This window comes from Demetria terragena DSM 11295, assembly GCF_000376825.1.
Taxonomy (GTDB): Bacteria; Actinomycetota; Actinomycetes; order Actinomycetales; family Dermatophilaceae; genus Demetria; species Demetria terragena.
Genome location: NZ_AQXW01000004.1, coordinates 1,146,052 through 1,258,504 on the forward strand (window position 1 = coordinate 1,146,052; position 112,453 = coordinate 1,258,504).

A 112,453-nucleotide genomic window follows, 5' to 3' on the forward strand; every position below is an offset into this window, starting at 1 on the left:
GGGTCACGTGGGCTTGTTCAATGACGAACCGACGATGCAGATGACGCTGAACGCGTTCAAGGGCGGACCAAAGAACTTCCAGCCTGAGTGCCGCAGCTACGGCGTCCCGCTCCTTTAGTCCATCGAGCATGCACAACGCCCGCTTCCTCTGCAGAGGAAGCGGGCGTTTGTGTGTGGGAGTCTGAGCCCCTAGGGGTCAGCGATCTGCCGGTGCGACGTAGTCGCGCAAGGTCTCGCCGATGTAGACCTGCCGCGGACGACCGATCTTGGTCGCCGGGTCCTCCATCATCTCGCGCCACTGGGCAATCCAGCCCGGCAGGCGCCCGATAGCGAACAACACGGTGAACATGTCGGTCGGGAAGCCCATCGCCTTGTAAATGATGCCGGTGTAGAAGTCGACGTTGGGGTACAACTTGCGCTCGACGAAGTATTCGTCGGCCAACGCGATCTCTTCCAACCGCATGGCGATCTCGAGCTGTGGGTCATCGACACCCATCTTCTCGAGCACCTCGTGCGCGGTCTCCTTGACGATGGTCGCGCGCGGGTCGTAGTTCTTGTAGACCCGGTGCCCGAAGCCCATGAGGCGTACGCCAGCTTCCTTGTTCTTGACCTTGTTCATGAAGGTGTCGACGTCGTCGCCGCTGGCGTGGATCTCATCCAGCATCGCCAAAACTGCCGAGTTCGCGCCGCCGTGCAGCGGTCCGGACAGGGCGTGGATGCCCGCGCTGATCGAGGCGAACAGATTGGCGTGAGCCGAACCGACAAGGCGCACCGTCGAGGTCGAACAGTTCTGCTCGTGGTCAGCATGGAGGATGAACAACTGGTCCAGGGCCCGGTGAACGACCGGGTCGATTTCGTAGTCCTCCGTGGGGAACCCGAAGGTCATCCGCAGGAAGTTGCCCACCAGGTCAAGGCTGTTGTCCGGGTAGAGCGTCGGCTGGCCCTGGCTCTTCTTGAACGCATAGGCCGCGATCGTTGGCAGCTTGGCCAACAACCGAATGGTCGACTGCTCGATCTGGTCAGGGTCGTCGATCGCCAGTGAGTCTGGGTAGAAGGTCCCGAGCGCGGACACGGCCGCCGAGAGAACCGACATCGGGTGCGCGTCACGTGGGAAGGCCTCGAGGAGGACCTTGAGGTCCTCATCAAGCAGGGTGTGACGGTTGACCTTGGCCGTGAACGCGTCGAGCTGTTCATTGCTCGGCAGGTCGCCATAGATCAAGAGGTAGCAAACCTCTAGGAAGCTTGAGTCTTGAGCCAGCTGGTCGATCGGATACCCGCGGTAACGCAGGATCCCTGCGTCACCATCGATGTAGGTGATCTTCGACTGGCAGGACGCAGTGTTGGTGTAGCCGACATCGAGCGTGGTGTTGCCCGTGTCTTTCAGCAGCGACGAGATTTCGTAGCCGGAGTTGCCTTCGGTGGCTGGGTGAAGCGGAAGCTCAAGTGTCTTCCCGACAGCCTGGAAGGTCGCAGCGCCTTCGTTGCTCATGTGAAAGTCCATCCTCCTCTAACCCGGCGGCGGAGCCGGGAAGTCAGCGTGGATGACGTTACCTCAGGTCTAGGGCGCCGCTGACCGTGGTCCGGGTCTAGAACTTTCGCCATCTTTGACGTGGCGTCAACTAGGGGGTTGACCCACGTCCGGATCCTATGGCAGTCGCCTTGCGGCGGCAGCAATCCGCTCGTCGGAGGCGGTCAGGGCGATGCGTACGTGCTCGGCGCCGGTGCGGCCGTAGAAGTCCCCCGGGGCGGCCAGGATGCCGCACTTGGCCAGCCAGTCGACGGTTTCGCGACAGGGCTCGCCACGGGTCGCCCACAGGTATAGGCCCGCCTCGCTGTGATCAATCCGCCAGCCGGCGCTCTCCAGTGCGGGGCGCAGCACGGCGCGACGGGCCGCATAGCGTTCTTTCTGGACTGCCACATGCTCGTCATCGCTGACCGCGGCCTCAAGTGCGCGCTGGACCGGCCAGGGCGGGATCATTCCCGCGTGCTTGCGTACCTCGAGAAGTTGGCGCACCACTGAGGGATCGCCCGCGACAAAGGCCGCGCGATAGCCAGCCAGGTTTGATTGCTTGGAGGTGGAGTAGACCACCAGGACGCCCTCATGGGTCCCACCGGTCACCCGATCGTCCAACACGCTCGGCGTCGTCGGACCGTCTGCGTCAGCTCGCCAGTCCAGCTCGGCGTAACACTCATCGCTGACCACTAGCACCCCGCGCGCACGCGCCCAGTCCACGACCTTCTTGAGATGGTCCACACCGAGCACCTGGCCGGTCGGGTTGCTCGGGGTGTTGAGCCACAACACCTTTGGCGCGGGTCCGGGTCCGAGCTCGACCAAGCTCGTCATCGGGCGCGGCGAGGCGCCCGCGATCCGAGCGCCGACGTCATAGGTCGGGTATGCCACCGCCGGGAAGGCGACCTCGTCGCCCTTTCCGAGGCCCAGCAGGGTGGGCAGCCAGGCCACCAGTTCTTTGCTGCCGATGGTGGGCAGCACCCCGTCGGGGTCGATGCCGGTTGCACCACGGCGCCTGGCGAACCAGGCGGAGATCGCCTCCCGCAGCGATGGCGTACCCCATGTCTGGGGGTAGCCCGGAGCATTCGCCGCATCACGCAGCGCCTCCTGGAGGAGGTCGGGTGTCGGGTCGACGGGAGTGCCGACCGAAAGGTCGACGATGCCGTCCGGGTGCTGCGCGGCGACGGCTTTGGCCGCCGCGAGACTGTCCCAGGGGAAGTCGGGAAGGTCCATCACGCCGACGCCGGTCGAGCAGCCGCGACGAACGACCCCCACGCCGGTCGAGCAGCCGCGAGGAACGACCCCCACGCCGGTCGAGCAGCCGCGAGGAACGACCCCCACGCCGGTCGAGCAGCCGCGAGGAACGAGCGGCGTGTCGAGACCGAGACCACGGTCACTCGTCGTGCTCTTGCGGCGGCAGCGCCTCGATGATCGGGTGATCCTTCTCGATCACACCGAGCTTGGCTGCACCGCCAGGGCTTCCGAGGTCGTCGAAGAATTCGACGTTGGCCTTGTAGTAGTCGGCCCACTCCTCGGGAGTGTCATCCTCGTAATAGATCGCCTCAACCGGGCAGACCGGCTCGCAGGCACCGCAATCGACGCATTCGTCGGGGTGAATGTAGAGCGATCGCTTGCCCTCATAGATGCAGTCGACCGGGCATTCCTCGATGCACGCCTTGTCCTTCAGGTCGACGCACGGCTGAGCAATGACGTAAGTCACGAATCGGTCCTTCCTGGCAAGCGGGTGGGCACGCCGACGCTGGGCGCAACTCTTCTAGTATGCCGACTCATGAATGCGTCGCCGAGTGAGCCTCACCTGACTTCGGGCGACACCCGCCCACATAACCGGCAGTTAGGCGTGGGATCACGTGTGGTTTTGCGTTATCGCGATGCTGACGGGGCGCTGACCGACGCTCTCGGTGAGTTGCTTTCTTTCGACGACGAGGTGGCCGTCGTGCGTACCCGCCGCGGCGACGTTCGAGTCCCCCGCGACGCCATCGTCACCGGCAAGGAAGTCCCGCCGGCTGCGAAACGTCCTGGCCGACCCCATCGGGTAGTCGGCGCCGCCGACCTGCAAGAACTCATGGTCGGCGGGATGCCACCACTGGAGTCGCACTGGCAGGGACGCTGGCTACTTCGCGCGGCCAATGGCTACACCGGGCGCGCGAATAGCGTTCTGCCACTAGGAGATCCAGGGATGCCAGTGGCGGACGCCATCACTGCGATCGAACGCTGGTACGACAGCCGCGGGCTTCCCGGGTTGGTTCAGGTTTATGGGCCAACCGCCGCCGAAGCGCTGAATAGCGGTATCGGTCGGGACCTGGTGGCGGCCGAGTGGCGGGCAATGCCTGACGTCTTGGTGATGACGGCACCGACCGACGCCGTGGTGGCTGCAGCGGGTTCACCTGAGCACGATGTCGCGGTCACCGAGCGGGTAAGCGATCGCTGGATTGCGGGCGCCACCGCTCGCGAGCGGGACAATTCAGGCACGCTCACGCAGATTCTGGGACGAGTCCGCGACGGGAGATATGTGACGTTGGGCACAGACCGCATTCCGGACGCCGTGGGGCGCCTGGCGCTCGGACGAGGCTGGGCCGGGATTTTCGCCGTGCACGTGCAGCCGAGTCTGCGACGGCAGGGCCTGGCGCGACGTACGGTCGGCGTGCTCGCCCGCGCGGCGCAGGCGGCCGGAGCGCAGGCGACGTACCTGCAGGTGGAGGCCGGCAACACGGCCGCCGTGACGCTGTACGAGTCCCTGGGCTTTGAGACGCACCACGAATACGCCTACCTCCGCCACCCCTCGCAAGCATCGACTAGCGGCATATGACGAGTGTTTGGTGATCGACACCCGCCATATGCCGCCAGTCGACGGCGGGTCGCTCCTGAGCCGCGCATGGCCTGCTTAACTGACCCGTATGACCGCACCTGAGCCAACCATCCTGGCGACCTCGGGTGGCATCAGACCGGGCGGGCACACCTTCTTTGAGTTCAGCGCGCTCTCGACCTTCGCCGTTGAGTTGGCCGGAATCACCGGGCGAGCCCCGAGAGTCTGCTTTCTGGCCACGGCGCTAGGAGACAACGAAGCGGTGCTCGCGCGGTTGCATGATGCGGCACGGCTAGCGGGCTGGCAGTCCAGTCACGTACAGCTCTTTCCGATGCCCAACGTCCCCGACATCCGGGAGCACCTGCTCGCCCAGGACGTGGTCTGGGTGATGGGCGGCAGCGTCGCCGGGTTGCTCGCGATGTGGCGTGTGCACCGGGTCCACGAGGCGATGCGAGCGGCATGGGAGGCGGGCGTGGTCCTCACCGGCGTCTCGGCTGGCTCGATCTGCTGGCATATCGGCGGTACGACCGACTCGTTTGGCACGGATCTGCGGCCGGTCACAAATGGGCTGGCGCTCCTGCCCTACAGCAACGGCGTCCATTACGACTCGGAACCGCAACGCCGTCCGCTATTCCAGTCCCTTATCACCGACGGCGCCCTTCCGCCCGGGTATGCCACCGACGACGGAGTCGGATTGCTTTACCGCGGAACGGAATTGGCCGAAGCCGTCACCGAGGTCGACGGCAAGGGCGCCTACTGGGTCGAGCGCGGATCGGGGTGCGCCGCGGTGGAGGCGAGACTCGAGGTCCGTCGCCTCACCTGACTGAGTCGGCGTCGCGTGCTTGCCGCCGCAACCCTTCCAGGAGCAGGTCGAGGCCGGCCCGGAACTGCAGCGCATCGTCGTGATTCTCGAAGACGTCAACGATGGCGTGGAGGAACGGCCATTCGTCTGGGTCGAGGTCCCTCCATGCCGCCACCGCCCCAGCGAAGTACTCATCGCGCGCCACCGTTCCGTTGGTGACATCCTCGGGCGGCTGCTGACCCAGGTCAGCTGCGACGCCCACGACATACCCGATGACGGCGGAGGTCGCATGGAAACTCTCCAGCGGCGGCAACTTGAGACGGAGCACCTGTTGACCCACTCGTTCGTAGTAGCGCAGTGAGTTTGGCTGACTGCCCGTATTGCGCATGAAGTAGGAGCCCAACCACGGCCGGGAAACGACCGCGTCGTAGAGCACGATCGCAGTGCGACGCAGGTCGTCGATCGGGTCGGGGTTCATGAGCCCCTCAATTTCATCCAGCACCCCGTCCATGACGAAGTCGGCGGCCCGATCGAACAACTCGTCCTTGCTGTCGACGTACCAGTAGATGCTGGCGACACCACCACCGAGACGGTGCGCGAGCGCCCGGAAGGTCAGTGCTGAGTCCCCAGCTTCATCGAGCAGCCGAACCGCTTCGGTCATCACGGACTCCATGGAATGCGAGGCGCGCCGGCCAGATCGGCGCTTCTGCGGAGGAGTCATACGTCACATCCTGTCACGCATCAGTTGTGCGCCTTGCAGCACATCGAACATTGTTCTATAGTCTCGAACGTCGTTCGATAGTCGAACGTCGTTCGATAATTGGAGGTGCACATGAGCACCACGGCTAGCTCCGTCAGCACGGCTCCTGCGCGACGTACCTATTCATCGCTGCGCGCCGCCTGGATTCCCCTCACCGCCCTATGTCTCGCGTTCTTCGTAGAGATGGTGGACAACACGTTGTTGTCGATCGCCTTGCCGACGATTGGCCGAGATCTCGGCAGCAGCACAACCTCGCTGCAGTGGGTCAGTGGCGCGTACGCCTTGACCTTCGGCGGATTGATGCTGACCGCCGGCTCCCTTGCCGACAGATTCGGTCGCAGACGCGTGCTCCTGATAGGGCTCGCGGCATTTGGCACCATCAGTCTCGGTGCATGGTTTGTCGAGTCGACCGCCGAGCTGATTGTCCTACGTGCAGCGCTCGGCCTGTGCGCAGCGGCGATGGCGCCCATCACCAACTCGCTCATCTTTCGCCTCTTCGACGACGAAGAACTCGTGCGGAAGGCCTTCCCCGTGATGATGACGGTCGGCATGAGCGGCTTCATCCTCGGCCCCCTCATCGGCGGGTCAGCGCTCGCACACGTCGGATGGGAGTGGCTTCTCCTCGCGAACGCACCCATTGCGCTGATCGCGTGGATCGGCGTACGGGCCGGGGTGGCCAAGGACCACGCCGATGACCTGACCAATGACGTGCTGGACCTGCCAGGAGCCGCACTCAGCATGAGCGCGATTGGGCTCGGATGTTATGCGCTGACGAGCGGCGTGGAGCACGGCTGGCTATCGGTCGTCACGCTCGCGTGCGCGCTAGGCGCATTGGCCGCAGCGCTTGGATTCATCCGACGTGAACGCAGCACTGCCACTCCCATGCTCGACCTTCGCGTGTTTAGCCAAGGCACGGTGCGCGGAGCGGCGATCGCCCAACTGGGCACCGCGATCGCGATGGCCGCGGTCATGTTCTCGCTCATCCTGCATTTCCAGTACGCCTACGGCTGGAGCCCCATCAAGGCTGGCCTCGCTAACCTGCCGATGATCATCGCGATGCTGCTCTTCTCGCCGCTCACCGAAGCGCTCGTGAAGCGGTTCGGGCATCGGCTCGCGTGCCTCATCGGCGCCGGTGTCATGGCCGTTTCCATCGGGTGGCTCGCCGTCGCGGTCGAGCACGGCTACCTCGCAATTGCGATCGGAATTGTTGGCATGACGGCGGGCCTGCGCACGGTCTTCATGACCTGTGCGGTCGCCCTCATCGCCGCGATGCCAGAGAACCGTACGTCCCTCGGTGCGGCTCTGAACGACACCGCGCAGGAAGTCGGGACCAGCATCGGTACGGCCCTGGTCGGCACCGCGATCGCCGCCTTGGTCACAACTGCCCTGCCGATCGGTGAGTGGTCCCCGGACCTGGTCGCTTCGTTCTTCCGCGGTGAGCGCGTGACATTCACCGTTCTCGCTGTCGTGGTTGGACTGGTCGTGGGCTTCGGCTCGCTGTCCCTAACCGACTCTCGTGGCACCGAGGAACCCGCCCCGTCCGCGTGAGCGCGATGAGCCAGGACGGTCATGGCCAACGGTCCCCCAACGCTTCCACCACGCGGCGGCAGGACCACACCTTGCTCGCCAGCACCACAATGCAAACCGCGTAGGCCACCGTTGGGAATCCTGCAATCACGAGCAAGACCACCGCTGCGGTGTTCAGGCACTTAGCCGGAGGCCACCAGTTCAGGCGCCACACCAGGCGATCGACGCGGTGAAAATCGTTGGGGCTCAACAGTGGCCACGCGAGAAACGCTAACGACAACATCGTGTCGATGACCATGAAACTGACAAAGAAGAGTGCTGCGAGAAACCACAGATGGGGCGCAAAGGTCAGGGCCGTGGCGCCGAGCAACGCGGTGCATGCGCGGTCACCCACGATGTCGAGGACCGCACCCAAGCGCGTCTCTTGGCGCAGTCGACGGGCTGTCCAACCATCGGCGACATCACCGATCCAATAGACGGCATATCCCACCATCAGCCCAGTGCCATTGTGCTCGGCGAGCGCATAGGTCGCTATACCAACCGCCAGAGCGGTACGCAGGATAGTGATGAGGTTGGGCGTGGTGCTCAAGCGACCAATTGGGTCGGGAGGTTGGGATCGGCCAGGGTCAACCGCGAGCGGAGTCGTGAGAGAAGCCATGACATCGAGAGTGGCTCGCAGCGCAGGCGCCGGGAACAGGCTGCGGGACCACGCCTGGCCGGCACGTGCCGGTGGGGTTCGGTACCTCGGTACCGAATCTCTGTCGCCTCCCGCCGTCGTGGCCGGCGCTGGCGCACACTGTGACCGTGGCACCTCACCTGGCCTTGACCCGCGCGCGGCGACCGAGCGGCGCCTGGCGCAACCGCGCGCTCCGGGCCAAGGACACGTTGTACGACCAGTTCGCTGAACTGCACCGACTCGGCGTCACGATTGCGGCGACGGGCGTCTTGATTGGCTTCTTTGTCGCGGTCGTGGCGGAGAAGATGCCCGGCGGCGGGCAGTTCATCGCGCTGCTCTTGGTGGTCTTCGCCGCGAGAACGAGGCGCTCCGACCTCAAGGTGTGGGTCTTCGCTGTGGCAGCCGTCATCCCTGCGTGGAACAGTTCGAGCAGCAGCCTTGGGTCGGCAATCATGGTCGGTTGTTTGATCTTCCTTGGCATCGTGCTCGCGCCTGAACGCCTGCACTGGGTGCCCATCGTGGCGGCCGTCGTGGCCGGACTCGCGCCGCCGAACATGGGCGACTTCGGCTACGTCTCGCTGCCGCACAACAGCACGTTCGCGGCGGCTATTGGCTTGACCCTCGGCATCGCCAGCCGTCGCGCGGCACAGCGCGAGCATCACTTGCGGGTGCGTACCGAAGCCAGTGAGTCCCACGCGGTGTGGCTCGAACAGCGCACCGCGTTAGCCCGGGAACTCCACGACGTGGTGGGCCACCACGTCACCGCCATGGTGATCCAGGCCGAGGCTGGCCGAGTCAGCGATCCGCGATCGGCATTGACCAGGATCGCGGACCTCGGGCGCACCGCCCTGGTCGAGTTGGACGCACTAGTGGTGCACTTGCGTGACCCCCAGGCGGCCGCAAACACTGCGGCGCCACCGCGATTGGCAGATATCAACCCGGCCCTCACGGCTCCCCTCACCCAATCCGGTATTGCCGTCGATGTCGACGTCGAGGAGACCTCCCACATCGGCGAAGTGGTCGAACTAGCGGCCTACCGCATCGTTCAGGAGGGACTGACCAATGTCCTGAAACACGCTGTGGCGCAACGGGTGTGGGTCGTGGTGCGTGTCACCGACTCACACCTTCGGCTCAGCGTCTTGGACGACGGACGCGGACCCGGACCGGGTGCTGGCTCGGGGCTCACCGGAATCAACGAACGGGTGACTTCGCTCGGCGGCTTTTGGGAATTCGCCGCTCGACCTGGCGGAGGCAGCCAACTCGATGCCTTCCTCCCGCTACCTCAAGGCACGCTGTGACCGCGCCGATTCGGGTCGCAGTGGTGGACGACCAGTCGCTCGTCGTCGAGGGATTTAGTCTCATTCTGAACGCCGCGGATGGCATAGAGGTCGCGCTGCAATGCGCGGATGGTCAGGCTTTGGTTGATGCGGTCCATCGAGGCAGCAACCTCGATGTCGCACTCGTCGATATCCGGATGCCCGTGATGGACGGGCTGGAGGCGACCCGGCGCCTGGCACGCGTTGCCTCGGCTCCATCGGTCATCGTGGTGACAACGTTCGATGACGACGCCTATGTGCTCGAGGCGATCGCCGCCGGGGCTGCGGGTTTTCTTCTCAAGAGGTGTACCGGTCGCGAACTGGTGGACGCCGTACGCGCCGTCGCTGCCGGTGATGCAGTCCTATCCCCCGGAGTGACACAGGCTGTCCTGCGGCACGTCCATCCGAGCGGAGCCACCGCGCCCGACCTCGACCGTTTCCACCTCACCGAGCGCGAGCGGGACGTGCTCGCACTCATTGGAGACGGGCTGAACAACACGGAGATCGGCGAGGCGTTGTTCCTCTCCATGAGCACCGTGAAGTCGCACGTCAGCAACGTGCTGGCTAAGACCGGATCCCGCGACCGGGTGCAAGCAGCACTCCTGGCGCACCGCGCCAGCGCCTAATCCCGCTGCGGGTCCAGAAGCTGTGCGAGGTGGACTCCCTGGCGGTCGAGCAGGTCGTCCGCTTGAGTGCGGCAGGAGAAGCCGTCGGCCAGCAAGACCGCATCGGGTTCGTCCCGCAGCGCTGGGAGTAGTTGGTGCTCGGCGACCTTGACCGATACATCGTGGTGGCCGAGTTCGACGCCGAAGTTCCCGGCGAGACCGCAGCACCCGCCCAGGCGGCGTACGTCCGCCCCCGCTTGGCGAAGCAGTTCGGCATCCGGTGACCAGGACATCACCGCGTGGTGATGGCAGTGTGGCTGGGCGATCACGCGAGTTCCGTTGAGACTTGGCGGTTTCCAGTCAGGTGTGTCCTGCAGCAACTCGGCAAGGGTCTTCGTCGCATGCGCGACCTTCTCGGCGCGATCCCCCGGCGTGAGTTCCAGGCTGTCTGAGCGAAGGACCGCCGTGCAGGACGGTTCTAGACCCACGATCGGCATACCCGCCTCGGCAGCGCCGAGGAGATCATCAAGGTGGGAGCCAAGGATCTTGCGTGCAGCGTCCAACTGTCCGGTCGATATCCACGTGAGCCCACAGCACCCGTTGCGCTCAGTGATCTGAGGTTCATAGCCCGCCGATCGCAGCACTCGTACCGCAGCCTGAGCCACCTCGGGCGAGAAATGATCGGTGAACGTATCGATCACCAAGAGCACGCCCACGCGCCCGCCCGGAATCGGATCACCATAGGTGCCAACGCCGTTCGACCGCGCCCAGCGTCGGAATGTCTCGGTGGCCAGCGGTGGAATGCTCCGCCGGGGATCAACACCAGCAAGTTTTTTAGCTGCGGAGAACTTCTCCCCGACCTCGAACATCGCGTTGACAACCTTGGGCACTCGACTGCCTGCACGCACCCAGCGCGGCAGCTGTCCCAGCGCATAGTGCGAGCGCGGGCGAATCTTCTTGCGGTAGGTCTGGTGGAGCACCTCGGCCTTGTAGGACGCCATGTCGATGCCGGTCGGGCAATCCGACAGGCATCCCTTGCAGGACAGACACAGGTCGAGGGCCTCATGCACCTCCGGCGCCGAAAACCCTTGCACAAGAGAGCCATTCACCATCTCTTGCAGCACTCGCGCACGCCCGCGCGTGGAGTCTTTCTCCTCGCCCGTGGCGAGATAGGACGGGCACATCACCCCACCGGTCGCGGTCGAATCAGCACGGCAACGACCCACCCCCGTGCACCGATGAACTGCCTGGGAGAAGTCGCCGCCGTCACCCTCGTAGGCGAGCGCCAAGGGCACGCGCACGGGCTTGGCTAGGGCTACCCGCACATCCTCGGTCGGAGCCGCCGGATCCACCAGTACGCCAGGGTTCAGCAGGTTGTCCGGATCAAAGTGGTGCTTGATCTCGGCGAACATATCCAACGCAGCCGACGAGTACATGTGCTTCAGCAGACCACTGCGCGCCCGCCCGTCCCCGTGCTCGCCGGAGACCGAGCCGCCGTATGACGCCACCAACGCCGCGGACTCACCCAGGAAGGACCCAAAGGCGGCGAGCCCACCCGGCGCGTCCAACGGGAAATCGATGCGAATGTGCAGGCATCCATCGCCGAAGTGTCCGTAGGGCAGACCCGTGAGGTCGTGCTGCAGCAGGAGCTCGTCGAAGTCCCGCAGGTAAGGGCCCAGCTTGTCTGGGGGTACGGCCGCGTCTTCCCAACCCGCGTGCGCGGGGCGTTCCCGGGGGCTGCGAGAAGACAGCCCAGCGCCGTCTTCTCGAACTCGCCAGATTGAGGCAGCCTCCTTGGGATCATTGACGATTCGCGCCTCGACCGCATCAGCTGCAGCACACAATGCCTCGGCCCGTGCCTGCACCTCGCCCGGGTCATCTCCGGTGAGCTCAACCAGAAGCCAACCGTCACCACGCGGCAGCGGCGGCACCGCGTCTGGGCCACGGCGACGCGTCAGCACATCGATGATGCGCCGGTCGAGGCCTTCCACGGCGACGGGTCCGAACGGCAACTGCTCGACCGCAGCCGACCCGGCCGTCGCGATGTCGGGGAATCCCAGCACGACCAGCAGGCGATGCGATGGTTCGGCAATCAGAGCGACCTCGGCCTCGGTGACGATTCCGAGCGTGCCCTCACTCCCAGCAAACAGGCGGGTGACATCGAATCCGTTTTCCGGCAGCAGTCGCTGCGCCGCATAGCCCGACACCTGACGCTTGAACCGGCCCAGCTCGGTGCGAATCGTGCCCAGGTGCCGACCAGCCACCTCATCCAGCCCGGCCCAGACCGACGACGCGGCAATCACGTCGGCCCGCGCATCGCCTTCGCGGGTGCGCAGGACATCACCGCTAGCCGTCACCAACTCAACACCGAGCAGGTTGTCGGAGGTCTTGCCATAGCCCAGCGCACGATTCCCGCAGGCATCGTTGCCGATCATGCCGCCGATGGTGCAGCGACTGTGCGAACTCGGATCCGGCCCGTAGCGCAGTCCGGCAGCGAGCGCCTGCTTCTGCAAGGTGGCGTGCACGGTCCCCGGTTGCACAATCGCTCGACGAGCCTCGGCATCGACCGAAAGCACCTGCCCCATATGGCGAGAGAAGTCCATGATGACTCCCGCGCCCACTGCGTTGCCGGCGCACGACGTACCGCCCCCGCGGGACGTGATGGGGACGCCTAGATCCCGACAGACCGCAAGGGTGGCGAGGACCTCGTCGCGGTCGCGTGGGCGTACGACTGCCTCAGGCAGGACGCGATAGAGAGATGCGTCGGAGGAGTAGGCAGCGCGACTGGTGTTGTCGCCCAGCACATCTCGGACTCCGGCAGCGCGCAGACGTTCCAGCAGCTCGGTGGTCACAGACACCATCGTGCCTCGTTGTAGACAATCTCTGACGTCGGGTCTGCATAGTGGCCGACCCTTGCTCTGGGAACCGCGCCGCCATTCGGGCATGCCGCGAGTGGCACGCTGTGCAGGTGCCGCCCGACATGATCCGCCTGCTGGTCCTCGCCATCGTCCTTGGGCTCCTCACCTGGCTCTTCCAACGGAGACTGGTACGCGCCGTCGGCCTCCCCGGCCTCTGGGCCAAGACCGCCACGGCGATCTTGATTCTCCTTGCCGCCATGGCGGTGGTCGGCATGAGTAGCGGCGACCTTTTCGACCCGACCTGGGCTCGCCCGATGGGCTTCATGGGCTTGACCTGGTTCGCGATGATCTTCTATCTCCTGCTGGGCCTTGGCCTCATTGGCCTGGTCTGTCTAGGCGCCCGCGTCGTACGCCGCGTGCAAGGTCGCCCGACACCCCCACCGGAGCCGTCGCGGCGGCACTTCTTGCGGGGCGCGACAGCGGGGCTCGTGCTGGGGAGCACCGCCACCGTCGGGTATGGGCTGGTCGCGGCGGCGAGGCCGCGGGTTAGTCACACCACCATCCGGCTCGCGCGGTTGCCCGCAGGTTTTAACGGAATCCGCGTCGCGCTCATCACCGACCTTCATATTGGTCCAGCGCGTGGCCGCGACTTCACCCAGAAGGTCGTGGACTTGGTCCTCGAACAGAAGCCAGACCTCGTTGTGTACGGCGGCGATCTCACCGATGGAACCGTCGACTACGTCGGACCGGATCTGCGACCGCTCGCCCACGTGAAAGCCCCGCTGGGGACATTCGGTGTCAGCGGAAATCACGAGTACTACGCCGACGGCGCCGAGGCGTGGATGACGTACTGGGAGACCCTCGGAATTCGCCCGCTGCGCAACGAACGCGTGGCGCTGCGTCGCGATGGTGATGAGATCGACCTGGCCGGGATCTTTGACGCCACCGCTCCAGCCCCACACGAGCCTGATCTGGCTCGTGCCGTCGCCGGTCGTGATTCCAATCGGTTCCTCCTCCTGGCGGCTCATCAGCCCTCGCAGGTCGAGGACGCCCGCACCCACGGCGTCGACCTTCAACTGTCCGGTCACACGCACGGTGGCCAGGTCTGGCCGTTTGACTATGCCGTCAGGCTTGACCAACCCATGGTTGATGGGCTCGCGGAGTTCGGGAGCACTCAGGTGTTCGCCTCCCGCGGCGCCGGTGCGTGGGGTCCGCCGGTACGCGTCGGCGCGCCGCCCGAGGTCGCGATCCTGGAATTGGTCCAGAAGCGCTGACTGCGTCCGACGGTCGTCAGCGGGTCCTGCGCGCCTGGCGCATGAGTCTGACAAATCCCATCACCGCAACGGCGCAAAAGAGGATCCCCGCTAAGCTCGCAGCCCCCGATGTGAGCAGATAAGCCACCCCGTGGTCGCCGGAGGATGTGAGGCTCTTCAGCCCATATGCCCCTATCAGGAGACCTAACCCAAGATAAGCAACGAGGCCTCGAACTGAGGTGTTCGAACTCGCCATATCCGAAAATAAGTCTCGGCGTTCATGATTTCGCGCAGTCGGTGACATCGCTACCACCTCATCCCGCCGAGGGGTTGGTGCACCGCACTCGGTTGGCCGCCTGATAGGACGTCGTGTCCTTCTCGGTCTTGACGACCTTCCCGCCTTGCTTCAGGGTGCGGGTCACGTCGATGTCGAAGCCGATATTGGTCGGGACAGGGAGACAACCGGCGTGATCGTCCTCGACGGTCTCCGGCTGCCGAATGTTGTATTTGTCGCTACTGGTCGTCTCGACTTCGTACTTACGGTGACCGAGAAAGGTCACGACGACCTCGTCGCCCTCAATTTTGCCCAACACCACAATGGGCTTGCCCGTGTCGTTGGTCCACGTGTTGTCGATGTGCGGTACCCAAATCGTCGCTTCCCGCCCCGCGGGATAACGCTCAATCCAGAAGGAGTGTGATTTGTGCTCGTCAAGTTGCACGCCAGCAAAAAAGGCTGCGTTATACATCGCCGTCGACACCTGTGACACACCGCCGCCTTGCGCCGCACGCTCCTTGCCACCCTGAATGGTGGGTGCCGCGCCGTAGCCCTTCTCCGGAGTCAGGTCGCCGCCGAGAGTCTGGATCAAACTGAACTGCTTGCCGGCCGGAACGACGGTGCCGTTGATGGCGGCCAGCGCCACCTTCATGTTTTGGGTACGAACCTTGTTGCTCGCGCCGCCAGGGAACTTCGAGCGGTACTCGGTGATGGTCTTCCCCGTCTCCACACCCTTGAGGTCTTCGTTGGACACCTCCGGCTTGGCGACCTTGGTCGGAACCGTCAGCCGGCGAGAGTCCGAGGTCAGCGAGGAGGTCATCGCCGCGCCGAGCTTTGCTTCGTCAAGCTCAATGCCGTCCTTGCCAGCGACTGGCTTCGCGGTCTTCCCCGAGATCGTCACCTTGGCGTTCCTCGCCAGCACTTCGAGACTCGGCTCGGCTTCGCGCAGCACCTTCGCGGCGTCCTTGCCATCGACCTTGGCGCTCAGTTTGGAGCCAGACTGCTTCACGGTGATCAGGTCGCCGATCTGGTCCGGCGAGAGCTTCGTGGTCTCTGCGCCCCGGACCACCGTGAGCGGCCCAGACACTGCTGGACTTGCGAAGTCTTTGACGAAACGGTCGATCTCGGCGTTGCTCAAGCGCGGCTTACGCTCGGCCACTTCCGCGGTGTACGTGCTCTTGGCTGGCCAATCTTTGCTGACCTCCGCGGCGACCCGGTCAGCATTGACACCTTGACCGGGAGTGGAGCGTACGACTTGAACTGAGCCGTCCTCGAAGGTGACCGAGCCGTCCTTGGTGCCCGTCCTCAGTTTGCTGTTGGACGCGCGCTGGATGGCGTCGGCGAGCTTGGTCTTGTCGGTCGCGATGACCCCTTCGCGATCTTCGCCGCCAAAGGCGCGACTCAACAGGGTCATGGGATTCGCCGTCGAACCGCCCACGCCTTTCAGCGAAGCGTCCACATCGAGGGCGAGTCCCGATGCGTTCGGAACGATCTTCGCGCTCCCCTCGTCACCGACCTGGATGGTGACGGGCCGGGCACCGGCCTCCTTCGCGTACGTGCCCAACTTTTCCTCAGCACCCTCCTTGGTCATCCCGCCCATCTCTACTCCGGCGACAGATGTCCCGGTTGCGACCCGGTCCCCCTGCCAGAGCCATAACCCGAGGTAGGCGCCAGCAAGCAGCACGAGTGGCGTACCGATCAATACGGCCAACCAACGTCCGCGCGTCCCACCCTGATGTGTCACTTGACCGCCCCAAATCGTCCTCGGTAGTACAGCAACGCCTGTCCAGGGCGTTCGTTCATCGTCACCGAGCGTACGTGCCCGACCACCAGAGAGTGATCCCCTGCGGGGTGAATGGCGGTGGTCTCCAACTCAAAGGTCGCCAGGCTGCCCTCGATCAGGGGCACCCCGGTGGCCTCACCGGCAACGTGCGGGATTCGATCGAGCTGGCCATGCAACGGACGGCCCCGCGTCGCGAGCCATTCGGCGGTAGCCCGCTGGTCGGCGTCCAGCACACTCACCCCGAACACTCCCGCGTCGACCACCGCGTCATGGAACCTGGCTTCTTGCTCGACCGACACCAACAACAGGATCGGCTCGAGGGATACCGAGCAGATCGCGCTGGCGGTCATGGCGTGGTCGTGCTCCCCAGCGCGGGTGCTCACCACTGTGACGCCTGTCGCGAAGCGACCCATCGCCCTCCGGTAAAGGTCTTCGTCAACGCTCATTCGCGGGCACCCCATAGGTCGGTGATCGGCCCGGTCACGGGCTGTGGTCGGCCCGAGTCAGGGTCGAGCAATTGGTATGCCTCGCGCCCGGCCGTCCGGGTCGGGAGGTCGTTGGAGAGCACGAAGGCACCCGGGATGAGCCGTACTTGGGTTCGGTGTTCGGCAATCGCAGCGCGCTGCCGGGGCACCGCATCTGGGGCGACCGTGGCGTGGGAGACCGCCTCGTCCGGGACGACAGACAGTTGGTGTGTGTCGTCCTCCGGCGGGAGGTGTACGCCCCACTCAGCACAGCGCTGCGGCGTCAGTTCACGACGCAGCCAGGCAAGGTCCTGCTCGTACCACGACGTCGGAGTCACGACACCGAAGACCTGTGGCCGTCGCTCAACCGCCATCCCACGAATCGCCGCCAGCGTGACCCGATGGGTCTGGATGTGGTCGGGATGCCCGTAGCCGCCGTGGAGGTCATAGGTCACCACGGCATCCGGCGCGAGTTCGTCGATCAAACTCCGCACCTGCGCGCCGACGGCCTCCACGTCTGCCCCGGCAAACGCGCGCGGATGCGCCGCCGAGGGCGTACCGACCATGCCGGAGTCGCGCCACCACGGCCCGCCGTCCTCGCCCAGCACTCGATGAGAGGCCACTCCCATCGCGGTCATAGCCGCCGCCAACTCGGCCCGGCGCACCTCGCCCAGCGGGTCGGGTGCGTCCGGGTCGCGCGGCTGACCCACCGGAAGCTCCAGATGCTTCAGCTCGGTCGGGATGACCTCGCCCTCCTGCCCCAGAGTGCAGGTGAGCACGTGCACTTCATCGCCGCGCTCGACGTGGTGGGCCATCGTCACGCCAGTCGCGAGCGACTCGTCGTCGGGGTGGGCGTGAATCAGTAAGAGCCGCAACGGTATGTCCTCTCCGTGAACCGCCGCCATGGTCTCACCGAGGGGCGGTCGGTCAGCGTCGGGCGCGCGCCGCTGCCCGGGCGCGTGCGTTGGCCTCGAGCACGACCTTGCGGATGCGCACCGTCTCCGGTGTCACCTCGACGCACTCGTCCTCGCGGCAGAACTCCAGGCTCTGCTCCAGCGACAGCTTGCGCGGCGGGAAGATCTTCTCGAAGTTGTCCGCGCTAGAGGCCCGCACGTTGGTGAGCTTCTTTTCCTTGGTGATGTTGACGTCCATGTCGTCGGCCCGGCTGTTCTCTCCGACGATCATGCCTTCGTAGACCTCGGTTCCCGGGTCGATGAAGAGCACGCCGCGCTCCTGCAGGTTGACCATGGCGTACGCCGTCACGGGACCGGTACGGTCGGCGACCAGCGAGCCGGACATCCGGGTGACGATCGGGCCGAACCACGGCTCGTAGCCGTCAAAGACGTGGTGGGCGATGCCGGTGCCGCGGGTCTCGGTCAAGAACTGGGTCCGGAACCCGATGAGCCCACGCGCGGGCACCTTGAACTCCATCCGGATCCACCCGGTGCCGTGGTTGGTCATCTGTTCCATCCGGCCCTTGCGCGAAGCCAGGATTTGGGTGATCGCGCCGAGGTGTTCCTCAGGTGTGTCAATGGTGAGTGCCTCAACGGGCTCGTGGACCTTGCCGTTGACATCGCGGGTGACGACCTGGGGCTTACCGACGGTGAGCTCGTAGCCCTCGCGTCGCATCTGCTCGACCAGGATCGCCAACGCCAGCTCGCCACGGCCCTGGACCTCCCAGGCGTCGGGACGCTCGGTCGCCAGGACACGCAGCGACACGTTGCCGACCAGTTCCTTGTCGAGGCGGTCCTTGACCATGCGGGCGGTCACCTTGGAGCCGCGCACCTTGCCGACCATGGGCGAGGTGTTGGTGCCGATCGTCATAGAGATCGCGGGCTCATCAACCGTGATCAACGGCAGCGGACGCGGGTCGTCTGCGTCGGCGAGGGTCTCACCGATGGTGATTTCCGGGATACCCGCGACGGCGATGATGTCGCCAGGTCCGGCCTGTTCGGCGGGCTTACGCTCCAGTCCCTCGGTCATCAACAATTCGGTGATCTTGACGTTCTGCGTCGTCTGATCGGCCCGGCACCAGGCCACCTGCTGGCCCTTGCGGATGGTGCCATTGCGAACCCGCAGCAGCGCCAACCGGCCGAGGAAGTTGGAGGAGTCCAAGTTGGTGACGTGGGCCTGTAGCGGCGCCTCATCGTCGTACGTCGGCGCCGGGATGGTCTCCAGGATCGTCTTGAACAGCGGCTCAAGGTCCGCGTTATCCGGCAGTCCGCCGTCGTCGGGACGGCTGGTGCTTGCGGCGCCTGCCTTGGCGGAGGCATACACGATCGGGAAGTCGAGCTGGTCGGCCTGGCCGTCAGCGTCATCGAGCAGGTCGAGGAAGAGTTCGTAGGTCTCGTCCTCGACCTCTTTGATGCGCGAGTCGGGCCGGTCGACCTTGTTGATGCACAGGATGACCGGCATGTGCGCGGTGAGCGCCTTGCGCAGCACGAAGCGGGTCTGAGGCAACGGGCCCTCGGAGGCATCGACCAGCAGGACGACACCGTCAACCATGGACAGGCCACGCTCGACCTCGCCACCGAAGTCGGCGTGCCCTGGGGTGTCGATGATGTTGATGGTGATGCCGTCGGCCTCACCAGCCTCCTGCGCCGCCGCGCCGCCATAGTGGATCGCGGTGTTCTTGGCGAGGATGGTGATGCCCTTCTCGCGCTCCAGGTCGCCAGAGTCCATGACGCGCTCCCCCGTGGTCTCCACGGTGTCGCGTTCCTTGAAGGTCCCTGTCTGCCAGAGCATCTTGTCGACGAGGGTCGTCTTTCCGTGGTCGACGTGGGCAACGATCGCGACGTTACGGACGTCGCTCCTGGTCTGAGTAGGCACGACGGGCATTGTCTCAGGATTTCGCCGAGACTCCGAACCGTGGCCCCGACGCGGCCCCGGACGCCGGCCAGGCAAGCGTCAGCGTTGAGGGAGAATCAGGCGCGGCTCGATGGCCCGCACGACCGGTAAATCATCCCGCAGCCAGGCGACGTCATACACCGCGGCGCGGCTCAGCCACCGCAGTTCGTCGTGATCCTCCAGCGGCCGAGGTTCGCCATCGGTGGGCGTCGCCCACCAGGCGTGCAGCGCGTACGCGTCGCCCAGTGGCCAGGCACCTGCCTGATCGCCGTCGGTCAGCGGACCCGTGATCGGGTCTCCAAGCTCGATGCGCACCCCGAGTTCTTCGAGAATCTCGCGGTGGAGTGCGGTAATGCAGTCTTCGCCAGCCTCCACCTTGCCGCCGGGCAACTCCCACCCGCCCGCCAGCCGCGAGGGCTCCGTACGGCGCGCCGCCAGGAGTCGAGTCGGTGCCGCGAGGTCATCCACGAGCGCGGCACCCACGACCAGCCGACGTACCCCGTGAAGATCAGACATTGGGGCAGCGTACGGGGCCCTCTTTGGTGTCGAGTAGGACACACCCTGGCTATTCGGACCACCAACCGGTATGGGCCTGGGTAGTCTCGCGGTCACGCACGACTGATGTGAGTCATGTCACCACAGGCTCACGTCCCCGTCCACACTTGAGAGGTTCCCATGGTTAATCGCCGAGCAGCGGCCGTCGCCGCGGCCAGTGCGGTCGCTTTGACGCTCGCATCTTGCGCCTCGTCGGATCGCGACTCTGAATCAAAAGGAAGCGGCGACAAGGGAGGTGGCGGCGGCACCTTGACCTTCGGAGCGGCTGGCGCACCGGCCACCTTCGACCCGTTCTATGCCAGCGACGGTGAGACCTTCCGCATCACCCGGCAGATCACCGAAGGCCTCGTCGGGTTCAAGCCCGGCACCCCTGACCTCGCACCTGAGCTCGCGACCAAGTGGACGCCGAGCAAGGACGGCAAGACGTGGGTCTTCGACCTGCGGGAGGGCGTGAAGTTCTCCGACGGCACCAAGTTCGACGCCGACGCCGTATGCAAGAACTTCGAGCGCATGTTTGACCAGAACGCCGCCGGCCAGACCGCGAGCAACTACTGGGTCGACAACATGGGTGGCTACAAGTCCAAGGACGCCAAATCCGCTCTCTACCAGGGCTGCACGGCGAAGTCGGCCAACCAGGTCGAGATCAAGCTGCTCCGCTCCACCTCGCGGTTCCCGGCTCTCCTGGGACTCCCATCGTTCTCGATGCAGAGCCCCACCGCGATGGACAAGTACAAAGCCAACGACATCAAGGCCCAGGGCGACGGATTCACCTACTCCGACTACGCCAACAAGCACGTCACCGGCACCGGCCCCTTCAAGTTCGACTCCTATGACGAGGCGAACAAGACCGTCACGCTGGTCCGCAACGAGGACTACTACGGAGACAAAGCCAAGATCGCCAAACTCGTCTTCAAGATCATCCCCAACGAGACCTCGCGCAAGCAGGCTCTACAGGCGGGCACCATCGACGGCTACGACCTGCCCAACCCGGTCGACTGGCCCCAGTTGAAGAAGAAATTCAACCTGGAGATCCGCGACCCGTTCAACATCCTCTACCTCGGGTTCAACGCCAAGGTGAACCCGGACCTGAAGGACCTCAAGGTGCGGCAGGCGCTCGCCTACGGCATCAACCGGGCACAGTTCGTCAAGACCCAGCTTCCCGAGGGCGCCGAGGTAGCAAACCAGTGGTACCCCGACACGGTGGACGGCTACAACAAGGACGCCACGAAGTACGACTACAACCCGACCAAGGCCAAGGCTCTGCTCAAGGAAGCCGGCAAGGCGGGCCTGAAGATCAAGCTCTGGTACCCCTCTGAGGTGAGCCGTCCATACATGCCGGACCCCCAGAAGGTTTTCCAGGCAGTGAAGTCTGACTGGGAAAAGATCGGTGTCAAGGTCGAGCCGGTGACCAAGCCGTGGAACGGCGGATACATCACCAGCACCGACAACGGCCAGGCCGAAGCGTTCTTCCTCGGCTGGACGGGTGACTACAACACTCCTGACAACTTCATCGCGAACTTCTTCGGGTCACCAGCCGGCGGATTCCAGCCACTGGCGCTGCCCAACGGCGCGGAGATGGTGAAGCGAATCGGCGACGCTGACGGCATCGTCGACAAGGGCCAGCGCACCGCGGCCTACAAGAAGCTCGGTGGCGACTTGATGTCGAAGTACATGCCCGGGGTCCCGATCTCGCACAGCCCGCCGGCCATCGTCTTCACCAAGGCCGTCACCGGAGTTGTGCCCAGCCCGCTCACCTCCGAGGACTTCTCGACGGCAGTCATCGAGAAGTGAGCCCTACGCAGTGGCCGTCTGCGACACCTGTCGCGGCGGCCACTGCCGTGCTCACCGGTTCTGCCCGAACTTGACCCACTCCTCTTACCCCGGAGGCTGACGTGCTGAGATTTATCGTGCGCCGACTTTTGCAAATGGTCGGTGTGCTCTTCGTTCTTTCAATCCTGTTGTTCGCATGGGTCCGTCGCCTGCCCGGCGGCCCCGTTGACGCCATTTGTGGCGAGCGTTGCACGGCCGAGCAGAAGGCGGCCTTGGCCAAGCAACTCGGCATCGACCGACCGGTCTGGGAGCAGTACTTCACCTTCCTCAACAACGCCCTCCACGGGCGGTTTGGCACCTCAACTGGTGTGCTTCCCGGCACCGACGCGATGGAGATTTTCCTCCGTCGCCTGCCCGCGACCATCGAGTTGTCGATCGGCGCGATCCTGTTGGCGCTGCTGATCGGCATACCTCTGGGCTACTTGGCAGCAAAGAAGCGTGGCGGGATCCTCGACAACCTCACCGTCACCTCAACGCTGATCGGTATCGCGGTGCCGGTCTTCTTCCTGGCGTTCGCCCTGAAGTACTACTTCGCCATCAAACTCCACATCCTGCCGCTCCAGGGCCGCCAGGACAGCATCGACGCGACACGCGTCACCGGCTTCTTCGTCCTCGACGGGATCATCACCCAGGAGTGGGACGCCGCCTGGAATGCGTTCAAGCACTTGATCCTGCCGTCGATCGCACTGGCGACCATCCCCTTTGCCGTGATCGTTCGCATCACGCGCGCTTCGGTGCTCGACGTCGTCAATGAGGACTATGTGCGCACCGCCGAAGCGAAAGGCCTCACGGTTGGCACGATCCGGTGGCGGCACGTCTTGCGCAATGCGTTGTTGCCCGTCGTGACCACCTTGGGACTGCAAGTCGGCGCCCTGCTCACGGGCGCGGTGCTGACCGAGACCGTGTTTGTCTGGGGCGGTGTCGGCGAATCCCTAGCCAGCGCCCTCAGACTCAAGGACTACGCCGTCATCCAGGTCTTCATCCTGATGGCCGCGGCCGGGTACGTCTTCATCAACCTGCTCGTCGATATTGCCTACGCCGTCATCGACCCGCGCGTTCGGACGAGGTGAGCCCGATGAGCCCGAATGACAAGAACCGCAAGCCCATGACCCGAAATCCCATGACCCGCAAGAAGCAGCGCATCGATGACCTGGCGGCGGCCACGGGCGAGCCCTCGGTGCGGGAGGCCGGAACCGTCGCTGGCGGCGAAGGCACCAGTCTTCTGGCCAGTGCCTGGAATCGCCTTCGGCGTAACCCCGCCTTCCTCTTCGGCGCGTTCCTGACTTTGCTTGTGATCGTGGTCGCCATCCTCGCCCCGTGGCTGGCGCCGCACGACCCGACAGCACAGGACCTCATCAAGAAGGTCTCGCCGACCACTAATCCGGTGCCTGGACCCGAGCCCGGCTATCCCCTGGGCGCCGATGGGACCCTTGGCCGCGACCTGCTATCGCGTCTCATCTGGGGCAGCCGCCAGACCTTGCAGATCGGATTCTTCGCCACCCTCTGCGGGTTCTTCGGCGGGCTTGTCCTCGGCACCCTCGCGGGCGCCTTCGGTGGTTGGGTTGACTCGATCGTCATGCGCTTGGTCGATCTCATGCTGTCGGTGCCCTCGATCTTGCTGGCGATCACCGTGGCGACGCTCTTCGGGAGTCCGTCCCAGTGGTCGCTCATCGTTGCGATCGGCATCGTGCAGGTCCCGATTTTCGCCCGACTGTTGCGCGGTTCGATGATGGCCCAACGGCACAGCGACCATGTGTTGGCCGCGGAGGCTCTCGGCGTTAAACGTGGCGCCATCATCCGGCGGCATATGCTGCCAAACTCGCTGGCGCCAGTGCTGGTGCAGGCGACGCTGGTGATGGCGTCCTCGATCATCGACGCCGCCGGGCTGACCTTCCTCGGCCTGGGGCCAGCCAGCGATGACGCTCCCGAATGGGGTCAGATGCTCGGCAAGAGCCAGGATCTGTTCGAACAGTTCCCACAACTGGCCATCTATCCGGCGGTGTGCATCATCATCACCGCTCTCGGATTCACCTTGATGGGTGAATCCCTGCGCGAGGCACTCGATCCCAAGAGCAGGAGGTGAGGTCGATGACTGCGACCAGTTCAGAGGTACACCACGAAGGGCGCGCATCGGACGCGCTGCTGTCGGTCCGCGACTTGTCGGTCGTGTTTCAGCGCCGAGGCGAGGAGCCGTTTACGGCGGTCGACCGCGTCTCGTTCGATGTGCGCCCCGGCCAGACCGTCGGCCTCGTCGGCGAGTCAGGCTGCGGCAAGTCGGTCACGTCCATGGCGATCATGGGCTTGTTGCCATCGCGCGGCAACCAGATCACCGGCGAGGTGCACTACGAGGGCACCGACCTGCTGACCTTGTCGGACAAAGAGCGGCGCAATCGGCGCGGCCGCGACCTGGCGATGATCTTTCAGGACCCATTGTCTTCGCTGAACCCGGTCGTCCCGATCGGCCTCCAGGTCACCGAGGTGATCGAGCGCCACCAAGGCAAGAAGCGCAAGCAGGCCATACCTGAGGCACGTGAGCTCCTCGACCGGGTCGGCATTCCCGACCCGAATCGACGCCTCAAGGAATACCCGCACCAACTCTCGGGCGGTATGCGGCAGCGCGCGCTCATCGCGATGGCGCTGGCCTGCAAGCCGCGCCTACTGATCGCCGACGAGCCGACGACGGCCCTGGACGTGACGATCCAGGCGCAGATCCTGTCGCTGCTCCGTGAACTGGTGCAAGGCTCGGACACGGCACTGGTCATGATTACGCACGACCTGGGAGTCGTCGCCGGGCTGTGCGACGAGGTCAACGTGCTCTACGGCGGCCGTATCGTGGAGCGCGCCTCTCGGCACGACCTGTTCGCTACGCCGCGCCACCCATACACCGGCGGCCTGCTGGGGTCTATCCCCCGGTTGGACGCATCGCGCCACGAGCCACTTAATCCGATCCCCGGGTCGGTTGCCGACAACCTTCCCTGGGATCACGCCTGTGCCTTCGCGCCGCGCTGCTCCCAACCCGTTGACCAATGCCGCCAGTCCTCGCCCGACCTCGATGACCTACCCGGCGGACTCGAGGGACCGCGACTCCTGCGATGCCACCACCCCCTGACTGCGAAGGAAGACGCGTCATGACCGTCGCCACCGATGCGGACCGCCCGGGACAGACTCCGCCGAGCGATGACGTCCTGCTCGATGCTCGCGGAGTGAAAGTCCACTTCCCGATTAAACGAGGCGTCATCTTCGACAAGACCATCGGATACGTCTACGCCGTTGACGGCATTGACTTGAAGATTCGCCGGGGTGAAACGTACGGCCTGGTCGGCGAATCCGGCTGCGGCAAATCAACACTCGGCCGAGCATTGCTTCGTCTGGGGGAGCCCACCGCCGGCGAAGTGCTCTTCGACGGCACCGACGTCGCCGCACTCAAGGGCGAGGACCTTCGGCAGCGCCGCCAGGACATGCAGATGATCTTCCAGGATCCGCTGTCCAGCCTGGACCCACGCCAGACGGTGGAATCCCTTCTGCTGGAAGGCATGCAGGCTCACGGTCTCACCAAGGACCGAGCCGCGGCCGATACGCGACTGCGCGAATTGCTCAAGGCCGTCGGCCTACCACCACAGGCACTGAAAAAATACCCGCACGAGTTCTCAGGCGGGCAACGCCAGCGCATCGGTATCGCGCGCGCACTCTCGGTTAATCCCAAGCTGATCGTGGCCGACGAACCGGTGAGCGCGTTGGATGTCTCGGTACAGGCGCAGGTGATCAATCTGCTGGACTCACTCCAGGAAGAGTTCGGTCTGACCTACCTGGTCGTCGCGCACGACCTGGCGGTGGTGCGCCATATCAGCGATGTGGTCGGCGTGATGTACCTCGGGTCCTTGGCTGAAGAAGCCGACGCGGACAGTCTGTACGCCACCCCGCTGCATCCCTACACTCGCGCGCTCATGTCGGCGGTGCCAGTGCCGGACCCGGTGGCCGAAGATCAACGTGAGCACATCCTGTTGCAGGGCGACCTCCCCAGCCCGTCCAATCCCCCATCCGGATGCCGGTTCCACACCCGCTGCCCATGGCGCCAGGAAACCCGGTGCGACACCGAGCGACCCGAGTTGCGCACCGTCCAGGTCGAGGGTGTTTCCGAATCGCACCGTGTCGCATGCCATTTCGCCGAGCAGATCTTCACCGGTGAACTGCAACGCCACGAGGTGCGGCCCGAGATCGTGACACCCGACAGTGACCCGGTCGAGGTCCAGGTCGATGACAGAGCGTTCTGAGGGCACCCGGCCTGAACCCGCACGCGATGCTCGTCCGTTCCTGGTCATCCAACATGAGGATGACGCTCCCGTCGGCTGGCTCGGCGAGGCCTGGGCCGCCGACGGGCAGGCGATGGACGTACGCATGCCGTACCAACATCTCGATGATCCAACTCACCGACTACCTGCCGACCTGACGGATTTCAGCGCGCTCATCGTGCTGGGCGGCGAGATGGGCGCCAATAGCGACGCGACCTCCCCGTGGCTTACTCCCACGAAAGAGCTTCTGCGCCAGGCGATTTCGCACGACGTTCCAACGCTTGCCGTGTGCCTTGGCCATCAACTCCTCACCGTGGCTACCGGTGGAGTCGCGGTGCGTAACCCTGCAGGGACAGCCGCCGGGCGGATTCCAGTCGACCTCACGTCCGACGGTGCCGACGACCAACTTATTCGTGGTCTTCAGGGGAGCCACGTCATCCAGTACAACTCAGACATCGCGGCCGAACTCCCTTCAAGCGCAACAACACTCGCGATGGCACCCGATGGGTCACCGCAGGCTGTGCGGTTTGCTCCCCGCGCTTGGGGATTGCAATTTCACCCCGAGGCGGGGCCGCACATCTTCGACCAATGGACCGTTGACAAGCCCGAACCAACGGCGGTGGCACGTGCGGCGGCAGCCGAGGTGCGCGAGCACCAGGATGACCTGCGCGCAGTCAACGACCTCATTGCGCAGCGATTCCTCGAGGTCACACGCTCGCCCCACTGACCCCCGGTCAGATGCGCACCACTGCCACCGGGCACGTGGCCTCTTTGAGCACGCGCTTCGTGGTCGAACCCAGGAGCATCCCGAGGAACCCGCCCCGCCCGCGGCTACCGATCACAAGCAACTGAGCCTCTCTCGCTTCGTGCACCAGAAGGCTGGATGCGGCGCCGCGGTAAATCACTGTGTCGATCTCGACCGCGGGGTGGCGCGTACGCACCTGCGCCAGGGTGTCCTCGACGACTGCTCGGTGCCGCTCTTCGACCACTCGCCATTCTGGGGTGTCCGGTTGAGTGACGACGGCACCATCAACGACCTCGACCGACCAACTGATCAGACAGCGCACCGTCGAATGAGTTTTCTCTGCGAACGCGACGGCATAGGCAGCCGCCGCGCGGGACGCGGCACTGCCATCGACCCCGACCACGACGGTTCCCGTCGGACTCGGCGCAACATCGGGGATCACCACCGTGGGGCATTTCGCATGGGCAGCGACGGACAGAGCCGTTGACCCGATGAAGGGCGCGCCGGGCGCGCCACCGCCCCCAAGAACCATCGTGTGTGCGTGCCCACTCAGGGCGACCAGGACTCCTGTGACCGAGCCTGGCGTCGAAGCGATGGTGACCGGGACGTCCGGCGCACGCGCCGCAGCAATCTCAGTCGCGGCCCGAAGCGCGGAATGCTCCCCATCAACGGAGTCCGCTGGCAATGCGGACATTGGGAGGTAGCCCTCCCCTGCCATCAGACTGATGCCCAGATCGATGACTTCCTGGATATGCAGAGGTCGCCCCTGGCGTACCGCCTCATCCGCAGCCCACGCCACCACGTGCGCGTCATGGTCTTGACCATCGATCGCCGCGACGATCGCCCCCTCGGGCGCACTGCCCTCCGGGTCGACCTGACCGCCACTTTCTGCACCACTGCCCGCTATATCAGCCATATCCCATGGTGGCACGAGTCACCGACATGCGGAATGACTTCACCCCAACCCCTGGCAGCCAACTAAGCAAGCGCTTAGCATGGGTCATCTGGCCACCCATCGAGGAGGATGCGCATGCATCGCAAGCTCAGCGAAGAGGACGCCGCCTTCCAACAGGAGATGCGCGACTTCTTCACCACCAAAGTTCCCCAAGACCTGCGTGATCGCTGGGCAGGTGGGGGCGAGCCCGCCGCTGACGACATCAGAGCGGCGCAGCGCCTCCTGAATGAGGCGGGCTTGGCGGTCACCGGCTGGCCGACCGAGTACGGCGGCCGGGACTGGTCCACGCTTCAGCGTCACATCTGGCTCACCGAGATGCAGGCCGCCTCGGTCCCCCCACCCCTGGCCTTTAACGCCAGCATGGTCGGCCCGGTCATCGCGACCTTCGGGTCCGAAGAGCAGAAGAAGCGCTTCCTGCCTGCCACCGCAAACCTCGACATCTGGTGGTGTCAAGGATTCTCCGAGCCGGATGCCGGATCGGACCTCGCCTCGCTGCGCACCACGGCCGTACGCGAGGGCGATGAATATGTCGTCAACGGTCAAAAGACCTGGACCACCCTGGGGCAGCACGCCGACTGGATTTTCGCCCTGGTGCGCACCAACCCTGACGCACCGAAGAAGCAGATGGGCATTTCCTTCCTTCTCATCGAGATGGATGCGCCTGGCGTGAGCCTGCGCCCAATCCAGTTGATCGACGGTGGACACGAAGTCAACGAGGTTTTCTTCGAGAACGTCCGCGTCCCGGCAGACCAGCTCGTTGGCGAAGAAAACAAGGGTTGGGACTACGCCAAGTTCCTGCTCGGCAACGAGCGCGTGGGCGTGGCGCCGGTGGGCTCAATCAAGCGGTGGCTCGCCAACGCAAAGGCACACGCACAGCAGATCACCACGGCCCACGGCACCCTGCTCGATGACCCGCTGCTCGCCGCACGCATCGCCGAGTTGGAATGCCAGGTCATGGCACTGGAACTGACGGCGCTTCGGGTCGCGGGCGGATCCCGCGACGGTAAGCCCGATCCGGCGAGCTCCATTCTGAAGCTTCGCGGCTCTCAGTTGCAGCAGGACGTTCTCGAGCTCATCACCGATATCGCCGGGCCGAGCGGCCTCGCCTGGACCTCGATCCAGGACGAGCTCGCCTGGGCTTCGCATGCCACGGCGACGTACCTCAACTTCCGCAAGGCATCGATCTACGGCGGATCCAACGAGGTCCAGCGCCAGATCATCTCCACCGGCATCCTCGGATTGAAGGGCTGAACTCATGGATTTCACGATTGATGACGAGCAAAAGGCCCTGCGCAACGCGACCCGCGAACTCGCCACCCGACATGCCCCGCAGCACGGCGAGGGAGGCGACGTACCGGTCGGTCCCGCGCCGCACGACAGCGCCGCCTGGACAGCCCTGGTCGAGATGGGTGCGTTAGGACTCCCCTTTGCCGAGGAGGTCGGCGGCTTCGGTGCCTCTCACGTTGAGGTGTCGTTGGTCGCTACCGAATTGGGCCGCGCGGGACTCCAGTCGGCGTACGCAGATGCGCTGGTCGCCGGCCAGGTCCTGGCCAGCGCAGGGCAGCAGGACATGCTTGAGCAACTGATCGGTGGCGAGAGCCTCATTCTCGCTAGCTTCGCTCAACCGGGGCGAGGATGGTCGCCGTTAGAACCCGCGACCACCGCGACCGCCGCTGGCGACGACTGGACGCTATCCGGTGCTGTCGGACCGATCGGCTGCCTGTCGGACGCAACAGCTGTCATCGTGCCCGCACAAACTCCTGATGGCGTTGCGCTTTTCCTCACCGAAGCCGGCGAGCGCTCTGCGGCGGGCGTCCTGACGCTCGACGGTTCCGCAGCAACTCAGCTCGTGGGCCCCGACAAGGCCGCAGAGGTCACCGTCGCGGCCATTGGCCTCGGTGTCGTGGCCATCACGGGCGAGGCATTGGGAGCCATGGAACAGGCCCTCACCTTGACGACGGACTACCTCAAGACGCGCAAGCAGTTTGGTGTGCCGCTGATGACGTTCCAGACGCTGACGCAGCGGGCCGCCGACATGTATACCTCGCTTGAACTCGCCCGCAGCACAGTCTTGTTTGCTGCGATGGCGTTGGCCGAAAACCCCAGCGACGGGCGTACCGCATCGCGCGCGAAAGTCGTTGTGGGCCAGTCCGGTCGGCATATCGGGCAGGAAGCGATCCAGTTGCACGGCGGCATCGGGATGACCGCGGAATACTCTGTGGGCCACTTGACCAGCCGCCTCACTGCCATCGAGCACACCTTTGGCGACACTCGCCAGCACCTTGCCGGCCTGGCCGCCGGGGTCAGCGAGTACGACATGGTGGACCTCCTGGCCTGACCGCCGCGCACACCCCCTACGTGACGCCCCCGGCCTCGCGCCTGGGGCGTCACGTGTTGCGTCCGGCGGCACGGCGCGCGTCTGACCACGTTTGCTGTGATCGACGCGTCGCCCAGCGCGAGCCATAGACGATCCCGATGCCCGCGAGGGCGATCCCGAGGATTCCGGCCGTGCCGTACGCGACAGGGAAAAGCCACGGTCTCGCCTCAGGTGTGTGCTCGGTCGCCCAGATCTGCGGCTGGTTGGTCGCGCTTCGACGGCGGACGCTGTCGGGTTGGAAGGACGTCCGCTCTTCCACTTCGACCGACCCGGAAAGTCGCTCCGTCGACCACACCCGAGCAGATCCTCCCCAGGACAGCTGTGCGGGGCATTGATAGCGGCCACCGACGGGCTGGCGGCAGTCGCCCGAAATGACCGCCGTCCCTGATCGGGTGACCTCGTCCCCGAGGGTCCCGCCCACGTAGTCAACGATCCGCCAGGTGACCACCAGAAGGAGCAACGCTGCGGCGATGGCGTAGGGCACGGGTTTGGCGATGACTGGCATCTTGCCGTCCTGCTCACGGGCGTCCTGCCACGCACGCCATGAGTCGTAGTCGGCCGGATCTCGTGCTGATTTCCCCACCGCACGAGAGTGCCAGATCGATGCACGTGCCCGCAGCCAGGTGCCTCGAGACATGAAAAGAGCCGCTTACTTGCTCGGGGGTCCAAGTAAGCGGCTCTTTCACGTGGTCTATCGGCAGACGGCCCTGGTGCGTTACACCCCGGGCAGACGAGCCAGGTGCGTCAGCCCTTGGCCGGGAAAGTCCAGGTAAAGCTGGCGTAAATCTCCTCACGCGCGTTCTTCACGGCGAGCACCGTCGCCTCATAGGTGCCCACGTGGTTGATCGGCCGGAAGGTGTAGACGCCGCCAGCTGCAGAGTCCACCCGCCGCAGTCCGCTGCGATCGGCATCCGGGGAGATCGGGACCATCTGCAGCGTGACCTCCCGGAAGTCAACGCCTGGAATCGAGATATGCGCCGCCTTGCCTTCCAGGACGGGGAGTTCTCCACTCGGACCGCCACCGGAGTAGCAGCCCTGCGGTATCCAGCAGTAATCGGACGAGACCAATTCCTGCTGACCGGCTTCGGTCTTCAGGAAGATCTTCGGCAGGGCGCTGTCCTGAGCGACTGCAGCCTCGGCCGCACCGGCCGACTGGTTGGCCGCGAAGCCGGACCCCAGCACCATCGCCGCCAGACCGACCGACGCCAGCCGACGCGACTTCGAGATGTTCTTCATGAGTCTCCCCTTTCAAGGGCGGTTCCCCGTCGGAGACAGCACCCGCGCCGGGGACGAGCGGGCAGTGACAACGGTGACAGGTTTGCTGGGCTGGTAGGGGTTTGGGACGCCCCTGGTCTATCCGCTCTCTCCGCCTGCGCCTCGGCCCGCCGTGGAGATCGCCATGATGCGCGCGCCGGATGGGCATGGTCGGCTCGAACTCTCGCGCTTCATCGAGCCGGTGTCCGCATCACGATGGGCATTTCATGGCCAGCCGAACGCCCTCAACTACCGTGCATTCGACGGTGGCATCCCGCAGGGCAATCGGCCCGTCGCGGAACGGATCCGCGTCCAGAACAATGAAGTCAGCAGACATCCCCGGAGCGAGCCGACCCGTGACGCTCTCGCTCCAGCAGGAGTACGCCGCGTCTGCGGTGGCATGGGCAATCGCCGCCTCAAGGGGGAATGAGTTTTCCGCCAGGTTCGCCTCAAGGCCCGGGTTCATTGCTGAGCGGCGGGTCGCGGCGATGTAGAGGTTGGGTAGCGGTTGGTAGGGCGCGGTTGGCGCGTCTGAGCCCAGCGTGATGGTCGCGCCCGCCGAGACCAACTCCGCCCATGGATAGCCGCGGCTCACCCGCTCATCACCCAGTCTTTCTCGCCAGTTCTCCTGGATCGCTGGATCGCTGTGCACCGGTTGAATCGAGGCGATCACACCGAGCCGGGCAATTCGCTCGACGTTCTCGGGCGTGACCGTCTCCAAGTGCTCGAGCCGGTCACGACGGCACGCACCCGCTCCGCCGCCTGCCTGCTCTAAACCCTCCAGCACATCGAGTGCCACGTCAGATGCCTCATCACCAATCGCGTGGATTGCGATCTGCAAGTCGGCCCGGTGAGCCGCCTCGATCACCGGCGTCAGCGAGGCCCGATCCCAGATGGGTGCCGGATGACGGCCATCGGCAAAGGGCGCCTTCATTGCCGCCGTACAACTATCGATCACCCCGTCGGTCTTGACCTTGATCCCGAGCACCCGCAGCCGCGGGTGGTCAATCCGAAGAGCGTGTTGGCGTGCGATGTCGACCTGAGCCAGGTCAGCCCTTTCGTCGCCCGTGCGATGCACCAGCCAGTGGCCACTGACCCGAATGGGTAGTGCGTCCTTGGCCAAAAGTCGCTCGAGCGCGCTCAAACTCGTCTCATCCAGCCCCATGTCGACGACACCGGTCACCCCAGCGGCGGTGTATGCGTCAAGTGCCGCAGCCATGGCAGCCTCATGATCGGCTTCGGTCATCGATGTCTCGAGCGATCGCCGCATCAACGTCTGCATCGCGCCTTCGATCAGCAGCCCGGTCGCGTGGCCGGATTGATCGCGTTCGATGGTGCCATCGACCGGGTCCGGGGTCTCATCGTCGATGCCGAGCTCAGCGAGCGCGGCGGTGTTGAGCCAGGCGGAGTGTTGATCGTTGGCCGAGAGGTATACCGGACGGTCAGGAAGTACCTCGTCGAGCAGTTCCCGGATGGGTGCTCTCCCCCCGAGCGCGGTGTAGAGCCACCCGTTACCGCATATACGCGCAGCGTTTGGGTTCTTCTGTCCCGCGGCCCGAACCCGGCTTTGAATGTCGGCAAGGTCTCGGGCATCCACGAGCGCGACCTCGGTCAGGGACCGGCCCAGATAGATCAGGTGGGTGTGGGCATCGATGATTCCGGGCAACACGACCGCACCGGCTAGGTCAACGACCTCATCGCCCGGCTGTGGTGGAGAATCCCCGTCCCCGACGTGCGCAAGTCGCCCGTCTTTGCCGACGACAAGCGTTGTGGCCCAAGGGTTTTCTGGATCTGCGGTGAAAATTCGGCCGCGGACGTAGCGGACGGTCATACCGAGATTCCTTCTTCTTCGAGATCGGCTGGTCTGGACGCGTCCAACGGCATTCCGTAGAGCCAACGCGTGAGGCCGAAGTAGATTCCCGCCGACCCGAGGATCCCCACCGCCAGCGAAAGGTCTACGCCGCCGAGGGCCTGCGCGATCGGCCCGGTGTAGACCGGAGTCGACGCGCACAAAAGAGCCAACCCGCCAGGCACCAGAATCGCTATTGCACCCGCAATATTGACTCCCCCGGAGTACCAGAAGGCAGACCGACGACCGACAACGCTGAGCGCGTCACCGTCATACCTGTTGTGCCGCATCAGGATGTCGATGGAATAGACGGTCATGATTGGCCCCACGAGGACGACCAGCAGCGACATCATGCTGCCGACTGTCTCCAGGAAGTTCCCGATGAGCAGTGCGTACGTCGTCATCGAGACCGCGCAAGCGGCGGAGATCAGGACCGCCACCGGACGCGAGGTCGGGACGCCAACGCTTTGCAGGGCGAGCCCCGCGCTGTAGGTCGTCAGGGCATTGTTGGACAGTGTTGAGGCGATGACGCCCATGAGGAAGAGCACCAAGAGCGCCGAGGGCACGATCGTGCTCAGACCAGCCTGCGGGTCCCCCATATCGACCACCGTCGCACCGAGCGCGCCCGCGCTCACCAACACCACGCTGGGGATGAAGCTCCCCCATGCGGTCCAGAACGCCACGGCACGCGGGTTCACCGACCGGGGAAGATAGCGCGCAAAGTCTGAGCTGTTCGTATACGACATCGGGCTCGACGCCACGAGCGTGAGTCCGGCGGTGAGTGCCGCCCAGAGCGCAGTGCCTTCAAGCGGCTCTGGCTGGCTGAAACCGAAGTCGCTGTTGAGAGCGATAATCGCGACCACCACGGCAAAGACTGCGGAAAGCACTGTCGAGAGCACCGGATAAAGACGCAGGATCGTGCCTTGGCCGTAGACCGAGATCAGGGTGGTCGCTCCGGCAACGGCAAGGATGACGACGATCTTCACCGGGTTCGATGTTTCAACACCCATCCGCTCCACCAGGCTGAAGCCCACGGTCGAGGCGGCTGCCCAGTTCAGCGCGATGTAGCAGACCGACACGAACCAGCCATTCAGCGCGATGGCGATCCTGTTGCCGCGGATGCCGTACATCGCACGGCTCACTACCTGACTGGACGTCCCTGATGGTGGCCCGCTGACGGCTACGACACCACAGAATCCAGAGAAGAGACTGCCGACCACGCTGACCAGCAACGCCTGCCACAGTTCGAGTCCCAGGACAATCAAGGTCGCGCCCACCACAATGGAGAGATAGTTGACGTTCGGTGCCACCCATACAGCGAAGAGCGATCGAGGCTCGCCACCGCGCTCCGCGTCGGGGATGATGTCGATTCCGTGTTGCTCGATACCTGCTTGCTGGGTCATGGGCCCGTCCTTGTCCGCCGGCGATAGCGTCGGCGTCGGTTACGTTCCCAGACCGGCGCGCGGCGTTGGGCGTTTTCTTGAGCAGACAGGACCAAACTTGTTTGGCTCGTCCATGATGGGTCGGTGAGTCGACGAGCCACGATCCACGACGTCGCAACGCAGGCGAGCGTGTCCGTGACGACGGTGTCACACGCCTTCTCGGGCCGAGGGTCGGTCGCGGCTGCCACCAGGCGTCGTGTCTTTGAGGTGGCCGAACGCCTCGGGTACCGCCCCGACGTCCTCGTACGTGCGGCCCAAGGCGAACGCCTTCCAATCGTCTCCCTCGTCGTTCGAGGGCTACCCGGTCTGCGAGAGGCTGGCGACGGACTTGACTACTTCATCCGGTTCTCCGGCGCTGCGGCGATGACCAGCCTTGAGACGGGTTACGCACTGATGTTGGTCGCCGATCCCTCTGGACCGCACGCCTCCGGCTCGACGCTGGCCACCGATGCCTTCCTGGTGACCGAGCCCGTCGAGGACGACCCGCTAATCACGTTGCTTGAGGGCAGCGGCATTCCCTATCTCACGGTCGGTCGCGTCCCTGGTGGTGCCGCACGGGCGCCGTACGTCGATATCGAGACGCCTCGCCTCACCCGACTTGGCCTCGATCACCTGGTCGAACGCGGCGCTCGACGCGTCGCCATCGTGGTGGGCACCGCACGCAACGAGTGGAATCTGCAAACCATCCGCACCTACACCCAGTGGGCCCGCGAGCGCGGACAGGAGGTCATTGTCGAGGCCCGACGTGCGTACGGCGGCGAACGCAGCGGGCTCACAGCGGGCAAGGCCCTAATGGCACGCGCTGACCCGCCCGATGCGATCTACGCGCTGCAAGGGCCACACGCGGTCGGGGTACTCCGACACCTTCGTGAGCGTCGCATTCGGGTGCCCGAGCGAGTTCAGGTGGTCGCGGGCGTGGAATGCGCTCCCGTACGCGATGCGCACATCCCGATCACGACCATTGATCTCGAGCCGGAAGTTCTCGCCGAGCGCGCCATCGCGGCCCTTCTAGCCCACCTTCGCGGGACACCCATGCCAGTGCACCGCCCTGGCGTAGGTGTGCTGGTTCAGCGCGATAGCTCGAGGAGTCTCGACGACGACGTCTCGGCTTAGGGCTCGCGGCTCCAGAAGTACGGCGTCGTGGTCGACACCTTGACGAGGCCCGATTGCTCCAAAATGGGCCGGGAGAATTCGGTGGAGTCGCTGTTGATCAGCGTCTTGCCAGCGGCAAGTGCCGATCGTGCCCGTGCGGCCGTCAGCGCCCGGTAGATTCCCTGACCCCTCCACGCCGGCAAGGACGCACCTCCCCAGATTCCGGCGAAGCATGTTCCTTCAACCGGCTCCAGGCGGCCGGCACAGACCATTTGCCCGTTTGCCTCCGCTACCCAAAGCTCAATGGAGGGATCCTGCTCAAGCTGCATCAGGAGTTCGTCGGCGAGCGAGGGTCCCCCGAAGACTGAACTCAGCATCTCCTCCATCTCCCGAACATCGCGCTCCTGGTGGATCCTCCGGAGAGTCACCCCATCCGGCAGCGGAACGTCGACGGCCAACTGGTGCGCCTCACCGATCATGATCGACTCCGGCTCGTCAGCCAGGAATCCGGCGGTGGTCAGCGCGTTCTCCAGGCCAGGCGCGTGGTCGTGCCCTCGAGTCTTCCATTCGACTCTGTTGAGCGAGGCATCGTCAGCACAGTGCTTGACCGCGGCGGCGACCAGATCCGCGACTTGCGCGCGGTCAGCGCCGCCGAGATCGCGATACGTGATGCGACCACGCCCATTCAGATAGGTCGCCAGCCGCAATGGGCCAATCGTGGTCATTGACAGGGCGCTGGGCGACTCTGCGGCCACCGTGCGCAATTGCTGGTCGTACGCCGCCAACAGGTCACCGGGGTTCATCACAAGGCGCAGCCTGGCTCACCGATATGTCGTGTGTCCAGCCGAATTGGCTTCCTGCGGCTAGAAATTGCTGCGCTGATGAGATCGCGCGACGGGTGGGGAGACATCCTGCTTAACGACGCGCACGCGAACCTCGGGCGCGAGCACACTCCAGGCACCAGGACGTCGTGGGTCGGGCGAGGAGCCGCGCCGGGTCGATGGCCTCGCCACAGGCGGCACAGTGTGCGTACTCGCCTCGGCTTAGTCGACCCATCGCGTCGTCAATCGCCTCTAGTTGCAAGCGAGCTGCCGAAGCAAGGGCGGCCACTTGCGCGCGCGAGGCTGCGATCGTGGTGCCTTCGGTGTCATGCTCGTCATCAAGATTGCTGTCCCGAGCTGACTCGACGATGTCAGCGAACGAGGCATCAAGGCCGCGTAGCCGCTCGATCGCCTCGGCGCGCTTTGCCTCCAACGCCTGAAGAGCTGCGTCGGTATCCATGGCCTCAGTGTGGCTCGACTGATGAAGGCGTGGTCGCGATACCGGTCACGAACATGTGCCCTGGCGCATGCGTGATCATCAACTCAGGTCGCGCCTCAAGAGCCACGGCTTGCGGAGTCACCCCACACGCCCAGAAAACAGGGATGTCACCAGGCTCCACCACGGGCGGGTCGCCCCACTCTGGATGGTTCACGTCTGCAATTCCGAGCGCTTCAGGTGAGCCAATGCTGATCGGCGCTCCATGTACGTCGGGGCGAGTCGCCGACACGGTCACGGCACGGGACACCAGGTCGGCCGGGATCGACCGCATCGACACCACGAGCGGACCGTCGAAGCGGCCTGCCGGTATGCACCGTTGGTTCGTGCGATACATCGGCACGTTCCGGCCAGCCTCGAGGTGGCGCACCGGTACTCCGGCCTCAAGCAGTCCGTGCTCGAAGGTGAAGCTGCATCCAATGAGGAATGAGACGAGGTCGTCGCGCCACACGTCGAGCAGGTCGGTCGGCTCAGCTACCAACTCGCCGCCACGGTAGACCCGGTAACGGGGAAGGTCCGTGCGCAGATCTGCGCCAGGCGACGTCAGGTGCGGCACGGGGTCACCGACATCGGTCACCTCAACAATCGGGCACGGCTTCGGATTGCGCTGACAGAACCGCAGGAAGTCAAACGCATCCGCCCGAGGCAGGATCGCAAGATTGGCCTGAACGTACCCGGGCGCCAAACCCGTTGTTGGTCCTGTGAATTCGCCAGTACGGCATCTTTGCCAGACCGCACTGGCGACGTCAGTTGAACCCATGCTCAGTGTCCTCACTCCAGCAGGCGGCTAGCCGAAGATGGCGGTGTAGATCGATACGATCTCCTCGGCGCTCGGCACTCGTGGATTGTTTCCCGGCGAACCAGAAGCGAGCGCCTGCTCGGCCATCAGCGGGAGACGTTCGGTCCAGACCTGGCGATCGATGCCGTACGCCAGCGGCGTGGGCACCTCGAGGTCGACGTTGAGGGTACGCAGTTCGGCCACCAAAGCCTCGGCTGCGTGCTCGTCTGGTTCCGCGTCGGTGGCACATCCATAGGCTCGGGCACAGTCCGCATAGCGGCTGGTCGCCATCTCGAGCGAGAACTCTGTGACGGCCGGAAACAGCATGGCGTTGGATAGCCCGTGGGCAACGTGGAAGTGGCCGCCAATCGGTCGACTCATTCCGTGCACGAGCGCAACACTGGAGTTGGAGAAGGCGATTCCCGCTTGAGTAGCCGCGAGCATCATGGCTTCGCGTGCATCGCGGTTGGTCCCGTCGGCATAGACCGTGCGCAAGTTCTTACCGATCGCGTGGATCCCTTGCAGTGCCATCCCCGAAGCAAACGGGTTGGCCTTGCGCGAGACGTAGGCCTCCACTGCGTGGGTCAGCGCGTCAATACCAGTGTCAGCGCTCAACCGTGCCGGCATCGACACCGTGAGCTCGAAATCGACAACCGCCCCAATGGGCAAGAATGCCGGGCCAGCGCACAACATTTTCTCGTCGGTAGCGCTCTCGGTGATGATGGAGAACTGGGTGGCCTCAGAACCACTACCCGCTGTGGTCGGCACCGCGACAACAGGAAGGGCCGGGCCGATATTAACTGTTGGCGCCTTGTAGTCACGCATGCTTCCACCCTGAACTGCCAGCAGTGCCAAGGCTTTTGCCGTGTCCATCGGACTGCCCCCACCGATGCCGACCACGAGGTCGGCGCGATGCGCATGCACCGCGTCGACGCCAGCATCCAGAGAGTCCGTCGTCGGGTCGGGCACAGTTCTGTCAAAAACCGCGACCTCAAACCCCGCCGCGACCAAGCTCTCGGACACCTTCGCGATCAGTCCAGTCGAGACGAGGTAGGCGTCGGTCACGATGAGCGGACGGGCGGCGCCGAGGGTCGTGAGAAGCTCTGGCAGTTCAGCCGTCGCTCCTCCACCGACCCGGAGATGGCGCGACAGGGTGATTGTGCTCATCTGGACTCCTCAGACGGACCGAAAGGCTCGTCACGAAGTATGTCCCACCACCGCGGGCCGCGGTGGTGGGACCAGCAACCTCGTCGCCCGCCGCAGAAAAGTCAGCGGGTGGTGTAGCCGCCATTAGCGAAGATCGTCTGACCGGTGACCCACCAGCCCTCGGACGCCAGGAACCGGACGATGGGAGCGATGTCTTCGATCTGGGTGAGTTGGTTTCCCATTCCCTGCGACTTGTGGAATTCAACGCGCTCGGGCGTCTCCTGGCCATAGAAGAACGGCGTGTCCATAGGACCAGGAGCCACCGCAGTGACCGAGATCCCACGGTCGGCAAACTCCTTGGCGGCCGCCCGGGTGAAGTGCTCCACCGGCGACTTGCCGCCCGCGTACGTGGAGTAGCCATCGGTGAATGCGCCCAGCAGTGCCGTCACGATCGTGATGATCTTTCCGCCGTCAGCGAGGTTCTTTCCGGCCTCCTGGATGAAGAAGTACGCGGCCTTGGAGTTGATGTCGAACATCGAGTCGTACTCGTCTTCGGTGGTCTCCAGAATCGGCTTGCGCAGCACCTTGCCTGCCGTGTTGACCGCGATATCAATCGTGCCGATCGCTGCCGCGGCGTCGGCGAACACGCGGGCAACAGTGGCAGGAACCGTGAGGTCACCTTGAAGAATCACACCTGTGCCGCCAGCGGCCTGGACCGCCGCCAGCGTCTCCTGCGCGGCGGGCTCGCTGGACTCAGAGTTGTAATGGATCGCGACATTGGCCCCCGCTTCTGCCGCCTGGCGCGCGATGAGCCCGCCGAGGTTCTTTGCGCCGCCCGCGATGAGGACGTTCTTTCCGTTGAGCGTGTGCTCAGACATGAAGCTCTCTTCCGTATCGTCGATATGTAGCAATATCTCTACGCTACATGCGCTAACGTAGCATCGTGATAGGAGAGCCGACAAGTGATACACGTGAGCGCCTGATCGCGGCCGCGGCTGACCTGATCGCGGCGTCACCGGGTGAGGACTTCTCCCTGCGCGCAGTCTGCGACGCGGTCGGCGTCAAGATGCCGACGCTCTACCACTTCTTCGGGTCCAAGCAGGGGCTCATCGACGCCGTCGTCGAGCACGGCTTCGACCTCTATCTCGGCGAAAAAGCCGCCATGGAGACCTCCGGCGACCCCATCCAGGACATCCGGTCCGGGTGGGATGCACACGTGGCGTTCGGCCTAGCCAATCCGGGTTTCTACACGCTGATGTACGGCAAGATCCAGCCCGGCCATTCCCCCGCAGCCCAGTCTCGCCCGAGTGACATCCTGCGCGGGTTGACCGCGCGTGCCGCCGACCAGGGTCGCCTCGTGGTGACATCAGAGCAAGCCGCAGCGCACATTCTGGTGACCAACATCGGGGTCACCCTGCGACAGATCATCATGGCCTCACCAGATCCAAACCTGTCAGCGGCAGTTCGTGAGGGTGCCATCGCGGCCATCACCGGGACCGATAGGCACTCCGCGGCGCCGGTGGCGACGGTCATCGAGATGGCGGCGGCCCGCCCCGAGGTCCTGGGCAGCACCCAGACTCAACTCCTGATCGAGTGGCTGAGAACGCTCGAGGCGCGAGACAACCGCTAGTCAGGCCACTTCAATAACGAGTTTGCCTCGCGCAGAACCAGATTGGCTCACCTCGAACGCCTGCGCCACCTGCTCAAGCGGGAACGTCCGATCGATCTCGACCCGCAGCCGACCAGCCGCAACCTCGTCCAAGAGGTTTCCGAGACGCTCGCCGTCGGGGCGTACCCATACCCAGCGGCCACCATGCTCCTGCACCGTCGGGTCTGCGATGGACGCTAGGCGACCATCCTCACGCAGCACCTCCAGGCTCTCCTCTAGGACGCCGCCCACCAGGTCGGCAATCGCGTCGAAGCCGTCGGGCGCGATCTCACGCAGGCGCTGCACGACACCCTCGCCGTAGGTCACCGGCGTCACGCCAATAGCGCTGAGCTTGGCGTGGTTTGCCTGGGACGCCGTACCGACCACGTGTGCGCCAGCGGCAACCGCCAACTGGGCAGCGAGGAAACCCACACCGCCAGCCGCTGCGTGCACCAGCACGGTGTCACCCTTCGCGACGGCAAGGGTTTCCAGAGTCCGCAACGCGGTGAGTCCCGCCAGCGGCAAGGCGGCAGCGACATCGTCCTCAACCTCGCCCGGCACGGCGGCAGCCGCGTCGGCCATGACCGTGACGTACTCCGCGAAGGTGCCCGCTGAGACGATCTGCTTGCGCGCATAAGCTGCGACTCGATCACCCTCGACGAACTCCGGGGTGTCCGGGCCTACCGCGTCAACCACACCCGCGACATCCCAGCCCGGAATGACCGGGAACGAGGCGTCCATGAGTGCATCCAAACCGCCGGCCATGAGCTTCCAGTCGACCGGGTTGACGGCCGCTCCGGTGACCCGGATTCGGACCTCACCTGGCCCGACTTTGGGGACCGGTTGGTCGGTGACGTGCAGGACGTCGTTATCGCCGAATGTGTCATAGCTAATGGCTCGCATGACCGGGTCAACGCCACACTCCAGGAGGTCATTCCTCACAGTGCGCGGCGTCGTGATTCGGCGACAACTACGGCACTTCGACCCCACCGGTCTCCCGAATCCCCGGCATCTCAACGACCTCGCTCATCGCGCGAGCTGAAGTGCCGTCGTTGTCGCCCGCTGAGCGATCGCCCTTGTGAGCCTCGAGAACGCCGAAACCGCAGCACTCGCCCTTCACTTCGAACGTACGCTCCGTTCGGCTAGGCGATCATGCTGCACGTCTTGCGCGGCCATCAGTCGATCACGCGACGCGACGATCTCTGCGCGCAGCGCAGGTAGATCGTGGCCCACCAGCTGGCCGCGGAACTTTCGAACGTCTCCGCCGACGAACACCGTGTCGACGTTGCCCGCGTGAGCGAACGACGTGATCGTCGACGCGGCGTGGGATGCAGGCGCGGTATTCACGTCGGTGGTCCGCACCATGATCACGTCGGCCACCATGCCCGGCGCTAAGGTCCCAAGACAATGCCCGACGCCAGCATTAAGGGCACCACCCACGGTGGCGAACTCGAGCACGTCCTCCGGACTGAGATGCGAGGGCGCCATGGCCGAGGGCGCAGCCGCTTGCCGTTCGAAGGACCGGGCCCGATGCCCGCTGAGCAGCACCTGCATCTCAGTGAACATGCTCAGGCCATAACTCAACTCGTTGTCGCCACTCAGACCTGGTCGGATGCCTGCGCCGAGGGCGGCGTCGACCTCAGGGAAGCCGCTTCCAAGCCCAAACGCAGCATCCGAACGCGCGCACATGTTGACCGCCACGCCTGCGTCGGCGACACGGCGCCAGACCTCGTCACTCATTCCGTAGCAGTGGTTGAAAGCATGGCGGTGCGTCAGCAGGCCATCGTCGTCCAACTGTTTGAGTAAGGCGTCCAACGCTGGGACGTGACTACCCATCTCGGTGGAGACCCATAGGTCGTGATCCTTGGCGAAGCGCCACAGATCAGCGTTCGGTTCGGTGGCGAAGAGCCGAAATGTCAGGCGCCCCTCGTCGCTGGTTCCGTACTTGTCGCGCAGCCGAAGCACGTCACGCGGCCAGTGTTGCGCGTTCGCGCCGTCGCCGAGCACACCGGAAGCATGGACCGCGCGGATCCCCGAATCCCACATGGCCTCGACAGCGGCATCACCGTGATCTGGGGTGTGGTTGTTGTAGGCGTTGTCAATGATGGTCGTAATGCCACCGTCGAGGGCCACGATGGCGGTCGCCAGCGTTCCGGTGTAGACATCGTGCGCTGCGTAGTGCGGCGCATACCCAGCCCGGGTGTAGGCCATGTATTCGGGAAAACTCAGCCGGGGCGCAGTCCCGCGAAGTTGCCCTTCCCAGGCATGCACGTGGGAGTCCACAAAACCTGGCATGACGATGTGATCGCTGGCATCGATCACCACCGCGTCGACCGGAACGCTCAAACAGGGTGCGACCTGAGCGACTCTGCCCTCGTCGATGAGGACATCGCCGACAGCCAGACTCCCCAGGGCGGCATCCTGAGTCAACACCGTCCCGCCGCGAAGCAGCACCGGCCGCGCAGGCGAACCGGTCAACTCGACCAGCGTCTCGGCGTCGTCCCGCACCGGCACCGTAGACACGGGAGTACGTGAAGGTCGGTAGTGCTGGGCGTCGTGTGTGTCCCCAACCATCGGCACGATCTCTCTACGATTCGGTAGGCAAGAACCCTGTCGAGCGCCAGTGCACGACCTTGCGCTCGACTAGGTCGACTGCGAGGTAGATGAGGAACGCCAACACGGAGAGCAACACGATCAGGGCGAAGACCCGGTCCAGTGCGAAGCTCACACTGGCGGTCTTAACCATCACTCCTAGGCCCGCCCCACCGCCCATGAACTCGGCGACGATCGCACCAATGATCGACAGCACTGCGGCGCTCTTGAGTCCCGCAAAGATGAACGGGAGGGCTGTGGGGAGCTTGAGCTTGAAGAATCGCTGCACCCTGTTGGCCTTAGTGACGAGGAACAACTTGTCCTGCTCCTCGTCGACGCCAGCCAAGCCGGCGGCAGTGTCAACCATGACCGGGAAGAACGCGATAGTAGCCGCCATCACAACCTTCGGAGTCAGGCCGAAACCGAACCAGGCGACAAACAGTGGGGCCAGCGCGACCTTCGGCGCGGCGTAGAGCGCGATCATGAGCGGCTGGATCACCTTGCGGCCAAACACCGTCTCGGCGATCAACACACCCAGGGCGACCCCGACCACAGCGGCCAGAGCGAGACCGATCAGCGTCTCGGTGACCGTGACGAGGAAGTTGTCCCATGTCTGCCCCCCGGAGACGAGATCCTTGCTGAGGTCGAGAAGCGCTGCAGCCGTGGCGCCAGGCGAAGGCAACACAAACTCGGAGACTAGCCCGACCGAGATGACGAGTTGCCAGATGCCCACGAGTACGACCAGGGAGACAGTGACGAGGAACCAACCAGGGATCCGTTCGAGATAGGGCGTCCGCGCATCGAGGGCGCCGCCTGCCCGAGCAGGGCGCTTGCTGGTCGCGCTCATCAGTTTGCTTCCTTCGCGCTCGGCGTTCCCGCGGCTTGGTCATGGCCGACCTTGAGCAGGTCACGAGCCCGGCGGACGTAGGTCTGGAACTCTTCGGAGGTGACGATCTCGGCGTCGCGGTCGGCGGGTAGGTCGACGTCGACGACCCCTGCGATGCGCCCCGGGCGGGCGCTCATCACGACGACGCGGTTGGCCATGAAGACCGCTTCGGTGATGCTGTGCGTGACGAAGAGCGCCGTGCTGCCTACGGCAGCAGTGATCTTGAGCAACTCGACATTCATGTATTCCCGGGTGAACTCGTCCAGCGCGCCGAACGGTTCATCGAGCAACAGCAGTTGCGGATCGCGAATCAACATCCGGCAGATGGCCGCACGTTGTTGCATACCGCCCGAGAGTTCGTTCGGCATTCGACTGGCGAATCCGCTCAACCCGACCATGTCCAGCAACTCGTTCGCCCGATCTGTGGCAGCGCGAGCGGCCCGCTTGCCTTCGGCCAACTCGATCGGCAACAGCACGTTTTCTACGATCGTGCGCCAAGGAAGCAGGACAGCGCGCTGGAACATCATGCCCACGTCGTCGGGGACGCCTGCCACGGCCTGGCCATGCACCTCGACAATGCCGGACGAGGGCGCCAACAGCCCGGCGACCACATTAAGCAAGGTGGTCTTGCCGCAGCCGGATGGCCCGAGCAGAGCTATGAATTCCCCGCGCTCGACCTCAAGGGAAACCGGTCCGAGCGCATGCACGGTCTCGCCACGACTCGTGAAGGTGCGCACCAGATCCTGAACCTTCACGGCCGTCAGGTCAGCATCGACTCCGCCGGAGGCGCCTGCTGCGAAATGTTCTGTCATCGCGCTCACATCCCTGTCATTTCTTGTTCCAGGCGGCGACGTCATCGTTGTCGACACCCACCTCGCTGGCACCCTCGGGCACGATCTTGAGATCAATCAGTAGGTCGCGATACCCGGCCCAGTCGCCCTCGTCGATGAAGCCATAGCGCCCCCGCGCTGATTCGGGCAGCGTGACGATGTCGGCGACCCTGTTCACGATGACCTGCGCGAAGGCGCGGTCCTTGGTCTCGTCTGGCGCGTACTTGGCGCAGACGTCCACGATCTTGTTCCGATTGGCCAGGCCCCACGCCCACCCTTTGGCTACGGCCTTGCCGAAGTTCTTGACGACCTCCGGGTTGGCTTCGTGCCACCGATCGGTCGACACCAGCAACTGGCCCACGACGTCGGGGTAGTCCTCGCTCTCCAAGATGTTGACGTCTACTCCAGAGGCCTTGATAACCTCCAGGTCGAAGTAGGAAGCCGAGTAGGCATTAACTGACTTCTTCTTCAACGCGCTGGCCGCCGAGCCACCATCACCGACTGCGAGCTCCTTGTAGTCCTTGTCCTTGGTGAGCCCAGACATCGCCAGGACGGACTCGGCATAGGTCACGTCGCCGCCACCTGGAGTACTGATCCCGACGGTCTTGCCCTTCAGGCCTTTCAGATCCTTGATGCCAGAGTTCGTAGGCGTCACCAGGTAGAACGCCTGCTTCTGATAGAGGGAAAACCACCCGGTGACCGGTGCACCTTCGGCGGCTGCACTCAGATAGTTGTCGGGCGCGCTCACGGCGACATCTGCCTTGTCGCTCAGGGTGGCCTGGATCGCCGCCGCCGAGCCGTCGAGCCCTTCGAACTTCGGCGCTACTTTGGCGTCGTCGTAGAACCCTTGTGCCTTAGCCGTGTAGAACGGCCACCAGGCCAAACAGCTAGCGAAGGGCAGCGCGACAATGAGCTCAGACCTTCCGTCCGCGTCCACTCCCGCCTTTGGGCTGCTACCGCAAGCCGCCATGCCAGCCATCAGGCCGCAGGCCGCGAGGCCAGCGATTGCTCGCTTGAACATCGATGTCCGCCTTCCAGGGAACGCCCAACCTTCGTGAGTCCTTGAAATATTAGTGCTTATATAATCATTGTCAATAGGCTTTGCTGGTCGTTATGGTCCGACGCCGCATGCCAAGGCAGATGGAGACGTGAACCAGAAGACCCGACGTCCTGGATCAACACAGAGCAAGCGAGGAGTGGAACAGGCGATGAAGCAAGTCAACGCCGGCGACGAAGTCGATCGGATCATCAGCGAGTGGCACATCGAGCGACCCGAGGTGGACGCGTCAAGCATCGGCGTCTTCGGACGCATCAACCGCCTCCAGCCTCTACAACGCGCCGCGACCGCACACCTCCACGAACGGCACGGGCTGAGCGTCGCCGCGTTCGACGTGCTGGCGAGCCTGCGCCGCTCCGGGAAGCCGTACCGCAAGACCGTTGGCGAACTGGCGGCGTCCTCACTGCTGACATCGAGCGCCGTGACCCTGCGCCTGGACAATCTCGAACGTGACGGACTCGTCCGCCGGGTGCGAACTGACGGCGACCGGCGTCAGGTCCACGCAGAACTCACCGATGAGGGGCGCGACCGCATCGATGCGATCTTCGAGGAGCACATCGCACTCGAGCAACGGATGATGGCGGAGCTGACCTCCCGCGAGCAGGCCGAACTGGCTCGGCTACTGCACAAACTCGCCGATTCCGTACGCCGCGAGTCCACCCGCCACCCGAGCCAGACTCAGTCCGATTGGTGACCTGTCCGACGACATCACTGAGGAGCCACTAGCGCTCCGTCGACCTCATGCTCAGGCCGTGCCACCGGCCAGGGGCGTCGCCCAGGCGTCATACCCGTAGACCCAGTCGCCACTACCGGCCTCTTTGAGCCATTCATTGCCGCGCGAGCCGATCTGGATACGGGACGTGCGATCGAGACGCACGGACTGATAGGCGTGCAGTCGATCGGCGATCGGCGCATCGAGTTCGGTGAGCGCGCGCGAGAGCACGACCGCGTCTTCGATCGCCTGACCTGCCCCTTGCGCCATGAACGGCATCATCGGATGACAGGCATCGCCGAGAAGAGTGATGCGATCGGTCGACCAGGTGGGCAGCGGGTCGCGGACATAGAGCGCGGACTTGAGGACCTCGTCCACCGCATCGAGCAGCCCCCGAGCCTCAGGGTGGAAATCGGCATACATGGCCCGCAATTCATCGGCATCGCCGGGGGCCGTCCAGGATTCCTCGGTCCACGAGTCCTGCGGCGCGGTAGCGAAGATAAAAATATCCCGCCCCTCGTTGAGTGGGAAGGTGACGATCTGAGTCTCCGGATTCGGGCCCCACCATTTGGTGAACGCCCCGAGGTTGGGCAGTCCGGCCAAACGCTCGATCGGCACCACGGCGCGGAAGGCCACAACGCCGGTGAACTCCGGGCTTTCCTCACCGAAGATGGCATGACGGACCGCCGAGTGGATGCCATCGGCACCGACGACAACATCGGCGCGGGCCTCGCTGCCGTCCGCGAACCGGAGGGTGACACCGTCGGCATCCTCGGCGAGATCGGTCAGTCGAGCACCGAGACGCAACGACTTCTGGGGAACAACCCGCTCTAGCGCCGTCAGCAGGTCGGCGCGGTGCAAGGTCAGTTGCGGTGACCCATAGCGCTCCTCGGCGACATTGCCCATCTCCAGCCGGGAGGTCTCCTCACCGGTGTCCCAGGTGCGGCTGATCCGAAATGTGGGTCGAGCAGCAGAACGCCTCAGGGCAGCGCCGAGATCGGCACCCAGGCCATCGATCGCGCGTACCGCGTTCGGGGTGAGGTTGATGTCAGCACCCACTCGCGCGAACTGCGGCGCCTGTTCGAAGACCCGAACCGATTGGCCAGCGTGTGCCAGCGCAATGCCTGCCACCAGACCTCCGATGCCTCCACCGACCACTGCAACCGCACCGTGCATCTCATCCCACCATTCCTGTTAGGCCTTGATTTATAAGGCCTAACATAGTTGGGACAACCTACCCCGTCAAGAGTCCCCTGTGCGGCTTTTACGGCGCTCGCTCAGCGGCGACGCAGTCGCCAGATCGCCACCCCAACGACCACCACGGCGGCCACCGGAACAGCCCGCTTCAGCGCCGGAACCAGACCGATATTGCCGAGGTCGAGGGGCTCTGCAGCCGTTCGCGCAACCGGCTGTGAGACCTCGTCTGCGCGGGCGACCGCCTCCCCTGCAGGCGCCGAGCTCAACTCGGAGGCGAGATTAGTCGCAAAGGAGTCAAGCATCCGGCCAGCGACCTCCATCATGATGCCGCGGCCGAACTGAGCAGGCCGCCCAGACAAGGCCAGGTCCGTCTCGACGCGGACCTGGGTTGTGGTCGCGCCCGCAGCCGACAGCGTCGCACTGATCGTCGCTTCGGCGCTGCCGCCACCACGCTGCTCGCCGCCTGTCGCGACCACGATGATCCGCCTCGCCTGCTCGTCGGGATGCAGCGTGCCGGACCCGGCGTACTTGAGGCTCATCGGCCCCAACTTGACCGCCATTTGTCCGGTGAAGTCGGGTCCGTCTAGAGCGTCCAGCGAGGCTCCTGGCAGGCAGGGCACCACCCGAGACAGGTCGGTCAGCACCGCCCATGCTTGGTCAACTCCGGCCGGGATGCAGAACTCATTAGTCAGTTGCACGATCGCTTCCTATTCCTTCGCATCCATAGTGGTTCCGGCGGCCGAGCGCACGAGTTCGCGCACCCGGGCGGGCGTCAGCGGGCACGATCGCACGACGACGCCGAACGGGCGCAGCGCGTCCTCGACAGCGTTGGCAATCGCCGCCGGCGGACCGACGGCACCCCCTTCGCCGAGCCCTTTGACGCCCAGTGTGTTCGTCGGGCTGGGACACGAAATCTCGTCGAGCCGCACGTCGGGAACGCTGGTGGCGGTGGGGATCAGGTAGTCCATGAAGGTTGTCGTCACAGGCTGACCCGCATCGTCGTATTGCATATGCTCAAGGAGCGCCCCACCTAAGCCCTGCACGACACCGCCCACGATCTGAGCGTCGGCAATCATCGGATTCACGATCCGACCAGCCTCGTGGACGACGACGTAGTCCTCAATCTCAACCCGCCCGGTGTGGATATCGACATCGACCACGGCCGCATGCAGGCCTGAGGAGGTCGCGTAGTTCGGAGGCTGGAAGTACGACGTCTCCGACAACGAGTCACGCCCATCGGCATGCGCCCGCATGGGCAGCGAGCGCAGCACCTCGGCCAAACTGAGCGTCTGCTCGGGCGCACCGGCCACGCGAACCCTTCCGTCGACGAGGTCGAGCTTGCCGGAATCGATCTCCAGCAACTCGGCGGCGGCCGTGAGGATCCGCTCCTTGACGAGGACGGCAGCCTGATGGATCGCGTTCCCGGCCGTCACCAGCGCCCGGCTAGCCATGGTGCCGACTCCAAACGGAACGTCAGAGGTGTCGCCGGCAACCACCTCAACGTCCTCGACCCGAACTCCTAGCGCTGCCGCGGCTATCTGCGCGAATGTCGTGCGGTGGCCCTGCCCCTGGGAAGGAGCACCGGTGTGCACCCGAACCCGACCCGAGGGAAGCACCGTCACCTTGCCGCCTTCGAAGGGCCCCAGACCGGTGGCCTCCAGATACATCGAGAAGCCGATTCCGAGGTGGCGGCCATCGGCGCGCGCAGCGACTTGACGCTCACGAAAACCCGACAAGTCGACCAGGTCGCGAATCCGATCGAGCATCTGCGGGTAGTCGCCGGAGTCGTACTCCTGCGGCTCTCCACGTCGGTCCAGGATCCCGGTCAGGTAGGGCATCTCCTCAGGACGAACGACATTACGGCGCCGAACCTCCCAAGGGTCCATGTCCAGTGCGACGGCCAATCTATCGATGGCTCGCTCCATCGCGAAGGTCACCTCGGGGCGGCCGGCACCGCGATACGGCGCAGTGCACATGGTGTGCGTCAACGCCCCGACCGCAACGACCTCCAACGTAGGCACCTTGTAGGGGCCCATCAGGTGGGCCAGCGAGTTGTAGGGCACGACCAGGCCGACCATATTGCGCGAGCCCAGGTTGACGATCATGCGATCCCGCAACCCGAGGATCCGACCCTCCGCGTCGGCAGCGATGTCGACGTGGTGCACCTGCTCGCGGGCGTGCGTGCCCGCCATCAGATTCTCGTTGCGGTCTTCCTGCCAGCGGACCGGTCGGCCCAGGTCGTGGGCAGCGAAGGGGACGAGAACCTCCTCGACGATGAGGATGCCCTTCTGACCAAACCCACCACCAACGTCTACGGACACGACGCGCACCGACTCCGGGTCTAGTTCCAGGGAGGACGCTAGGTGATTGCGCACCCGGTGCGGAGTCTGGGTGTTGGACCAGATCGTCAACGCCCCGGTGAAGGGATCATGGGAGGCGAGCATCCCACGGCATTCCATCGGCGAGGCGACATATCGCTGGGAAGCGAACGTCTCAGAGACGACCACCGCAGCCTGCGCGAACGCTGCGTCGACGTCACCCTTTCCGTGGGCAACCTGGAGACCGATGTTGTCTTCGGCGTCGGTGAGCACCTTGGGGGCGTCGTCAGCCAGTGCGGCTTCCGGGTCAAGAACGGCCGGGAGGTTGTCGTACTCAACTTCGATCAACTCGAGTGCGTCTTCTGCGAGATAACGAGACTCGGCGATCACCATGGCCACCGGCTGCCCGACGTAGACCACCTCGTCGACAGCGAGCAGGGGGCTGGGCTGAACCCGCACTATCGGATCGAGCTGGTTCAAGATGCCCTCCGGGATGCGCAGCTCCTCGGTGTTGACCAGCGGTTCGACACGTGCTGCGATCTGTGCTCCGTCGTACACCGCGACCACGCCTGGCGACGCACGGGCGGCAGCGATGTCGATGCGGGTGATGTGCGCGTGGGCCACCGGGCTGCGCAAGAACGCGACCTCGAGTGCACCGTCGACCCGGAGGTCATCGACGAAACGCCCCTGGCCACGGAGCAGACGTTCGTCCTCGACGCGGGGCACGCTGCGCCCGAGAATGCCGTCACCGATCGCGGCGCCGGATCCGTACATGCTCATCGTGATCCGTCCTGGGTGTTGTTTTCCTCAGCGCTGCGGTCGGACGAACAGGGCGGCGCGGCGTCTTCGGCGCCGCCGAGGAGCGCACGACAAGCCGCTTTCTTGATGTTGAGATAGCCGGTGCACCGACACAGGTTGCCGTCAAGTTGTTCGGTGACCGCAGTCTCGTCGAGATCATCCTCGCCCTCAAGCGAAGCTAACGACATCAGGAATCCTGGGGTGCAGAAGCCGCATTGCATCCCGTGCTCCTCGTGGAAGGCGCGCTGCAGGTCGGTCAGCGGAGCATCGCCGGGTGCCAAGTCCTCCACCGTGCGGATGCTGGCGCCATCGACCTGGACGGCGAAGGCGAGGCAGGATCGCGAGGCGTGCCCATCAATGATCACGGTGCACGCCCCACATGAACCCTGCTCACACCCGACGTGGGTGCCGGTGAGCCGGAGGCGATGACGAAGGAAGTCGACCAGCAGGAGCCGCGACTCGACCATGGCCCGCACGGGCTGGCCGTTGATTTCCAGCCCAATTTCGTGCCAGGTCGAAGGCTCGGCCAACGGCGGCAAGTCGGCATCCCAGCGGGGCGGCCGGACGATGGAGTCACGGATCTCAGGCACAGCAGCGCTCCCAGGCAGTCGTGATCGCAGAAGTTGCGAGTCGGCCGGCGATCTCGATGCGAAAGGCTCCGGCCGCGTGGACGTCATCAGGGGGGTCGAGTTCGGTGGCGACCTTGGCCACGGCAGCCCTCAGGTTGTCGTCGTTTAATGGTCCGCCGGTGAGCATTGCCTCAGCGGCCTGACTCCGCGCCGGAGTCCCGGCGACGCCGAAAAAGACCACGCGGCAGGAGTCGATCGCTGCCCCCGCGCCGTCCATAGCGACGGCCACCCCAGCCGTCGCGAAGTCGCCACGGCGAGTAGCGAACTCCTCGAACGCCCAGCCACGCGCGGCGCTGGGAAAGGTCACCTCGGTCACCAATTCATCCTCTTCTAGCGTCGTCATGAACGGCCCCACGAAGAAGTCCCTGGCCGCGATCTTCCGCTCGCCCCGCCGCGAGACCGCGACGACCGTGGCGTCGAGGGCCACCGCGGCAGCGGGAAGCTCAGCCGCCGAGTCGGCATGCGCGATACTGCCGCACACGGTGCCGCGGCTGCGGATCTGGGGGTGGCCGATGTGGCTGAGCGCCGCCTGCAGCAGGGGCCATCGGGCACCGACCTGCTCATCGGCTAGCACTGCCGCCTGCCGTACGCCCGCTCCAACATGCAGATGCCCCTCGTCATCGATCTCGAGTCGCCGCAACTGCTCGATGCGGCAAATGTCGACGAGGACCTCCGGGTGACCCATCCGCAGATTCATCACCGGGATCAGGGACTGACCGCCAGCCAAAACCTTGACGTCACGCTCAGCGGCCAAGGCGTTCAGGGCCTCGTCCAATGTCATCGGTGCGACGTAGTCGAAGGGCGCCGGTTTCATGCCCCGACCCCAGGCGATGTCGGCGCGAAGCGCTCCGCTTCCTCTTCAGCCATACTCTTCCGTCGCTCCTTCGCACCAAGCGAAGCCCGGTGCTCGATCTCGGTGACATTGCACAAATCCGAGCCACGCAAGTCGTGACAACGGCGCGTCGTCACGGGGTAACCCTCATCGCTGAGGCCCATCCCTCCCGTAACAGGGGATTCCTCACAAGACTGGTGTCTTGTCACTAAGAAGTCAAGCGCTAAGAGAGATTACCTGTGAGCATGCTCGTTGGCAGCCTCGTGTTTCGAACGTCGAACTGTGCCACACTCGTCCAACGTTGCGCCTTCACCGCTACCGATGAAGACAGATTGCCTTAGAACTCAGAGGACAGAACCATGGTGCAAGAACGAGCGAAGCGATCCTCAGATCTGGTCGATCTCATCGTCGACCAATGGACCCGAGAACTCCCCGACCTCGACGTCAGTAGTGTCAACGTGTTGGGCCGTCTGCACCGTTGCGACATTCGCTATCAGGCCATGGTCAGCGCCGTACTCGAGGAGTTCAATCTGAGCACCGCGGCGTTCGACGTGCTTGCCTCGCTGCGCCGCAGCAGCCCCGACTACCGTCGCACGGCAGGGCAGTTGGCCCAGATCGGGCTGATCAGCTCGGGTGGGCTGACTCAACGCATCGATCGGCTGGAACGTTCCGGCCTGGTCCGGCGAGTGCGTGATGCCAATGACCGCCGCGTGGTCGACATCGAACTCACCGACGAAGGCCGCTCGCTGATCGACACCGTGCTGAAGCAGCACTTCGCCGAGCAAAACAGATTCCTGGTCGGACTCACCCGCAGCGAGCAAAAGCAGCTCAGCCAGTTGCTGTCCAAGCTCGAGGTGTCGCTCGAAGTCGCCGAGAGGCTGCGTGCCGACAGCGATCCGACGCCGGCAGAACCCGGCTCCCCCGAGCGGTAGGACCGGGAGGCATCCCGTCAGCCGCGGACCCACGGTAGCGGCTCGCCCGTGAGATCCCAGAAGATGCTCTTCTGGCGCATGTAGGACGAGATCCCGTCGCGCCCTTTCTCCGTGCCCAGGCCACTTGCCTTGTGGCCACTGAAGGGAGTGGAGATGCTGAACTGCTTGTAGGTGTTGATCCACACCGTACCGGCGTCGACTGCCCGCGCGATTCGGTAGGCACGCCGATAGTCGGCAGTCCAGATGCCGCAAGCGAGCCCAAACTCGTTGTCATTGGCCTGCGCTAGCAGATCCTCCTCGTCCGAGAACGGCAGCACCACTGCCACCGGACCGAAGATCTCCTCACGGCAGATCGCGTCGGCATTCGTCACTCCGGCGAGAATTGTCGGCAGGTAGTACGCACCATCAGCCAGGGCCGGGTCATTGGGTACCGCTCCCCCCGTCAGCACCTGCGCACCGGCAGCGACAGCCTCTGCCACCATCCCGGCGACCTGGTCACGATGCGCATGGTGGACCAGTGGCGCGACCTCAGTAGCCGGATCGGTGCCGGGCCCGACCCTTAGCCGCTCGGTCGCCGCCACGAGACGCTCGAGAACCTCGGTATACACGGAGCCATGGATGAAGACGCGGGAGCCCGCGATACAACTCTGCCCGCTGGACGAAAAGATCCCATAAAGGATCCCCGACACGGCCTGGTCGATATCGGCGTCGGGGAACACGATCGTCGGGGACTTACCTCCGAGTTCGAGGGTGAGCGGCATGATCTTGTCCGCCGCAACTCGGCCGATCGTTCGTCCGGTCGCGGTACCGCCGGTGAACGACACCTTGCCCACCTGTGGATGCGCAACGATCGCGTTGCCGACGGTGGAGCCTGGGCCGGGAAGCACCGACAACAATCCGGCCGGCAGACCAGCCTCCTGGCAGAGCCGACCGAGCAGGAGAGAAGTGAGCGGCGCCCAGACCGGCGGCTTCAGCACAACAGCGTTTCCCGCGGCCAGCGCGGGAGCGACCTTCTGCGCGTCGGAGGCAATCGGTGAGTTCCACGGGGTGATCGCCCCGACAACGCCGTACGGCTCGTGGGCGGTCATGGTCAAACTGCCGCCGCGCCGCGGGGGCATAGCCTCCTCCATAGTCTCGAGGGCGGCTGCCATGTAGCGAAAGGTGCCCGCCGCACTGACTGCCAGGGCGCGCGTCTCGGCGCGGGTTTTTCCGGTATCGGCCGTCTGCACGGCGGAGATCAGATCCGCATGCCGATCGATCGTCTCGCCGATCCGGTGCAGGATTGCGGCGCGCTGGTGCGCCAGTAGATCACGCCAACTCGGGTCCTGCGAGGCCTTCAAGCCGCGCCGAACCGCTTCGTCGACATTCTCGATCGACGCGCCGTGGAAACGATGGACCACCCGACCTGTTGCAGGATCGCGACTCTCGACCAGTTCACCGCCACCCGTGCGCCAGGTGCCGCCGACCAGGATCTCATCACGTGCCTCGGCGAACGGATCTGATGGGTCCTCAACTATCCGGTCCATGGGCGACCTCTCCTTAGTTCAACGAGGTTGCTCGTGGCTCGCGTTCATGCTCACCCGCGCAATACCTGCTCTCGGCCCGGGTAATCGAGATTTCTCAGTCAGGGACTTGACCTCACCCAGGAACAAGCATCATAGTACTAAGTATCTTAGACATGAGACAATCGAGAGGAACAAAAATGACCACCACCCCGAACTCGGTCGACAACCACGCCGAACTCGAGGAGTTGATTGACACCTGCACGGCCACCAAGGCGAGCCGTTACGAGGACTGGGACACCTTGGCGTTCCAGGCCGAGAAGGGCGGCGAGAAGTTCCGTCGGGCTCAAATCCGCTACATCGGCTCTGGCGCCACGGGCAACCACGACGGCGACAGCCGCAGCCTCCCCTCCGAGGGGTTTACCTTCTCCAACATGCTCCTTCCCTCGGGCTGCGTCGGGCCCGAGCACACCCACCACGACGTCGAGGAGGCCTTCTTCGTCCTCGAGGGTGAAGTGGAGTTCACGGTCCACGACGTCGAGGACGGCACCAAGACCGCTAGTCGCGTCCTCGGTTACCGCGACCTGATCCGCGTTCCGGCAGGCGTTCCGCGCAGCCTGAAGACCGTCAGCGACACTGACGCACTCATCTGCGTGATCATCGGCGCCCAGAAGCCGCAACTGCCGACGTATCCGGAAACCTCAGAGATGTACGGCGTCACCCGCGATTGATCGGCCTCGAAGGTGGCGAGAAACGCCAGTCGGCAGGCACCGTAGTACGTGCCTGGGCAGCAAGTGCCTGGGCAGCACGCCCGCCCTGGGCTGCCCTGAGCGCAGGGACGAGAGAGGAATGAACATGACCCAGAACTTGGTGATCAACCCGGGCCCACCGGTCGCCTCGCCGCGATCGCTGCGCTCCGTCGCGCTCTTAGTGCCTGACCCGAAGGCGTCGATCGACTTCTACACCGAGTCGTGGGGATTGAGCGCCGTCGACCGCGGGGACGACGTCGCCTGGCTTCGTGGCACCGGCGAGGAACACCACATCCTTCAGATCGGACACCACGAGCAGAACGCGCTCGGGCGCATCGTCCTGGCCCTCGGCACCCGCCGCGAGGTCGACGATGCCGCCCGCGCGCTGGAGTCTCTGGGGGTGCCGATCGTGCACGAGCCCGGGCCCCTTGATGACGCCGCCGGTGGATACGGAGTCCAGTTTGTCGACCCGGAAGGCCGCCTGATCGAACTGTCGGTCGAACGCTTCGCCGTCACGGCGAGGGACACCAATGGCCGCGAGGCGATCCCGCGTAAGGTCGCGCACGTCGTGCTCAACACAGTCGACATCGACGCGGCCTGCGCGTTCTATACAGAAGTCCTCGGCATGCGGATCTCCGACTGGTCGGAGCACCAGATGGCATTCCTGCGCTGCAACAGCGATCACCACGTGATTGCCTTCAACCAGGCGCCCTGGACCTCCGTCAACCACGTCGCATACGAGATGCCGACTGTCGACCACTTCATGCGCGGCATCGGCAAGCTCAAGCAGACCGGCATCGCTCCCGAGTGGGGTCCGGGACGTCACGGTCCCGGCGATAACACGTTCTCCTATTTCACCGACCCCGCTGGGCTGGTCTGTGAATACACCTCCGAGGTCGCCCAGGTCGAGGAGGACACCTGGCTGTGCCGAGTCTGGCAGCGCACGCCTGAATTGTCTGACCAATGGGGTACTGCCGGCCCGCCGACCGAGAAGATCCGCACCCATATGGCTGGCACACCGGACGCTGGGCATCTCGCACGTCTCTCCGCGACAGCCTGAGATGTCAGCAACCCACGTTCCCGAAGGAGACAGCGGCTCGCGAGACCTACGCATCGCGGTGCTCGGCAAGGGTGCGATCGGCGGCCCCGTCGCTGCGGCGATCAAGGCCGGACACGTCACCGGTGCTCGACTGGTCGCGGTCGTTGATTCCCAAGGTGTCACAACACCCGACGACTCCCCCATCTCACTCGGCGAGCTAAACCGCCGCGCCGATCTTGTGGTCGAGGCCGCCGGGCAAAAGGTGCTCGCCGAGATCGGGCCACGGGTCATCGCCGAGGGGCTCGACCTCCTGGTCCTGTCGATCGGCGCGATGGCCGATGAGAACCTTCGCCGCACACTGTCCAGCGGACCTGGACGCCTCTATCTTTCGACGGGTGCGATCGGAGGGCTAGACCTGCTTCGCGCGGTCGCCGACGCGGGGACACTCGAGCAGGTGACCATCGCGACGACCAAGCAGCCACGAACCTTGCTGCAGGACTGGATGGACGACGAGCAGCGCGCCGCGATCCTGGATAGCAGCGGCCGCACCGAGGTGTTGCGGAGCACGCCACAACGCGTCGCAACGGCCTTCCCCAAGTCAGCTAATGTCGCGATGGCCGTCGCCACCGCTGCCGACGACTCCGCGAAGGTGGAGGCCGTCGTGTATGCCGACCCCACCTGCACCGTGACCACGCACGAACTCAGCGTGCGTTCGAGCACGGGCAACTACTGGTTCCAGATCAAGAATCTGCCCTCTCCCGACAATCCGGCCACCTCGAGCCTGGTCCCGTTTGCGGTCCTCCGTGCGTTGCAGGATCTCGCTGGTCGACGAGAGACCCTCATATGACCCTGCGTCTCCTGCGCGATCTCGACGGCATCGCCGTCGAGATACACGAAGCCACGAATGAACGTTCTGCCGTGCCGGTGCTCCTCCTGCACGGGATTGGCGGGAGCGCCGCGACCTTCTCCGGTGTCGCGCCGCAACTGGCCGCGGCCGGATGGCGCACCCTTGCCTGGGACGCTCCCGGTTACGGTGCCTCGCGTGATCCTGAATCCGCCGTCACCGGCGAGGACTCCCCCGGTGCGTATGTCGACCTCGTGGGCGGCCTGTTAAGTGCGCTCGGGGCACCCCGCGTACACATTGCCGGAGTCTCATGGGGTGGAGTGATTGCAACCCACGTGGCCATACGGCACCCCGATCTGATCGCCTCCCTCACCCTGATCGACTCCACGCGGGGCTCGAGCGTCACACCCGAACGGGCCGCTTCGATGCGTGAGCGGGTTAGCGAGCTCGCCGATCTCGGCGGAGAGGCATTCGCTGCGCGGCGGGCGCCTCGACTGCTAGCCGCCGAGGCAGAGACCGCTGTACTGAACGAGGTCACCCGGCAGATGGCAGCCGTTCGACCTCCCGGCTATGCCGGTGCCGCCGAGATGATGGCCCAGAGCGACACCGGCCCTCACCTTTCACAGGTCTCCGTCCCGACCCTGGTGGTCGTCGGGGACGAGGACCGCGTGACCGGCGTCGAGGAATCGCGCCTTCTGGCACGCGAGATCCACCGAGCTGAGTTCGCGCTGATCAAGCGCGCGGGCCACGCCGCCATCCAAGAACGTCCCGAGGAGATCGCGTCCGTCATGGACAGTTTTCTCACCCAGGCAGACAGCATGTCGTCCTGACTCAAGGCAAGCCCCGCCCAGCCCACGCTCAAACCTGCACAGAGGAGATATCCCATGGACCTCGGACTCCGCGACCGCGTTGTCGTAGTCACCGGCGCCAGTTCCGGCGTCGGGCTGGCCACTGCCCACATGCTGCTGGCCGAGGGCGCCCACGTCGCTGGCTGCGCCCGCGACACCGAACGTCTGGAGAAGGTGCTCACCGAGGCACGGCAGGTCTCAGGGAGTAGATCGCGTGTGCACGCCGTGGGCGGTGATGTGACAGACGCCGCGTCCATGCAGTCCTTCGTCGCGTCGACCGTCGCCGAGCTCGGCGCCGTCGACGCAGTGGTGTGCAACGCCGGCCGGTCCCTAATGGCGAGCATCGACGACACCACGGACGAGCAGATCCGTGACGAATTCGAACTCAAACTGTTCAGCGTCCTCAACATCGTTCGGGCAGCCAAACCCCACCTCGCCAGGTCCGATGTCGGGGCCGTCGTTGCCGTGAACGCCATCCTCGCCCGGCAGCCCGAGCCCCGGTTAGCGATTACCTCCGCTGCCCGGGCCGCGCTGCTAAACCTCACGACGACGCTGAGCCACACTTTGGCGGCGGACGACATCCGGATCAACTCGGTACTACTCGGCCTGATCGATACCGGGCAGTGGACCCGGAGGTTTCACGAAGCCGGGACCGACCAGTCCTACGCAGCCTGGTCGGGTGATCTGGCCGCAGAACGCGGCGTCGACCTCGGCCGCCTCGGAACCGCCGACGAGGTCGCCTGGCCCATCGTCTCGCTGCTCTCACCGCTGTCCGGCTATACAACCGGCGCCTGCCTCGACGTCGGTGGCGGCGTCGCTCGCTATGTCTGACCCTCAGGAGCCCGCAATGACCGACCTAACCCTCCCGACCGGCGGCGACGTCCTCGTCGACGTCATGCGCGCCCACGGCGTCGACGTCGCTTTCGGGGTGGTGAGCATTCACAACCTCCCACTGGTCGAGGCCGTCGATCGCGACCTGCGTTTCGTGCCGGTACGTCACGAAGCTGCCGCCGTCAACGCCGCCGACGGCTACGCACGCGCCACCGGCAAGTTCGGGGTGGCCATCACCAGTACCGGCACCGGCGCCGGCAACGCAGCCGGGTCCATGCTGGAGGCGCTCTCGGCCGGCAGCCGCGTGCTGCACATCACCGGTCAGATCGACAGCGAGTTCCTCGACTCCGGGCGCGGCGTCATCCACGAGGTGCCTCACCAGTTGCAAATGCTGCAGGCGATCTCCCGGTTCGCCGCGAGGATCGAACAAGTCGACGGGGCGCGTGCAGTCCTCGAATCGGCAATCGCCAATCTCATGTCCTTACCCCACGCGCCGGCGAGTATCGAGTGGCCGATCGATTTCCAATACCTCGCCGACCCTGCTGACCAAGTCGCCCCGACCGTCACCGAGGCCAGCGCACGGGTAGCCACGACGGCTGAGATCGAGTCCGCTGCCGCGCTACTGCGCAGTGCGTCGCGACCGCTGGTGTGGGCGGGCGGAGGTGCCCGCGCGATCGGGGAGCCTCTTCGCCAGCTGGTCGAGGCGCTCGGCGCCGGTCTCCTCACCAGCAACGCAGGCCGCGGCTCGGTACCGGAGGACCATCCCCTGGTACTCGGCAACTACGCATCCAACCCCGGATTGGACGAGTTGATCGGCGACGCCGACCTCCTGATGTCAATCGGCACCCACTTCCGCTCCAACGAAACCCGCAGTTATCACCTGACGCTGCCTGTCCCGCACCTCGCGATCGACATCGACCCGGCCGCTATTGGCCGAGTGTTTCCAGCCGACCTCGGTCTCTGCTGCGACGCTGCGGTCGCCGTGCGGCAACTGTTGGAAGCGCTCGGCGCCGGTGCCGCCGAGCGCGCGGAACCGGGTTGGACCGATCGAGTGAGGGCGACCCGCGAGGCGGTGCGCACGACCCAGCGCGACGAGATCGGCGCCTATGCCGACATCTGCTCGGCGATGGAACAGGTGCTGCCCACTGGATCCGTCATTGCTCGGGACGTCACCATTCCATCGAGCTCCTGGGGCAACCGCTTGCTGCCCATCCTGGACCCGCGATCCAACATCTTCCCGCTCGGCGGAGGCATCGGTCAGGGCCTGGCCATGGGGATCGGCGCGGCCATCGGTCGCCCCGACGTGCCAACCCTCGTGATGGTCGGCGACGGTGGTCTGGCCGTCCATCTGGGCGAGATGGCCACCCTGGCGGGGGAATCTCCATGGTGCATCGTGGTGATCTTCAACGACGGCGGATATGGCGTCCTTCGCAACCTTCAGGAAGCGAACGTAGGTCAGCGGCACGGAGTTGACCTATTCACGCCCGACTTCAGGACCTTCGCCGCATCGCTCGCCCTGCCCTACGCACTCACCCGTGATGCCAGCGAGTTCGGCAGTGCGCTGCGCAAAGCGGTCGACCTGCGCAGCCCGATGGTGATCGAGGTCGACGTCACTGCACTCGATCCCGCACCCAAACCGTTCGTGCCGCCCGTCCACGTCCCCGATCGTCCAGCGGGCCCAGCGTCACGCGATACATAAGGGTGAGTGCGCCAGGCCCACGTAAACTCTGGAGACTACGGCGAGAACAACGGAGAAATGGTGAGCACAGCACCCAATGTCGTGTTGATCCTCGTCGACGATCTGGGGTGGACCGACCTCACCTGCTACGACTCAAGGTTCTACGAGACGCCGAATATCGATGCACTCGCTGAGACCGGGGTGCGATTCACCAACGCGTATGCAGCGTCACCGGTGTGTTCGCCTTCGCGCGCTTCGTTGATGACCGGCAAGTACCCGGCGCGCGTTGGAATCACCGACTGGATCGGCGGGCAGGGAGTGGGGCAGCTGAGCGACGTGCCCTATTTTCATGGGTTACCGGAGAACGAATACAGCCTTGCGCGGGCGTTCGGCGACGGCGGCTACCGCACGTGGCATGTTGGTAAGTGGCACCTCGGTGAGGGCTCATCGAGCCCGGAGGCACACGGCTTCGACGTCAACATCGGTGGCTGCGACATCGGGTCGCCGTCTAGTTATTTCAGCCCGTACGCGATCCCAACGTTGCCCGATGGCCCGCAGGGCGAGTACCTGACCACACGCCTTACCGATGAGGCGGTGGAGTTGATCAACAACCACGATCAGAGCCGCCCGTTCTTCCTCAACCTCTGGCACTACACGGTGCACATGCCCGCGCAGGCGCCCGAAGGCCTGGTGCAGAAGTACCGCAACAAGGCTGAACGGCTCGGCTTGCCGATCGATGCCATCGAGCCTGGCGAGGACATGACGGCGTGGCATCTGGCCGGGCGGCGGGTGATGCGCCGCACGCTGCAGTCAGACCCGACCTACGCGGCGATGGTCGAAACCCTCGACGACAGTGTCGGTGCGGTGGTCGAAGCACTTCGAGACACGGGCCAACTAGAGAACACAGTCATCGTCCTCACCTCGGACAACGGCGGACTTTCGACCGCGGAGGGGTCGCCCACCTGCAATGCCCCACTCTCCGAGGGCAAGGGCTGGATGGTGGACGGCGGAGTGCGGGTGCCATTGATCGTCAGCTATCCAGGTGTTGCGATCCCGAGCGCGACCGGTGCGCTCACCACCACCCCGGACCTGTACCCAACACTGCTTGGCCTGGCAAAGATCGAACCGCTGGCGAACCAGGCTTCCGATGGTGTCGACCTGATCGATGTGTTAGGAGGTGGGGATTTCGAGCGCGGCCCGATCTTCTGGCACTACCCCCACTACTCCAATCAGGGCGGAACCCCCGGCGCAGGGGTTCGCGAGGGCGACTGGAAGTTGATCCGGTTCTTCGAGGATGGCAAGGAGTCGCTGTTCAACCTCGCCGACGACCCGGCCGAGCACCATGATCAGCGCGCTCATCACCCCGAGATCGCCCAGCGGCTGAGTACGCTGCTCGACGATTGGTCGGCCGATGTGGCTGCGCTCGTTCCGCGCCGCAACTCTGCGGGCCCACGGCCGTGGCCACAGCGACGGGCAGATTGACCGTTTCCGCTCGTCGTGAGATGCGGCGACGACAACCGATCACCATCCATTCAACGCCAAGTTGACCGTTTGGAAGTCCCGCAGCGCCACCGCCAGCCGAGAAATCGTCGGTGAGGTCATGCGGTAAGTCGAATCACGTTGGATTCTGCCGTCGCAGCATCCGATCTGACCTACCGCGAGATTCATTCCTGCGATGACTCGTCGACGGCCAGAGCGCTTGCGGCGTCGGGCAAAGGGGTCCCCATGTTCAGCATGGCGAGTCAGTATCAGCGGCCCAGTCGACATCTGCCAGGATCCGACGCGCGAGGGCGGATCCCACACGACCCGAGCGCCAGTCACTCATGCGACGGCGAGCACGCATCGTCACGCTTCGTCAACGTGGCTTCTCGCTGCCGGTGCGATCACGTCGAGTCCGGCGGACCTCGCCGCCTCAGCAAGCCGATTGTCATAGGTGAGGATCGCTTCGGCGTCGAGACGCATTGCCGCCTCAAGGTGCAATGCGTCCAGAGTGCGTAGATACGGCATCGGCAGGAAGCCTGCAGATCGATACGTCGCCCGGTCAAGTGCCGCGAGGGACACGCCATCGAGAATCGCGGTGACCTTCGCTTGATCACGCCCTTGCCGCATTGCCATGCGGCGCAGCTCAGTCTCGAGTAGATCACTCGAGACGAGCCTGGAAGGCGTCTGGTCGAGCCAGTCCACCAGCGCCTGCGTCTCGGGCTGTGCAACCAAAAGCGCTCCGAGCGCAGAGGTGTCTGCATAGACGAGCGGAATGTCCGTCATACCCGGTCCTCGCGCAACTCATCGAGGATCTGGATCATTGGGCGGTCGTCCTCGGATGGCTGAGGTTTCAGCGCCGCCCAGCCCCCGACACGCTTGGCCGACCGGGCGATGGGCAAGGTGGGAGCCGGGGCATCGAGAGGGACGATGCGACCGACGGCAACTCCGCGGTTGGTCAGCACGAAGGAACGACCCTCACTGACCTCGCGAAGCACGCGTCCGGACTCGTTGCGCAACCCCCGCTGGGAAAGAGTCTCGTCCTGCGGCTCGCTCATGCCCATCGCAGCATCGTAGCACTCGCGCTACACAAGAATTAACGGCTCATTCCATGGGGGCCGAACCCAACTTCCGCTCTGCGATAACTGACCGGCCCGTGGAAGCGATGGATGGCGTTTCCCCGCGGGCGCCGTTACTAACGCTATCCGTTAAACCGGAACTCAACCACGTGCCCACACCTAGGACGATCTTGCTCAGTAGTGGTAGCGGGCCTGAAGAATCACGAGATCCTCGTCCTCTACGAGGTAGACCAGTCGATGCTCATAGGTGATGCGACGCGACCATGAGCCTTGCGCGCCGTACTTCAACTGTTCAGGTTTGCCGATCCCGGAGAACGGTTCGCGTAGGCAGGCATCGACGAGCGTGTTGATGCGCTTCAGAGCCCTCCGGTCGGCGGCCTGCCAGTGCCTGTAGTCCTCCCAGGCCGACTCGTCCCAGACCAGACGCACTCAGGCTTCCTCGTCTGCGCGATCGAGGTCGTGGACCTTGACATTTCCGGCGCGGGCACGGTCGTAAGCATCGAGCAGGCGGCGGGCGTTGGCCGGCGAGCGGAACAGATATGCGGTCTCCTGCCACGCGGCATACTCGTCAGCCGGCATCAGAACAGCATTGCCCTTACGAGAGACGATCTCGACAGCTTCGTGGTCCTCATTCACTCGCTCAATGAGCGGGAAGAGGGTCTTGCGCGCCTCGCTTGCGCTGATGGACACGATGAGAACCTCTTCGCTTGGGCGACTGGTACGACATAACGGTACCACTATTCGAACTGGGTCGGACTCTTGGTTTCCGACACGGGCCCGGTCAGTTGGGCGCCACAGGATCAATGGTGCCGAGCCGAGGTGCTCGGGGCTACAGCCCTCATGTTCACGCCATGGGTCGCGACTGTCACCGCTTCTCCGATCAATTACGCGGTAGCAAGATGTAAGGCGTCGAGTGTCTTGAGGTGCCGCTCGATCGACTCCGCAACTGTGTGCGTTTCACGGGTGATGTCGAACAATCCGACGGGACTGACCAGCGGATCCGCGTCCGACAACGGCCTCTCATCGCGCCGCAGCACGCGATCCACCTCAGTCCGCAGCAGCCGCGACGATACAAAGTACATATCGGAAGCCCCCATCCAACGTTGCCATCGCACACGTTCAGGCACATCGAGGATCGTGCGCAGCTCGGCCAGACGGGGCGCGAAGGCCGAGCTCAATCGATCAGGCCATTTCGGAAGGCGATGATCGCGGCCTGCACGCGATTGTCGATGCCGAACTCATCGAAGAGCTGGGAAACATACTGCTTCACCGTTCCCTCGGACAGGTGCACGGACGCAGCGATCTGCGCGTTCGAGAGTCCCCCGCCGATGTGGGTCAGCACCTCCAGTTGGCGCGACGAGAGGGTGCGCGCGAGGTCTCGTCGTGATGTCTCGGCACGATGCCCAGCCTGCTCGCGCGATGCCAGCCAGCGTGCGACGCGGGGTGAGAACGCGCCGCCTCCGCATGCGAGTGCGCGGACTCCGCTGATGAGCTGCTGCGGCTCATCCGATTTCAATAGGAAACCCAGCGCGCCTGAGCCGATGGCGTCCGAGATGAGATGGTCATCCGAGAACGTCGTCAGCATTGCAACCGGAAGATCCGGTCGCCGTCTGCGGATCTCGCGCAGGGCATCGATGCCGTTCAGGTGCGGCATCTGGATGTCCAGGAGGACGACATCCGGCCTGTGGGCGTCGACCGCTCCGATCGCCTCAGATCCGTTCGCTGCGTGTGCCACGATCTCGATGTCGTCGTCCGAGGACAGGATCGCCGCTATTCCCGCGCGAACGATCTGGTCGTCGTCGGCGACCACGATGCGTGCCGGCACGGTGGTCGCATCGTCGATTCGGTCTCCAGTCATGGTGCCGCCACCTTCCCGGTTCTGCTGACCTCACCGGACGCGAAGCAGACGACGAAGACGTCTGCCCGTTCGAAGAAGCTGATCTCTGACTCGTAATAGAAGCACTCCTCGTCCGCACGGGGAGGGAAATCGTCGCGGGGCGGATCGAGCATCTCAAGCGCGGGAAGCATCCGTTCGACGGTCTGCCTGTCGTCACCGGCCGACACCTCGGAGAACTGTGACCCGCTGATGATCGAGAGCACGCTTGCCAAGACGAAGTATCCGACGGTGACGAACACGACCGCGCTCGCGACCGCGATCGGCAGCGCGAAAGCCGCTCGGCTGGCCCGCGACCGGACCATCGCGGCGGCGTCCTCGGCAGCGGCGACGTCAGTCGGATGGGAAGCGCGGTCAACCGACGGTCGTGCGCGCACCGGCAAGGTGAGCGCGACGGAGAATTCGTCTGGACCACGACGGACCTCGAGTTCGCCGTCAAGCATCTCGGCCCGGTGGCGCAGCCCGTGAAGACCGAATCCCGAAGCTCGCGGGCTCGACGCAGAACCACGGGCCCGGAGCGGGCTGCTCACATGCGCGACGACCGACTCGTCACCCGTCGCGACGTCGACCGTCACGCGCTCCCCTGGGGCGTGCTTGGCCGCGTTGGTAAGCGTCTCCTGAATCATGCGTGCAACGGCGTTCGATGCTTCATCGCTGAGCCGGTCGGTGGGGCCGTTATCGAGGTGCGCGTCGACGACCATGCCTGCGTCGCGCGCTCCGGCGATCGCACCCTCGATCGTCGGAGGCGTCCACCCGGCAAAAGGATCCTCGGAATGCCGCAGCAGACGGACGGCGAGCCCGAGTTCATCGGATGCTTCCGCTGCCGCAGCCCTGATGCTGGCAACCTGCGCCCTGTCGTCCTCCGAGAGCGACTGCGCCAGCGACAACTGGCCCAGACGAACGGCGATGAGCGTGAGCGAGTGTCCGAGGCCGTCGTGCATCTCTGCAGCGAGTGCCATTCGCTCTCGCTGGAGGGCAGCGTGGGTTTCACCTGCTTGTCGGCGGGACTCCACTGCGGCCAGTTCCCAGCCGCGCCGCTGGAATTCCCGTCGCTGGTGCATCGCACGACGACTCATTAGAGGAGCCGCAAGGACCAGGGCCGTCAGGAGGCCGAAGACGAGGCCCAGCACGAGCTCGGCGGCACGCGGCTCCGGCAGACGCACGGCCACCGCCGTCGCCGTGGATACTCCGAGGACGGCGCGCACCAGCGCATACGGCGTGAGAAGCACCAGGACGATTGCCGCGATCGCCACGATGGCCAGGGTCAGCAACGGTGCGTCTGACAGCCAGCGTGTGGACGCGGCCGGGGCGAGGGAAACTAGACCGGCCACGACCGTCTGGCGTCGACGTTCGCGAGGGTCTTCATGACTCATGAATCGAACGTAGTCGAGCGGCCAAGCGCGAGGAACTGACTTTCGTCAGTGCAACTGCAGGCTTTTGGGAGCATCGGAGCGACGATCCGCGAGCCTAGCGTCGACAGCATGATCGATCTGATCCAGGCGCTCCTCGAGCAGGCCGGTGCCCATATCCCCCTCCTGTTGGGGTGCACCGCATTGTTTGCCGCCGCCGACTCGGCCCTTGGCATCGGCGCGATCGCACCGGGCGAGACCGGGCTCGTTCTGGTGGCTGTGGCGCTGGCTGACCGTACGGAGTTTGTCCTGCTCGCGGTCGTCGCCGCTGCGCTGGGTGCCTTCATCGGCGATCACGTGGGCTTCGTCGTCGGCCGTCGTCTCGGCCCGCGGCTCGGAGAGACCACGATGATTCGACGGCTCGGCGTCGATCGCTGGGACAGAGCGCGCGACCAGGTCGCCGGGAACTGGGTGGCGGTGCTCGTCGCGCGGCTCCTCCCCGGAATCCGCACGTTCGTCCCGGCCGCGGCGGGCGCTTCGACGATGACGTACGCGCGTTTCGCGTGGGTGTGTGCCCTGGCGGCGCTGGTCTGGGCCGCGATATGGATCGCAGGAGGAGCGATCGTCGGAGCGGCGCTTCTCGAACTCGCCGAGCGATACTCGCTCGCCTTCGCCGCGGTCGCGGTCGCGGCTGCCGCGGGCTGGCTTCTGCTGAGGCGCACGAAGGCGAGTCGAGTGTGACCGATGGTTCGACGAAAGGGCGGCGTGCCCGGTGGGCGACGATTCCGAACGCGGTCACTCTCCTGCGCCTTGCCCTGGTGGCCCCTATCGCGATTCTGATCGTCGACCATGCACATGCGAACCTCACGGTCGTTCTGCTGGCCGCTTTCGGAGCCAGCGATTGGGTAGACGGATACCTCGCGCGCAGACTCGATCAGGCCAGCAGAATCGGGGAGATACTCGACCCGATCGCAGATCGCGTCGGTATTGCGGCGATCGTGCTCGCCCTTGTCATCTCCGGCCATCTGCACATCTGGACGGTGTTGCTCATCGCCGTCGTGGACGTCTCAGTCATGGTCATCTACCTGATCACGCATCCGGCCCGTGCGCCTGAGGTGTCGTGGCTCGGGAAGATCCGAACCGCCGTACTCATGTCGGGCATCACGCTCGTCGCGCTCGGTCTGCTGCCGGGTCTTCGCCTCGTCGGAGCCGCAGGCGCGGTTGTATGCACAGTCGGTGCGCTTCTCCACTACGCAGCCGGACTCGGATATTTGAAGTCACTCGCCCAGGGCATCGGCAGCAGATGAACGGGGTTCAACGTTCGTGGCGGCACTCGGTGCCATGCCTCGTTCAACTGCCGTCCGGTGCGAATTGCCGGGTGCTCACGGGCCACCCCTGCATGCGTCACGGCGGGAACGATCGCCGATGATCTACAGAACGCGGCGCAGGTCGTCCAGATACTGCTGATCAAGGACCACCCGAACGAAGCTCGAGGCGACGACGCTCGACGACGGCACGCACGAGCAACAGCACACGCTCCTGCCGATGTCGCCCCGCGAGGACTGGGCGGCAGCGTCGCCGGAGTTCAGGGACGGCGGCAACCTCAAGGACGCAAGAGACTTCAGTCGATGAGTCAGACCAGCAGAAGCGTCTCCACGGCCTGACCGGTGACCTCGGCGATGAGATCGAAGTCCTTGTCAACGGCCAGGACCGTCAGCCCGGCCTTCTCCGCGGTAGCTGCGATGAGCAGATCCGGGATGGACGGAGCGCGGTGCTGGCCACGGTCGGCAAGGAGCATCTGCACCTCGAAGGCGCGGTCCTCCATCGCGGGCGTGAGGTGCTCGATCGGCATGAGCGACAGCGGTGGAAGCCCGAACGTCTCGCGACCTACTTGACCCGAGCGGGCGGAGAAGCCAAGTTCAAGCCGCGTTACCGCCGAAAGACGCATCAGCCCACGCTCGATGCGCGAGTTCCACTCGGCAATGCTCGCCGCCTGGCCCGCCTGCATGCGCACGTATGCCGACTTGTCGACCAGCCAGTTCGTCACCGCCACGCGGCATCCATCACGTCCGGATCGGCGAGGTCTCCGAAGGCCGCCGCCGAGCGACGCCAGTCATCGGCCGCGACCGTCGCGGCGACCGGAGTCGAGGCGTCCTGCTCCAGTCGCCGACGAAGGAACTCGTTGCGCGAGAGCCCTAGCGCCGCCGCCTCACCATCGATGCGCTCGACAGCAGCCTCACTCAGTCCACGGATCAGCACGTTCGCCATCGTGACCACCTCCATCAAGATGATATCGCGATATCACGTGAGGGGTCGAGCGCCGCCCGACCAGCTTGCACCAGATCGACCTGACTGATCGGGCGGTGGCGGTCAACCCCGGTCGGTACATCGGATAGGTCCACGGCACGGAGATCACTTGAGCCAACGGAAAGCCATTGTCGCTCACTGCCCCGGTCTGACACACCGCCCGCGGCGTGAGGTCCGCAGGTTGAGGGGCCGACGACTAAACGTTAAACCGAAACTCCACCGCATTCCAGTACATATGACCATCTGATCTGTGCCGGGAATCAGACCTCCCGGTGCCAGCCGCTGGCCGCCCAGACGAACACGATCCGCCGATGACGGCGGTCCCGCGAACCTTGCCAGAACTCAACGCGGTCCGGCACAACGCGCCAGAGCTTCCAGTCGGCCGGATCCACGCCGCGTTGTGCCGCTTCGCTTCTGGCGCGGAGATCTGCGAGGCACTCTTCACTCGATGCTTCGACCACGAGGCCTCGAACCCGAACCGATCGGACAAGTGGCTGCCACCAGAAGGTCAGCGCGGCGTGCGGACTCTCAGCAAGCTGCTCGCCCTTCGCGCTCGATCCCGTGCTGGCGAACGCCCACCCACGTGCATCGACGTCCTTCAGCACGAGGACTCGCGCATCAGGTACGCCGTTCGCATCAACCGTCGACACCGTCATCGCATGCGGCTCTGGCACGCCTGCACGACACGCGAGGTCAAGCCACTCCAGGAACAGTGCGACCCAATCGCCCGGCAAGTCGTCGAGATCGAGCGGTGGCGCATCTCCCGACAGCGACGGCATGGCTCGAAGGAGCGACTTGGTCTCGTCGCTCATGCGGACCTGAGGGGCGCGATCGCGGCGATCTGCTCCCCGGCCCGTTCCTCGGCCCGGTCGAGGTCGTAGTGACTCTGCAGGTTGATCCAGAACTCCGCCGAGGTGCCGAAGTACTTCGCGAGCCGCAAAGCAGTGTCCGCGGTGATCCCGCGCTTGCCGTGCACGATCTCGTTGATCCGCCGGGGCGGGACGCCGATCGACACGGCGACCTTGTGCTGCGTGATGCCGAATCCCCCGATGAAGTCCTCCATGAGGACTTCCCCTGGGTGGATAGGCTCGATCTTGTTAGTGATAGTCAACGATCTCCACCTCCTCCGGACCGGCGTCCGTCCACACGAAGCAGATCCGCCACTGGTCGTTGATCCTGATGCTGTTCTGACCGGCGCGGTCACCTTTCAGTACTTCGAGCCGGTTGCCTGGCGGGACGCGGAGGTCGTCGAGCACCTCCGCGGATCCCACCTGACGAAACTTGCGGAGCGCTGTCCGATGGATCCGAGGGTCGAACGCACGCGCTCGCGACGCCACAGCCGTTCGGTGTCTTTGCTCCCGAACGATCTGATCACGCGATCAGGATATAACGCAACGCGTCAATAACGCTAGGCGTCAAACCGGAAGTCCACCACGTTCAGTAGCCGATTAGCCTATGGGAGCTACAGACTCATCACCAGGCGCAGGGCAGCATCGACAGCGCGCAACTCGTCGAAGCCGAGGTGTCCGACGTGCTTACCGAGACGGTTCGGGTCGACGGCACTCACCTGCTCGGCAAGCACCTTCGTGCGTCGACCGTCGATCTCGATCTCTGGACGAAACGAGGCCGACCGTGCCGACGTCGAGGTCGGAGCCACCAGCCACGTCGAGAGCATCGATAGGTCCTCGGCCTGCACAACCACGGCGTATCGCTTCCCTGCCTGCTCGTGGCCTTGTGCGTTTCGAGGAGCGTTGAGACCGAAGACGTCACCACGCACGCAACGACTCCATGTCGCGCAACACCTCAGCCGCTTCAGCCCGGTCGTGCTCGTCGGCAGCGAGCGCACCGGCCTCCGCACGCAACCGAGCCTTCGCATGACGCTCAGCCGCTGCAATGAGCGCATCGCGCACAACTCGCGACACCGGCGTTCCGTCGGCAGTCAACTCGTTGAGCGCGAGTCGCGCGTCGTCGTCAGGGCGAAAGGAGATCGTTGCAGCCATGGTGAGATTGTCACACAAACTGTAAGACACTCACTAGGATCGTCGCCGATGCTAACCGCACCCAACGCGTCCAGTCCTCCTGCGGGCGGTAGCCCATCGACTCCCACGCGCCTTAACCCAGGGCGTTGTCCGACAGAACCATGGCGTCGAAACGAATGGCCCCGAGCGAACGCAACCGTTCTTCCGCCACTCCCACCAGCCGCCGCCCGATTCCCCGACCGCGCGAGTCCGGGTCCACCGCCAGGCGGTACAGGTGTGCACGCCAGCCGTCCCACCCAGCGATGACCGTCCCGACGATTGCGCCGTCCAACTCGGCCACCACCAGTGAATCCGGGTCACGGCGCAGCAGGTTCTCGACCAACTCTGCGTCGTCGCCGGGGCGGGCCGCGTTCTCCCCCGCCAGCGCCCAGAACTGGATAAGCGCAGGAACATCCTCCTCGCTGGCCGTCCGAACGATCGACGCGGCATGACTGCTCGAACGGCTCACGCGACTACCTGCGGCGTGATCGCAGCGCTAGACGTTAAATCGGAACTCCACCGAGTTCCGGCACGGACCAACCTCTCAATGATCACCACGCGCGACCGCGCAGGTCGACCTCACCGTCCGGCCAGGAAGCAAGCCGGTATCCGACCGGCAGGACGAGCAGCGGCTGCCCTGGCGGGTCGGAAACTGACTGTCCGGCGCGGTTGATCGAACGCTCCGCAGCAGAGATTCGAGTCCACCCGCACGCGATGTAGAAAGCGACCACTTCCTCGCGACAACCGAGATAGCCGAACGCAATGCCAGCCGCATCCGCCATCGTCTCTGCCACACGGTTCATCAGAGCCTCGCCCAGTCGCCTGCCTCGCGCATGGTCCGAGATCAACACTCCGCCCACGCCTGCAATAGCAAGCTCACGACCGCCGACGCCTATAGCGCGTCGCGCCCAGCCGACATGGCCGACAACCTCGTCCTCTTGCCGAGCGATGACATGGAGGTCATGCGGAGCATAGCCATATGGCAAGTCCGGGTCCCACTCCCCGAAACCCTGCTGGTACTCGGCGTCGAACAATCGGCGAAGCCTTGCGACGTCGCCTGCTGTCAGCTCCGTGTGTGCAACGACGTCGATCGCCATCTGAGCCAGCTTGCCTTCGGTCTGCTCGCTTCGTCGCGTCATCGATAGACCTCCCGGCGGTGACCGACTCGCAGCACCAGGACTACAAGCTCATCATCCTGGATGTCGTAGACGATCCGGTAGTCGCCGACGCGAATGCGGAGCTCGCCGTCACCGCCGCTCAGCTGCAGACTTCCCGGCGGACGTGGATCTTCTGCGAGCTCTTGGATCGCAGTCTTCAGGCGTGCAGCAACCTGCGGATGAAGCCCACGGAAGGTTTTCGCGGCTCCCCGCGCGATGATGATCCGGTACGTCACGTCAGTCCGGGATCAAAGCCCAAGCTCTTCCATCAGATCTTCGAAAGGAATACCAGGCTCCTCGCGCGCTTCCGCTGCCGCGCGGATGTCAGCCTGGTCCTCCAAGGCCTGCACGGCACGGTCGAAGAACTCGGGCGACACGACGACAGCCCGACGACCCGCACCGCGGGAGGTGATCTCGACAGGCTCACGCTGCGCAGCGGCGATGTAGTCGCTCTGCTGGCTACGGAACTGGGAAAGAGTCGCTGAAGGCATGTGTCAATCGTACTACTTGTACAAGTTGTACGCAACGGTCGCGCATGCCCTCGAGGGACTCAGGAGTCACCCCAGAGGTTGAACCGGAACGCGACTACACGTTGAAACGGAACTCCACCGAGTTCCTATACCGAGCAACCTCTGCCGCGTCGTCTGAACGCAGAGCGTCGTGAGCCGAGCTCAACGTCCAGTCGCGGGCCGCAAGGAGTCCCTCGACGTGATTCCAGAGGAGCCTCAGCACTGGGATTCAGGTGCTGGCTTCATGAGGTAGACGTCGATCGGGTCCTGACTCACGAGGCTGAATCCGTGACGTTCATACAAGCGGCGGGCAGGACTCCCTTGAAGGACATTGAGCCTGAACGGACGCCCTGCGGTGTCTGTGAGCAGGATCTGGGCGAGGGCCCAGCTACCGACGCCCCGGCCCTGCCGCGCGGGGTCGAGATAGAAGTGCTCGATCCACACCCCGTCATCATTAGGTCGCACCGCGACAAGGCCGACGTCGATGCCACCGACCTGTATGGCACGGGTGTGCGTCGGGGTGAACGCATCGAGGAATCGCTGTCGCACCCGGTCCGGGTGATAGCGCCCCAGGCGCTCGAGATCGGGACGCATGACCACCGCTCGAAGCTCGGCCATCCAGGTGGCGTCGGCGAGGACGCTCGGTCGAAAGCTCCACTCCGCTGTCACGTGGAGAAGCCTATTCGCTCCCAGTAGCACGGATCTGTGCTGTCCGTATCCAGACAACGGGCCCCGCCTGCCGAAGCACACGGGGCCGTCTCTGAAGCACTGAGGATCACACGTTGAAGCGGAACTCCACCGAGTTCCAGCAAGTACGGCCATCTGCAACAACGCCGATGACCGTCGCTCCTCAGTCGCGCGACGGCGACCCGACGATGTCGAAGCGGCCCTAACGCGTGCCGGCGCAGCCGGATCGCGGGCGCAGCCTCAGCGACCCCATTGACAATACGTTGTCAACAATGACAGCATGTTGTCATGTCAGCGACCACAATCCATATCGCCGCTATCAACACCCTGGCCGACTGGGAGATCGGCTACCTCACTGCACATGTCAACGGCGTCCACCACGACGGTGGATACGAGATCCGACTCGTCGGACTCCGCAGCGAACCCGTCACCACCATGGGAGGGCTCCGACTCACGCCAGACGTCGTCATCACCGACCTCCGACCCGATGACAGCGCCCTGCTCGTCCTCCCGGGGGCCGACACCTGGGGAGACGCCCAAAACGAACCGTTCGTCGACGCCGCTCAAGCGTTCCTCGAGGCCGGAATACCGGTCGCCGCGATCTGCGGCGCGACCTTCGCCCTCGCCACTGCGGGACTGCTCGACCACCGCCCGCACACCAGCAATGACCCGAGCTTCCTCGCCAGCTCAGGCTACGCCGGAGCCGATCATTACCTGACCGAGCCAGCAGTGATCGATGGCGACCTGATCACCGCGAGCGGAGTCGCCCCCGTCCACTTCGCGCGCGCCATCTTCGAGCGGCTCGGCGCCTACCCGCCCCACACATTGGCATCCTGGTTCAAGCTGTATGCCCACCGCGATCCGGCCGGATTCTACGAGCTGATGTCGGCATGAGCGAGCCGACGATGGAGCAGGACCTCCTCTCGAGAGCCGCCCTGGCATCCTTCCGACTCAACGGCCAGTTCCTTTCACTCGCCGAGGGTCTCTCGCGTCCGGTCGGGCTCACCGCCGCCCGGTGGCAGGTGCTCGGCGCGATCCTGGATGCGCCGCTCACCGTGTCGGACATTGCTCGGGCAATGGGACTCAGCCGGCAGGCGGTGCAGCGGATCGCCGATCGGCTCGTCCACGACGACCTCGCGTCGTACCACGAGAACCCGACCCACCGGCGCGCAAAGCTGCTCTCCCCGACCGAGGCCGGTCGCGACGCCGTGCGACGCATCAATCCTGCCCATCGCCATGCCGCGCTGGCTTTGATCGACGAACTGGGCGCGACGCGGGCCGGGGAGATCGTCACCGCGTTGTCCGAACTCAGCGACGCGATGGAGCAGCTCGCGATATCGACGACTTCGCAGTGACCACGCGGGAGACCCCTCGTCTAGGTACCGGACCGCGACGTGAACGCCCTCACACGTCGAAGCGGAACTCCACCAAGTTCCGTCACTTGGGAAACATGACGTTCGTGGAGGACGGTCGACCCGTCAGCCCAGGGTCGTCGCTGTCAGGCCATCAAGGAACGCGCCCGCAGCGGGCGAGGGGTTGAAGCCGCTCCACGCCAAGTACTCGACGCGGGTGGGGCCGTTGGTGACCGGGATGGTGCGTATTTCGTCGCTGTTGGGTATCACAGCGGGTGACAGCAACGCGATCACGAGATTGTTCTTCACGAGACCCAGCATGAGGTCGGTGCTCATCGCCTCGAACGCCACCTCGCGATGTATGCCAGCGGCACGGAACGCCAGGTCTGAGGGTGCCCGTCCTGGAGTTCCTTCGGGGAAGTCGACGAATGCCTCATCGACCAGGTCCTCGAGCCGCAATCTGCGTCGCGCGGCGAGAGCGTGGTCGGCAGATATGACGGAGACGAGCTGCTCGCGTGCCAACACGCGCGTGTTCACGTTCTTCGGCGGCATAGTGTCGGGAAGCCCGAGCACAGCTACGTCCATGCTGCCGTCGGCAATGGCCGCGATGAACTCGTCGCTGCCGCCTCCGCGCAGCCTGATCCGCACTGCGGGGTGCTTGCGGTGGAACGCTCCGAGCGCAGTCGGAATGTCGATCGCGGTCACCGTGGGAATCACACCGATGGTCAGGGTACCACGAATCTCGCCAGCCGCGGCGGCGGCATCTGACCCAGCTCGCTCGGCAGCGTCGAGACTCACGCGAGCCGCGGCGAGGAATGCCTCGCCAGCGGCGGTCACCTCGACGCGGCGACTTGTGCGAGCAAAGAGCACGACTCCCAGCTCGCGCTCCAGAGCCTTGATCTGATGGCTGAGCGCGGACTGCACCACATGGCACCGCTCTGCGGCACGGGTGAAGCTGCGCTCCTCCGCGACCGCCACGACGTATCGCATCTGCTGAAGATCCACCGATCCATGCTCTCAGTTCATCATTGGAATGACAACAATGCGTTGGACTCATGGGAACGGGCGACTGATGATGGATCCATGAGCACGACCACGACCCCGCCACGTGCACTTCCGGCATCAATGGTTACGCCGCCGACGATGTCCGGGCGCGTCGGCTTGACGGTGTTGACCGCGATCGCCCCGGCCGTATGGGGCACGACCTACATCGTCACCACGCACCTGCTGCCCGAGGGGCACCCCTTGTTCGCGGCGCTGATGCGCTCGCTTCCAGTCGGCGTGGTCGCCCTGCTCATCGCGCGTCGTTTACCGCACGGGTCATGGTGGTGGAAGAGCCTGGTGCTCGGCACGCTGAACATGGGCGCATTCTTTCCGCTGCTGTTCCTCGCCGCCCAGCACCTGCCGGGCGGTGTCGCTGCGACCCTGGGTGCGGCACAGCCGATCGTGGTGGCGTTCCTCGCTGTCGCGATCCTGCACGAGAAGCTCTCCACCTGGAGAGTCGCCTGGGGCGTGATCGGGATGTTCGGCATCGCCCTGGTGGTGCTCGGCCCCGGAGCGGGGCTTGATCCCATCGGCGTCCTCGCGGGCCTGGGCGGGGCTGCATCGATGGGCACCGGTGTCGTGCTCACCAAGAAGTGGGGGCGGCCTGAGGGCGTCTCAGCGATCGGACTCGCCGGATGGCAACTCACCGCCGCCGGACTCGTCTTGCTCATCCCTGCCATGCTCATCGACGGAATCCCCAGCGACATCGATGGCCTGGCAGTCGCCGGGTACGTGTGGCTGGGCGTGATCGGAGCACTGCTGACCTACAGCTTGTGGTTCTCCGGCATCCGGAGGCTGCCCGTCACCGCGACAGCCCTGCTCGGGCTGCTGTCTCCGCTGGTGGCCGCGGTTCTCGGCGCGGTCATCGCGGATGAGGCACTCACGTTCATCCAACTCATCGGCTTCGCCATCGCGCTCGCTGCGATGGTCGCCGGTCAGCTCACGTCACCGAAGAAGAAAGCACGGATCCACCCATGAGAATCGCCATCATCGGAGCCACCGGCATGGCCGGTAGCGCTATCGCCACAGAAGCCCTCAACCGGGGACACCACGTCACGGCGCTCTCCCGACGTCCAAGAGCCGACGCCGGCATCGACCGGCTGAGCGCATGGGCCCTGGATATCGAGGACACCGCGTCATTGCTACCGGTACTCGCCGAAGCCGATGCGGCTGTCCTGACGATCCGACTCGCCCCAGGCGAAGAATCCCGCCTCGCCTCCCTCACACGAGGGTTTCTCGATGCCGCCGAGCAGCACGGCACACCCGTCCTCATCGTCGGCGGCGCTGCGCCGCTGCGCTCCCCGAACGATCCCGATCGGCTCCTGATCGACGACCCGAGCTACGTACCCGAAGCCTGGAAATCGATCGCTCAGGCCAGCCTCGATCAGTTCAACGGTTGCCGAGAGCACCGCTACAACGGATGGGTCTACTTGAGCCCGCCCGCCATCCTCGAACCGGGCGAGCGCACAGGACACTACCGGCGCGGAACGACCAGACTGCTCACCGACGAGAACGGCATCTCCCGGATCACCGCACCCGACCTCGCCATCGCCGTCGTCGACGAAGTCGAAAACACGACCGGCGACAAGCACTTCACCGTCACAGCCCAGACGTCAAACCGGAACTCGACTACACATTGAACCTGAATTCCACCACGTCGCCGTCCTGCATGACGTAGTCCTTGCCCTCCATCCGCGCCTTGCCCTTGGAACGGGCTTCGGCCACGGTCTTGGTCTCGATGAGGTCCTCGTACGACACGATCTCGGCTTTGATGAAGCCCTTCTCGAAGTCGGTATGGATGACCCCGGCCGCCTGCGGCGCGGTCGCACCCGTGCGGATAGTCCACGCGCGTGATTCCTTGGGACCAGCGGTCAGGTAGGTCTGAAGCCCCAGCGTGCGGAATCCCTTGTGGGCCAACTGGTGCAGACCGGGCTCTTCGACGCCGACCGACTCCAACAGTTCCGCGGCCTCGTCCTCGTCCAGGTCCGCGAGATCCGACTCCAACTTGGCATTGAGGAAGATCGCCTCAGCGGGCGTGACCAACGCAGACATCTCAGCCTGGAAGGCCTCGTCGGTGAGCTGGTCCTCATCGACATTGAACACGTACAGGAACGGCTTTGTCGTGAGCAAGCCGAGTTCCTTGACAGCCGCGAAGTCGACCTCAGACGACCGAGAGAACAGGGTGTCGCCGGCTTCGAGGATGCCCTGGGCTGCGAGCGCGGCCTCGTAAACCGCCTTCTCAGTCTTCTTTCCCTTGACCTCTTTCTCGAGGCGGGGAACTGCCTTCTCCAAGGTTTGGAGGTCGGCCAGGATCAGCTCGGTGTTGATGGTCTCCAGGTCCGAACTCGGGGAGATCTTTCCGTCGACATGGTGCACATCGTCATCGACGAAGGCGCGCACGACCTGACAGATCGCGTCGGCCTCGCGGATGTTGGCGAGGAACTTGTTGCCCAGGCCTTCACCTTCCGAGGCGCCCTTGACGATGCCCGCGATGTCGACGAACGACACGGTCGCGGGAATCGTCTTATCGCTGTTGAAGAGTTCCGCGAGCGCATCGAGCCGTGGGTCCGGCAGAGGGACCACCCCGACATTGGGCTCGATCGTGGCGAACGGGTAGTTCGCCGCAAGTACGTTGTTCTTGGTCAGCGCGTTGAACATGGTCGACTTGCCGACATTGGGAAGACCGACGATTCCGATGGAGAGTGCCACGGGGCGGCAGTCTACGGACCTGGTGCGTACGGCGATGTCAGTGGTCTCTGCGACGGTGGCCCCATGGACGTTCTCATCACCCTCGCGCTCGGTGTCGTGATAGGCGCCGCGCTCGCCGCGCTGTGGCTGCGTCAGTCCTTCGCTGCGCGCTCGGCGTCACTTGCCACGGAGCGCGACTTGCTACGCGAGCGAGTCGTCGACTTGGAGGCCGCGGTCTCCGAAGACGCCCAAACGGCGGCGGTGCTGTCTCCTCTGCGTGATGCTCTGGGTCGAGTCGAGCGCCAGGTGACGACGTTGGAACGAGACCGGCTCGAGCAGTACGGCGCGCTCAGTAGCCGCCTCGGTGAAGTCGCCCAATCCACTGCGTCGCTGCAACAGGAAACGGCCACCCTTGCGGGTGCGCTTAACTCCTCGACCACGCGCGGCACGTGGGGCGAAATGCAGCTGCGTCGGGTGTTGGAGCATGCCGGCATGTTGTCCCGCTGTGATTTTGAGGAACAGGTGAGCGCGACCAACCGGCACGGCGTGCGCGTACGCCCCGACGTGGTGGTGCGCCTGCCCGGGGAGCGCACGCTTGTGCTCGACAGCAAGGCGCCCTTGACCTCGTTCCTCGCGGCACAAGCCGAGGGAATCCCCGCTGACGAACAGCGCCAGGCCCTCGCGCGTCACGCCAAAGCCCTGCGCCAGCACGTCGATGGGCTGGCCGCCAAGGACTACTGGAGCGCCTTCGACAACGCGCCTGAACTGGTCGTGTGTTTCGTGCCAGGCGACGCGATCCTGGCCGCTGCGCTCTCGGCCGACCCGGCACTGATGGACCGGGCACTGGAGCGTCGCGTCGTACTTGCCTCCCCCAGCACGCTGCTCGCGCTGCTGCGCACGGTCGCCCTCGCCTGGCAGCAAGACGCTCTCACCACCCACGCGCGCGAACTTCTCGACCTCGGCCGAGAACTGCACTCCCGCCTAGGGCGCCTCGGCCAGCACGTCACCGAGACGGGGACGGCGCTGCGCCGAAGCGTGGACGCCTACAACGCGATGGTCGGGTCGCTGGAGTCCCGCGTTCTGGTGACGGCGCGCAAGCTCTCCGAGATGGATGTCGTCGATCAGCCTGTGCCCGAGGTGCCGCTGGTCGAGGCACAGCCACGGTCGCTCAGCGCACCGGAACTTCTTGAGCACGTGACGCGCGAGGACGACCGGCCGCACCTCGACTTCGAACTCCCACTGGACGAACGTCGCCGCGACGCGGGCTGAATCCTCATCGGCTGGTGGTCTCAGTCCTCAGCTAGTGCAGCGATCCACCCGATGGGTCGGGGTGCTTGCCGGCCACGCTGAAGCGCCCGATCCAGTCGGGCCGGGTCCGATCCAACTGCAGTTGACCGACGACACACCATGCGGTGACAGGTTGCTGGTACAGATGGATGGCCCTGCGCCACCGACCCTGCGAGTCATGGAACTCGATCACGAATAACTGCGGCACGCCGATTCTCGGGCCTCCCTGCCAGTGCTCCACGACCTGAGCAGGCACTAACTCAAGGTCCGCGCTCGGCGGCGCGTTGAGCGAACGATGACGCGCGGGCCTCAAAGGCAGCAACGAAAAGCCAAGCAGGAGCACCGCGCCGACAGTCCCAAGCAGACGTGCGTTCTGCTGCTGGGTGACGACGTTGGCCCAGAATCCGAGCCCGATGGCAGTTCCGATACCAATGCCCGCAAGTTGATAGCCAGCGAACCTGCTCAGACTGCCGCGGGTCCGATGACGCCCAAGGGCACAACGCATCAGGACCTGCGCGGCGAGGGAGAAGATAGCCGCGCCAAACACAGCGACGGCGAGAAGTACCCGATCTGACTCGTCCGGGTCACCGAGGATGAGGATCAGCTGGATGAAAACAGCGGCAAAGCACCCGGCAACCCACTGTGCCGAGGACGCGAAGACTGCGGCGGTCTTGCGGCTCATGGACAAGTGGATTGCCGACCCCCAATCGTGAACCAGTCATTGCTGCGAGGCGCTGCCCCCGCAAGAGCACGACGAGTGACCGTGGTCTCGGTCTCGACACGCCGCTCGTTCCTCGCGGCTGCTCGACCGGCGTGGGTGGCATTCCTCGCGGCTGCTCGACCGGCGTGGGGGGCGTTCCTCGCGGCGGGGCACTCGTCTCCTCGACCGGCGTTGTTCACTCGTTCTGCGCGCTCAGTGCAAAGAACCTGCGTCGTGGCGAACCTTCTCGGCGTCTTTGCCCTGACGGGCCTTCAGGTCACGGCGCAACTCGTTCGGCAGCGCAAACAGCAGGCTCTCCTCGGCGGCGGTGATGGCCTTCACGTCCTCGTAGCCGTGCCGGGCGAGGAAGTCGAGTACGTCCCGCACCAGGATCTCGGGCACCGAAGCACCTGAGGTCACACCAACGGTCTCCACGCCAGTGAGCCAGGACGCATCGATTTCATCGGCATAGTCGACTAGGTGCCCGTCGCGTGAGCCATGCTCCAACGCGACTTCGACCAGTCGTACCGAATTGGAGGAGTTGGTCGAGCCGACCACGATCATCAGGTCGCAGTCGGGAGCCATCTGCTTGACCGCGAGCTGACGGTTCTGCGTCGCGTAGCAAATGTCATCGCTGGGCGGATCTTGCAACTTGGGGAACTTCTCGCGAAGGCGGCGCACTGTCTCCATCGTCTCGTCGACCGACAGCGTGGTCTGCGAGAGCCACACCACTTTGTCTGGGTCGCGGACCTCAACCTCATCGACGTGGTCGGGACTCTGCACCAAGGTGATGTGCTCGGGCGCCTCACCGGAGGTTCCGACGACCTCTTCGTGGCCCTCATGGCCAATCAACAGGATGTCGAAGTCGTCCTTGGCGAAGCGGACCGCTTCGCGGTGCACCTTCGTCACCAACGGGCACGTTGCGTCAATCGTCTTCAGCGAAAGCGCCTTGGCTTCTTCGTGCACGACCGGAGCCACACCATGCGCGGAAAACACGACCGTCGCGCCCTCGGGCACCTCGTCGGTCTCGTCGACGAAGATGGCGCCCCGCTTCTCCAACGTGGTCACGACGTGCTTGTTGTGCACGATCTCCTTGCGCACGTAGACCGGCGGGCCGTAGAGGTCGAGAGACTTCTCCACCGTGATCACCGCCCGGTCCACACCCGCGCAATAACCGCGTGGCGCGGCCAGCAGCACCCGCTTGGTGCCAGTGGCATCGCTCGGCTGGGGCTCGCGAGTCGCGGTATCCGTCATACCACCCATGCTAGAGGTCGCGTGATCGCCCGCCACGGCCCCGTTGCGGGCACCACAGTTGCGCCTCGCCCACCGGGACGAATCCACACGCCAAGAAGGTGCGTACGGCACGGGTATTGCCTGGCGCACATGCCGCCAGGACGGGTGTGCCGGGCTCAAGGGTCGCGAGCGCTGAACGAATGAGCGCGGCACCTTGTCCACGGCCCTGTGTGGCCGTCTCAATGCCGAACTCGATCAGCCCACCAATCCCATATCCCACGGTCAGGAGCCCGCCATCGGTGTCTGCGCGGCCGAGAACCTTGACGTCCGAACGCAATTGCCGCGCGAGCGCAACTCGCGGGTGGTCAGACAAATCGGGACGTTCGACCAACGGCGTGACCTGTGGGTCGCTACGGGGCGCTCGTCGCCCAAACAACCCGTCGAAACACTCGACATAACCCGAGCCCGCGAGCGCCACCGTCACGCGCGCCTGGCCCGCGCCACCGAGACCATTGACGCCCAACTCGCCCAGGTACCCGTCGGAAATGTCATTGGCGACCGCCAGATAGGCGCGTCCGGTCAGTGATATCGCACCTTCGACACCGTCCCGCCAGAGCGGAACCCGCTCCCACCGTCCGTCCGGGTTGGGGAACCGGCCATCGATCGTGTCGACCAAGACCTGCCCCAACGGATGCATGAGCGCGAGTGTACGGAGCGCCGCCACCCCCGTCGCACCGTCACCACTCGGTCTTACAGTGCTTCTCGTGACCACCTTGCCCGAGCGCGCCTCCGACACCACGGCCGAGCAGCCCTGGCCGGTACGCACCCTGAGCATGAAGATCGCCGATTACGTCGACAAGATGGCGCCGCTGTGGGTCGAGGGGCAGATCATGCAGCTCAACCGTCGCGGCAACACCTGCTATCTCACGCTGCGCGATACCGACGTCGACATGTCCCTCTCAGTGACCGCCCCGGCCAACACGCTCGCGGCGATGGGCCCGACGATCCAAGAAGGAACCCGCGTGGTCGTGCACGCGAAGCCGGTGTTCTGGACTAAGCGCGGCAGCCTGATGATGGATGCTCGCCAAATCCGTCACGTCGGCATCGGCGAACTCCTCGCGCGCCTCGAAGAACTCAAACGGATGCTGCACAGCGAGGGGCTCTTCCACCCGAGTCGCAAGCAACCGTTGCCCTTCTTGCCCCGACGGGTGGGCCTCATCACCGGTCGCGAGAGCGCGGCTGAGAAGGACGTCGTCGAAAACGCGCACCGCCGGTGGCCGGGCGCCCGCTTCGAGATCCGTGAGGTCGCGGTTCAGGGGCCGCGCACGGTCAGCGAAGTCAGCGATGCCCTCGCCGAACTCGACGGCATCCGCGACGTCGAGGTGATCGTCATCGCCCGCGGCGGCGGCTCAGTCGAAGACCTTCTGCCGTTCAGCAACGAGGCGCTGATTCGCGCGGTCTCTGTTGCGCGTACTCCTGTGGTGAGCGCCATTGGCCACGATGTCGACTCCCCCTTGCTCGATCTCGTCGCCGACGTACGCGCCTCTACACCCACCGATGCCGCCAAGTTGATCGTCCCCGACCTCGCCCTGGAGTTGCGCACGGTCGAGACTGCACGAGCGCGAGCCGCCCAGGCGTTGCGGCAGCGACTCCAGAACGAACGCCAACGCCTGGCGGCCACCCTCAGCCGTCCGGCATTCGCTGACCGGACCACCTACGTCACCATCCGGCGGGCTGAAATCCAGGATCTTGATCGGCGCCGCATCGAGAGCCAACACCGTCGCGTTGAAGGCGCTCGGGTCCATATTCGCCACTTGTTTAGCCAGATCCGCACGCTCTCACCGGAGGCCACTCTGCGGCGCGGTTATGCGATCGTCCAACACGCCGACGGCGCGGTCGTGACAGACCGCCGCGACGTGGATCCCACCGAAACTCTGCGGGTCCGAGTCGCCGAGGGCGACTTCGCGGTCCGCCCCGTCTCCTAGGCTGGTACCCATGCCCGACCCTAAGAAATCCGCCGCACCTGCCGACTCGATCGTTGCGGTCGACGATACGGACGCTGATATCCCGGACCTGTCCTATGAGGACGCCCGCGATGAACTGGTCGCGATCGTCTCCAAACTTGAGGGCAGCTCCGCCGACCTGGAGGAGAGCATGCACCTGTGGGGACGCGGCGAGAAGCTCGCAGCGCACTGTCAGCGCAAGCTCGACTCCGTCGAAGAACAACTCGATGCTGCTGCCACCGATGCTGGCGACGCCGCTCCAGACGGAGACGGCTAGACCATCACCCGTCGCGTGAGGTCGTGGTCGATAACGGCTTCAGCGCACCCGCGAACTGCTCGAGTTGGTCCCAGTCGACCTTGCCGGTCACCACGGTGGACAGGCCGTTGAGGGGCTTGGCGCGTACCAAACTCTTGAAGTTGCCATCGGCATAACGGGTCCATTCCTGGCCCTCGACCGTGCTACTCCCAGCGGGCTTGCCGTCCTGGGTCTGATTGTTGACCCACCCCGTATCCCCGTCTTTGGTCTGCTCGGCAGACACGAACTCGCTGTCGGGCTCTTGGTAGCCCGCGTGCCAGGTCGCCGGCTTGTCTGCGGCTCGGATCAGCCGCACGTTGATGGGCGTCCAGGTCTTTGGAAGACCTTGCGGCAGCGCCACATCCCACTTCTGCTCCTTCGTGACTTCGCGCGCGATGGACTCCACGTTGGCGACCGGCTTGGGGTCTTGCGGTGACTGCGGGACCGCCCACAGCCAGATGACGCACCCGAACAACACAGCCACCATCGAATAGATCATGTTCTTGGCGTTGCCAGACATGCCCCGACGACCCGGCGGCTGTGGTGGCGGCGCGGTGGGTTCCGGTGTCGAGTCCTGCGCGGTGGGGTCGGGCACGGCTCTATCGTCCCTGATCAGCCATCGGGATCGGCCACGAGGTCACCAGCAGCGTCGATAGGCTCACCCCTACCGGATGCGACGAGGCACCGGGCCGCCAGAACGAGGAGAACAATGACGCCCTCCGAAGATGGAGTTGCCCCCGCCTCCGTGCCCGGGGCACCTAAGGTCCCCGACCGCAACCTCGCACTCGAACTCGTTCGCGTGACCGAGGCTGCCGCGATGGCCGGCGGCCGATGGGTAGGCCGCGGCGAAAAGAACGACGCTGACGGCGCCGCCGTTGAAGCCATGCGAGCACTCATCGCGACGGTGTCGATGAAAGGCACGGTCGTCATCGGCGAGGGCGAGAAGGACGAAGCGCCGATGCTGTTCAACGGCGAATCTGTCGGCGATGGCACGGGGCCTGAGGTCGATGTCGCCGTCGACCCGATTGACGGTACGACACTCACCGCCAAGGGCATGACCAACGCCGTGTCGGTCATGGCCGTGAGCGAGCGCGGCTCCATGTATGACCCGAGTGCCGTGTTCTACATGGACAAGATCGCCACCGGCCCAGAGGCCGCCGACGTGATCGACATCCGTCTCCCGGTCGCGGAGAACGTACGCCGGGTGGCCAAGGCCAAGCACGGAACCGTCTCCGACGTCACCGTCGTCATACTCGATCGTCCGCGCCACGCAGAGATCGCTCGAGAGGTCCGCCAAGCGGGCGCCCGCATCCGCTATATCTCCGATGGCGATGTCGCCGGCGCGATTATGGCGGCCCGCGAGGGCACCGGAATTGACCTGCTCCTGGGCATCGGCGGCACGCCTGAGGGCATCATCACGGCGTGCGCGATGAAGTCCATGGGCGGCGTGATCCAGGGTCGCCTCTATCCGGTCAGCGATGAGGAAAAGCAACGCGCTATCGATGCCGGCCACGACCTGGATCGGGTGCTCTCGACCGATGACCTGGTGCAGAGCGACAACTGCTTCTTCGTGGCCACCGGAATCACCGACGGCGAGTTGCTCCGTGGCGTGCGCTACCAGTCGGGATCGATCTACACCCAGTCGCTCGTGATGCGCTCCAAGAGCGGAACGATCCGCACCATTGAGGCGGTTCATCAGACCGAGAAGTTGGAGGGCTACGCCGGTCCGGGACGGAAGCCGTAGCCATGGGCGCTCGTACCCTCGTGATTGGTGAGGCGCTCGTCGACATCGTGCGTGAACCCGACGGTGCGCAACACGAGCATGTGGGCGGCAGCCCACTCAATGTCGCCGTGGGCTTGGCGCGGCTCGGGCACGACGTAGAACTGGCGACGCGGATCGGGGAGGACGATCACGGTCGACTGATCGAGGAGCACCTCGGTCACGACTTCGTACCGCTCTCCCCCGGAAGTCACTCGACGAATCGCACGGCTACCGCCATCGCGACGACCGACGAAAGTGGCGCTGCCGAATACGAATTCGCTATGGAATGGGATCTCGGTGCAGTCCCCACCGGCTTCCAGCACGTGCATACCGGGTCGATCGCCGCAGTGATGCAACCGGGTGCCACGGCCGTACGCACAGCCCTGGAACAAGCCCGCGCCACCGCGACGTTGTCCTACGATCCCAACTCCCGCCCCACCTTGATGGGTGAGCCCCACGACGTACGCCAGGAGATGGAGCAACTCATCGGGCTCTCCGACGTCGTCAAGGCCAGCGACGAGGACATCGAGTGGCTTTACGACGGCACACCGCTTGAGGAAATCGCCCGGCTGTGGGGCCGTCTAGGACCCCTGGTCATCGTGGTGACGCGGGGAGCCGACGGCGCCCTGGTGTACCTGCCGCGCGCGGACGACATGGTCTCGGTGGAAGGTCGGCCTGCGGAGGTTGCCGACACCGTCGGCGCCGGCGATTCCTTCATGTCCGGCCTGCTATCCGGACTCCTCGACCACGGTCTCCTCGGCGGCACTGACGCGCGGGAGCGCCTCGCCCAGGATTCCAGGGAGCCGGTGCTCGACGCCGTGCACCGAGCGATCTATACGTCTTCGATTACGGTGAGCCGGCCTGGTGCGCAACCCCCGAGACGCGACGAACTGGTCTGACCTGCAACGTAGTTCGCGTTAAACCCAGCCGCCCTCACGGTTCGTTGCCGCAGGCCCAGGGCGAATTGAAATCGTTTCGTAGGTGGCCTCCGGGCTCGCGGTGAGTGCCGTGCGCACGGCAATCGCCACGCTTTCCGGACGAAGGTGGTGCAACGGGTCATACGGCTTGTTCTGGGCTGCCTGCATCTCACGCTGCATGTCCGTGTCGACGCGGCCGGGATGGACCGAGCACACCCGGATTCCTTCGGGGCGCAGTTCCGCGCGAAGTACGTCCGTGAGGGCAGTCAGCGCAAACTTTGAGGCGGGGTAATGGCCACCTCGTCCAGTCGCGAGCAGGCCGGCACCCGAGTTGATCATGACGACCGTGCCATCCGCCGCAGCGAGTGCGGGGAGCATGAGCCGAGTCAGTTCAGACACGGCAATCACGTTGATTTCCAACATGTCTCGCCACTTCTGGCGGTTCGAATCTGGCGTGGTCCACCCGCCTGAAACTCCTGCAGAATGCACCAGACCATCGAGCCGGGTTGCCCCAAGACGCTCGACCGCAGCCGCGGTGGAGTCCTCGTCGCTCAGGTTCGCGACGAACGGCTCGGCCGAGGGCAGTTGCGCGCACGCAGCGCGCACAACGTCCTCGTCGCGCCCTCCGATGATCAGATGATGGTCTTTGGCCAGGGCATCAGCACACGCCCGGCCGATACCTCGCGCGCCGCCGGTGATCAGAACCACGGGTTGATTGCTCATGGCCCTGTCGTATCACGCTTCGCGTTCATTCGTCCGACGGTGGGGCTGGCGTCCCGATCTTCTGCGATGCTGACCGCACCATCGGACGACGCGATCATCGAGGACGTATGAACATCAACCGGAGTCTCACCTGGGGGTTCCTGCTCGTCGCCATCGGGGTGTACGGCATCATCCGTGCCGAAGAACTGGTGACCTTTCAAGGCATCGCGGCAATGGTCGCCCTGGCTTGCGGCATCGCGACACTCGCCATGACATTGCGAGCGCGTCAGCTGCAGCAGAAACAGCGCCGCTAGATAGCAGAAAGCCGTCAGGGTCGGTGGAGCAGTTGGCGCTCCACCGACCCTGACGACTCGTCGTGCTTAGGCGCTCTGCGCCTGCGCTTCGCGCTCCTTGGCCCGAGCCAGAGCGGCCTTGCGCTGCTCCTCGCTGTCCCGGGCGATCTCTGCGGCCTTTTCGTCATCCCTCGTCAGGCAGTCGCCCGAGTTGGGGTCAAAGACGTGCATCGCCGAAGGCTCGAACACCAGGCGGGCATCCTCGCCTTCCCGAACGCGCGAACGTGCGTCGAGGTTGACGACGATCTGCGAGCGCATGCCCTCCCCATCGAGTTCCCGGTCAAGCTCATCGAGCTTGCCCTGCACGGCAGGGTTGGTGTCGTAGGGGATGTAGGCGTACTGCTCATTGCCCAGCCACTCGGTCTGGTCGACGACCGCAGTGAACTCCACACCTGAGCTGCCGCCGAGCGAGGCGTCCTTGAAGTGCTCGGGGCGGATTCCGACAATCGTCAGGTCCAATCCCTTGACCTTCTCGGCAAGTTCGCCATCGATCGGCACGTCCGCGAACGGCAAACGCAGCACCCCGTCGCCCACTTCGGCCGGGAGGAAGTTCATCGGCGGGGAGCCAATGAAGCCCGCGACAAAGAGGTTGACCGGTTGCTCGTAGAGCTCACGCGGGCTTGCGCACTGCTGCACGATCCCCTTCTTCAACACCGTGACCCGGTCGCCCAGAGTCATGGCCTCGGTCTGGTCGTGCGTGACATAGATCGTCGTCACGCCGAGACGTCGCTGCATCCGCGCAATCTCGGTACGCATCTGGCCGCGCAACTTCGCGTCCAGGTTGGACAGCGGCTCGTCGAACAGGAAGGCCTCAGCCTCCCGCACGATCGCCCGTCCCATGGCGACCCGCTGGCGCTGACCACCGGAGAGGTTGGCCGGCTTGCGCTCAAGGTGGTCGTTCAATTCGAGCATCTTGGAGGCGGCGTTGACCTTCTCGGTGATCTCGGCATCACTGTGCTGGCCCTTGGCCAACCGCAGCGGGAAGGCGATGTTCTCGAAGACAGTCAGGTGCGGGTAGAGCGCGTAGTTCTGGAAGACCATCGAGAGGTTGCGGTCGCGGGGCGCGAGTTCGTTGACCCGCTTACCGCCGACCACCAGGTCTCCGGAGGTGATGTCCTCCAACCCGACGACCATCCGCAACAAGGTGGACTTGCCGCACCCGGACGGGCCGACGAGGATCATGAACTCCCCGTCGGCGATGTTCAGGGATACGTCGTTGACGGCTTGGAAGCCGTCGTCGTACTTCTTGACGATGTTCTTCAGCTCAATGCTGGACATGGCATGTGCTCCTTCGTGGAGTCGATTCAGGCGGCCGGGCGTCAGCCCTTGACCGCACCCGAGGTCAGGCCGGCCACGATGCGCTTCTGGAAGAGCAGCACCAGGATCACGACAGGAATGGTCACCACGACCGCCGCCGCAGCGATGGCACCGGTGGGTTGAGTGAACTGGCTGGCTCCGGTGAAGAACGCCAACGCAGCGGGGACCGTCCGGGACGCGCCCGAGGAGGTCAAGTTGGATGCGAACACAAAGTCGTTCCACGCCGTAAAGAAGGCGATGATCGCCGTGGTGAACACACCCGGTGCCGCGAGCGGCGCGATGACCTTGCGGAACGCCTGCCAACTGGTGGCGCCGTCCACTTGCGCGGCCTGCTCCATCTCCCACGGAATCGCCTGGAAGAACGCCGACAGTGTCCAGATGGACAGCGGCAGCGTCAGCGACAGGTAGGGGATGATCAGGCCGGGCAGGGTGTCGAACAGACCGATCTGGCGCCACAGGTTGAACAACGGCGTCACCATCGCGATGACCGGGAAGAACGACACCGCGAGCGCGGTCGTCAGGATCAACTTCTTGCCGGGGAAGTCCAACCGGGAGATCGCGTACGCACAGAAGGTCGCGAGGATCACCGAGATGAACGTCGCGATGACGCACACGATGATCGAGTTGCGCAATGCCGGGTTGAACAGGTCCGAAGCGCCGCCGGTGAAGATCAGTTTGTAGTTCTCCAGCGTCGGCTCTTTCGGCCAGAAGTTTCCGAACATGTTCTTGCTGGAGTCGCCCAGGGCTTCGTCGCCTTTGAACGATGTCGCCAAAATCCACAGCAAGGGAATCACGGTCCAGATCATGATCGGGATTGCCGCGATCAGCATGATCTTCTTGGTCTTGCCTTCCATGTCACTTACCGCCCGTCAGGTCGACCTTGAACCCACGCACAAAGATCGCGGCCACGATCAGCACGATCACGAAGAGGATCACCGCAAGGGCTGAACCCATGCCGATTTCCACTCGGTCGATCGTCTCGGTCGCGACCAGCATGGAGAGGGACATCGTGTTATTTGCCCCTCCCGTCATGACTTCGGGGTTGTCATATATTCGGATCGCATCCAGGCATCGGAACAGCACCGCCACCATCAGCGCGGCCTTCATGTTGGGGATAACGACCTTGTAGAACCGCTGCCACCAGGTGGCGCCGTCGACTTCGGCCGCCTCTTCCATTGCGCCGTCGATCTGGGCGAGGCCAGCCAACAACAGCAACGACATGAACGGCGTGGTCTTCCAGATCTCTGACAGGCAGATGATCACCAGCGAACCGGCCTGGTTGGCGAACCAGTTGAACTCCAGGTCGAACCACCCGAAGGTCAGCGCGTGCAGCCAGTGGTTGAAGAACCCGGTGTCGACCTGAGCCGCGAACAGCCACGCAAACGCCGAGACCACCGTGACGATGGCGTACGGAATCAGCACCACCGTGCGCAACGTGCGCCGCGGGATCACGATCTTGTTCATCACCATCGCGATCGCCATACCCAGCACCAACTCGATGATCAGCGTGATGACCACAATGATGAACGTGGTGGTGAACGCCTGCCAGAACAGCGGATCAGTCAACGCCGTGACGTAGTTCTGCACGAAGACAAACTCGCGCGCGTCCGGGTCAGTCAGTCGATAGTTGAACAGCGACAGATAGACCGCGTAGACGATGGGATACAACGTCACCAGGAGCATGACGGCAAACGCCGGTCCGGCGAGTTTCCAGCCGAGGTTTCGTTCGCCCCTGGCGCGATCGCTCAGCACAGCCTTCTTGGGCGGCGCAGCAGCCGCATTTTCGGTCGCCGTACTCATAGCAACGCCTCACCCTTCAGGACCTCGAGGATGAACTTCTGCGTCGATGCCGGCGTCTTGGTCGTCACCGAGCTCGGCGGGCTGAATCGCTGCTGGATTCCCGTGGAAATGTCGCCGTAGTACTGCGACTGCGGGCGCGGAATGGCCTGATCCAGTGAGGTTCGAATGGTCTTCGCGATGCCATTGGGGAATGCCTTGAGGACGGCCGGGTCGGTGTAAGCCGCCTTACGACTGGCGGGGTTGCCGGCCTTGGACATGTAGATCGCCTGATTCTCCTTGCCCGCGACGCACGCAGCCGCGTCATAGGCGAGCCCGGTGTGTGCACTCTTGGCGCCGACGCCCAACTGAATACCGCCGTACGGAGGCGCCGACTTGCGACCGTCCTCGGTGCGCGGGTAGAGGGTCGCCGCGACATCGGCCTTCGCCTTGTCACCGAGCGCGCCGTAGGTGTAAGCCCAGTTGACCAGGTAGTTGGCCCGCTTCAACTTGAAGCTGTCGAGCGACTCGGTCTCAGTGCTGTTACCCATCGCCGGTCCGCCAAGTCCATCGCGAGCGATCGTCCCGATGATCTGGGCGGCCTTCTTGCCCTCCGGCGAATCCAGGTCAAGCTTGATGTCCTTGCCCTTGGCTCCCGGATTATCCAGGATCTTGCCGCCCGCTCCAGCAATCAACGCGTTGATCCAGACCGTGTATCCCTCATAGAGCGCGGCCTGAACACCGATATCGGTCTTGCCGGACTTGGCGGCTTTGATCAGCTGATCCCAGGTCACCGGCTGAGACATGTCCAGGCCAGCTTTCTTGGCCACGGACTTGCGGTACCAGAGCAACTGCGTGTTCGACCAGAACGGCACAGCCACGAGCTCGCCCTCCCAGGTTGAGGCGGTGACAGAGGACTTCACGCGGTCTTCGGTGAACTCGGCCTCGTACTTCTTCGGCACGGGGGCGAGATAGCCCGCCTGAGCAAACTCCGACACGAATACCGGGTCGATGGACATCAGGTCCATCGACTTGTCGCCTGCTGCGAGCCGTCGCAGGAGCTGTTCCCGCTGAGCGCTCGCATCATTCGGTAGAAGTTGGACGTTGATCTTGTACTTGCCGTTCGATGCGTCGCTGCAGCGCTTGGCCAGGTATGCCTGGCCGCCTTTCTCGGCGCTCGGATCGGAGTTTCCTACGTCTGGGTTGATGTACCAGGTCAGAGTCGGTGTGCCGCCTCCGGCGCTATCGTCACTCCCGCATGCGGCCAGACCCATGGTCGCGGTGAGTGCAACTGCCAGCGAAACGGCGACACCGCGACGCGGTGGTGCGTGCTGCATCGGCTCCCCTTCTTTCTCTTAGTAGTGCTAGGTGTACACCGTTCTTTGTGACCTGTGCCACTGACACCCCCCGATAGCCCACTCTGCAAGCATCACGAGTTCATAACGCGAGGTTTGGATACACCGGATTCGGACTCCGCGGATCCCCCACATCCCGGCAACGTGAGGGTCATACTTGCGAAATCGATCCCCCGTCAGCAAAGGACACGTTGTGCGCCGTCGTCTGATCTCCGTCGCCCTGGTCGCGAGCGCGGCCCTCTCCAGTAGCGCGGTCCTGAGTGCTCCCGCTGAAGCACGGCATCAGCCTGGCCCGTACGTCGCGATGGGCGACAGCTACGCCTCCGGGGCCGGAATTATGCCGCTGGACCCTGCCGCCGACCCGCGGTGCAGCCAGTCCACACTCAATTACGCCCACGTGATCGCCCACCGCACGAGCGTCAAGAAGTTCACCGATGTGTCGTGCGGCGGCGCCAAGACCAAAGACTTCACCACCGCTCAACACCCGGGCGTGGCACCGCAACTCGACGCCCTGAACCGCAGAACAAGACTGGTCACTCTGACCATCGGCGGGAACGACGGAGACGTCTTCGGCAACTCGTTTAGCGGGTGCGCCACTCTGACGGCCTCCGATCCGACCGGCAACCCGTGCGAGCGCACGTATGGCAAGAAGTTCGAGCGACAGGTCACTCGGGACACCTATCCGGCGCTGGTCCGAACCTTCAAAGCGATACACCGGGCGGCCCCGCGAGCGAAGGTCGCGGTGCCCACCTATCTACGGATTCTGCCGGCCAAGGGTTCCCCGCATTGCACCAAAGTTACGGGCATCGCCCAGGGCGATGTTCCCTACCTCGGCCACCTCCAAAAGACCCTCCACCTGACCGTCAAGAAGGCGGCGCGTCGGAGCGGAGTCCACTATGTCGACCTCTGGGCCGCTTCCAGGGGCCACGATGCCTGCCAAGCTCCGAATACCCGCTGGGTCGAGCCACTCGAGCCCATCAATGCCGCGCCGACCCATCCCAACGCCAAGGGCGAGGCGGTCATGGCCCGGGCGATGATCCGCGAGCTCAATCTCCCACGGCGGTAGTCGCCTCACCCGACTCGATATCCTCGAGACATGCCGGAGTTTGCGTATGAAGACCTATTGCCGATCGGTGCGGACGAGACGTCGTATCGCCATCTGACGTCCGAGGGAGTCCGCACCGTGGACGGCCCAGGCGGGCGGACCTTCCTTGAGGTCGATCCAGCGGCGCTGCGGCTGCTGACCGACACCGCGATGCGCGACATCGCACATTTTCTCCGCCCGGCGCATCTGACGCAGTTGCGCTCGATCCTGGATGACGATCAGGCTTCCAACAATGACAAGTTCGTCGCCCTCGATCTGCTCAAGAATGCCAACATCGCTGCCGCTGGCGTCCTCCCGATGTGCCAAGACACCGGCACCGCGATTGTCATGGGCAAGAAGGGATCTCAGGTGCTTGTCGGCGACGGCAGTGCGCCCGATGAGAAGTCCATCGCCCACGGCGTCTATGACGCCTACACCAAGCTCAATCTGCGCTACTCCCAGATGGCCCCGGTGACCATGTGGGAGGAAAAGAACACCGGCTCGAACCTGCCGGCCCAGATCGAGCTGTATGCCGACACCGCGCCCGGCCACGAGAACACCTACAAGTTCTTGTTCATGGCCAAAGGCGGTGGCAGTGCCAACAAGTCCTTCCTCTACCAGGAAACGAAGGCCGTCCTGAACCCCGACGCCATGCTCAACTTCCTCAACGAGAAGTTGCGCTCGCTCGGCACTGCGGCATGCCCGCCCTATCACCTGGCCATCGTGATCGGTGGCACCAGTGCAGAGTTCGCCCTCAAGACCGCGAAGTACGCCAGCGCCAAGTATCTCGACGAGCTCCCCAAGGAGGGAGATCCGTTGACAGCGCACGGTTTTCGCGACCGTGACCTGGAGGAACAAGTGCTCGAACTGACGCGTCAGTTCGGCATTGGCGCCCAGTTCGGCGGCAAGTACTTCTGCCACGACGTGCGCGTCGTACGCCTCCCCCGGCACGGCGCCTCCCTCCCCGTGGCGATCGCGGTCAGTTGCTCGGCTGATCGACAGTGCCTGGGCAAGATCACCCCGGACGGTGTGTTCATCGAAGAGCTGGAGCGCGACCCGGCTCGGTTCCTCCCCGACACCACGGATGAACATCTCGATGGCGCGTCATCGGCCGACGATGTCGAAGCGGTCCAGATTGACCTGAACCAGCCAATGGACGACATCCTGGCTGAACTCACGAAACACCCTGTCAAGACGCGTCTTTCGCTGACTGGGCCGCTGGTCGTTGCCCGCGACATCGCCCACGCCAAGATCAAAGAACGCCTGGACGCTGGCGAGGAGATGCCGCAATACCTCAAGGACCACGCCGTCTACTACGCCGGACCCGCGAAGACACCGGATGGATATGCCTCTGGCTCGTTCGGACCGACCACTGCTGGTCGCATGGACTCCTACGTCGAGCAGTTCCAGGCGGCCGGTGGCTCAAAGGTCATGCTCGCAAAAGGCAACCGCAGCGCACAGGTTCGTGAGGCGTGCGAATCCCATGGCGGCTTCTATCTCGGGTCGATCGGCGGGCCAGCCGCACGTCTAGCTCAGGACTGCATCACCTCAGTGGACGTCCTTGAATACGAAGAACTGGGGATGGAAGCCATCTGGAAGATCCAGGTAGAGGACTTCCCGGCGTTCATCGTGATGGATGACAAGGGAAACGATTTCTTCGCAGCCACCTCCAAACCGACAGCATTCACCATCTCGACAAGGCCGGGACTATGACCTCCGAGAACTCCGGATTCGACGACCTCCTCTCGGCGAATCGCCTTTTTGCAGAAGACTTCTCGCTCGGCGGGTTCGACGGTGTCGCCCGGGCTGGGGTCGGCTTGGTCACCTGCATGGATTCGCGCATCGACCCACTCGGAATGATCGGGTTGAAACCCGGTGACGCCAAGATCTTCCGCAATCCCGGAGGGCGAGTGACCGAGGCCGCACTGGAGGCGCTTGTCCTGGGATCTCACCTGCTCAACGTCGAGCGCATCTTGGTCATCCCACACACTCGCTGCGCAATGGCGTCGGGCACCGAGCAAGAGATTCGGGAACGAGTCACCGCTTCGGCCGGAGTCGACGCGACATGGCATCGATTCCACGTCATCCACGACCAGGTCCAGGCCCTGACTGAAGACGTCCACAAAGTGCGGAGCCACCCCTTGGTGAAGCAGGGCACTGTCGTCGGCGGGTTTATCTATGACGTCGATACGGGCCTGCTGACCCAGCATGCCTAGGCCCAAGGTCGTCGGCCTCAACATTCATCCTGTCAAGAGCACCGAAGCCCGGCCCCTCAGTCAGACGGTCGTCAGCGCGGTGGGACTGCGTGGCGATCGCGAATGGATGGTCGTCAACACCGCCGGTGAGTTGGTCAGCGCACGAGACCTTCCAGCGCTGCTTGGTATCGCTGCTGCCACGCCTATTACCGACCCCGGCTTAGGCTGCGACCTGCGCCTCACCGCACCCGGTGCCTCATCACTGGAGGTTGCGACTCCAACCGGACCCGCAATCGACGTGAAGGTGCATCGCACCCCAGTCACGGCGATCCCCTCGGGCCTAGTTGCCGATCGGTGGATCCGGGCAGTGACCGGTCGCGACGACCTGCGGCTCGTATGGTGCCACCGGCCCAGCCAGCGCCGGCTTGACCCGGCGTGGGCGAAGCCCGAGGACTTCACCGCATTCGCGGACAGTTCCCCGATCACCCTTGCCTCAATGACTTCGCTCGGCCAGGTCAACAACTGGATGGTGGAGGCTGCGCTCGAACGCGACTCCGAGCCACCAGATCACCTGACCATGAAGCGATTTCGGCCAAACATTGTGGTCGATGGCATCCCCGAGCCGTTCGCGGAGGACACCTGGCGCAGCGTGCGGATTGGCGAGGTCACGTTCCGCGTCGCGGCGCTCGTCAGCCGTTGCGTCATGACCACCTTTAACCCCGCGACCCTGGAGAAGGGCCACGAGCCGATCAAGACCCTGGCCCGGCATAGGCGGTGGGATGGCAAGACGTGGTTCGCGATCAAGTTGGTCGCCGAAAACGAAGGCTCCCTGCGCCTCGGCGATGACGTCGAGGTACAGGGAGCCCAGAACTGAGATCAGCCAGCGCTGACGTTGACCTCAATGTTGCCGCGGGTCGCCTTCGAATAGGGGCACACCTGGTGCGCCTTCTCCACCAATTCCTTGGCCTTGGCCTCATCCACTCCCGGGATGTTCGCGACGAGGTCGACCGCAAGGCCGAACCCCGCCTCGGTCTCGCCGAACTTCACCGTCGCGGTGACCGTGGACTCGGACGTGTCGAGACCTTCTTTCGAGGCCACCAGGTTGAGCGCACCGCTGAAACAGGCGGAGTATCCCGCGGCGAACAGCGTCTCGGGGTTCGCCTTCGGGTTGGACGTGCTGCCGGGCTTGCCCAGCGGCAGGTCGACTACGCCATCCTCGCTGGTGACGACACCATCGCGCCCGCCCTTGGCGGTGGCTGCGGTGGTATATGCGACGTTCTTGACCTGCTCCATGAATCGTCCTTTCGTGGTTTTAACCGACGTTCGTAGTCAAGCAGCGGACGGATTGCCGACTGCGCCCTGGGGGCCTACACCAAGGTGAACGCTGCAAGGCGGTCGATTGCTTCCCGAACCTCCTCGGGACCTCCCGCAAACGACAGTCGTACGAATCGGTGACCCTCCACGGGGTCGAAATCGACGCCCGGCGTGATCGCCACTCCCGTACCGTTCAAGACCTCGCGACACCAGGACGTGGAATCGGACGTCAGGTGGCTGACGTCGCACCAGGCATAGAACGCGCCGTCAGGTGGGGCGTACGAATTGATGCCGAGCTCGGGCAGTCGATCCACCAAGAACTGCCGATTCATGGCGTACCGCTGCACGTGGCCATCCAGCTCAGCGCGCGCCTCCGGCGAGAAGCAGGCGACCGTGGCGTGCTGTGCCACAGCGGGCGGACAAATGGACAGGTTGCCACTGAGTAGTTCAACGGGCCGGACGAGCGGCTCAGGCAACAACATCCATCCGAGACGCCATCCCGTCATGGAGAAGTACTTGCTGACCGAGCCGACGACGACCGACGAGGTCGAGGTCTGCCACGCGCTAGCGCACTCGCGACCGTACGACACTCCGTGATAAATCTCGTCACTGATCAGCAGGCAGTCGTGGTCTTCGCACCATCTGGCAATGGCCGCGAGTTCATTGACATCGATGATGGTTCCAGTCGGGTTGGCCGGACTGGCGATGATCAATCCGGCTGGCGGCTCATCGAGTTCCTCAAGCATCGCTACGGTCGGCTGATAGCGGGTGCTGGGGCCACATTCGAGGTCGTGAACGCGAACTCCGAGCGACTGCAACGTGTTTCGGTAGGCAGGATAGCCCGGACGAGTCATCGCGACGGTGTCGCCGACGTCGAATGCCGCCAAAAACAGCGCGGCGAAGCCACCCGAAGATCCGGTCGTCACGCACACCTGGTCGGGGTCGACCTCGATGCCATAGGTCCTCGCGTGATGCTGCGCGATCGCCTCGCGTAGCGGTCGGATTCCGGTTGCTTCGGTGTATCCCAGAACGTCTTCACAGATGGCTCGACGCGCGGCCTCGCGCACCACGGCCGGGGCCGGTGTCGACGGCTGACCGGCGCACATCAGGATGACGTCGCCATGCGTGCGCGCTCGATCCGCTCCTGCCTTGAGCACCTCCATGACGTGGAATGGCTCCACGACGCCACGTTGCGAAGGCGCCCTCATGAGATCTCCTCGCTCTTCATCAGTGCCATCATGAGCCCTGCCCGAGATGTGAATCGTCCGACGGTGCCCAAAAGGAGTCCTACAGCGCGAGCTCTCGCTCGACGACCTTGACCAGGCCCTCGCACACGCTCTGCGCGCGCTCAGCAGTGTCGGCCTCGACCATCACCCGAACGACCGGCTCCGTGCCGGATTTGCGAAGCAACACTCGCCCGGATGAGCCGAGTTCGGCTGTCACCAAGTCGAGTTCGCGTCGTACCTCTGGGTGGCCATCCAGGGAGTCCTTGTCGACGTTCTTGACGTTGATCATGACTTGGGGCATCCGAGTCATCACCGAAGCCAGTTCGGTCAACGACTTTCCGGTGGCGGCCACCCGGGCAGCAACCATGAGGCCGGTGAGCACTCCATCGCCGGTGGTCCCGTGCTCGAGCATGATGACGTGGCCCGACTGCTCCCCACCAAGGGAATATCCGTGGGCGCGCATTTCTTCGAGGACGTAGCGGTCGCCGACGCCCGCCTGGACCACGTTGATGCCTAGGTCGTGCATCGCGTTGAGCATGCCCAGGTTGCTCATGACCGTGGCCACGAGGGTGTTGTCGACGAGTTGACTCTGCTCCTTGAGGGCGACCGCGAGGATAGCCATGAGCTGATCGCCGTCGACCTCGTTGCCCTCGCCATCGACGGCGAGGCAACGGTCGGCGTCCCCGTCATGGGCAATGCCGAAGTCGGCATCCTGGGCCAGGACTGCGACCTGGAGTCGGTCAAGGTGGGTGCTGCCGTAGCCGTCATTGATGTTGAGGCCGTCGGGACGAGCACCGATGGTCACCACGTCGGCGCCCGCGAGACGGAACACCTCTGGCGAGACCTCGCTCGCCGCACCGTGCGCTGCATCAACGACGATCTTGAGGCCATCGAGACGATTCGGCAGTGCCTTCAAGAGATGGGACAGGTAGCGCGTGGCCCCGTCGGTCATCTGATGAACGCGACCGACGTCCGCGCCGGTCGGGCGCTGCCAACTCTCGCCCATCGCGGCCTGGATGGCGTCTTCGGTCTCATCCGGCAGTTTGTGGCCGCCAGCGGCGAAGAACTTAATGCCGTTATCGGGCATCGCATTGTGCGACGCCGACAGCATGACGCCGAAGTCGGCACCGGCATCAGCGGTGAGGTACGCCACGGCTGGGGTGGGCACCATTCCGGCGTCGTAGACATCGACGCCAGCCGACGCGAGTCCGGCGACCACGGCTGCGGACAAGAACTCCCCCGACGCCCTCGGGTCACGGCCTACGACTGCCTTGGCGCGACGCCCACTGGCACCAGCACCAAGTACTCTGGCCGCCGCTGCCGAGAGAGACAGCGCCAACTCAGCGGTGATGACGTCATTGGCGCGGCCCCGTACGCCATCGGTTCCGAACAGTCGCGCCATGCGCCCATACCTTTCGTTAGATCCCCACGAGAGTGCCGTTGACCGATCGGTCCAGCACCATCTGCCCCCAGCAAATGTACTGCCGGGATACGCCGAGAGCGGCACCCGGATGGACCGGATGCCGCTCTGGAGTCCACCATTCGCGCGGTGGAGCGAGTCGCCCCACCGACGGAGGGTGTGACTTAGCGCTTGCTGTACTGCGGAGCCTTGCGGGCCTTCTTGAGACCGGCCTTCTTGCGCTCGGGAACGCGCGCGTCCCGGGTCAAGAAGCCTGCCTTCTTCAACGAGGCGCGGTTGAGCTCTTCGTCAACGGCGTTCAGCGAACGCGCGACGCCGAGCCGGACGGCACCGGCCTGGCCGGAGGGGCCGCCGCCGTGCACGCGGACGAGGACGTCATAGGCGCCATCGAGCTCAAGCACGGTGAACGGGTCGTTGACTTCCTGCTGGTGCACCTTGTTGGGGAAGTAGTCCTCCAACGTACGGCCATTGATCTTCCACACGCCGGTGCCGGGGATGATGCGCACGCGGGCGATGGCCTGCTTGCGACGGCCGGTACCAGAGCTGGGCGCCGATGCGCTCGGACGGCGCTGCTCGGTCGCGTCGCCGGCGGGGGCGCCGGTGCTCTCGCTGGTGTATTCGGTCATCTGGGGCTCTTCAGCCTCAAGGGCGTCGAGCTGAGTTTGGTCTGCCACGGTTCTCCTCTAAGAATTCTTCAGCTTGGGGGGCCGGGCGCTTACTGCGCGACCTGGTTGATCTCGTACGGCACGGGCTGCTGAGCAGAGTGCGGGTGCTCCGAGCCGGCGTAGACCTTGAGCTTGCGGAACTGGTCGCGGCCGAGAGAGTTCTTCGGCAGCATGCCGCGGATCGCCTTCTCGACAGCCTTGGCCGGGTCCTTGGCCATGAGCTCGGTGTAAGAAGTCGCCGTCAATCCACCCGGGAAACCGGAGTGGCGGTAGGCCTTCTTCTTCTGCAACTTGGCGCCAGTCAAGGCCACCTTGTCAGCGTTGATGATGATGACGAAGTCGCCGCAGTCGACGTGCGGCGCGAAGATCGGCTTGTGCTTGCCGCGCAGCAGCTGAGCGGTCTGGCTCGCGAGCCGACCGAGCACGACGTCTTCGGCGTCGATGATGTGCCAGACACGGTCCTGCTGGACATCGGCCGGCTTGGGGGTGAAGGTACGCACTGGTCGTCGCCTTTGGTCGTTGTTGCTGTGGTCTGTTGCCCAGGAACACCGCATGACGCGGGCTGAGCACCGATACACCATGTTACGGAGGTTAAGAGCGCCACCCAAATCCGATCGAAACCCTCAGACCCCTTGAATGCCAACGGTTTTGCACCATCACCTCGACCACCTCCTGCCTTGCCCTCCGCAGATTACACAATTATTGTGCAATCTGTGACGACTTCGCCGGGACCGAACCAGCCGCAATGGCGACTCCTTGCGCACCCGCTTCGATCTCGCATCGTGGCTCATCTTCGACTGCACGGCGGCGCCACCGGCACCGAACTGGCCCAGGCGCTGGGCACGCATACCGGCGCCACGAGCTACCACGTACGCGTCCTGGCTGAGGCTGGCCTAGTCGAGGACACCGGGCTCGGCAATGCCAAGACTCGCGTCTGGGCGCTCGCCGACAACGACGACGAACTCGATAGCGACCCCGGCGACGCCGATGATGAGGGAATGGGCGGCTGGCTTGCCCACGACTACGTCGACCACTTCGCCGAGAAGGCGCACTCGTTCATCGACCGCGCCCATGAGTGGGAACCGGTGTGGCAGGACGAGTGCGGACTTGAGGACGGCCTCGTCTTGGTCAGCGAGGAACAGCTCGCGGCGCTTCGCACCGAACTCGAGGAGGTCGTAGCGCGCTACCGCAGGATGGGCGCCGGGACGCCGGGCGCGCGACGGGTGGCCGCATACACGGCGCTGCTCCCGATCGACCCGCGCTAGTCGCCTCGGGCAGCGCGGGCTATCGCCCGACGAGAACAGAGATTGTGACTCAAGCCTTCCGCTGATTATGTGACCCAGGTCACCGACAAGCGGTCGCGAACTCTCACCGAGGAGAAGGCATGAGCAACAGCACGGCATCACATCAGTCCACTGTCGAAGCAGCAAAGGCGAAAGCGCCAGCTGGCCAGCGCGTCGCCGTCGTGACCGGCGCCGCACGAGGAATCGGCCTGGGCATTGCAGAGCGACTCGGCCGGGACGGGTTCCACGTCGTGGTTGCAGACCTCCCCGGCATGCGTGCCGAGAGCGACAAGGTCGTTGACACCATCACCACTGCGGGCGGCACAGCCACCGCCGCCGACGTCGACGTCTCCGATGAGTCCGCCGTCGAAGCACTGATCCAGGCGGCAGTCCAGGCCGGCGGGCACCTGGACGTCTTTGTCGCGAACGCAGGCATCGCCCAGGTCGAAGAGATGCTCAACTACGACTCGGCCGACTTCCAAAAGATCGTCGCTGTCAATCTGACCGGCGTCTACAACAGTTATCGCCAGGCGGCCCTGCAGATGGTGCGGCAGGGGCACGGCGGCAAGATCATCGGCGCCGCGTCGATCGTGGCGTTCCGACCGTTCGCCCTCCTCGGGCCCTACTCCGCCACCAAGTGGGCGGTCCGCGGCCTCACCCAAGCCGCGGCCATGGAGTGGGCGGAGCATGGCATCACGGTGAACGCGTACGGACCCGGAATCGTCGGGACAGCGATGTGGGACCTCATTGACGAGAAGCTTGCCGCTAAAAACGGACAGCAACAGGGCGAGGCCATCGCCGAGAATGCCCAATCAATCCAACTCGGCCGAGTCTCAGAGCCGCGCGACGTGGCACAACTGGTGGCCTACCTGGCCGGTGAAGACTCGGACTACGTCACCGGGCAGACCATCCTGGTCGACGGCGGGATCCAGTTCAGTTGACCTGCGTCTCCACGCGTTGAGGCGTCGGCGTCACGTCAGGATGTGATGTCCTTGCGGTCGAAGCGCAGCCAGGCCAGCCCGAGGAAGACGGCGGTGTAGGCCAGCGCCACGCCCGAGCCGCGCATCATGTCGTCCCACGCGATCGGGTCGCTGAGCGCGTCCACCCAGGCGTACGCGAACCGGGTGGGAAGGTAGTCGCGGTACTGCCCGAGCGCGGTGATCTGATCAAGGATGTTGCTGACGACCGCGATCATGACGGCGCCGCCGACGGCTCCCAGCGGATTGTCGACGCTCACGCTCAGGAGGAAGGCCAGGGCGGCGTACACCATCAACTGGATACACACATATCCCACGATGACCAGCAGTCGCACCGCCGACTCTCCACTGTCGAACGCGCCACCGATCGGCGAGCGTACGGGTGACCAGCCGAAGAACAGTCCTCCGACCAGCAGGCTCCACACGGGCAGGAAAAGGTTCGCGGCGACACACAGCCCGCCGGCCACGATGAGTTTTTGGCGGAGCAGCCGTGCCCTCGGTACGGGCTGAGCCAGGAGGTAGCGCAGCGATGACCAGCTCGCCTCGCTGGCAACGGTGTCGCCGCAGAACAGGGCGACCACGACCACCAGCAGGAATCCGACCGAGACGAACTCGGTAAACAGCGCAAAATTGAACCCGCCCGACGTCGCCAGCGCGACCAACTCGGGTGCGCCGTCGCCAGCGTCACCTCCCACCTGAAAGGCGATCGCAATGATGATTGGCAGCAGGGTCAGCAACCCGAACACGACCTGAGTTCGCCGCCGCCGGACCTGACGGACGAACTCCACTCGCAGTCGCAGGGTGCGCCGCGGGTTGAACCGCGGAGCCTGTTCGGCCGGCCGCTCGGCCAACCGCGCGTGCACACCTCTCCGGGTAGCCGCCATGTCCGACAGCTCGCGCTCACTCATCGTGGTCTCCTTTGCCTGCCGCGCGACCGGACGCGGCATCCTCGCCTATGAGACCGAGGAAGACGTCTTCCAGTGCGCGGCGGACCGGCACCACCTCGGCTGTGACCCCGGTGATCTCCTCCACCGAGCCTGCCGCGACGAGGCGACCGTTGTGCATCACGATCACATCGGTGCAGGTCTGCTCGACCTCGGCGAGCAGGTGGCTGGAGACGACCACAGTGCGACCCGTACGCGCATAGTCGCGCAGCATCTCTCGCATCTCGGCGATCTGTGGTGGGTCGAGCCCGTTGGTCGGTTCGTCCAAGATCAACACCTCGGGGAGCCCGAGCATGGCCTGCGCGATGCCAAGCCGCTGCTTCATCCCCTGGCTGTAGGTCTGCACCCGGCGATCGACCGAGCCGCCAAGACCGGCGATGTCCAGCGCGACATCCAATTCGGCCTCCTCGGGCGGACGACCGGTCGCTGCCCAGAACAGGCGCAGATTCTCGCGGCCGGTCAGGTGCGGCAAGAACCCGGGCCCCTCGATGAGTACGCCAAGTCGCGCGAGCACGGGCGCCCCCGGATGAACCGGTTCCCCGAACACGTGCAGTTCACCGGAGGTCGGCGTGATGAGCCCAACCAGGACGCGCAGGGTGGTCGTCTTGCCCGCACCGTTCGGGCCGAGCAGGCCGACCACCTGACCTCTGGGGACGGTGAAGCTGACGTCGTCGACAGCGCGGTAACCGCCCGCGTACTCCTTGGTCAGAGACTGGATACTGATCGGCACGTCGGCCAGATCGGGGCGCTGCTTGAGCACGCTGCGGCGCCGCCTCATGGTTAGAGCTACGGCAGCGGCGACGAGCACGCACAGCCCACCACCGACCAGTAGCCAGGCGTAGGGGCGTCCGGCGTCGATCACCGTTCCCGAACCGGTGGGGATGGTGACCGCGGCTGAATCGTCAGGCAACCCGATCTGATAGACGCGTGCCTGGTTCGGCGCGGCGTACGCGAAGTCGGTGGCGCTGACGGTGAGCGCGAGGCGGTGTCCGTTTCGCACTTCGCGGACGATTGAGGGCAGGCGCACCGTGACGTCTTTCGGTTTTCCAGGGGTCAGTCCCGTGATCCGAACCGGGTTGACCAGCTGGGAAGGCAATGACGACCTGCCGTCGGGAGCGACATCGCGCAGGCCGACGAACAGCTGAGCTTCGTTCGTATGACTGGTGATTCGCAGCCGGGTGCTAGCTGATCCGACCACCCGCACCGTTTTCTCGAGGGGGTCGGAGTAGAACACGGCCGTCTGGCCTGGCGCGACGCTGGAGAGCCTCGGCGCGAGTCGGTCGGCCTGGCCCGAGAGGCCGCCCAGCCCAGGGATGCTGGTGATGACAGCTGGGCTACCCCCGGCCGGGCCCGCAATGGGTTGGCCGGGACCGCGCAGTTGCACAGTGGCGGACGGACGGCCTGCGCCGGCCAATCCGGGGTAGCTGGGGGCCTCCCGGGTCTGGGAAGTGGCCTCGCCAGACTGCGCGGAGACGACACCGGCCTCCTCGGCGAACCGGAACGGTTGCTTGGCCGAAACGTCCCCGGCGAAGACATCCCCGAACCAGTCAGCGGCTGAGCTGGCAACGGCAGACCCACCCGCGGCACCGGCATCGTGCCCGCCCTGCCGCCACACGACTCGGACCGGTGTCCCGTGCGACGCCAGCCCGCGAGCGTTCGCGTCCGCCTCGCTCAGCGGGAAGAGGGAGTCCTGCTCTCCTTGGCTCAAGAGCGTAGGAGCCTTGATCCGGTCAAGCACGGACGCTGGGCTCGCCTGCGCCATGAGTCGCGACATCGCCGGAGTCGGCGCACCGGCAGCCGCCGAGGCCTGGTAGGCGGCACAGACATCCTCGGCGAGTCGGCCGCACCGCACTGCCGTTGACGTCGCCGGAACGCGACCGGCCCCGCGATTCACGCCGGGCTGCAATCGGTTGGTGTTTTGCGGGAAGGCGTTGCTGAACAGGGCACCTGTCCACAACTTCTTGTAGACACCCGGTCCGGTACCGCCGAAGTTCGGAAAGAGGGAGTGCCTGAGGCTATTCCAGGTGATGTCGGCGGCCACCGCTTGCACGCGCGTGTCGGCGGCGGCAAGCAGCAGGGAGATCCCTCCACCGTAGGAGGAACCAGCCACTGCAAGTTGTGGCTTTCCCTCGACCTTCCGCACCGCAGACAGGTCAGCGAGATAGTCGAGAAGCCTTCTGCCGTCGCGGATCTCGTAGTCGGGGCTGGCGAAATGAACCTTCCCGCCGGAGCGTCCGAAGCCGCGAGCGCTGTAGGTGAGCACGACGTACCCGCGGTCGGCGAGCACGCGGGCGTTGCTGTCGAGCGACCGTTTGTCACCCCCGAACCCCTGGGTGAGCAGGACCGCCGGGGCGGGCCCCGTGTCGGGTCGGTAGAGCGAGGTATCCAGTCGAACCGGCGACCCATCTTCGGGCGTGCCTGCGACGAAAGAGTGCGTCACCTGGATCTCAGACGATCCGCGAGTGGTGAGGACGAGCGTCGCAGCAGTCAGAAGAACCACGAGCAGGACGACAAGGAGCCGAACTCGGCGGGATGCGTGGCTCATGTGCCCATCCTGCCCTGACCCGCCGACTCAGCGTGGGTTGGTCAGCGGGCCCGGCGTACCCGAGTCTCGTCCCACACGGGCTCATCCGCCTCATAGACCCGGCCGTCGGCGCCGAATACGAGAAAGCGATCAAAGCCTCTGGCGAACCAGCGGTCGTGGGTGACGGCGATGACGGTGCCGTCGTAGGCGTCCAGTCCTGCCTCCAGCGCCTCAGCCGAGTGCAGGTCGAGGTTGTCGGTGGGCTCATCGAGCAGCAACAGCGTGGCGCCTGAGAGTTCCAACATGAGGATCTGAAAGCGCGCCTGCTGCCCGCCAGAGAGCGAACCGAAGGTCTGCTCGCTGGATCGGGCAAGTTCATAGCGGTCGAGGGCCCGCGCGGCCTGTTCGCGCGGCATACCTGCGCGGTGGTCATCCCCACGATGCAGGATCTCCAGCAGTGTCTGCTTGGACCACACCGGATGCTCGTGGGTCTGGTTGAACCAGCCGGGACGTACGCGTGACCCCAGGCGGGCAATTCCGTTGTGCTCCACAGCCTTTGGGCGAATATCCCCGATCGGTTGGTGTTCGACGTCGGGGTCGCTCCCGCCTGCAGCCAGAAGTCGCAGAAAGTGACTCTTGCCAGAACCGTTGCTGCCGAGCACGGCGACCCGTTCGCCGTACCAAACTTCCAGGTCGAACGGCTTCATAAGTCCGGTTAGTTCCAGCCGTTCGTTAATGACCGCGCGTTTCGCAGTTCGCCCGCCCTTCAAGCGCATTCGGACGTTCTGCTCGTATGGCGTCGCATCCGGCGGTCCCGCTTCCTCGAACCGTCGGAAACGAGTTTGGGCGGCTTGATAGCGCGCCGCCATGTCGGAGTTGTATGCCGCCTTCTGCTTATACATCTGCACCAGTTGCTTGAGCTTTGCGTGCTCCTCATCCCAGCGGCGACGCAACTCCTCCAGCTTGGCGTTTCGATCGAGCCTGGCCTGGTGATACGTCGAGAATCGCCCAGCGTGGACCCAAGCAATGCTCCCCGCAGCCGTCGGCTCGAGGGTCGCGATCGCGGTTGCTGCCCGGTCGAGCAACTCACGGTCGTGGCTGATGAGTAGGACCGTCTTCGGTGACTCGTTGAGCCGGTCTTCCAACCAACGCTTGGTCGGCACGTCCAGGTAGTTGTCCGGCTCGTCCAGGAGCAGCACCTCATCTGGTCCACGCAGTAGCGCCTCAAGGACCAGTCGTTTCTGCTCGCCGCCAGAGAGCGTGGTGAGTTCACGGAACTGGGCTCGGTCGTACGGCACCCCCAGAGCCGCGACCGTGCATACATCCCAAAGGGTTTCGTGGTCATAGCCGCCGACGTCAGCCCAATCGGAGAGTGCCTGCGCGTATGCCATCTGGTCGGCCTCTTCATCGCGTTCCATGACCGCATGCTCGGCCACGTCGACGGCCTTAGCCGCCGCGCGCACGGCGGTAGGAGCCACGCTGACGAGCAGATCGCGAACAGTCTCGGGGCCGCCGGGCAGGCCCGTACGACCGACGAACTGAGACATGACGCCCAGCCCGCCCGTGCGCGTGATCGCGCCATCGTGTGCCGCGAGCTCTCCACTGATGATGCGCAGCAAGGTGGTCTTTCCTGCGCCGTTGGGACCAACCAACGCGACCTTCGCGCCATCACCCACGCGCAGACTGACCCCACCGAGCAGCGGTCGGCCGTCCGGGAGCGCGTAGGAGATTTCTTGCGCGTCGATATGTCCCATAGACGCCAGTGTCCCCGGCCAGCACGACCCGCGTCATCCGGGTTTCGCGACTAGCCTGACTCCATGCCACAACTCGGACTGATCCTGCCGCCCGACCAGCCTCCAGAGCAGCTGGTGTCGCTTGCCCGGGCTGCGGAAGACGCTGGCGTGGACGAGGTGTGGTTGTGGGAGGACTGCTTCGCTCCAGGTGGCATGACGGCGGCCGGAGCAATACTGGGTGCCACCGATCACCTTCGCGTGGGCGTCGGGCTGTTTCCGGCACCGCTGCGCAACGTGGCGCTCACGGCAATGGAGATCGCCACGCTGGCGCGGATGTTCCCCGACCGACTGCTGCCCGGAGTCGGTCATGGTGTCCAGTCGTGGATGGCGCAGGCCGGGGCCAAGGTGTCCTCTCCGCTCACCCTGCTGCGCGAGCAGAGCACCGCGCTGCGCAGGCTTCTTGAGGGAGACGAGGTCTCCGTCCAGGGTCGCTATGTCACCCTCGACCGGGTTCAACTGCGCTATCCCCCGCCGCCGACCCCGCTGCTGATCGGTGGCGAGGGCCCCAAAACGCTGGCGCTGGCCGGAGTTCATGGCGACGGCGTGATTCTGACAGGTGGGCTCAGTCTCGATCAGGTACGCGAGTCGATTGCCATTGCGCAGCAGGCCCGCCACCACGAAGGCGTGACGGCGCCCCTGGAGGTCGTCGCGTTCTGGGCCGTCCCCCTACCGGTCGATGGCGAGGGGCTCACGCGGGACGTACGCGCCCTCAGCGATGCGGGCGTGACGCGCGTCGCGGTGTGTGGATCAAGCGATGACGGTCCACCCGAGAAAACGCCCGCGATCCTCGACCTAGCCGACGTGTTCGCGAGTCAACGCGCCTGAGCGCTACTCGTCGCTCTTCACTGGGACCACGACCGGGCGAGCCTTCGCCCATGCCGCGAATCCTCCGCCCACGACCAGGAGTGCAATGCCCGCCCAAAGGTTGGCGTTGACACCTCCGGTCTTCTCTGGCGCCCCGTCACCGAAGAGGCCCATCGCGAGCAGGATGACGCCGTAAATCAGCAGAAGTGCGCCGATGACATTGCGAATATCCAACGTTCCGGCAGCGTGCTTGGCTCGATTGCTCATCGCGATCTCCTAGAACAGCAGGTTGAGGACGAGGACCATGACGAGCGCAATCACGGCCAAGGGAATCGTGCGGCGGAACCACGGGAAGTTGGGTTCGTCGGGATCAGAACGCATCTCGCGTGGAGTCTCCGAATACACCAATCCGACGAGCTCGGTCGCTGGCTTCGGTGTCGTCACCAGCGATACCGCGATGCTGAGGACAATGTCGACCACGAAGGCCGTTGACGCGGCCAAGAAGGCCGCACCCTGGCCAGGTAGAGAGATCACGCCAATTTCGTTGAGAACAAAGACGAACACTGCAGACACGGTGCCCATGACCAGGCCCACCCAGCCTGCAGTCGGCGTCATGCGCTTCCAGAACATTCCCAGAATGAAGGTGGCGAACAGTGGTGCATTGAAGAAGCCGAACAACGTCTGCAGGTAGTCCATGATGTTGCTGAAACTGCCCGCAATCGACGCGGTGAAGATCGCGACCACGGTGGCGCCGACGGTTGCCCAGCGACCCAACTTCACATAGAAGTCGTCGGGCTTGTTCTTGATGACGTAGTCCGCCATCAGGTCGTAGCTAAATACCGTGTTGAAGGCGGAGATGTTGGCCGCCATACCCGCCATAAACGCGGCGAGCAGACCGGTGATCGCCAAGCCAAGCAGACCGTTGGGCAGCAGGTCACGCATCAAATAAAGCAGCGCATCGTTGTATTTCACGCCGTCCCCCGACGCGCCACCCGGCGGACTCCCGCCGGCCTTAAGATCTGCCATCTCCGACACGAGAACGGCCGCGATCATGCCCGGCACGATCGTGATGAACGGGACCAGCATCTTGGGAAACGCGCCGATGATCGGCGTCTTGCGCGCTGCCGAGATCGAGTCAGACGCCATCGCCCGCTGGACCTCGACGAAGTTCGTTGTCCAGTAGCCGAAGGACAGGACGAAGCCAAGCCCGAACACAATGCCGATGACTGAAAGCAGGTCGGAATCGAAGCCAGACAACGCATTTCCCGGCCAAGATTGCGTCTGATCGCTCACCTGGGCCGTGACGTCGCCATCCTTGACGGCGGGCTTGACCTTGTCGATGAGACCGCTCCAACCCCCGATGCGGTGCAGTCCAATCAGCACCAAGGGCAGGAGCGAGGCCACAATCACGAAGAACTGCAACACCTCGTTGTAGATCGCCGCTTTCAAGCCCCCCAGCGTGATGTACGACAACACCACGATCGCGGCGACGACGAGCGCCACTGCCAGCGGCCAGCCGAGCAGCGCATGGACGATCGTGCCCAGCAAGTAGAGGTTGACACCGGCGATCAACAATTGGGCGAGCGCGAACGACAGGCTATTGACCAGGTGCGCACCCGTCCCGAATCGGCGCTTCATGAACTCAGGAACTGACCGGACCTTTGAGCCGTAATAGAACGGCATCATGACCACGCCGAGGAACAGCATGGCGGGGATGGCGCCCACCCAGAAGTAGTGCACCGCGGGAAGTCCGAACTCCGCACCCGAGGCGGACATACCCATGATCTCGACGGCGCCAAGGTTGGCGGACACGAAGGCCAGTCCGGTCACCCAGGCGGGCAGCGATCGGCCAGAAAGGAAGAAGTCGACAGAGTCGGACACTTGGCGGCTCGCGAGCCACCCGATCCCCAGCACGAAGACGAAATAGACAGCCAGGATTAGATAGTCGACACCACTGGCTGCGATCAAGGTGTCGGATGTTTGAGCGGCCAACTGCCCCATGCGCATTCCCTCGTCCCTGTCAGAAAAAATCCTCCACGATGCTACGGCCGTGATCCTGCGGTCCGTGGGATGTCGCGCGCTCGGTCGAGTCGCCCGTGCAAATTCGGTCGCGGACAGGACCCGAACCGTGACACGGTGGCGCGATCAACCCGTACGCGACGTCGAAGGACACCGATCATGCGAGCAGCTATCACGCCCCGATTCCTTTTCGGACCAAGCGTGGAGCTGAGCTATGTCCTTCCTCAACCTCGGGATCGTCGCGCATGTTGATGCTGGCAAGACGAGCCTGACCGAACGACTCCTTTTCGAAGCCGGTGCCATCGAGGCCCTCGGCCGTGTCGATGACGGCACCACTCACACCGACTCGCTCGACCTCGAGCGGCGGCGGGGCATCACTATCCGTGCCGCCGTGACCTCCTGCGCCCTCGACGACCTAAAAGTCACGGTGATTGACACGCCTGGTCACCCCGACTTCATTGCCGAGGTGGAGAGATCGCTGGTCGTCCTCGATGCCGCAGTTCTGGTGATCTCGGCGGTCGAGGGGATCCAGCCTCAGACCGTGGTGATCTGGCGCGCTCTACAACGGTTGAAGGTTCCAACCCTGCTGTTCGTCAACAAGATCGACCGGCATGGAGCAGACCTCGAGCGTGTCCAGGAGCGGGCTAAGCGCCGTCTCAGCGAGCGCATCGTGCCGCTCGTGCAAGCCAACGATCTGGGAACGACCCGAGCGAGCGTCCATCGAACGTCGCTCCTCGCAGACGAGATCCTCGAGGCTGTCGCCGAGGCCGACGATGACCTACTGAGGCGCTTTCTCTCGGATCGGCCGATCGCTGACCATGACGTGAAGGACGCACTCCGTCGCCAGGTCGCCGACGCCGTTGTGACCCCGCTTCTTGCGGGCTCGGCTCGAACAGGCGCCGGCCTTCCCGAACTACGGGCGGCCCTAGTGGATCTACTCCCCCAAGCCCCGACGACAGCACCAGACCTTGCCGCGACAGTCTTTGCCGTCGATCGCGACGAACGTGGACGACGTTCGTGGATTCGCTTGTGGTCAGGGCAGATTCGAGAACGGGACCGGGTCACGATCGGGAGTAGCCAAGGGCAGCTCGTGACCGAGATACGCGTGAGTCGTCCTGGTGGGCTTGACCGTTCCAGGACAGCTGGGTCCGGTGACATTGCGGTCCTTCGGGGTCTAGCCAACGCCCGTATCGGAGACACGATCGGGCGGCCGCCAGCGCGGCGTACCGTCACCTTTCCGCCGGCCACCCTTCAGGCGCTGGTCGAACCAGTGGACCCGACGCACCGCACCGCGCTCTATACGGGGCTTTCGGAACTGGCCGATGAGGACCCGCTCATTGACTTGCGACTGGACACCACCGATGGCGAAGCGGCCGTGAGCCTTCACGGCGAGGTGCAGAAGGAGGTCATTGCCGCGCTCCTGCTCGAGCGGTATGGCGTCGCGGCTCGCTTCCTTCCCACCTCAACGGTCTGCATCGAGCGAGTCGTCGGTATAGGCACCGGAGTTGACCGCATCAAGCAACACGGCAATCCCTACCTCGCCACGCTGGGGCTGCGCGTCGAACCGGCCACTGCGGGTCATGGCGTCGAGTTCTCGCCGGGCATCGAGCGTGGCAATCTGCCGCGCGCCTTCATCGAAGCGGCGGAGGCGGGTGTTCGCGCCGGCCTACGTCAGGGTCCGTCCGGCTGGAAGGTCACTGACTGCGTCGTCACCATGACCGAGTCCGGCTACTGGCCCCGGCAGAGTCGTCCCCACCAGAAGTTCGACAAGTCGATGTCGACCGTCGCTGCCGACTTTCGACTGCTGGCACCTGTGGTCCTTGCCGCGGCGCTGGCTCAGGCTGGCACCCGGGTCTGCCGCCCCATCGAGGCCTATGAGTTGGAGGTGCCGG

General features: G+C 64.7%; 118 protein-coding genes (2 of these 118 running past the window's edge). 46 read left to right on the forward strand and 72 right to left on the reverse strand.

Going from position 1 to position 112,453, the window contains the following annotated elements; genetic code table 11:
- On the forward strand, positions 1-118 hold the 3' end of the coding sequence (locus F562_RS18685; protein ID WP_018156744.1) for an alpha/beta hydrolase. It extends 842 nt beyond the left edge of the window; the window shows 118 of its 960 coding nt (coding positions 843-960); its start codon lies off the left edge, out of view; the stop codon is at positions 116-118.
- A 78-nt stretch (positions 119-196) separates the two neighbouring features.
- Here the strand turns inward: F562_RS18685 and F562_RS0109620 are convergent, their stop codons facing one another.
- The 3 genes from F562_RS0109620 to fdxA all read right to left on the reverse strand — a co-directional run bounded on the left by F562_RS0109620 (position 197) and on the right by fdxA (position 3,230).
- Positions 197-1,489, reverse strand: coding sequence for a citrate synthase (locus F562_RS0109620; RefSeq protein WP_026181161.1), 1,293 nt, complete (start codon positions 1,487-1,489; stop codon positions 197-199).
- A gap of 156 nt (positions 1,490-1,645) precedes the next feature.
- A complete protein-coding gene (gene dapC / locus F562_RS0109625; RefSeq protein WP_040385717.1) occupies positions 1,646-2,743 on the reverse strand; it encodes a succinyldiaminopimelate transaminase in 1,098 nt (365 codons plus the stop codon).
- Between the two features lie 160 nt (positions 2,744-2,903).
- Positions 2,904-3,230 carry a ferredoxin gene (fdxA, locus tag F562_RS0109630; RefSeq protein WP_018156747.1) on the reverse strand — a complete coding sequence of 109 codons (327 nt, stop codon included), beginning with the start codon at positions 3,228-3,230 and terminating at the stop codon, positions 2,904-2,906.
- Between the two features lie 69 nt (positions 3,231-3,299).
- On the opposite strand from fdxA, the gene F562_RS18690 reads away from it, so the two are divergent.
- Together F562_RS18690 and F562_RS0109640 are read left to right on the forward strand one after the other, a co-directional pair.
- Positions 3,300-4,337, forward strand: a complete 1,038-nt coding sequence (locus F562_RS18690; protein WP_083915517.1) for a GNAT family N-acetyltransferase — start codon at positions 3,300-3,302, stop codon at positions 4,335-4,337.
- 88 nt (positions 4,338-4,425) lie between these two features.
- A complete protein-coding gene (locus F562_RS0109640) occupies positions 4,426-5,157 on the forward strand; it encodes a Type 1 glutamine amidotransferase-like domain-containing protein (protein WP_018156749.1) in 732 nt (243 codons plus the stop codon).
- Here the strand turns inward: F562_RS0109640 and F562_RS0109645 are convergent.
- Positions 5,150-5,797, reverse strand: a complete 648-nt coding sequence (locus F562_RS0109645; protein WP_018156750.1) for a TetR/AcrR family transcriptional regulator — start codon at positions 5,795-5,797, stop codon at positions 5,150-5,152. The two genes, F562_RS0109640 and F562_RS0109645, sit on opposite strands and share 8 nt — an antisense overlap.
- Positions 5,798-5,968: 171 nt before the next feature.
- Here F562_RS0109645 and F562_RS0109650 point away from each other — a divergent pair, with 171 nt between their 5' ends.
- Positions 5,969-7,444 carry an MFS transporter gene (locus F562_RS0109650; protein ID WP_018156751.1) on the forward strand — a complete coding sequence of 492 codons (1,476 nt, stop codon included), beginning with the start codon at positions 5,969-5,971 and terminating at the stop codon, positions 7,442-7,444.
- Positions 7,445-7,463: 19 nt separating this feature from the next.
- On the opposite strand, the gene F562_RS18695 is transcribed toward F562_RS0109650, so the two are convergent.
- Positions 7,464-8,081, reverse strand: coding sequence for a CDP-alcohol phosphatidyltransferase family protein (locus F562_RS18695; protein ID WP_018156752.1), 618 nt, complete (start codon positions 8,079-8,081; stop codon positions 7,464-7,466).
- A gap of 146 nt (positions 8,082-8,227) precedes the next feature.
- Here F562_RS18695 and F562_RS20175 point away from each other — a divergent pair, with 146 nt between their 5' ends.
- Positions 8,228-9,397 carry a sensor histidine kinase gene (locus F562_RS20175; protein ID WP_156822609.1) on the forward strand — a complete coding sequence of 390 codons (1,170 nt, stop codon included), beginning with the start codon at positions 8,228-8,230 and terminating at the stop codon, positions 9,395-9,397.
- Positions 9,394-10,041, forward strand: a complete 648-nt coding sequence (locus F562_RS0109665) for a response regulator transcription factor (protein WP_018156754.1) — start codon at positions 9,394-9,396, stop codon at positions 10,039-10,041. Before F562_RS20175 ends, F562_RS0109665 begins: the two co-directional genes overlap by 4 nt.
- On the opposite strand, the gene F562_RS0109670 is transcribed toward F562_RS0109665, so the two are convergent.
- Positions 10,038-12,881, reverse strand: a complete 2,844-nt coding sequence (locus F562_RS0109670) for an FAD-binding and (Fe-S)-binding domain-containing protein (protein ID WP_018156755.1) — start codon at positions 12,879-12,881, stop codon at positions 10,038-10,040. The genes F562_RS0109665 and F562_RS0109670 overlap by 4 nt on opposite strands.
- A gap of 119 nt (positions 12,882-13,000) precedes the next feature.
- Between F562_RS0109670 and F562_RS0109675 the strand changes: the two genes are divergently transcribed.
- Positions 13,001-14,152, forward strand: coding sequence for a metallophosphoesterase (locus F562_RS0109675; RefSeq protein ID WP_018156756.1), 1,152 nt, complete (start codon positions 13,001-13,003; stop codon positions 14,150-14,152).
- Positions 14,153-14,445: 293 nt separating this feature from the next.
- Here F562_RS0109675 and F562_RS0109685 read toward each other — a convergent pair whose 3' ends face one another.
- The 5 genes from F562_RS0109685 to F562_RS0109705 all read right to left on the reverse strand — a co-directional run bounded on the left by F562_RS0109685 (position 14,446) and on the right by F562_RS0109705 (position 20,015).
- A complete protein-coding gene (locus F562_RS0109685; protein WP_018156757.1) occupies positions 14,446-16,149 on the reverse strand; it encodes a VanW family protein in 1,704 nt (567 codons plus the stop codon).
- On the reverse strand, positions 16,146-16,634 hold the full coding sequence (locus F562_RS0109690) for a flavin reductase family protein (protein ID WP_026181164.1): 489 nt from the start codon (positions 16,632-16,634) through the stop codon (positions 16,146-16,148). The genes F562_RS0109685 and F562_RS0109690 overlap by 4 nt, the downstream gene beginning before the upstream one ends.
- Positions 16,631-17,557 carry a PIG-L family deacetylase gene (locus F562_RS0109695; RefSeq protein WP_018156759.1) on the reverse strand — a complete coding sequence of 309 codons (927 nt, stop codon included), beginning with the start codon at positions 17,555-17,557 and terminating at the stop codon, positions 16,631-16,633. Before F562_RS0109695 ends, F562_RS0109690 begins: the two co-directional genes overlap by 4 nt.
- A gap of 22 nt (positions 17,558-17,579) precedes the next feature.
- Positions 17,580-19,490 carry a translational GTPase TypA gene (gene typA, locus F562_RS0109700; protein WP_018156760.1) on the reverse strand — a complete coding sequence of 637 codons (1,911 nt, stop codon included), beginning with the start codon at positions 19,488-19,490 and terminating at the stop codon, positions 17,580-17,582.
- A gap of 69 nt (positions 19,491-19,559) precedes the next feature.
- Complete coding sequence (locus tag F562_RS0109705; RefSeq protein WP_018156761.1) at positions 19,560-20,015, reverse strand: (deoxy)nucleoside triphosphate pyrophosphohydrolase; 456 nt, start codon at positions 20,013-20,015, stop codon at positions 19,560-19,562.
- A 159-nt stretch (positions 20,016-20,174) separates the two neighbouring features.
- Between F562_RS0109705 and F562_RS0109710 the strand changes: the two genes are divergently transcribed.
- The 6 genes from F562_RS0109710 (at position 20,175) to F562_RS20180 (ending at position 26,900) form a co-directional block, all read left to right on the forward strand.
- Positions 20,175-21,845 carry an ABC transporter substrate-binding protein gene (locus F562_RS0109710; RefSeq protein WP_018156762.1) on the forward strand — a complete coding sequence of 557 codons (1,671 nt, stop codon included), beginning with the start codon at positions 20,175-20,177 and terminating at the stop codon, positions 21,843-21,845.
- Positions 21,846-21,946: 101 nt separating this feature from the next.
- Positions 21,947-22,954: an ABC transporter permease gene (locus F562_RS0109715; RefSeq protein WP_026181166.1), complete on the forward strand. Its 1,008-nt coding sequence runs from the start codon at positions 21,947-21,949 to the stop codon at positions 22,952-22,954.
- 5 nt (positions 22,955-22,959) lie between these two features.
- Positions 22,960-23,967, forward strand: a complete 1,008-nt coding sequence (locus F562_RS0109720) for an ABC transporter permease (protein ID WP_018156764.1) — start codon at positions 22,960-22,962, stop codon at positions 23,965-23,967.
- 5 nt (positions 23,968-23,972) lie between these two features.
- Positions 23,973-25,016 (forward strand): ABC transporter ATP-binding protein, encoded by a 1,044-nt coding sequence (locus tag F562_RS0109725; RefSeq protein WP_018156765.1) that lies wholly within the window; start codon positions 23,973-23,975, stop codon positions 25,014-25,016.
- Positions 25,013-26,155, forward strand: coding sequence for an ABC transporter ATP-binding protein (locus F562_RS0109730; protein ID WP_018156766.1), 1,143 nt, complete (start codon positions 25,013-25,015; stop codon positions 26,153-26,155). Before F562_RS0109725 ends, F562_RS0109730 begins: the two co-directional genes overlap by 4 nt.
- A complete protein-coding gene (locus F562_RS20180) occupies positions 26,139-26,900 on the forward strand; it encodes a type 1 glutamine amidotransferase (protein ID WP_018156767.1) in 762 nt (253 codons plus the stop codon). The genes F562_RS0109730 and F562_RS20180 overlap by 17 nt, the downstream gene beginning before the upstream one ends.
- 7 nt (positions 26,901-26,907) lie before the next feature.
- On the opposite strand, the gene F562_RS20185 is transcribed toward F562_RS20180, so the two are convergent.
- Positions 26,908-27,834 carry a universal stress protein gene (locus F562_RS20185; RefSeq protein WP_018156768.1) on the reverse strand — a complete coding sequence of 309 codons (927 nt, stop codon included), beginning with the start codon at positions 27,832-27,834 and terminating at the stop codon, positions 26,908-26,910.
- Positions 27,835-27,948: 114 nt separating this feature from the next.
- On the opposite strand from F562_RS20185, the gene F562_RS0109745 reads away from it, so the two are divergent.
- Positions 27,949-29,124 carry an acyl-CoA dehydrogenase family protein gene (locus tag F562_RS0109745; protein WP_018156769.1) on the forward strand — a complete coding sequence of 392 codons (1,176 nt, stop codon included), beginning with the start codon at positions 27,949-27,951 and terminating at the stop codon, positions 29,122-29,124.
- Between the two features lie 4 nt (positions 29,125-29,128).
- Positions 29,129-30,211 carry an acyl-CoA dehydrogenase family protein gene (locus F562_RS0109750; protein WP_018156770.1) on the forward strand — a complete coding sequence of 361 codons (1,083 nt, stop codon included), beginning with the start codon at positions 29,129-29,131 and terminating at the stop codon, positions 30,209-30,211.
- Positions 30,212-30,260: 49 nt separating this feature from the next.
- Here F562_RS0109750 and F562_RS0109755 read toward each other — a convergent pair whose 3' ends face one another.
- The 4 genes from F562_RS0109755 to F562_RS0109770 all read right to left on the reverse strand — a co-directional run bounded on the left by F562_RS0109755 (position 30,261) and on the right by F562_RS0109770 (position 34,756).
- Positions 30,261-30,833, reverse strand: a complete 573-nt coding sequence (locus F562_RS0109755) for a hypothetical protein (protein WP_156822610.1) — start codon at positions 30,831-30,833, stop codon at positions 30,261-30,263.
- Positions 30,834-30,994: 161 nt separating this feature from the next.
- Positions 30,995-31,486, reverse strand: coding sequence for a hypothetical protein (locus F562_RS0109760; RefSeq protein WP_018156772.1), 492 nt, complete (start codon positions 31,484-31,486; stop codon positions 30,995-30,997).
- 229 nt (positions 31,487-31,715) lie between these two features.
- Positions 31,716-33,335, reverse strand: coding sequence for an amidohydrolase (locus F562_RS0109765; protein ID WP_018156773.1), 1,620 nt, complete (start codon positions 33,333-33,335; stop codon positions 31,716-31,718).
- Positions 33,332-34,756, reverse strand: coding sequence for a purine-cytosine permease family protein (locus F562_RS0109770; protein ID WP_018156774.1), 1,425 nt, complete (start codon positions 34,754-34,756; stop codon positions 33,332-33,334). The genes F562_RS0109765 and F562_RS0109770 overlap by 4 nt, the downstream gene beginning before the upstream one ends.
- A gap of 123 nt (positions 34,757-34,879) precedes the next feature.
- Between F562_RS0109770 and F562_RS0109775 the strand changes: the two genes are divergently transcribed.
- The gene (locus F562_RS0109775; RefSeq protein WP_018156775.1) at positions 34,880-35,908 is read left to right on the forward strand and encodes a LacI family DNA-binding transcriptional regulator; all 1,029 of its coding nucleotides are present in this window, start codon (positions 34,880-34,882) and stop codon (positions 35,906-35,908) included.
- On the opposite strand, the gene F562_RS0109780 is transcribed toward F562_RS0109775, so the two are convergent.
- From F562_RS0109780 to F562_RS0109800, 5 genes are all read right to left on the reverse strand, one after another.
- Positions 35,905-36,690: a GNAT family N-acetyltransferase gene (locus F562_RS0109780; protein WP_018156776.1), complete on the reverse strand. Its 786-nt coding sequence runs from the start codon at positions 36,688-36,690 to the stop codon at positions 35,905-35,907. The genes F562_RS0109775 and F562_RS0109780 overlap by 4 nt on opposite strands.
- A gap of 112 nt (positions 36,691-36,802) precedes the next feature.
- Positions 36,803-37,168, reverse strand: a complete 366-nt coding sequence (locus F562_RS0109785) for a TraR/DksA family transcriptional regulator (protein WP_018156777.1) — start codon at positions 37,166-37,168, stop codon at positions 36,803-36,805.
- A gap of 4 nt (positions 37,169-37,172) precedes the next feature.
- Complete coding sequence (locus F562_RS0109790) at positions 37,173-37,964, reverse strand: putative hydro-lyase (protein ID WP_026181169.1); 792 nt, start codon at positions 37,962-37,964, stop codon at positions 37,173-37,175.
- Between the two features lie 27 nt (positions 37,965-37,991).
- Positions 37,992-39,149, reverse strand: a complete 1,158-nt coding sequence (locus tag F562_RS0109795) for an iron-containing alcohol dehydrogenase (protein ID WP_018156779.1) — start codon at positions 39,147-39,149, stop codon at positions 37,992-37,994.
- A 101-nt stretch (positions 39,150-39,250) separates the two neighbouring features.
- Positions 39,251-40,006, reverse strand: coding sequence for an SDR family oxidoreductase (locus tag F562_RS0109800; RefSeq protein WP_018156780.1), 756 nt, complete (start codon positions 40,004-40,006; stop codon positions 39,251-39,253).
- A 65-nt stretch (positions 40,007-40,071) separates the two neighbouring features.
- Between F562_RS0109800 and F562_RS0109805 the strand changes: the two genes are divergently transcribed.
- Positions 40,072-40,758 carry a TetR/AcrR family transcriptional regulator gene (locus F562_RS0109805; protein ID WP_018156781.1) on the forward strand — a complete coding sequence of 229 codons (687 nt, stop codon included), beginning with the start codon at positions 40,072-40,074 and terminating at the stop codon, positions 40,756-40,758.
- Here F562_RS0109805 and F562_RS0109810 read toward each other — a convergent pair whose 3' ends face one another.
- The 5 genes from F562_RS0109810 to F562_RS0109835 all read right to left on the reverse strand — a co-directional run bounded on the left by F562_RS0109810 (position 40,759) and on the right by F562_RS0109835 (position 46,105).
- The gene (locus F562_RS0109810) at positions 40,759-41,679 is read right to left on the reverse strand and encodes an NADP-dependent oxidoreductase (RefSeq protein ID WP_018156782.1); all 921 of its coding nucleotides are present in this window, start codon (positions 41,677-41,679) and stop codon (positions 40,759-40,761) included.
- A gap of 213 nt (positions 41,680-41,892) precedes the next feature.
- Complete coding sequence (locus F562_RS0109820; RefSeq protein ID WP_018156784.1) at positions 41,893-43,299, reverse strand: amidohydrolase family protein; 1,407 nt, start codon at positions 43,297-43,299, stop codon at positions 41,893-41,895.
- 64 nt (positions 43,300-43,363) lie between these two features.
- Entirely contained in the window at positions 43,364-44,215 is an 852-nt protein-coding gene (locus tag F562_RS0109825) for an ABC transporter permease (protein WP_018156785.1), read from the reverse strand.
- Positions 44,215-45,066, reverse strand: a complete 852-nt coding sequence (locus F562_RS0109830) for an ABC transporter ATP-binding protein (protein WP_051080216.1) — start codon at positions 45,064-45,066, stop codon at positions 44,215-44,217. The genes F562_RS0109825 and F562_RS0109830 overlap by 1 nt, the downstream gene beginning before the upstream one ends.
- 16 nt (positions 45,067-45,082) lie before the next feature.
- Entirely contained in the window at positions 45,083-46,105 is a 1,023-nt protein-coding gene (locus F562_RS0109835) for an ABC transporter substrate-binding protein (protein ID WP_018156787.1), read from the reverse strand.
- Positions 46,106-46,292: 187 nt separating this feature from the next.
- Here F562_RS0109835 and F562_RS0109840 point away from each other — a divergent pair, with 187 nt between their 5' ends.
- On the forward strand, positions 46,293-46,835 hold the full coding sequence (locus F562_RS0109840; protein WP_018156788.1) for a MarR family winged helix-turn-helix transcriptional regulator: 543 nt from the start codon (positions 46,293-46,295) through the stop codon (positions 46,833-46,835).
- Positions 46,836-46,886: 51 nt separating this feature from the next.
- Here F562_RS0109840 and F562_RS0109845 read toward each other — a convergent pair whose 3' ends face one another.
- The 5 genes from F562_RS0109845 to F562_RS0109865 form a co-directional block, all read right to left on the reverse strand.
- Positions 46,887-48,029 (reverse strand): FAD-dependent monooxygenase, encoded by a 1,143-nt coding sequence (locus F562_RS0109845; RefSeq protein ID WP_018156789.1) that lies wholly within the window; start codon positions 48,027-48,029, stop codon positions 46,887-46,889.
- A gap of 101 nt (positions 48,030-48,130) precedes the next feature.
- Positions 48,131-48,748 (reverse strand): SRPBCC family protein, encoded by a 618-nt coding sequence (locus F562_RS0109850; protein WP_018156790.1) that lies wholly within the window; start codon positions 48,746-48,748, stop codon positions 48,131-48,133.
- 9 nt (positions 48,749-48,757) lie between these two features.
- Positions 48,758-51,148, reverse strand: coding sequence for a xanthine dehydrogenase family protein molybdopterin-binding subunit (locus F562_RS0109855; protein ID WP_018156791.1), 2,391 nt, complete (start codon positions 51,146-51,148; stop codon positions 48,758-48,760).
- Positions 51,145-51,756 carry a (2Fe-2S)-binding protein gene (locus F562_RS0109860; RefSeq protein ID WP_018156792.1) on the reverse strand — a complete coding sequence of 204 codons (612 nt, stop codon included), beginning with the start codon at positions 51,754-51,756 and terminating at the stop codon, positions 51,145-51,147. The genes F562_RS0109855 and F562_RS0109860 overlap by 4 nt, the downstream gene beginning before the upstream one ends.
- Positions 51,749-52,609 (reverse strand): FAD binding domain-containing protein, encoded by an 861-nt coding sequence (locus tag F562_RS0109865; RefSeq protein ID WP_018156793.1) that lies wholly within the window; start codon positions 52,607-52,609, stop codon positions 51,749-51,751. The genes F562_RS0109860 and F562_RS0109865 overlap by 8 nt, the downstream gene beginning before the upstream one ends.
- A gap of 377 nt (positions 52,610-52,986) precedes the next feature.
- On the opposite strand from F562_RS0109865, the gene F562_RS0109875 reads away from it, so the two are divergent.
- Positions 52,987-53,559 (forward strand): MarR family winged helix-turn-helix transcriptional regulator, encoded by a 573-nt coding sequence (locus F562_RS0109875; RefSeq protein WP_018156795.1) that lies wholly within the window; start codon positions 52,987-52,989, stop codon positions 53,557-53,559.
- A gap of 17 nt (positions 53,560-53,576) precedes the next feature.
- Here F562_RS0109875 and F562_RS0109880 read toward each other — a convergent pair whose 3' ends face one another.
- Positions 53,577-55,085, reverse strand: a complete 1,509-nt coding sequence (locus F562_RS0109880; RefSeq protein WP_018156796.1) for an aldehyde dehydrogenase — start codon at positions 55,083-55,085, stop codon at positions 53,577-53,579.
- A 176-nt stretch (positions 55,086-55,261) separates the two neighbouring features.
- Here F562_RS0109880 and F562_RS0109885 point away from each other — a divergent pair, with 176 nt between their 5' ends.
- The 7 genes from F562_RS0109885 to F562_RS0109915 all read left to right on the forward strand — a co-directional run bounded on the left by F562_RS0109885 (position 55,262) and on the right by F562_RS0109915 (position 62,532).
- Positions 55,262-55,792, forward strand: a complete 531-nt coding sequence (locus F562_RS0109885; RefSeq protein ID WP_018156797.1) for a cupin domain-containing protein — start codon at positions 55,262-55,264, stop codon at positions 55,790-55,792.
- Between the two features lie 124 nt (positions 55,793-55,916).
- Positions 55,917-56,870 (forward strand): VOC family protein, encoded by a 954-nt coding sequence (locus F562_RS0109890; RefSeq protein ID WP_040385738.1) that lies wholly within the window; start codon positions 55,917-55,919, stop codon positions 56,868-56,870.
- 1 nt (position 56,871) lies between these two features.
- On the forward strand, positions 56,872-57,696 hold the full coding sequence (locus F562_RS0109895; protein ID WP_040385299.1) for an aspartate dehydrogenase domain-containing protein: 825 nt from the start codon (positions 56,872-56,874) through the stop codon (positions 57,694-57,696).
- Positions 57,693-58,523 (forward strand): alpha/beta fold hydrolase, encoded by an 831-nt coding sequence (locus tag F562_RS0109900; RefSeq protein ID WP_018156800.1) that lies wholly within the window; start codon positions 57,693-57,695, stop codon positions 58,521-58,523. Before F562_RS0109895 ends, F562_RS0109900 begins: the two co-directional genes overlap by 4 nt.
- Positions 58,524-58,577: 54 nt before the next feature.
- A complete protein-coding gene (locus F562_RS0109905; protein WP_018156801.1) occupies positions 58,578-59,372 on the forward strand; it encodes an SDR family oxidoreductase in 795 nt (264 codons plus the stop codon).
- 16 nt (positions 59,373-59,388) lie between these two features.
- Positions 59,389-61,071 (forward strand): thiamine pyrophosphate-binding protein, encoded by a 1,683-nt coding sequence (locus tag F562_RS18715; RefSeq protein WP_018156802.1) that lies wholly within the window; start codon positions 59,389-59,391, stop codon positions 61,069-61,071.
- Positions 61,072-61,128: 57 nt separating this feature from the next.
- Entirely contained in the window at positions 61,129-62,532 is a 1,404-nt protein-coding gene (locus F562_RS0109915; protein ID WP_018156803.1) for a sulfatase, read from the forward strand.
- 363 nt (positions 62,533-62,895) lie between these two features.
- Here F562_RS0109915 and F562_RS0109925 read toward each other — a convergent pair whose 3' ends face one another.
- The 7 genes from F562_RS0109925 to F562_RS18725 form a co-directional block, all read right to left on the reverse strand.
- Positions 62,896-63,315, reverse strand: coding sequence for a type II toxin-antitoxin system VapC family toxin (locus tag F562_RS0109925; protein ID WP_018156805.1), 420 nt, complete (start codon positions 63,313-63,315; stop codon positions 62,896-62,898).
- The gene (locus tag F562_RS0109930; protein WP_018156806.1) at positions 63,312-63,593 is read right to left on the reverse strand and encodes a hypothetical protein; all 282 of its coding nucleotides are present in this window, start codon (positions 63,591-63,593) and stop codon (positions 63,312-63,314) included. The genes F562_RS0109925 and F562_RS0109930 overlap by 4 nt, the downstream gene beginning before the upstream one ends.
- 189 nt (positions 63,594-63,782) lie before the next feature.
- Entirely contained in the window at positions 63,783-64,037 is a 255-nt protein-coding gene (locus F562_RS0109935) for a Txe/YoeB family addiction module toxin (RefSeq protein ID WP_018156807.1), read from the reverse strand.
- Positions 64,038-64,298, reverse strand: a complete 261-nt coding sequence (locus tag F562_RS0109940) for a type II toxin-antitoxin system Phd/YefM family antitoxin (RefSeq protein ID WP_018156808.1) — start codon at positions 64,296-64,298, stop codon at positions 64,038-64,040.
- 194 nt (positions 64,299-64,492) lie between these two features.
- Positions 64,493-64,786: a PIN domain-containing protein gene (locus tag F562_RS18720; protein ID WP_018156809.1), complete on the reverse strand. Its 294-nt coding sequence runs from the start codon at positions 64,784-64,786 to the stop codon at positions 64,493-64,495.
- A complete protein-coding gene (locus F562_RS0109950) occupies positions 64,783-65,466 on the reverse strand; it encodes a response regulator transcription factor (protein WP_018156810.1) in 684 nt (227 codons plus the stop codon). The genes F562_RS18720 and F562_RS0109950 overlap by 4 nt, the downstream gene beginning before the upstream one ends.
- Complete coding sequence (locus F562_RS18725; RefSeq protein WP_018156811.1) at positions 65,463-66,875, reverse strand: sensor histidine kinase; 1,413 nt, start codon at positions 66,873-66,875, stop codon at positions 65,463-65,465. Before F562_RS18725 ends, F562_RS0109950 begins: the two co-directional genes overlap by 4 nt.
- 108 nt (positions 66,876-66,983) lie before the next feature.
- On the opposite strand from F562_RS18725, the gene F562_RS18730 reads away from it, so the two are divergent.
- The gene (locus tag F562_RS18730) at positions 66,984-67,592 is read left to right on the forward strand and encodes a DedA family protein (protein ID WP_083915618.1); all 609 of its coding nucleotides are present in this window, start codon (positions 66,984-66,986) and stop codon (positions 67,590-67,592) included.
- Positions 67,589-68,158: a CDP-alcohol phosphatidyltransferase family protein gene (locus tag F562_RS0109965; protein ID WP_018156813.1), complete on the forward strand. Its 570-nt coding sequence runs from the start codon at positions 67,589-67,591 to the stop codon at positions 68,156-68,158. The genes F562_RS18730 and F562_RS0109965 overlap by 4 nt, the downstream gene beginning before the upstream one ends.
- 326 nt (positions 68,159-68,484) lie before the next feature.
- On the opposite strand, the gene F562_RS0109975 is transcribed toward F562_RS0109965, so the two are convergent.
- The 12 genes from F562_RS0109975 to F562_RS0110035 form a co-directional block, all read right to left on the reverse strand.
- Positions 68,485-68,904, reverse strand: a complete 420-nt coding sequence (locus F562_RS0109975; RefSeq protein ID WP_018156814.1) for a PIN domain nuclease — start codon at positions 68,902-68,904, stop codon at positions 68,485-68,487.
- Positions 68,895-69,119 carry a type II toxin-antitoxin system VapB family antitoxin gene (gene vapB / locus F562_RS0109980; RefSeq protein ID WP_026181175.1) on the reverse strand — a complete coding sequence of 75 codons (225 nt, stop codon included), beginning with the start codon at positions 69,117-69,119 and terminating at the stop codon, positions 68,895-68,897. The genes F562_RS0109975 and vapB overlap by 10 nt, the downstream gene beginning before the upstream one ends.
- A gap of 299 nt (positions 69,120-69,418) precedes the next feature.
- Positions 69,419-69,970, reverse strand: a complete 552-nt coding sequence (locus tag F562_RS0109985; protein WP_018156816.1) for a pyridoxine/pyridoxamine 5'-phosphate oxidase — start codon at positions 69,968-69,970, stop codon at positions 69,419-69,421.
- Positions 69,967-70,269, reverse strand: a complete 303-nt coding sequence (locus tag F562_RS0109990; protein ID WP_026181176.1) for a HigA family addiction module antitoxin — start codon at positions 70,267-70,269, stop codon at positions 69,967-69,969. Before F562_RS0109990 ends, F562_RS0109985 begins: the two co-directional genes overlap by 4 nt.
- On the reverse strand, positions 70,256-70,429 hold the full coding sequence (locus F562_RS21285; RefSeq protein ID WP_281164107.1) for a type II toxin-antitoxin system RelE/ParE family toxin: 174 nt from the start codon (positions 70,427-70,429) through the stop codon (positions 70,256-70,258). The genes F562_RS0109990 and F562_RS21285 overlap by 14 nt, the downstream gene beginning before the upstream one ends.
- Positions 70,430-70,620: 191 nt before the next feature.
- Positions 70,621-70,935 carry a type II toxin-antitoxin system PemK/MazF family toxin gene (locus F562_RS0110000; RefSeq protein WP_018156819.1) on the reverse strand — a complete coding sequence of 105 codons (315 nt, stop codon included), beginning with the start codon at positions 70,933-70,935 and terminating at the stop codon, positions 70,621-70,623.
- Positions 70,925-71,158, reverse strand: a complete 234-nt coding sequence (locus F562_RS0110005) for a hypothetical protein (RefSeq protein WP_018156820.1) — start codon at positions 71,156-71,158, stop codon at positions 70,925-70,927. The genes F562_RS0110000 and F562_RS0110005 overlap by 11 nt, the downstream gene beginning before the upstream one ends.
- A gap of 112 nt (positions 71,159-71,270) precedes the next feature.
- A complete protein-coding gene (locus F562_RS18740; protein WP_018156821.1) occupies positions 71,271-71,645 on the reverse strand; it encodes a GNAT family N-acetyltransferase in 375 nt (124 codons plus the stop codon).
- Between the two features lie 82 nt (positions 71,646-71,727).
- On the reverse strand, positions 71,728-72,315 hold the full coding sequence (locus tag F562_RS0110015) for a GNAT family N-acetyltransferase (RefSeq protein ID WP_018156822.1): 588 nt from the start codon (positions 72,313-72,315) through the stop codon (positions 71,728-71,730).
- The gene (locus tag F562_RS0110020; protein WP_018156823.1) at positions 72,312-72,569 is read right to left on the reverse strand and encodes a type II toxin-antitoxin system RelE family toxin; all 258 of its coding nucleotides are present in this window, start codon (positions 72,567-72,569) and stop codon (positions 72,312-72,314) included. Before F562_RS0110020 ends, F562_RS0110015 begins: the two co-directional genes overlap by 4 nt.
- 12 nt (positions 72,570-72,581) lie before the next feature.
- Positions 72,582-72,824, reverse strand: coding sequence for a type II toxin-antitoxin system prevent-host-death family antitoxin (locus F562_RS0110025; RefSeq protein ID WP_018156824.1), 243 nt, complete (start codon positions 72,822-72,824; stop codon positions 72,582-72,584).
- Between the two features lie 234 nt (positions 72,825-73,058).
- Entirely contained in the window at positions 73,059-73,511 is a 453-nt protein-coding gene (locus F562_RS0110035) for a GNAT family N-acetyltransferase (RefSeq protein ID WP_018156826.1), read from the reverse strand.
- 306 nt (positions 73,512-73,817) lie between these two features.
- On the opposite strand from F562_RS0110035, the gene F562_RS0110040 reads away from it, so the two are divergent.
- Together F562_RS0110040 and F562_RS0110045 are read left to right on the forward strand one after the other, a co-directional pair.
- Positions 73,818-74,423: a DJ-1/PfpI family protein gene (locus F562_RS0110040; protein ID WP_018156827.1), complete on the forward strand. Its 606-nt coding sequence runs from the start codon at positions 73,818-73,820 to the stop codon at positions 74,421-74,423.
- Positions 74,420-74,884, forward strand: coding sequence for a MarR family winged helix-turn-helix transcriptional regulator (locus F562_RS0110045; protein ID WP_018156828.1), 465 nt, complete (start codon positions 74,420-74,422; stop codon positions 74,882-74,884). Before F562_RS0110040 ends, F562_RS0110045 begins: the two co-directional genes overlap by 4 nt.
- Positions 74,885-75,007: 123 nt before the next feature.
- Here the strand turns inward: F562_RS0110045 and F562_RS0110050 are convergent, their stop codons facing one another.
- Positions 75,008-75,886: a LysR family transcriptional regulator gene (locus F562_RS0110050; RefSeq protein ID WP_026181376.1), complete on the reverse strand. Its 879-nt coding sequence runs from the start codon at positions 75,884-75,886 to the stop codon at positions 75,008-75,010.
- A 78-nt stretch (positions 75,887-75,964) separates the two neighbouring features.
- On the opposite strand from F562_RS0110050, the gene F562_RS0110055 reads away from it, so the two are divergent.
- Together F562_RS0110055 and F562_RS0110060 are read left to right on the forward strand one after the other, a co-directional pair.
- The gene (locus tag F562_RS0110055; protein ID WP_040385749.1) at positions 75,965-76,903 is read left to right on the forward strand and encodes an EamA family transporter; all 939 of its coding nucleotides are present in this window, start codon (positions 75,965-75,967) and stop codon (positions 76,901-76,903) included.
- The gene (locus F562_RS0110060; RefSeq protein ID WP_018156831.1) at positions 76,900-77,565 is read left to right on the forward strand and encodes an NAD(P)-dependent oxidoreductase; all 666 of its coding nucleotides are present in this window, start codon (positions 76,900-76,902) and stop codon (positions 77,563-77,565) included. Before F562_RS0110055 ends, F562_RS0110060 begins: the two co-directional genes overlap by 4 nt.
- Here F562_RS0110060 and ychF read toward each other — a convergent pair.
- Positions 77,555-78,634: a redox-regulated ATPase YchF gene (gene ychF / locus F562_RS0110065; protein WP_018156832.1), complete on the reverse strand. Its 1,080-nt coding sequence runs from the start codon at positions 78,632-78,634 to the stop codon at positions 77,555-77,557. The two genes, F562_RS0110060 and ychF, sit on opposite strands and share 11 nt — an antisense overlap.
- Positions 78,635-78,697: 63 nt before the next feature.
- Here ychF and F562_RS18745 point away from each other — a divergent pair, with 63 nt between their 5' ends.
- Positions 78,698-79,882 carry a DNA recombination protein RmuC gene (locus F562_RS18745; RefSeq protein WP_018156833.1) on the forward strand — a complete coding sequence of 395 codons (1,185 nt, stop codon included), beginning with the start codon at positions 78,698-78,700 and terminating at the stop codon, positions 79,880-79,882.
- Between the two features lie 31 nt (positions 79,883-79,913).
- Here F562_RS18745 and F562_RS0110075 read toward each other — a convergent pair whose 3' ends face one another.
- From F562_RS0110075 to F562_RS0110085, 3 genes are all read right to left on the reverse strand, one after another.
- The gene (locus F562_RS0110075; RefSeq protein ID WP_018156834.1) at positions 79,914-80,582 is read right to left on the reverse strand and encodes a hypothetical protein; all 669 of its coding nucleotides are present in this window, start codon (positions 80,580-80,582) and stop codon (positions 79,914-79,916) included.
- A gap of 231 nt (positions 80,583-80,813) precedes the next feature.
- On the reverse strand, positions 80,814-81,863 hold the full coding sequence (locus F562_RS0110080; RefSeq protein WP_425386854.1) for a 4-hydroxy-3-methylbut-2-enyl diphosphate reductase: 1,050 nt from the start codon (positions 81,861-81,863) through the stop codon (positions 80,814-80,816).
- A gap of 1 nt (position 81,864) precedes the next feature.
- Positions 81,865-82,530 (reverse strand): GNAT family protein, encoded by a 666-nt coding sequence (locus F562_RS0110085; RefSeq protein ID WP_040385751.1) that lies wholly within the window; start codon positions 82,528-82,530, stop codon positions 81,865-81,867.
- Between the two features lie 58 nt (positions 82,531-82,588).
- Here F562_RS0110085 and xseA point away from each other — a divergent pair, with 58 nt between their 5' ends.
- Positions 82,589-83,818 (forward strand): exodeoxyribonuclease VII large subunit, encoded by a 1,230-nt coding sequence (xseA, locus tag F562_RS0110090; RefSeq protein ID WP_018156837.1) that lies wholly within the window; start codon positions 82,589-82,591, stop codon positions 83,816-83,818.
- Between the two features lie 10 nt (positions 83,819-83,828).
- Positions 83,829-84,113 (forward strand): exodeoxyribonuclease VII small subunit, encoded by a 285-nt coding sequence (locus tag F562_RS0110095; protein WP_018156838.1) that lies wholly within the window; start codon positions 83,829-83,831, stop codon positions 84,111-84,113.
- Between the two features lie 4 nt (positions 84,114-84,117).
- On the opposite strand, the gene F562_RS0110100 is transcribed toward F562_RS0110095, so the two are convergent.
- A complete protein-coding gene (locus F562_RS0110100) occupies positions 84,118-84,726 on the reverse strand; it encodes a DUF4245 domain-containing protein (protein ID WP_018156839.1) in 609 nt (202 codons plus the stop codon).
- 114 nt (positions 84,727-84,840) lie between these two features.
- Here F562_RS0110100 and glpX point away from each other — a divergent pair, with 114 nt between their 5' ends.
- Together glpX and F562_RS0110110 are read left to right on the forward strand one after the other, a co-directional pair.
- Positions 84,841-85,875: a class II fructose-bisphosphatase gene (gene glpX, locus F562_RS0110105; protein ID WP_018156840.1), complete on the forward strand. Its 1,035-nt coding sequence runs from the start codon at positions 84,841-84,843 to the stop codon at positions 85,873-85,875.
- A 2-nt stretch (positions 85,876-85,877) separates the two neighbouring features.
- Entirely contained in the window at positions 85,878-86,792 is a 915-nt protein-coding gene (locus F562_RS0110110) for a PfkB family carbohydrate kinase (RefSeq protein WP_018156841.1), read from the forward strand.
- Positions 86,793-86,810: 18 nt separating this feature from the next.
- On the opposite strand, the gene F562_RS0110115 is transcribed toward F562_RS0110110, so the two are convergent.
- Positions 86,811-87,533: an SDR family oxidoreductase gene (locus tag F562_RS0110115; protein WP_018156842.1), complete on the reverse strand. Its 723-nt coding sequence runs from the start codon at positions 87,531-87,533 to the stop codon at positions 86,811-86,813.
- 107 nt (positions 87,534-87,640) lie between these two features.
- Here F562_RS0110115 and F562_RS0110120 point away from each other — a divergent pair, with 107 nt between their 5' ends.
- On the forward strand, positions 87,641-87,826 hold the full coding sequence (locus F562_RS0110120; protein ID WP_018156844.1) for a hypothetical protein: 186 nt from the start codon (positions 87,641-87,643) through the stop codon (positions 87,824-87,826).
- 66 nt (positions 87,827-87,892) lie between these two features.
- On the opposite strand, the gene F562_RS0110125 is transcribed toward F562_RS0110120, so the two are convergent.
- Genes F562_RS0110125 through F562_RS0110140 form a run of 4 tightly spaced genes read right to left on the reverse strand, consistent with a single transcriptional unit; the run spans position 87,893 to position 92,295 of the window.
- The gene (locus tag F562_RS0110125; protein ID WP_018156845.1) at positions 87,893-89,143 is read right to left on the reverse strand and encodes an ABC transporter ATP-binding protein; all 1,251 of its coding nucleotides are present in this window, start codon (positions 89,141-89,143) and stop codon (positions 87,893-87,895) included.
- 41 nt (positions 89,144-89,184) lie between these two features.
- Positions 89,185-90,036, reverse strand: coding sequence for a carbohydrate ABC transporter permease (locus F562_RS0110130; RefSeq protein ID WP_018156846.1), 852 nt, complete (start codon positions 90,034-90,036; stop codon positions 89,185-89,187).
- A 1-nt stretch (position 90,037) separates the two neighbouring features.
- Positions 90,038-90,982, reverse strand: a complete 945-nt coding sequence (locus F562_RS0110135) for a carbohydrate ABC transporter permease (protein WP_018156847.1) — start codon at positions 90,980-90,982, stop codon at positions 90,038-90,040.
- Positions 90,979-92,295 (reverse strand): extracellular solute-binding protein, encoded by a 1,317-nt coding sequence (locus F562_RS0110140; protein WP_018156848.1) that lies wholly within the window; start codon positions 92,293-92,295, stop codon positions 90,979-90,981. The genes F562_RS0110135 and F562_RS0110140 overlap by 4 nt, the downstream gene beginning before the upstream one ends.
- 211 nt (positions 92,296-92,506) lie before the next feature.
- Between F562_RS0110140 and F562_RS18750 the strand changes: the two genes are divergently transcribed.
- Genes F562_RS18750 through F562_RS0110160 form a run of 4 tightly spaced genes read left to right on the forward strand, consistent with a single transcriptional unit; the run spans position 92,507 to position 96,466 of the window.
- Positions 92,507-93,379 carry an SGNH/GDSL hydrolase family protein gene (locus F562_RS18750; protein WP_018156849.1) on the forward strand — a complete coding sequence of 291 codons (873 nt, stop codon included), beginning with the start codon at positions 92,507-92,509 and terminating at the stop codon, positions 93,377-93,379.
- Between the two features lie 30 nt (positions 93,380-93,409).
- Positions 93,410-95,110 (forward strand): fumarate hydratase, encoded by a 1,701-nt coding sequence (locus F562_RS0110150; RefSeq protein ID WP_018156850.1) that lies wholly within the window; start codon positions 93,410-93,412, stop codon positions 95,108-95,110.
- Positions 95,107-95,613: a beta-class carbonic anhydrase gene (locus F562_RS0110155; RefSeq protein ID WP_018156851.1), complete on the forward strand. Its 507-nt coding sequence runs from the start codon at positions 95,107-95,109 to the stop codon at positions 95,611-95,613. The genes F562_RS0110150 and F562_RS0110155 overlap by 4 nt, the downstream gene beginning before the upstream one ends.
- Positions 95,606-96,466: an MOSC domain-containing protein gene (locus tag F562_RS0110160; protein ID WP_018156852.1), complete on the forward strand. Its 861-nt coding sequence runs from the start codon at positions 95,606-95,608 to the stop codon at positions 96,464-96,466. The genes F562_RS0110155 and F562_RS0110160 overlap by 8 nt, the downstream gene beginning before the upstream one ends.
- Positions 96,467-96,468: 2 nt before the next feature.
- Here F562_RS0110160 and F562_RS0110165 read toward each other — a convergent pair whose 3' ends face one another.
- From F562_RS0110165 to rplM, 5 genes are all read right to left on the reverse strand, one after another.
- On the reverse strand, positions 96,469-96,885 hold the full coding sequence (locus F562_RS0110165; RefSeq protein ID WP_018156853.1) for an organic hydroperoxide resistance protein: 417 nt from the start codon (positions 96,883-96,885) through the stop codon (positions 96,469-96,471).
- Between the two features lie 74 nt (positions 96,886-96,959).
- Positions 96,960-98,114: a pyridoxal phosphate-dependent aminotransferase gene (locus F562_RS0110170; protein ID WP_026181180.1), complete on the reverse strand. Its 1,155-nt coding sequence runs from the start codon at positions 98,112-98,114 to the stop codon at positions 96,960-96,962.
- A gap of 79 nt (positions 98,115-98,193) precedes the next feature.
- Positions 98,194-99,534 carry a phosphoglucosamine mutase gene (glmM, locus tag F562_RS0110175; RefSeq protein ID WP_018156855.1) on the reverse strand — a complete coding sequence of 447 codons (1,341 nt, stop codon included), beginning with the start codon at positions 99,532-99,534 and terminating at the stop codon, positions 98,194-98,196.
- A 182-nt stretch (positions 99,535-99,716) separates the two neighbouring features.
- Entirely contained in the window at positions 99,717-100,178 is a 462-nt protein-coding gene (gene rpsI / locus F562_RS0110180) for a 30S ribosomal protein S9 (protein WP_051080221.1), read from the reverse strand.
- Positions 100,179-100,267: 89 nt separating this feature from the next.
- A complete protein-coding gene (gene rplM / locus F562_RS0110185) occupies positions 100,268-100,717 on the reverse strand; it encodes a 50S ribosomal protein L13 (RefSeq protein ID WP_018156857.1) in 450 nt (149 codons plus the stop codon).
- Positions 100,718-100,930: 213 nt separating this feature from the next.
- Here rplM and F562_RS0110190 point away from each other — a divergent pair, with 213 nt between their 5' ends.
- On the forward strand, positions 100,931-101,482 hold the full coding sequence (locus F562_RS0110190) for an ArsR/SmtB family transcription factor (RefSeq protein ID WP_018156858.1): 552 nt from the start codon (positions 100,931-100,933) through the stop codon (positions 101,480-101,482).
- 119 nt (positions 101,483-101,601) lie between these two features.
- Positions 101,602-102,441 (forward strand): SDR family oxidoreductase, encoded by an 840-nt coding sequence (locus F562_RS0110195; RefSeq protein ID WP_018156859.1) that lies wholly within the window; start codon positions 101,602-101,604, stop codon positions 102,439-102,441.
- Positions 102,442-102,476: 35 nt separating this feature from the next.
- On the opposite strand, the gene F562_RS0110200 is transcribed toward F562_RS0110195, so the two are convergent.
- From F562_RS0110200 to F562_RS0110210, 3 genes are read right to left on the reverse strand one after another with little or no spacing between them, the layout of a single operon-like run.
- Complete coding sequence (locus F562_RS0110200; protein ID WP_018156860.1) at positions 102,477-103,385, reverse strand: ABC transporter permease; 909 nt, start codon at positions 103,383-103,385, stop codon at positions 102,477-102,479.
- On the reverse strand, positions 103,378-105,966 hold the full coding sequence (locus F562_RS18755; RefSeq protein WP_018156861.1) for an alpha/beta fold hydrolase: 2,589 nt from the start codon (positions 105,964-105,966) through the stop codon (positions 103,378-103,380). The genes F562_RS0110200 and F562_RS18755 overlap by 8 nt, the downstream gene beginning before the upstream one ends.
- Before the next feature lie 41 nt (positions 105,967-106,007).
- Positions 106,008-107,699 carry an ABC-F family ATP-binding cassette domain-containing protein gene (locus tag F562_RS0110210; protein WP_018156862.1) on the reverse strand — a complete coding sequence of 564 codons (1,692 nt, stop codon included), beginning with the start codon at positions 107,697-107,699 and terminating at the stop codon, positions 106,008-106,010.
- 63 nt (positions 107,700-107,762) lie between these two features.
- Here F562_RS0110210 and F562_RS18760 point away from each other — a divergent pair, with 63 nt between their 5' ends.
- Positions 107,763-108,563 carry an LLM class flavin-dependent oxidoreductase gene (locus F562_RS18760; protein WP_018156863.1) on the forward strand — a complete coding sequence of 267 codons (801 nt, stop codon included), beginning with the start codon at positions 107,763-107,765 and terminating at the stop codon, positions 108,561-108,563.
- Between the two features lie 3 nt (positions 108,564-108,566).
- Here F562_RS18760 and F562_RS0110220 read toward each other — a convergent pair whose 3' ends face one another.
- Both F562_RS0110220 and F562_RS0110225 read right to left on the reverse strand, forming a co-directional pair.
- Positions 108,567-108,809, reverse strand: coding sequence for a hypothetical protein (locus tag F562_RS0110220; RefSeq protein WP_018156864.1), 243 nt, complete (start codon positions 108,807-108,809; stop codon positions 108,567-108,569).
- A gap of 9 nt (positions 108,810-108,818) precedes the next feature.
- A complete protein-coding gene (locus F562_RS0110225) occupies positions 108,819-110,549 on the reverse strand; it encodes a sodium:solute symporter family protein (protein WP_018156865.1) in 1,731 nt (576 codons plus the stop codon).
- 226 nt (positions 110,550-110,775) lie between these two features.
- On the opposite strand from F562_RS0110225, the gene F562_RS0110230 reads away from it, so the two are divergent.
- A protein-coding gene (locus F562_RS0110230; protein WP_018156866.1) for an elongation factor G crosses the window boundary here: on the forward strand, positions 110,776-112,453 show its 5' portion. The gene runs 278 nt beyond the window's last position; the window shows 1,678 of its 1,956 coding nt (coding positions 1-1,678); the start codon lies at positions 110,776-110,778; its stop codon lies beyond the right edge, outside the window.

Bases quoted from the DNA above. Each gene is read 5' to 3' on its own strand.
- F562_RS0109650 (WP_018156751.1), top strand. From the start codon at position 5,969: ATGAGCACCACGGCTAGCTCCGTCAGCACGGCTCCTGCGCGACGTACC.
- F562_RS0109875 (WP_018156795.1), top strand. From the start codon at position 52,987: ATGGTGCAAGAACGAGCGAAGCGATCCTCAGATCTGGTCGATCTCATC.
- F562_RS0109830 (WP_051080216.1), bottom strand. From the start codon at position 45,066: ATGACAGAACATTTCGCAGCAGGCGCCTCCGGCGGAGTCGATGCTGAC.
- F562_RS18730 (WP_083915618.1), top strand. From the start codon at position 66,984: ATGATCGATCTGATCCAGGCGCTCCTCGAGCAGGCCGGTGCCCATATC.
- F562_RS0110075 (WP_018156834.1), bottom strand. From the start codon at position 80,582: ATGAGCCGCAAGACCGCCGCAGTCTTCGCGTCCTCGGCACAGTGGGTT.
- F562_RS0110135 (WP_018156847.1), bottom strand. From the start codon at position 90,982: ATGAGTACGGCGACCGAAAATGCGGCTGCTGCGCCGCCCAAGAAGGCT.
- F562_RS0109885 (WP_018156797.1), top strand. From the start codon at position 55,262: ATGACCACCACCCCGAACTCGGTCGACAACCACGCCGAACTCGAGGAG.
- F562_RS0109855 (WP_018156791.1), bottom strand. From the start codon at position 51,148: ATGAGCATGTACGGATCCGGCGCCGCGATCGGTGACGGCATTCTCGGG.
- F562_RS0109765 (WP_018156773.1), bottom strand. From the start codon at position 33,335: ATGACCGTCCGCTACGTCCGCGGCCGAATTTTCACCGCAGATCCAGAA.
- F562_RS0110005 (WP_018156820.1), bottom strand. From the start codon at position 71,158: ATGGCTGCAACGATCTCCTTTCGCCCTGACGACGACGCGCGACTCGCG.
- F562_RS18715 (WP_018156802.1), top strand. From the start codon at position 59,389: ATGACCGACCTAACCCTCCCGACCGGCGGCGACGTCCTCGTCGACGTC.
- F562_RS0109745 (WP_018156769.1), top strand. From the start codon at position 27,949: ATGCATCGCAAGCTCAGCGAAGAGGACGCCGCCTTCCAACAGGAGATG.
- F562_RS0109790 (WP_026181169.1), bottom strand. From the start codon at position 37,964: ATGGGTTCAACTGACGTCGCCAGTGCGGTCTGGCAAAGATGCCGTACT.
- F562_RS0109900 (WP_018156800.1), top strand. From the start codon at position 57,693: ATGACCCTGCGTCTCCTGCGCGATCTCGACGGCATCGCCGTCGAGATA.
- F562_RS0110060 (WP_018156831.1), top strand. From the start codon at position 76,900: ATGAGAATCGCCATCATCGGAGCCACCGGCATGGCCGGTAGCGCTATC.
- F562_RS0109690 (WP_026181164.1), bottom strand. From the start codon at position 16,634: ATGAGCGTTGACGAAGACCTTTACCGGAGGGCGATGGGTCGCTTCGCG.
- F562_RS0109670 (WP_018156755.1), bottom strand. From the start codon at position 12,881: ATGGTGTCTGTGACCACCGAGCTGCTGGAACGTCTGCGCGCTGCCGGA.
- F562_RS0109930 (WP_018156806.1), bottom strand. From the start codon at position 63,593: ATGGGCATGAGCGAGCCGCAGGACGAGACTCTTTCCCAGCGGGGGTTG.
- F562_RS0109890 (WP_040385738.1), top strand. From the start codon at position 55,917: ATGACCCAGAACTTGGTGATCAACCCGGGCCCACCGGTCGCCTCGCCG.
- F562_RS0109620 (WP_026181161.1), bottom strand. From the start codon at position 1,489: ATGAGCAACGAAGGCGCTGCGACCTTCCAGGCTGTCGGGAAGACACTT.
- F562_RS0109725 (WP_018156765.1), top strand. From the start codon at position 23,973: ATGACTGCGACCAGTTCAGAGGTACACCACGAAGGGCGCGCATCGGAC.
- F562_RS18695 (WP_018156752.1), bottom strand. From the start codon at position 8,081: ATGGCTTCTCTCACGACTCCGCTCGCGGTTGACCCTGGCCGATCCCAA.
- F562_RS0110080 (WP_425386854.1), bottom strand. From the start codon at position 81,863: ATGGGTGGTATGACGGATACCGCGACTCGCGAGCCCCAGCCGAGCGAT.
- rpsI (WP_051080221.1), bottom strand. From the start codon at position 100,178: ATGACCGAATACACCAGCGAGAGCACCGGCGCCCCCGCCGGCGACGCG.
- F562_RS18745 (WP_018156833.1), top strand. From the start codon at position 78,698: ATGGACGTTCTCATCACCCTCGCGCTCGGTGTCGTGATAGGCGCCGCG.
- dapC (WP_040385717.1), bottom strand. From the start codon at position 2,743: ATGGACCTTCCCGACTTCCCCTGGGACAGTCTCGCGGCGGCCAAAGCC.
- F562_RS0110025 (WP_018156824.1), bottom strand. From the start codon at position 72,824: ATGCCTTCAGCGACTCTTTCCCAGTTCCGTAGCCAGCAGAGCGACTAC.
- glmM (WP_018156855.1), bottom strand. From the start codon at position 99,534: ATGGCGCGACTGTTCGGAACCGATGGCGTACGGGGCCGCGCCAATGAC.
- F562_RS0109780 (WP_018156776.1), bottom strand. From the start codon at position 36,690: ATGAACCCCGGTGACCTGTTGGCGGCGTACGACCAGCAATTGCGCACG.
- F562_RS0109985 (WP_018156816.1), bottom strand. From the start codon at position 69,970: ATGAGCGACGAGACCAAGTCGCTCCTTCGAGCCATGCCGTCGCTGTCG.
- F562_RS0110015 (WP_018156822.1), bottom strand. From the start codon at position 72,315: ATGACGCGACGAAGCGAGCAGACCGAAGGCAAGCTGGCTCAGATGGCG.
- F562_RS0109730 (WP_018156766.1), top strand. From the start codon at position 25,013: ATGACCGTCGCCACCGATGCGGACCGCCCGGGACAGACTCCGCCGAGC.
- F562_RS0109705 (WP_018156761.1), bottom strand. From the start codon at position 20,015: ATGTCTGATCTTCACGGGGTACGTCGGCTGGTCGTGGGTGCCGCGCTC.
- F562_RS0109645 (WP_018156750.1), bottom strand. From the start codon at position 5,797: ATGACCGAAGCGGTTCGGCTGCTCGATGAAGCTGGGGACTCAGCACTG.
- F562_RS0109895 (WP_040385299.1), top strand. From the start codon at position 56,872: ATGTCAGCAACCCACGTTCCCGAAGGAGACAGCGGCTCGCGAGACCTA.
- F562_RS0110220 (WP_018156864.1), bottom strand. From the start codon at position 108,809: ATGAGCAATCGAGCCAAGCACGCTGCCGGAACGTTGGATATTCGCAAT.
- F562_RS0109925 (WP_018156805.1), bottom strand. From the start codon at position 63,315: ATGACGGACATTCCGCTCGTCTATGCAGACACCTCTGCGCTCGGAGCG.
- F562_RS18725 (WP_018156811.1), bottom strand. From the start codon at position 66,875: ATGAGTCATGAAGACCCTCGCGAACGTCGACGCCAGACGGTCGTGGCC.
- F562_RS0110165 (WP_018156853.1), bottom strand. From the start codon at position 96,885: ATGGAGCAGGTCAAGAACGTCGCATATACCACCGCAGCCACCGCCAAG.
- F562_RS0110150 (WP_018156850.1), top strand. From the start codon at position 93,410: ATGCCGGAGTTTGCGTATGAAGACCTATTGCCGATCGGTGCGGACGAG.
- F562_RS0110055 (WP_040385749.1), top strand. From the start codon at position 75,965: ATGAGCACGACCACGACCCCGCCACGTGCACTTCCGGCATCAATGGTT.
- F562_RS0109640 (WP_018156749.1), top strand. From the start codon at position 4,426: ATGACCGCACCTGAGCCAACCATCCTGGCGACCTCGGGTGGCATCAGA.
- F562_RS0109865 (WP_018156793.1), bottom strand. From the start codon at position 52,609: ATGAAACCGGCGCCCTTCGACTACGTCGCACCGATGACATTGGACGAG.
- F562_RS0109840 (WP_018156788.1), top strand. From the start codon at position 46,293: ATGAAGCAAGTCAACGCCGGCGACGAAGTCGATCGGATCATCAGCGAG.
- F562_RS0110095 (WP_018156838.1), top strand. From the start codon at position 83,829: ATGCCCGACCCTAAGAAATCCGCCGCACCTGCCGACTCGATCGTTGCG.
- F562_RS0109825 (WP_018156785.1), bottom strand. From the start codon at position 44,215: ATGAGCGCGACCAGCAAGCGCCCTGCTCGGGCAGGCGGCGCCCTCGAT.
- F562_RS0109675 (WP_018156756.1), top strand. From the start codon at position 13,001: ATGATCCGCCTGCTGGTCCTCGCCATCGTCCTTGGGCTCCTCACCTGG.
- F562_RS0110160 (WP_018156852.1), top strand. From the start codon at position 95,606: ATGCCTAGGCCCAAGGTCGTCGGCCTCAACATTCATCCTGTCAAGAGC.
- F562_RS0110085 (WP_040385751.1), bottom strand. From the start codon at position 82,530: ATGCATCCGTTGGGGCAGGTCTTGGTCGACACGATCGATGGCCGGTTC.
- F562_RS0109845 (WP_018156789.1), bottom strand. From the start codon at position 48,029: ATGCACGGTGCGGTTGCAGTGGTCGGTGGAGGCATCGGAGGTCTGGTG.
- F562_RS0110130 (WP_018156846.1), bottom strand. From the start codon at position 90,036: ATGGAAGGCAAGACCAAGAAGATCATGCTGATCGCGGCAATCCCGATC.
- F562_RS0109695 (WP_018156759.1), bottom strand. From the start codon at position 17,557: ATGGCGGCGGTTCACGGAGAGGACATACCGTTGCGGCTCTTACTGATT.
- F562_RS0110170 (WP_026181180.1), bottom strand. From the start codon at position 98,114: ATGAGGGCGCCTTCGCAACGTGGCGTCGTGGAGCCATTCCACGTCATG.
- F562_RS0110045 (WP_018156828.1), top strand. From the start codon at position 74,420: ATGAGCGAGCCGACGATGGAGCAGGACCTCCTCTCGAGAGCCGCCCTG.
- F562_RS0110120 (WP_018156844.1), top strand. From the start codon at position 87,641: ATGAACATCAACCGGAGTCTCACCTGGGGGTTCCTGCTCGTCGCCATC.
- F562_RS0109950 (WP_018156810.1), bottom strand. From the start codon at position 65,466: ATGACTGGAGACCGAATCGACGATGCGACCACCGTGCCGGCACGCATC.
- F562_RS0110115 (WP_018156842.1), bottom strand. From the start codon at position 87,533: ATGAGCAATCAACCCGTGGTTCTGATCACCGGCGGCGCGCGAGGTATC.
- typA (WP_018156760.1), bottom strand. From the start codon at position 19,490: ATGCCCGTCGTGCCTACTCAGACCAGGAGCGACGTCCGTAACGTCGCG.
- F562_RS0109810 (WP_018156782.1), bottom strand. From the start codon at position 41,679: ATGCGAGCCATTAGCTATGACACATTCGGCGATAACGACGTCCTGCAC.
- F562_RS0109770 (WP_018156774.1), bottom strand. From the start codon at position 34,756: ATGACCCAGCAAGCAGGTATCGAGCAACACGGAATCGACATCATCCCC.
- F562_RS0109720 (WP_018156764.1), top strand. From the start codon at position 22,960: ATGAGCCCGAATGACAAGAACCGCAAGCCCATGACCCGAAATCCCATG.
- F562_RS0109800 (WP_018156780.1), bottom strand. From the start codon at position 40,006: ATGTCTGAGCACACGCTCAACGGAAAGAACGTCCTCATCGCGGGCGGC.
- F562_RS20185 (WP_018156768.1), bottom strand. From the start codon at position 27,834: ATGGCTGATATAGCGGGCAGTGGTGCAGAAAGTGGCGGTCAGGTCGAC.
- F562_RS0109785 (WP_018156777.1), bottom strand. From the start codon at position 37,168: ATGGATACCGACGCAGCTCTTCAGGCGTTGGAGGCAAAGCGCGCCGAG.
- F562_RS18690 (WP_083915517.1), top strand. From the start codon at position 3,300: ATGAATGCGTCGCCGAGTGAGCCTCACCTGACTTCGGGCGACACCCGC.
- vapB (WP_026181175.1), bottom strand. From the start codon at position 69,119: ATGGCGAACGTGCTGATCCGTGGACTGAGTGAGGCTGCTGTCGAGCGC.
- F562_RS0109905 (WP_018156801.1), top strand. From the start codon at position 58,578: ATGGACCTCGGACTCCGCGACCGCGTTGTCGTAGTCACCGGCGCCAGT.
- F562_RS20180 (WP_018156767.1), top strand. From the start codon at position 26,139: ATGACAGAGCGTTCTGAGGGCACCCGGCCTGAACCCGCACGCGATGCT.
- F562_RS0110040 (WP_018156827.1), top strand. From the start codon at position 73,818: ATGTCAGCGACCACAATCCATATCGCCGCTATCAACACCCTGGCCGAC.
- F562_RS0109835 (WP_018156787.1), bottom strand. From the start codon at position 46,105: ATGTTCAAGCGAGCAATCGCTGGCCTCGCGGCCTGCGGCCTGATGGCT.
- F562_RS0109750 (WP_018156770.1), top strand. From the start codon at position 29,129: ATGGATTTCACGATTGATGACGAGCAAAAGGCCCTGCGCAACGCGACC.
- F562_RS0109915 (WP_018156803.1), top strand. From the start codon at position 61,129: ATGGTGAGCACAGCACCCAATGTCGTGTTGATCCTCGTCGACGATCTG.
- F562_RS0109760 (WP_018156772.1), bottom strand. From the start codon at position 31,486: ATGAAGAACATCTCGAAGTCGCGTCGGCTGGCGTCGGTCGGTCTGGCG.
- F562_RS0110140 (WP_018156848.1), bottom strand. From the start codon at position 92,295: ATGCAGCACGCACCACCGCGTCGCGGTGTCGCCGTTTCGCTGGCAGTT.
- F562_RS0110155 (WP_018156851.1), top strand. From the start codon at position 95,107: ATGACCTCCGAGAACTCCGGATTCGACGACCTCCTCTCGGCGAATCGC.
- F562_RS0110225 (WP_018156865.1), bottom strand. From the start codon at position 110,549: ATGCGCATGGGGCAGTTGGCCGCTCAAACATCCGACACCTTGATCGCA.
- glpX (WP_018156840.1), top strand. From the start codon at position 84,841: ATGACGCCCTCCGAAGATGGAGTTGCCCCCGCCTCCGTGCCCGGGGCA.
- F562_RS0110210 (WP_018156862.1), bottom strand. From the start codon at position 107,699: ATGGGACATATCGACGCGCAAGAAATCTCCTACGCGCTCCCGGACGGC.
- F562_RS18760 (WP_018156863.1), top strand. From the start codon at position 107,763: ATGCCACAACTCGGACTGATCCTGCCGCCCGACCAGCCTCCAGAGCAG.
- F562_RS0110125 (WP_018156845.1), bottom strand. From the start codon at position 89,143: ATGTCCAGCATTGAGCTGAAGAACATCGTCAAGAAGTACGACGACGGC.
- F562_RS0109795 (WP_018156779.1), bottom strand. From the start codon at position 39,149: ATGAGCACAATCACCCTGTCGCGCCATCTCCGGGTCGGTGGAGGAGCG.
- F562_RS0110110 (WP_018156841.1), top strand. From the start codon at position 85,878: ATGGGCGCTCGTACCCTCGTGATTGGTGAGGCGCTCGTCGACATCGTG.
- F562_RS0109880 (WP_018156796.1), bottom strand. From the start codon at position 55,085: ATGGACCGGATAGTTGAGGACCCATCAGATCCGTTCGCCGAGGCACGT.
- F562_RS18755 (WP_018156861.1), bottom strand. From the start codon at position 105,966: ATGAGCCACGCATCCCGCCGAGTTCGGCTCCTTGTCGTCCTGCTCGTG.
- F562_RS0110200 (WP_018156860.1), bottom strand. From the start codon at position 103,385: ATGAGTGAGCGCGAGCTGTCGGACATGGCGGCTACCCGGAGAGGTGTG.
- F562_RS0110195 (WP_018156859.1), top strand. From the start codon at position 101,602: ATGAGCAACAGCACGGCATCACATCAGTCCACTGTCGAAGCAGCAAAG.
- F562_RS0109710 (WP_018156762.1), top strand. From the start codon at position 20,175: ATGGTTAATCGCCGAGCAGCGGCCGTCGCCGCGGCCAGTGCGGTCGCT.